This window comes from Streptomyces sp. NPDC097617, assembly GCF_044761485.1.
GTDB lineage: Bacteria > Actinomycetota > Actinomycetes > Streptomycetales > Streptomycetaceae > Streptomyces.
The window spans coordinates 263,746-378,062 of record NZ_JBIWCL010000001.1; the positions used below are offsets into that span (position 1 = coordinate 263,746).

At 71.4% G+C, this 114,317-nt stretch carries 103 protein-coding genes and 2 riboswitches (1 of these 105 running past the window's edge); of the genes, 67 read left to right on the plus strand and 36 right to left on the minus strand.

The features are described from left to right. Positions 1-181: 181 nt before the first annotated feature. Positions 182-955 (minus strand): hypothetical protein, encoded by a 774-nt coding sequence (locus tag ACIQZO_RS01280; RefSeq protein ID WP_403618227.1) that lies wholly within the window; start codon positions 953-955, stop codon positions 182-184. A gap of 70 nt (positions 956-1,025) precedes the next feature. Between ACIQZO_RS01280 and cobS the strand changes: the two genes are divergently transcribed. From cobS to ACIQZO_RS01295, 3 genes are all read left to right on the plus strand, one after another. Beyond that, positions 1,026-1,847 (plus strand): adenosylcobinamide-GDP ribazoletransferase, encoded by an 822-nt coding sequence (gene cobS, locus ACIQZO_RS01285; protein ID WP_403618231.1) that lies wholly within the window; start codon positions 1,026-1,028, stop codon positions 1,845-1,847. Between the two features lie 35 nt (positions 1,848-1,882). Continuing rightward, positions 1,883-2,611 carry a response regulator gene (locus ACIQZO_RS01290; protein WP_403618234.1) on the plus strand — a complete coding sequence of 243 codons (729 nt, stop codon included), beginning with the start codon at positions 1,883-1,885 and terminating at the stop codon, positions 2,609-2,611. Between the two features lie 136 nt (positions 2,612-2,747). Then, entirely contained in the window at positions 2,748-5,879 is a 3,132-nt protein-coding gene (locus ACIQZO_RS01295) for an efflux RND transporter permease subunit (RefSeq protein ID WP_403618237.1), read from the plus strand. A gap of 72 nt (positions 5,880-5,951) precedes the next feature. On the opposite strand, the gene nadA is transcribed toward ACIQZO_RS01295, so the two are convergent. Then, positions 5,952-7,139: a quinolinate synthase NadA gene (gene nadA, locus ACIQZO_RS01300; RefSeq protein WP_403618239.1), complete on the minus strand. Its 1,188-nt coding sequence runs from the start codon at positions 7,137-7,139 to the stop codon at positions 5,952-5,954. Between the two features lie 293 nt (positions 7,140-7,432). Between nadA and ACIQZO_RS01305 the strand changes: the two genes are divergently transcribed. Further along, positions 7,433-7,789: an iron-sulfur cluster assembly accessory protein gene (locus tag ACIQZO_RS01305; RefSeq protein WP_327385878.1), complete on the plus strand. Its 357-nt coding sequence runs from the start codon at positions 7,433-7,435 to the stop codon at positions 7,787-7,789. Positions 7,790-7,908: 119 nt separating this feature from the next. On the opposite strand, the gene ACIQZO_RS01310 is transcribed toward ACIQZO_RS01305, so the two are convergent. Next, on the minus strand, positions 7,909-9,375 hold the full coding sequence (locus ACIQZO_RS01310; RefSeq protein WP_403618242.1) for a hypothetical protein: 1,467 nt from the start codon (positions 9,373-9,375) through the stop codon (positions 7,909-7,911). A gap of 72 nt (positions 9,376-9,447) precedes the next feature. Then, entirely contained in the window at positions 9,448-9,687 is a 240-nt protein-coding gene (locus ACIQZO_RS01315) for a hypothetical protein (protein WP_403618244.1), read from the minus strand. Positions 9,688-9,818: 131 nt separating this feature from the next. Between ACIQZO_RS01315 and ACIQZO_RS01320 the strand changes: the two genes are divergently transcribed. After that, positions 9,819-10,793 (plus strand): carbohydrate kinase family protein, encoded by a 975-nt coding sequence (locus tag ACIQZO_RS01320; RefSeq protein ID WP_403618247.1) that lies wholly within the window; start codon positions 9,819-9,821, stop codon positions 10,791-10,793. Between the two features lie 86 nt (positions 10,794-10,879). Here the strand turns inward: ACIQZO_RS01320 and ACIQZO_RS01325 are convergent, their stop codons facing one another. Further along, a complete protein-coding gene (locus ACIQZO_RS01325; protein WP_403618250.1) occupies positions 10,880-12,259 on the minus strand; it encodes a cysteine desulfurase/sulfurtransferase TusA family protein in 1,380 nt (459 codons plus the stop codon). A 283-nt stretch (positions 12,260-12,542) separates the two neighbouring features. Here ACIQZO_RS01325 and coxB point away from each other — a divergent pair, with 283 nt between their 5' ends. From coxB to ACIQZO_RS01345, 4 genes are all read left to right on the plus strand, one after another. Next, on the plus strand, positions 12,543-13,517 hold the full coding sequence (gene coxB / locus ACIQZO_RS01330) for a cytochrome c oxidase subunit II (RefSeq protein ID WP_403618253.1): 975 nt from the start codon (positions 12,543-12,545) through the stop codon (positions 13,515-13,517). Then, positions 13,514-15,244: a cytochrome c oxidase subunit I gene (gene ctaD, locus ACIQZO_RS01335; protein WP_403618256.1), complete on the plus strand. Its 1,731-nt coding sequence runs from the start codon at positions 13,514-13,516 to the stop codon at positions 15,242-15,244. The genes coxB and ctaD overlap by 4 nt, the downstream gene beginning before the upstream one ends. Beyond that, the gene (locus ACIQZO_RS01340; RefSeq protein WP_403618258.1) at positions 15,241-15,639 is read left to right on the plus strand and encodes a cytochrome c oxidase subunit 4; all 399 of its coding nucleotides are present in this window, start codon (positions 15,241-15,243) and stop codon (positions 15,637-15,639) included. Before ctaD ends, ACIQZO_RS01340 begins: the two co-directional genes overlap by 4 nt. Positions 15,640-15,763: 124 nt before the next feature. Then, a complete protein-coding gene (locus ACIQZO_RS01345; protein ID WP_403618261.1) occupies positions 15,764-17,011 on the plus strand; it encodes an Ig-like domain-containing protein in 1,248 nt (415 codons plus the stop codon). A 117-nt stretch (positions 17,012-17,128) separates the two neighbouring features. Here the strand turns inward: ACIQZO_RS01345 and ACIQZO_RS01350 are convergent, their stop codons facing one another. Then, on the minus strand, positions 17,129-17,530 hold the full coding sequence (locus ACIQZO_RS01350; protein ID WP_403618263.1) for a hypothetical protein: 402 nt from the start codon (positions 17,528-17,530) through the stop codon (positions 17,129-17,131). A gap of 202 nt (positions 17,531-17,732) precedes the next feature. Between ACIQZO_RS01350 and ACIQZO_RS01355 the strand changes: the two genes are divergently transcribed. The 6 genes from ACIQZO_RS01355 to ACIQZO_RS01380 all read left to right on the plus strand — a co-directional run bounded on the left by ACIQZO_RS01355 (position 17,733) and on the right by ACIQZO_RS01380 (position 24,998). Continuing rightward, on the plus strand, positions 17,733-18,353 hold the full coding sequence (locus tag ACIQZO_RS01355) for a heme-copper oxidase subunit III (protein WP_257556665.1): 621 nt from the start codon (positions 17,733-17,735) through the stop codon (positions 18,351-18,353). Between the two features lie 76 nt (positions 18,354-18,429). Then, complete coding sequence (locus ACIQZO_RS01360; protein WP_403618266.1) at positions 18,430-19,239, plus strand: c-type cytochrome; 810 nt, start codon at positions 18,430-18,432, stop codon at positions 19,237-19,239. Next, positions 19,236-20,294, plus strand: a complete 1,059-nt coding sequence (locus ACIQZO_RS01365) for a Rieske 2Fe-2S domain-containing protein (protein WP_403618269.1) — start codon at positions 19,236-19,238, stop codon at positions 20,292-20,294. The genes ACIQZO_RS01360 and ACIQZO_RS01365 overlap by 4 nt, the downstream gene beginning before the upstream one ends. Next, complete coding sequence (locus tag ACIQZO_RS01370) at positions 20,291-21,931, plus strand: cytochrome bc complex cytochrome b subunit (protein WP_403618273.1); 1,641 nt, start codon at positions 20,291-20,293, stop codon at positions 21,929-21,931. Before ACIQZO_RS01365 ends, ACIQZO_RS01370 begins: the two co-directional genes overlap by 4 nt. A 188-nt stretch (positions 21,932-22,119) precedes the next feature. Then, positions 22,120-23,184, plus strand: a complete 1,065-nt coding sequence (gene trpD, locus ACIQZO_RS01375; protein ID WP_403618276.1) for an anthranilate phosphoribosyltransferase — start codon at positions 22,120-22,122, stop codon at positions 23,182-23,184. Between the two features lie 101 nt (positions 23,185-23,285). Next, positions 23,286-23,402: riboswitch (SAM riboswitch) on the plus strand. Between the two features lie 198 nt (positions 23,403-23,600). Further along, a complete protein-coding gene (locus ACIQZO_RS01380) occupies positions 23,601-24,998 on the plus strand; it encodes an aminotransferase class V-fold PLP-dependent enzyme (RefSeq protein ID WP_403618279.1) in 1,398 nt (465 codons plus the stop codon). 366 nt (positions 24,999-25,364) lie between these two features. Here the strand turns inward: ACIQZO_RS01380 and ACIQZO_RS01385 are convergent, their stop codons facing one another. Next, the gene (locus ACIQZO_RS01385) at positions 25,365-25,646 is read right to left on the minus strand and encodes an Lrp/AsnC family transcriptional regulator (RefSeq protein WP_403618282.1); all 282 of its coding nucleotides are present in this window, start codon (positions 25,644-25,646) and stop codon (positions 25,365-25,367) included. Next, positions 25,643-26,365, minus strand: a complete 723-nt coding sequence (locus tag ACIQZO_RS01390; RefSeq protein WP_403618285.1) for a rhomboid family intramembrane serine protease — start codon at positions 26,363-26,365, stop codon at positions 25,643-25,645. The genes ACIQZO_RS01385 and ACIQZO_RS01390 overlap by 4 nt, the downstream gene beginning before the upstream one ends. Positions 26,366-26,501: 136 nt before the next feature. Here ACIQZO_RS01390 and ACIQZO_RS01395 point away from each other — a divergent pair, with 136 nt between their 5' ends. From ACIQZO_RS01395 to ACIQZO_RS01425, 7 genes are all read left to right on the plus strand, one after another. After that, on the plus strand, positions 26,502-26,741 hold the full coding sequence (locus ACIQZO_RS01395) for a hypothetical protein (protein ID WP_215027827.1): 240 nt from the start codon (positions 26,502-26,504) through the stop codon (positions 26,739-26,741). A gap of 40 nt (positions 26,742-26,781) precedes the next feature. Further along, a complete protein-coding gene (locus ACIQZO_RS01400; protein ID WP_403619180.1) occupies positions 26,782-28,146 on the plus strand; it encodes an NYN domain-containing protein in 1,365 nt (454 codons plus the stop codon). 252 nt (positions 28,147-28,398) lie between these two features. Further along, positions 28,399-29,427: an NlpC/P60 family protein gene (locus ACIQZO_RS01405; protein WP_403618288.1), complete on the plus strand. Its 1,029-nt coding sequence runs from the start codon at positions 28,399-28,401 to the stop codon at positions 29,425-29,427. Between the two features lie 240 nt (positions 29,428-29,667). After that, entirely contained in the window at positions 29,668-30,723 is a 1,056-nt protein-coding gene (locus ACIQZO_RS01410; RefSeq protein ID WP_403618290.1) for an NlpC/P60 family protein, read from the plus strand. 24 nt (positions 30,724-30,747) lie between these two features. After that, positions 30,748-31,863 (plus strand): hypothetical protein, encoded by a 1,116-nt coding sequence (locus ACIQZO_RS01415; protein ID WP_403618293.1) that lies wholly within the window; start codon positions 30,748-30,750, stop codon positions 31,861-31,863. Positions 31,864-31,886: 23 nt separating this feature from the next. Further along, entirely contained in the window at positions 31,887-33,029 is a 1,143-nt protein-coding gene (locus ACIQZO_RS01420; protein WP_403618296.1) for a glycosyltransferase family 4 protein, read from the plus strand. 167 nt (positions 33,030-33,196) lie between these two features. Continuing rightward, positions 33,197-34,813: a GMC oxidoreductase gene (locus tag ACIQZO_RS01425; protein ID WP_403618298.1), complete on the plus strand. Its 1,617-nt coding sequence runs from the start codon at positions 33,197-33,199 to the stop codon at positions 34,811-34,813. Between the two features lie 9 nt (positions 34,814-34,822). Here the strand turns inward: ACIQZO_RS01425 and ACIQZO_RS01430 are convergent, their stop codons facing one another. Next, positions 34,823-36,619: an AMP-dependent synthetase/ligase gene (locus ACIQZO_RS01430; protein WP_403618301.1), complete on the minus strand. Its 1,797-nt coding sequence runs from the start codon at positions 36,617-36,619 to the stop codon at positions 34,823-34,825. 243 nt (positions 36,620-36,862) lie between these two features. On the opposite strand from ACIQZO_RS01430, the gene ACIQZO_RS01435 reads away from it, so the two are divergent. From ACIQZO_RS01435 to ACIQZO_RS01460, 6 genes are all read left to right on the plus strand, one after another. Continuing rightward, a complete protein-coding gene (locus ACIQZO_RS01435) occupies positions 36,863-37,678 on the plus strand; it encodes a metallophosphoesterase (protein WP_403618304.1) in 816 nt (271 codons plus the stop codon). 167 nt (positions 37,679-37,845) lie between these two features. Further along, positions 37,846-38,286, plus strand: coding sequence for an SRPBCC family protein (locus tag ACIQZO_RS01440; protein WP_403618307.1), 441 nt, complete (start codon positions 37,846-37,848; stop codon positions 38,284-38,286). A 33-nt stretch (positions 38,287-38,319) separates the two neighbouring features. Next, on the plus strand, positions 38,320-39,477 hold the full coding sequence (locus ACIQZO_RS01445; RefSeq protein WP_403618309.1) for an ArsA-related P-loop ATPase: 1,158 nt from the start codon (positions 38,320-38,322) through the stop codon (positions 39,475-39,477). A 78-nt stretch (positions 39,478-39,555) separates the two neighbouring features. Then, complete coding sequence (locus ACIQZO_RS01450; protein ID WP_403618312.1) at positions 39,556-40,020, plus strand: DUF5304 domain-containing protein; 465 nt, start codon at positions 39,556-39,558, stop codon at positions 40,018-40,020. 61 nt (positions 40,021-40,081) lie between these two features. Further along, positions 40,082-41,023 carry an ROK family glucokinase gene (locus tag ACIQZO_RS01455; protein WP_403618315.1) on the plus strand — a complete coding sequence of 314 codons (942 nt, stop codon included), beginning with the start codon at positions 40,082-40,084 and terminating at the stop codon, positions 41,021-41,023. 80 nt (positions 41,024-41,103) lie between these two features. After that, a complete protein-coding gene (locus tag ACIQZO_RS01460) occupies positions 41,104-41,853 on the plus strand; it encodes an endonuclease/exonuclease/phosphatase family protein (protein WP_403618318.1) in 750 nt (249 codons plus the stop codon). Positions 41,854-41,944: 91 nt separating this feature from the next. On the opposite strand, the gene ACIQZO_RS01465 is transcribed toward ACIQZO_RS01460, so the two are convergent. Both ACIQZO_RS01465 and ACIQZO_RS01470 read right to left on the minus strand, forming a co-directional pair. After that, positions 41,945-42,538 (minus strand): hypothetical protein, encoded by a 594-nt coding sequence (locus ACIQZO_RS01465; protein WP_403618320.1) that lies wholly within the window; start codon positions 42,536-42,538, stop codon positions 41,945-41,947. Beyond that, positions 42,531-43,310, minus strand: coding sequence for a carboxylesterase (locus ACIQZO_RS01470; RefSeq protein ID WP_030010357.1), 780 nt, complete (start codon positions 43,308-43,310; stop codon positions 42,531-42,533). Before ACIQZO_RS01470 ends, ACIQZO_RS01465 begins: the two co-directional genes overlap by 8 nt. A 170-nt stretch (positions 43,311-43,480) precedes the next feature. On the opposite strand from ACIQZO_RS01470, the gene ACIQZO_RS01475 reads away from it, so the two are divergent. The 4 genes from ACIQZO_RS01475 to ACIQZO_RS01490 all read left to right on the plus strand — a co-directional run bounded on the left by ACIQZO_RS01475 (position 43,481) and on the right by ACIQZO_RS01490 (position 47,419). Beyond that, positions 43,481-44,203 carry a lysophospholipid acyltransferase family protein gene (locus ACIQZO_RS01475; RefSeq protein ID WP_403619183.1) on the plus strand — a complete coding sequence of 241 codons (723 nt, stop codon included), beginning with the start codon at positions 43,481-43,483 and terminating at the stop codon, positions 44,201-44,203. An 89-nt stretch (positions 44,204-44,292) separates the two neighbouring features. Next, positions 44,293-45,510: a MacS family sensor histidine kinase gene (gene macS / locus ACIQZO_RS01480; protein WP_403618323.1), complete on the plus strand. Its 1,218-nt coding sequence runs from the start codon at positions 44,293-44,295 to the stop codon at positions 45,508-45,510. A 59-nt stretch (positions 45,511-45,569) separates the two neighbouring features. Further along, the gene (locus ACIQZO_RS01485) at positions 45,570-46,214 is read left to right on the plus strand and encodes a response regulator (RefSeq protein ID WP_403619186.1); all 645 of its coding nucleotides are present in this window, start codon (positions 45,570-45,572) and stop codon (positions 46,212-46,214) included. Positions 46,215-46,390: 176 nt separating this feature from the next. Continuing rightward, the gene (locus tag ACIQZO_RS01490; RefSeq protein ID WP_403619189.1) at positions 46,391-47,419 is read left to right on the plus strand and encodes a 6-phosphofructokinase; all 1,029 of its coding nucleotides are present in this window, start codon (positions 46,391-46,393) and stop codon (positions 47,417-47,419) included. Between the two features lie 133 nt (positions 47,420-47,552). On the opposite strand, the gene ACIQZO_RS01495 is transcribed toward ACIQZO_RS01490, so the two are convergent. Next, complete coding sequence (locus tag ACIQZO_RS01495) at positions 47,553-49,451, minus strand: anthranilate synthase family protein (protein ID WP_403618326.1); 1,899 nt, start codon at positions 49,449-49,451, stop codon at positions 47,553-47,555. A gap of 341 nt (positions 49,452-49,792) precedes the next feature. On the opposite strand from ACIQZO_RS01495, the gene ACIQZO_RS01500 reads away from it, so the two are divergent. Together ACIQZO_RS01500 and ACIQZO_RS01505 are read left to right on the plus strand one after the other, a co-directional pair. Further along, positions 49,793-51,148, plus strand: a complete 1,356-nt coding sequence (locus tag ACIQZO_RS01500; protein WP_403618329.1) for a class II 3-deoxy-7-phosphoheptulonate synthase — start codon at positions 49,793-49,795, stop codon at positions 51,146-51,148. Between the two features lie 165 nt (positions 51,149-51,313). Then, positions 51,314-51,580: a bacterioferritin-associated ferredoxin gene (locus ACIQZO_RS01505; protein WP_403618332.1), complete on the plus strand. Its 267-nt coding sequence runs from the start codon at positions 51,314-51,316 to the stop codon at positions 51,578-51,580. Between the two features lie 6 nt (positions 51,581-51,586). Here the strand turns inward: ACIQZO_RS01505 and bfr are convergent, their stop codons facing one another. After that, on the minus strand, positions 51,587-52,063 hold the full coding sequence (bfr, locus tag ACIQZO_RS01510) for a bacterioferritin (protein ID WP_030010525.1): 477 nt from the start codon (positions 52,061-52,063) through the stop codon (positions 51,587-51,589). Between the two features lie 173 nt (positions 52,064-52,236). Here bfr and ACIQZO_RS01515 point away from each other — a divergent pair, with 173 nt between their 5' ends. Next, the gene (locus ACIQZO_RS01515) at positions 52,237-52,869 is read left to right on the plus strand and encodes a sulfite oxidase-like oxidoreductase (protein WP_403618335.1); all 633 of its coding nucleotides are present in this window, start codon (positions 52,237-52,239) and stop codon (positions 52,867-52,869) included. Positions 52,870-52,881: 12 nt separating this feature from the next. Here ACIQZO_RS01515 and ACIQZO_RS01520 read toward each other — a convergent pair whose 3' ends face one another. From ACIQZO_RS01520 to thiO, 6 genes are all read right to left on the minus strand, one after another. Next, positions 52,882-53,415, minus strand: a complete 534-nt coding sequence (locus ACIQZO_RS01520) for a DUF4396 domain-containing protein (RefSeq protein WP_403619192.1) — start codon at positions 53,413-53,415, stop codon at positions 52,882-52,884. A gap of 98 nt (positions 53,416-53,513) precedes the next feature. Further along, complete coding sequence (locus ACIQZO_RS01525) at positions 53,514-54,371, minus strand: deoxyribonuclease IV (RefSeq protein WP_403618338.1); 858 nt, start codon at positions 54,369-54,371, stop codon at positions 53,514-53,516. 9 nt (positions 54,372-54,380) lie between these two features. Beyond that, complete coding sequence (gene pknB / locus ACIQZO_RS01530) at positions 54,381-56,297, minus strand: Stk1 family PASTA domain-containing Ser/Thr kinase (protein ID WP_403618341.1); 1,917 nt, start codon at positions 56,295-56,297, stop codon at positions 54,381-54,383. A 114-nt stretch (positions 56,298-56,411) separates the two neighbouring features. Then, positions 56,412-57,206, minus strand: coding sequence for a thiazole synthase (locus ACIQZO_RS01535; protein WP_403618344.1), 795 nt, complete (start codon positions 57,204-57,206; stop codon positions 56,412-56,414). A 4-nt stretch (positions 57,207-57,210) separates the two neighbouring features. Next, positions 57,211-57,411 carry a sulfur carrier protein ThiS gene (gene thiS, locus ACIQZO_RS01540; RefSeq protein WP_403618347.1) on the minus strand — a complete coding sequence of 67 codons (201 nt, stop codon included), beginning with the start codon at positions 57,409-57,411 and terminating at the stop codon, positions 57,211-57,213. Next, positions 57,408-58,586 carry a glycine oxidase ThiO gene (gene thiO, locus ACIQZO_RS01545; protein ID WP_403618350.1) on the minus strand — a complete coding sequence of 393 codons (1,179 nt, stop codon included), beginning with the start codon at positions 58,584-58,586 and terminating at the stop codon, positions 57,408-57,410. The genes thiS and thiO overlap by 4 nt, the downstream gene beginning before the upstream one ends. Next, a riboswitch (TPP riboswitch) is annotated at positions 58,584-58,695 on the minus strand. It overlaps the preceding gene by 3 nt. Positions 58,696-58,776: 81 nt before the next feature. Between thiO and ACIQZO_RS01550 the strand changes: the two genes are divergently transcribed. The 5 genes from ACIQZO_RS01550 (at position 58,777) to ACIQZO_RS01570 (ending at position 63,158) form a co-directional block, all read left to right on the plus strand. Further along, positions 58,777-59,997, plus strand: coding sequence for an NAD(P)/FAD-dependent oxidoreductase (locus tag ACIQZO_RS01550; protein WP_403618352.1), 1,221 nt, complete (start codon positions 58,777-58,779; stop codon positions 59,995-59,997). Positions 59,998-60,100: 103 nt separating this feature from the next. Then, a complete protein-coding gene (locus ACIQZO_RS01555; protein WP_030724382.1) occupies positions 60,101-60,466 on the plus strand; it encodes an Rv2175c family DNA-binding protein in 366 nt (121 codons plus the stop codon). An 86-nt stretch (positions 60,467-60,552) separates the two neighbouring features. Beyond that, positions 60,553-61,188 (plus strand): thiamine phosphate synthase, encoded by a 636-nt coding sequence (gene thiE / locus ACIQZO_RS01560; RefSeq protein WP_403618355.1) that lies wholly within the window; start codon positions 60,553-60,555, stop codon positions 61,186-61,188. A gap of 147 nt (positions 61,189-61,335) precedes the next feature. Further along, the gene (gene metF / locus ACIQZO_RS01565; RefSeq protein ID WP_403618358.1) at positions 61,336-62,250 is read left to right on the plus strand and encodes a methylenetetrahydrofolate reductase [NAD(P)H]; all 915 of its coding nucleotides are present in this window, start codon (positions 61,336-61,338) and stop codon (positions 62,248-62,250) included. 50 nt (positions 62,251-62,300) lie between these two features. Continuing rightward, complete coding sequence (locus ACIQZO_RS01570; protein ID WP_403618361.1) at positions 62,301-63,158, plus strand: hypothetical protein; 858 nt, start codon at positions 62,301-62,303, stop codon at positions 63,156-63,158. Positions 63,159-63,210: 52 nt separating this feature from the next. Here the strand turns inward: ACIQZO_RS01570 and ACIQZO_RS01575 are convergent, their stop codons facing one another. From ACIQZO_RS01575 to ACIQZO_RS01595, 5 genes are all read right to left on the minus strand, one after another. Then, the gene (locus ACIQZO_RS01575; RefSeq protein WP_403618364.1) at positions 63,211-64,629 is read right to left on the minus strand and encodes a phytoene desaturase family protein; all 1,419 of its coding nucleotides are present in this window, start codon (positions 64,627-64,629) and stop codon (positions 63,211-63,213) included. Between the two features lie 37 nt (positions 64,630-64,666). Beyond that, the gene (locus ACIQZO_RS01580) at positions 64,667-65,293 is read right to left on the minus strand and encodes a DUF4126 domain-containing protein (RefSeq protein ID WP_403618366.1); all 627 of its coding nucleotides are present in this window, start codon (positions 65,291-65,293) and stop codon (positions 64,667-64,669) included. Between the two features lie 82 nt (positions 65,294-65,375). Then, on the minus strand, positions 65,376-65,777 hold the full coding sequence (locus ACIQZO_RS01585; protein WP_327735052.1) for a DUF3040 domain-containing protein: 402 nt from the start codon (positions 65,775-65,777) through the stop codon (positions 65,376-65,378). 293 nt (positions 65,778-66,070) lie between these two features. Further along, positions 66,071-66,829, minus strand: a complete 759-nt coding sequence (locus ACIQZO_RS01590; RefSeq protein WP_403618369.1) for a methyltransferase — start codon at positions 66,827-66,829, stop codon at positions 66,071-66,073. 72 nt (positions 66,830-66,901) lie between these two features. Beyond that, positions 66,902-67,396, minus strand: a complete 495-nt coding sequence (locus ACIQZO_RS01595) for an SAV_6107 family HEPN domain-containing protein (protein ID WP_403618372.1) — start codon at positions 67,394-67,396, stop codon at positions 66,902-66,904. A 181-nt stretch (positions 67,397-67,577) separates the two neighbouring features. Between ACIQZO_RS01595 and ACIQZO_RS01600 the strand changes: the two genes are divergently transcribed. From ACIQZO_RS01600 to ACIQZO_RS01610, 3 genes are read left to right on the plus strand one after another with little or no spacing between them, the layout of a single operon-like run. After that, entirely contained in the window at positions 67,578-68,417 is an 840-nt protein-coding gene (locus ACIQZO_RS01600) for an ATP-binding cassette domain-containing protein (protein ID WP_403618375.1), read from the plus strand. Further along, positions 68,389-70,485 carry a YhgE/Pip family protein gene (locus ACIQZO_RS01605; protein WP_403618378.1) on the plus strand — a complete coding sequence of 699 codons (2,097 nt, stop codon included), beginning with the start codon at positions 68,389-68,391 and terminating at the stop codon, positions 70,483-70,485. The genes ACIQZO_RS01600 and ACIQZO_RS01605 overlap by 29 nt, the downstream gene beginning before the upstream one ends. Before the next feature lie 29 nt (positions 70,486-70,514). Continuing rightward, the gene (locus ACIQZO_RS01610; protein WP_403618381.1) at positions 70,515-71,147 is read left to right on the plus strand and encodes a TetR/AcrR family transcriptional regulator; all 633 of its coding nucleotides are present in this window, start codon (positions 70,515-70,517) and stop codon (positions 71,145-71,147) included. Between the two features lie 486 nt (positions 71,148-71,633). On the opposite strand, the gene ACIQZO_RS01615 is transcribed toward ACIQZO_RS01610, so the two are convergent. From ACIQZO_RS01615 to ACIQZO_RS01630, 4 genes are all read right to left on the minus strand, one after another. Then, positions 71,634-74,048, minus strand: coding sequence for a transglutaminaseTgpA domain-containing protein (locus ACIQZO_RS01615; protein WP_403618384.1), 2,415 nt, complete (start codon positions 74,046-74,048; stop codon positions 71,634-71,636). Continuing rightward, positions 74,045-75,424 carry a DUF58 domain-containing protein gene (locus ACIQZO_RS01620; RefSeq protein ID WP_403618387.1) on the minus strand — a complete coding sequence of 460 codons (1,380 nt, stop codon included), beginning with the start codon at positions 75,422-75,424 and terminating at the stop codon, positions 74,045-74,047. Before ACIQZO_RS01620 ends, ACIQZO_RS01615 begins: the two co-directional genes overlap by 4 nt. Continuing rightward, positions 75,424-76,434, minus strand: coding sequence for an AAA family ATPase (locus tag ACIQZO_RS01625; RefSeq protein WP_403618390.1), 1,011 nt, complete (start codon positions 76,432-76,434; stop codon positions 75,424-75,426). The genes ACIQZO_RS01620 and ACIQZO_RS01625 overlap by 1 nt, the downstream gene beginning before the upstream one ends. Positions 76,435-76,571: 137 nt before the next feature. Next, positions 76,572-77,123 carry a beta-class carbonic anhydrase gene (locus ACIQZO_RS01630; RefSeq protein ID WP_403618393.1) on the minus strand — a complete coding sequence of 184 codons (552 nt, stop codon included), beginning with the start codon at positions 77,121-77,123 and terminating at the stop codon, positions 76,572-76,574. A gap of 426 nt (positions 77,124-77,549) precedes the next feature. Here ACIQZO_RS01630 and rsmH point away from each other — a divergent pair, with 426 nt between their 5' ends. The 16 genes from rsmH to ACIQZO_RS01710 all read left to right on the plus strand — a co-directional run bounded on the left by rsmH (position 77,550) and on the right by ACIQZO_RS01710 (position 95,692). Then, positions 77,550-78,479, plus strand: coding sequence for a 16S rRNA (cytosine(1402)-N(4))-methyltransferase RsmH (gene rsmH / locus ACIQZO_RS01635; RefSeq protein WP_403618396.1), 930 nt, complete (start codon positions 77,550-77,552; stop codon positions 78,477-78,479). After that, positions 78,476-79,042: a hypothetical protein gene (locus ACIQZO_RS01640; protein ID WP_403618400.1), complete on the plus strand. Its 567-nt coding sequence runs from the start codon at positions 78,476-78,478 to the stop codon at positions 79,040-79,042. Before rsmH ends, ACIQZO_RS01640 begins: the two co-directional genes overlap by 4 nt. 90 nt (positions 79,043-79,132) lie before the next feature. After that, positions 79,133-81,142, plus strand: coding sequence for a peptidoglycan D,D-transpeptidase FtsI family protein (locus ACIQZO_RS01645; RefSeq protein WP_403618403.1), 2,010 nt, complete (start codon positions 79,133-79,135; stop codon positions 81,140-81,142). Positions 81,143-81,186: 44 nt separating this feature from the next. Further along, entirely contained in the window at positions 81,187-82,893 is a 1,707-nt protein-coding gene (locus ACIQZO_RS01650) for a UDP-N-acetylmuramoyl-L-alanyl-D-glutamate--2,6-diaminopimelate ligase (RefSeq protein ID WP_403618406.1), read from the plus strand. After that, on the plus strand, positions 82,890-84,320 hold the full coding sequence (gene murF / locus ACIQZO_RS01655; protein ID WP_403618409.1) for a UDP-N-acetylmuramoyl-tripeptide--D-alanyl-D-alanine ligase: 1,431 nt from the start codon (positions 82,890-82,892) through the stop codon (positions 84,318-84,320). Before ACIQZO_RS01650 ends, murF begins: the two co-directional genes overlap by 4 nt. After that, positions 84,317-85,387, plus strand: coding sequence for a phospho-N-acetylmuramoyl-pentapeptide-transferase (mraY, locus tag ACIQZO_RS01660; RefSeq protein ID WP_403618412.1), 1,071 nt, complete (start codon positions 84,317-84,319; stop codon positions 85,385-85,387). Before murF ends, mraY begins: the two co-directional genes overlap by 4 nt. Then, positions 85,369-86,850, plus strand: a complete 1,482-nt coding sequence (gene murD / locus ACIQZO_RS01665) for a UDP-N-acetylmuramoyl-L-alanine--D-glutamate ligase (protein WP_403618415.1) — start codon at positions 85,369-85,371, stop codon at positions 86,848-86,850. Before mraY ends, murD begins: the two co-directional genes overlap by 19 nt. Positions 86,851-86,920: 70 nt before the next feature. After that, positions 86,921-88,282: a putative lipid II flippase FtsW gene (gene ftsW, locus ACIQZO_RS01670; protein WP_403618419.1), complete on the plus strand. Its 1,362-nt coding sequence runs from the start codon at positions 86,921-86,923 to the stop codon at positions 88,280-88,282. Between the two features lie 6 nt (positions 88,283-88,288). Further along, positions 88,289-89,383, plus strand: a complete 1,095-nt coding sequence (gene murG / locus ACIQZO_RS01675; protein WP_030385576.1) for an undecaprenyldiphospho-muramoylpentapeptide beta-N-acetylglucosaminyltransferase — start codon at positions 88,289-88,291, stop codon at positions 89,381-89,383. A 30-nt stretch (positions 89,384-89,413) separates the two neighbouring features. Continuing rightward, positions 89,414-90,313, plus strand: coding sequence for a cell division protein FtsQ/DivIB (locus tag ACIQZO_RS01680; RefSeq protein WP_403618422.1), 900 nt, complete (start codon positions 89,414-89,416; stop codon positions 90,311-90,313). A 279-nt stretch (positions 90,314-90,592) separates the two neighbouring features. Then, positions 90,593-91,798: a cell division protein FtsZ gene (gene ftsZ, locus ACIQZO_RS01685; protein WP_403618425.1), complete on the plus strand. Its 1,206-nt coding sequence runs from the start codon at positions 90,593-90,595 to the stop codon at positions 91,796-91,798. Next, positions 91,795-92,583, plus strand: coding sequence for a peptidoglycan editing factor PgeF (gene pgeF / locus ACIQZO_RS01690; RefSeq protein ID WP_403618428.1), 789 nt, complete (start codon positions 91,795-91,797; stop codon positions 92,581-92,583). Before ftsZ ends, pgeF begins: the two co-directional genes overlap by 4 nt. After that, entirely contained in the window at positions 92,570-93,289 is a 720-nt protein-coding gene (locus ACIQZO_RS01695) for a YggS family pyridoxal phosphate-dependent enzyme (RefSeq protein ID WP_403618431.1), read from the plus strand. Before pgeF ends, ACIQZO_RS01695 begins: the two co-directional genes overlap by 14 nt. A gap of 149 nt (positions 93,290-93,438) precedes the next feature. Beyond that, entirely contained in the window at positions 93,439-94,056 is a 618-nt protein-coding gene (locus ACIQZO_RS01700) for a cell division protein SepF (protein ID WP_403618433.1), read from the plus strand. Between the two features lie 60 nt (positions 94,057-94,116). Beyond that, positions 94,117-94,413, plus strand: coding sequence for a YggT family protein (locus tag ACIQZO_RS01705; protein WP_030385571.1), 297 nt, complete (start codon positions 94,117-94,119; stop codon positions 94,411-94,413). A gap of 82 nt (positions 94,414-94,495) precedes the next feature. Next, entirely contained in the window at positions 94,496-95,692 is a 1,197-nt protein-coding gene (locus ACIQZO_RS01710) for a DivIVA domain-containing protein (RefSeq protein WP_403618436.1), read from the plus strand. Positions 95,693-95,977: 285 nt separating this feature from the next. Here ACIQZO_RS01710 and ileS read toward each other — a convergent pair whose 3' ends face one another. Further along, positions 95,978-99,124 (minus strand): isoleucine--tRNA ligase, encoded by a 3,147-nt coding sequence (ileS, locus tag ACIQZO_RS01715; protein WP_403618439.1) that lies wholly within the window; start codon positions 99,122-99,124, stop codon positions 95,978-95,980. Between the two features lie 629 nt (positions 99,125-99,753). Between ileS and ACIQZO_RS01720 the strand changes: the two genes are divergently transcribed. The 5 genes from ACIQZO_RS01720 to ACIQZO_RS01740 all read left to right on the plus strand — a co-directional run bounded on the left by ACIQZO_RS01720 (position 99,754) and on the right by ACIQZO_RS01740 (position 104,382). After that, the gene (locus tag ACIQZO_RS01720; protein WP_403618442.1) at positions 99,754-100,503 is read left to right on the plus strand and encodes a TraR/DksA family transcriptional regulator; all 750 of its coding nucleotides are present in this window, start codon (positions 99,754-99,756) and stop codon (positions 100,501-100,503) included. Between the two features lie 139 nt (positions 100,504-100,642). Continuing rightward, positions 100,643-101,185 carry a signal peptidase II gene (lspA, locus tag ACIQZO_RS01725; protein ID WP_403619195.1) on the plus strand — a complete coding sequence of 181 codons (543 nt, stop codon included), beginning with the start codon at positions 100,643-100,645 and terminating at the stop codon, positions 101,183-101,185. Positions 101,186-101,226: 41 nt separating this feature from the next. Continuing rightward, positions 101,227-102,168: an RluA family pseudouridine synthase gene (locus ACIQZO_RS01730; RefSeq protein WP_403618445.1), complete on the plus strand. Its 942-nt coding sequence runs from the start codon at positions 101,227-101,229 to the stop codon at positions 102,166-102,168. Then, entirely contained in the window at positions 102,165-102,632 is a 468-nt protein-coding gene (locus ACIQZO_RS01735; RefSeq protein ID WP_403618448.1) for a GNAT family N-acetyltransferase, read from the plus strand. Before ACIQZO_RS01730 ends, ACIQZO_RS01735 begins: the two co-directional genes overlap by 4 nt. 157 nt (positions 102,633-102,789) lie before the next feature. Next, a complete protein-coding gene (locus ACIQZO_RS01740) occupies positions 102,790-104,382 on the plus strand; it encodes a Na+/H+ antiporter (RefSeq protein ID WP_403618451.1) in 1,593 nt (530 codons plus the stop codon). 55 nt (positions 104,383-104,437) lie between these two features. On the opposite strand, the gene ACIQZO_RS01745 is transcribed toward ACIQZO_RS01740, so the two are convergent. Continuing rightward, positions 104,438-104,932: an SRPBCC family protein gene (locus ACIQZO_RS01745; protein ID WP_403618454.1), complete on the minus strand. Its 495-nt coding sequence runs from the start codon at positions 104,930-104,932 to the stop codon at positions 104,438-104,440. 67 nt (positions 104,933-104,999) lie between these two features. Between ACIQZO_RS01745 and ACIQZO_RS01750 the strand changes: the two genes are divergently transcribed. Next, positions 105,000-105,584 (plus strand): TetR/AcrR family transcriptional regulator, encoded by a 585-nt coding sequence (locus ACIQZO_RS01750; RefSeq protein ID WP_403618457.1) that lies wholly within the window; start codon positions 105,000-105,002, stop codon positions 105,582-105,584. Here ACIQZO_RS01750 and ACIQZO_RS01755 read toward each other — a convergent pair. Next, a complete protein-coding gene (locus ACIQZO_RS01755; RefSeq protein WP_403619198.1) occupies positions 105,581-106,627 on the minus strand; it encodes a mechanosensitive ion channel family protein in 1,047 nt (348 codons plus the stop codon). The genes ACIQZO_RS01750 and ACIQZO_RS01755 overlap by 4 nt on opposite strands. Before the next feature lie 36 nt (positions 106,628-106,663). On the opposite strand from ACIQZO_RS01755, the gene ACIQZO_RS01760 reads away from it, so the two are divergent. Continuing rightward, positions 106,664-107,233: a dienelactone hydrolase family protein gene (locus ACIQZO_RS01760; RefSeq protein WP_403618460.1), complete on the plus strand. Its 570-nt coding sequence runs from the start codon at positions 106,664-106,666 to the stop codon at positions 107,231-107,233. A gap of 60 nt (positions 107,234-107,293) precedes the next feature. Here ACIQZO_RS01760 and ACIQZO_RS01765 read toward each other — a convergent pair whose 3' ends face one another. From ACIQZO_RS01765 to ACIQZO_RS01785, 5 genes are all read right to left on the minus strand, one after another. Then, complete coding sequence (locus ACIQZO_RS01765; RefSeq protein ID WP_403619200.1) at positions 107,294-108,247, minus strand: zinc metalloprotease; 954 nt, start codon at positions 108,245-108,247, stop codon at positions 107,294-107,296. 232 nt (positions 108,248-108,479) lie between these two features. Then, entirely contained in the window at positions 108,480-110,141 is a 1,662-nt protein-coding gene (locus ACIQZO_RS01770) for an alkaline phosphatase D family protein (RefSeq protein ID WP_403618463.1), read from the minus strand. Positions 110,142-110,266: 125 nt separating this feature from the next. Next, positions 110,267-111,061: a thioredoxin domain-containing protein gene (locus ACIQZO_RS01775; protein WP_403618466.1), complete on the minus strand. Its 795-nt coding sequence runs from the start codon at positions 111,059-111,061 to the stop codon at positions 110,267-110,269. 48 nt (positions 111,062-111,109) lie between these two features. Further along, a complete protein-coding gene (locus tag ACIQZO_RS01780; protein WP_403618469.1) occupies positions 111,110-111,799 on the minus strand; it encodes a hypothetical protein in 690 nt (229 codons plus the stop codon). Between the two features lie 38 nt (positions 111,800-111,837). Beyond that, positions 111,838-113,163, minus strand: coding sequence for a DUF2252 domain-containing protein (locus ACIQZO_RS01785; protein ID WP_403618472.1), 1,326 nt, complete (start codon positions 113,161-113,163; stop codon positions 111,838-111,840). A 172-nt stretch (positions 113,164-113,335) separates the two neighbouring features. Here ACIQZO_RS01785 and dnaE point away from each other — a divergent pair, with 172 nt between their 5' ends. Further along, positions 113,336-114,317: the 5' portion of a DNA polymerase III subunit alpha gene (dnaE, locus tag ACIQZO_RS01790; protein WP_403618475.1), read on the plus strand. Its footprint extends 2,561 nt past the window's final position; only the first 982 of its 3,543 coding nucleotides appear in the window; its start codon is at positions 113,336-113,338; the stop codon falls past the right edge of the window.

Sequence of the window (114,317 nt, forward strand, 5' to 3'; positions counted from 1 at the left end):
GGGGGGGGGGGGGGGGGGGGGGGGGGGGGGGGGGGGGGGGGGGGGGGGGCGCGGGGGGGGGGGGGGGCTGGGGGGCCGCCGCGCGCCGCGCGGGGGGGGGGCCCGGGGGGGCCCCCCCCCCGCCCCGCCCCCCCCCCCCCCCCGGGGGGGGGGGGGGCCCCCCCCGCCGCCGTTCTCGTGCTCAGTGCGGGGGAGGCTTCTCCAGTGAGACGGGGTGGTCCGGGTCGGGGGTCCCGCCGATGAAGTTCTCGAACTTGCGGCGCGGCCCCGCCCAGCGCCGGTCGTGGTGGAAGGCGCGCAGTCCGGACCTGGCCCGGGCGCGCGGACGGTTCGCGTAGAACTTGTTCGCGTACGGGGATCCGGGCCGGGCCAGCCGGATCGCGCCGACCAGCGCGACGAAGGGGACGACCAGACCGAAGAGGGCGGTGCGCGCCTTGCCCTTCCACAGGGCGATCAGGGCCAGGAAGAAGTTGGTGGCCGCGTTCATGGCTACCAGGCCGCGGCTCTGACGCTCCTCGGCGGACAGGTCGTTGACCCCGAAGGGCACGAAACCGCCCAGGACCAGGGCCACCAGGGCGGCCGTGACGACCACGATCTCCACGCTCTTGCGGCCCTGCTCGCTCCAGTAGACGTCGTCGAGGTGCAGGATCAGCGCGAACTCGTCCAGGACCAGGCCCGCGCCCAGCCCGAAGATCACCGCAGAGGCGCACGCGCCGAAGCCGTGCCGGCCGCTGGCCACCGCACCGAACCCCCCGATGATCACGAGGATCACGCCGGGCACCACGTGGTGGATGTGCAGACCGCCCGGGGCGACGTTCTTGAAGGGGCCGCGGCCGGCCCGGATCAGCCGGGTGATCACGCGGGTGACCAGGAACGACATCACGAACGAGAGCAAGGCGAGGAGGAGGGGCAGCTTGCCCGGTTCAACGATGTTCCGATACCACCAGTGACCCATCCCACTGACTCCCTATTTAGCACGTAATGGGTAATTTACCGCCCGCGTCGAGCGGGTACCGTTCCCGCCGATGACAGATTCGTTCGACGGCCCGCCCCAGACGCCGCCCCCGGAACGCGCCTCGTTCCTCGACGGCGTCCGTTTCGCGTTCGGCACCCTCACCGTGCTGCCCGCCCGCATCACCCGCTGGGACCGTCCCGCCGCCCGCACCGGAATGGCCTGCGCCCCGCTCGCCGGTCTGGTCGTCGGCCTGCTGGCGGCCCTGCCCGGCGTGCTCCTCCTGCTGCTCGGCGCAGGCCCGCTGCTCGCCGCGACCCTCACCGTCGCCGCACCGGCGGCGCTGACCCGAGGGCTGCACCTGGACGGACTCGCCGACACGGCGGACGGCCTGGGCAGTGCCAAGCCCGCGGGCGAGGCCCTGCGCATCATGAAGCAGTCCGACATCGGCCCCTTCGGCGTCGTCGTGCTGATCATCGTGCTGCTCGCGCAGGTGGCCGCCCTGTCCGAGATCTACGCCGACAGCTGGGTCCGCGGCGCCCTCGCCGCCGTGGTCGCCGCCGTCGCGGCCCGCCTCGCCATGACCCTGGCCTCCCGCGAAGGCGTCCCGGCGGCCCGCCCCGGCGGACTCGGCGCCGCCGTCGCCGCAGTGGTCCCCCGCCGCGCCGCCGCCCTGATCGCCGCCCTCACCGTCGTGCTCGCGGCGGCCGCCGCCCTGCCGCTGGGCCCGGCCGCCGCCGCCCAGTGCGCGGCGGCCGTCCTGGCCGCCCTGCTCGCCGCGGAACTGCTGCTGCGCCGCTGCGTACGCCGCTTCGACGGGGTCACCGGCGATGTCTTCGGCGCCCTCGCCGAGGTCGCGGCGACCACCGCGCTGATCGTCCTCGCCCTGGGCTGAGCGGCCCCGCCGACGGGGCCGCGTACCCTCACCCCGTGGACCACACAGCGCCGGACCTGCCCTCCGCGGCGCCCCTCAGGGTGCTGCTCGCCGACGACCAGGCACTGCTGCGCAGTGCCTTCAAGGTGCTCGTCGACTCCGAGGCCGACATGGAGGTCGTCGGGGAGGCCTCCGACGGGGCGCAGGCCGTCGAACTCGCCCGCCGCACGCGCCCCGACGTCGTCCTCATGGACATCCGCATGCCCGGGACCGACGGGCTCGCCGCCACCCGCATGATCGGCGCGGACCCGGAGCTCGCCGGCGTACGCGTGGTGATGCTGACGACCTTCGAGGTCGACGAGTACGTGGTCGCGGCGCTGCGGGCCGGTGCCTCCGGCTTCCTCGGCAAGGGCGCCGAGCCGGACGAACTGCTCAACGCCATCCGCGTCGCCGCGGCCGGCGAGGCGCTGCTCTCCCCGGCCGCCACCAAGGGGCTCATCGCCACCTTCCTCGCCCAGGGCGGCGGCGCCGACCCGGCCGCCGCCACGGACGCGGCCGGGTCGCACGCGCAGCGGCTCGCCGCGCTGACCGTCCGCGAGCGCGAGGTCCTCGTACACGTCGCGGCGGGGCTGTCCAACGACGGGATCGCCGGACGGCTGGAGGTCAGTCCGCTGACCGTCAAGACCCACGTGAACCGGACCATGGCCAAGCTCGGCGCCCGCGACCGGGCCCAATTGGTGGTTATTGCGTACGAATCGGGACTGGTTCGCCCCCGGGTGGAGTAGCACCACCCTCTACGGCGTACTCCAGACGCGGTATGCCGTACATAAGGACGGCACCTGCGAGCGACGAAATGCGCCACCTCGATGGGACAGGGTGAGGGTGCCCTCGCGTTCGTCACTGCAGAGAGATCTCATACCCATGTCCTGGCTGTCCCGCTTCAGCCTGGCCCAAAGGGCGTTGGTCGGCCTCGTGTCGATCGTCGCGCTCCTCTTCGGCGCCATAGCCATTCCGCAGCTCAAGCAGCAGCTGCTGCCCTCCATCGAATTGCCGATGGTCTCCGTGCTCGCGCCGTACCAGGGCGCCTCGCCCGACGTGGTGGAGAAGCAGGTCGTCGAACCGATCGAGGCCATGCTCAAGGGTGTCGACGGCCTCACCGGCATCACCTCCACCGCCAGCGAGGGCAACGCCCTCATCATGGCCACCTTCGACTACGGCGACAGTGGCACCAAGCAGCTCGTCGCCGACGTCCAGCAGGCCGTCAACCGGGCCCGCGTCCGGCTGCCCGCCGAGGTGGACCCGCAGGTCGTGGCCGGTTCCACCGACGACATCCCGACGGTCATCCTGGCCGTAACCTCCGACAAGGACCAGCAGGCGCTGGCCGACCAGCTGGAACGTTCCGTCGTCCCCGTCCTGTCGGACATCGAGGGCGTCGGCCAGGTCACCGTCGACGGCGTCCAGGACCTCCAGGTCACCATCACCCCCGACAACGCCAAGCTCGCGGCCGCCGGCCTCGACGGCGCCTCCCTCGCCCAGGGCCTCCAGGCGGGCGGCGCGGCCGTCCCCGCCGGCTCCTTCGACGAGGCGGGCAAGAACCGCACCGTGCGCGTCGGCTCCGGCTACACCTCCCTCGCCCAGCTGGAGGAGCTGCGCCTGAGCCCCGGCCCGGGCAAGCCGGCCGTCCGCCTCGGCGACGTCGCCTCCGTCAAGCAGGAGCCGGCCAAGGCCGTCTCCATCACCCGGACCAACGGCAAGCCCAGCCTCGCCCTCGTCCTCACCATGGACAAGGACGGCAGCGCCGTCGCCATCTCCGACGCGGTCAAGGACAAGCTGCCCGAGCTGCGCACCGCGCTCGGCGCCGGCGCCGACCTGACCGTCGTCAGCGACCAGGGCCCGGCCGTCGCCAAGTCCATCTCCAGCCTCACCACCGAGGGCCTGCTCGGCCTGCTCTTCGCGGTGCTCGTGATCCTGGTCTTCCTCGCCTCGCTGCGCTCGACGCTGGTCACCGCGGTCTCCATCCCGCTGTCCGTCGTCCTCGCGCTGATCGTGCTGTGGACCCAGGACCTGTCGCTCAACATGCTGACCCTGGGCGCCCTCACCATCGCCATCGGCCGCGTGGTCGACGACTCGATCGTGGTCCTGGAGAACATCAAGCGCCACCTCGGCTACGGCGAGGAGCGCGAGGCCGCCATCATCACCGCGGTCAAGGAGGTCGCCGGCGCGGTCACCTCCTCCACCCTCACCACCGTGGCCGTCTTCCTGCCGATCGGTCTCACCGGCGGCATGATCGGCGAGCTCTTCGGCTCGTTCTCGCTCACGGTCACCGCGGCCCTGCTGGCCTCGCTGCTCGTCTCGCTGACGGTCGTACCGGTGCTCTCGTACTGGTTCCTGAGCGCGCCCAAGGGCGTCGACCCCGGGAACGCCGAGAGCGCGGCGAAGGCCCGCCGCGAGGCCGAGGAGAAGGAGGCGCGCAGCCGCCTCCAGCTGTTCTACGTCCGCGTCCTGGGCTTCGCGACCCGGCGCCGGCTGACCAGTGTGGCCATCGCGGTGGTCGTCCTCATCGGCACCCTCGCGATGACCCCGATGCTGAAGACCAACTTCTTCGACCAGGGCGAGCAGGAAGTCCTGACGGTCAAGCAGGAGCTCGCCCCGGGCACCTCGCTGGGCGCCGCAGACGAGGCGAGCCGCAAGATCGAGAAGGTGCTGGGCTCGGTCGAGGGCGTCAAGAGCTACCAGGTCACCGTCGGCTCCTCCGGCTTCCTCGCGGCCTTCGGCGGCGGTACCGGCTCCAACCAGGCCTCCTACCAGGTCACCCTGAAGGACTCCGGCAAGGCCGACGCCGTCAAGAAGGGCATCGAGGACAAGCTCGCCGCCCTCGACGGCATCGGCGAGACCCGCATCGTGGCCGGCGACGGCTTCGGCAGCCAGAACCTCAGCGTGGTCGTCAAGGCCGGCGACGCCAAGGTCCTCGCCGAGGCCGCCGAGCAGGTCCGCGGCGAGGTGGCGAAGCTGGAGAACGTCGCCGACGTGCAGAGCGACCTGTCCCAGTCCGTGCCCCGCATCTCCGTGACCGCCACGCCCAAGGCGGCCGAGGCCGGCCTGAACCAGGCCGCGCTCGGCGCGATCGTCGCGCAGGCCGTACGGGGCAACCCGGCGGGCAAGGCCGTACTGGACGACACCGAGCGGGACATCGTCATCAAGTCCGCGCAGCCGGCCACCACCCTGGCCGAACTGCAGGCGCTCCCGATCGGCCCGGTCAAGCTCGGTGACATCGCCGAGGTCAAGGAGATCCCCGGACCGGTCGCGATGACCCGGATCGACGGCGCCCGCGCCGCCACCGTCACCGCCCGGCCGCTCGGCGACAACACCGGCGCGGTCAGCGCCGAGCTCCAGACCAAGCTCAAGGCGCTGGACCTGCCGGAGGGCGCCACGGCCTCCATCGGCGGCGTCTCCGAGGACCAGGACGAGGCCTTCGGCTCGCTCGGCCTGGCCATGCTCGCGGCCATCGCGATCGTGTTCATGCTGCTGGTCGCGACCTTCCGCTCGCTGGTCCAGCCGCTGATCCTGCTGGTCTCCATCCCGTTCGCGGCGACCGGCGCACTCGGCCTGCTCCTCATCACCGGCACCCCGATGGGCGTCCCGGCGATGATCGGCATGCTGATGCTCATCGGCATCGTCGTGACCAACGCGATCGTCCTGATCGACCTGGTCAACCAGTACCGCGCCCAGGGCCTGGGCGTCGTCGAAGCGGTCATCGAGGGCGGCCGGCACCGACTGCGCCCGATCCTGATGACGGCCCTGGCGACGATCTTCGCGCTGCTCCCGATGGCACTGGGCGTCACTGGCGAGGGCGGCTTCATCTCGCAGCCGCTCGCGGTCGTGGTGATCGGCGGACTGGTCAGCTCCACCCTGCTGACGCTGCTCCTGGTGCCGACCCTCTACACGATGGTCGAGCTCCGCAAGGAGCGCCGCCGGGCGAAGAAGACGGCCCGTCCGACGGTGGTCCCGGTTCCTTCCGCAGCGCAGGACGAGGAGTCCCCGGCCACGGTCTGACCCTCACCGCAACAAGCCGAAGGGCCGCCCCTCGAGTGGGCGGCCCTTCGGGCGTACGGGGGAGGGGAGGGGCTACGCGAGCGCCAGCATCCGCTCCAGGGCGAGCTTGGCGAAGCTCTCCGTCTCCTTGTCGACCTGGATCCGGTTGACGAGGTTGCCCTCGGCCAGGGACTCCAGGGTCCACACCAGGTGCGGCAGGTCGATGCGGTTCATCGTCGAGCAGAAGCAGACGGTCTTGTCGAGGAAGACGACTTCCTTGTCCTCGGCGGCGAATCGATTCGCCAGCCGGCGGACCAGGTTCAGCTCGGTGCCGATGGCCCACTTGGAGCCGGCCGGGGCCGCCTCCAGCGCCTTGATGATGTACTCCGTCGAGCCGACGTAGTCCGCGGCCGCCACGACCTCGTGCTTGCACTCGGGGTGGACCAGCACGTTCACGCCGGGGATCCGGGCGCGGACGTCGTTGACCGAGTCGACCGAGAACCTGCCGTGTACCGAGCAGTGCCCGCGCCACAGGATCATCTTGGCGTTCCGCAGCTGCTCGACGGTCAGGCCGCCGTTCGGCTTGTGCGGGTTGTAGAGCACGCAGTCGTCCAGGGACATGCCCATGTCGCGGACGGCGGTGTTGCGGCCCAGGTGCTGGTCCGGGAGGAAGAGGATCTTCTCACCCTGCTCGAACGCCCACTCCAGGGCCTTCTTCGCGTTGGACGAGGTGCAGATCGTGCCGCCGTGCTTGCCGGTGAAGGCCTTGATGTCGGCGGAGGAGTTCATGTACGAGACGGGCACCGTGGCGTCGGCGACACCGGCCTCCGTCAGCACGTCCCAGCACTCCGCGACCTGCTCGGCGGTGGCCATGTCGGCCATCGAGCAGCCGGCGGCCAGGTCCGGCAGGACCACCTTCTGGTCGTCCGAGGTCAGGATGTCCGCGGACTCGGCCATGAAGTGCACGCCGCAGAAGACGATGTACTCGGCCTCCGGCTTGGCGGCCGCGTCCTTGGCCAGCTTGAAGGAGTCGCCGGTGACGTCCGCGAACTCGATGACCTCGTCACGCTGGTAGTGGTGGCCCAGGATGAAGACCTTGTCCCCGAGCTTCTCCTTGGCCGCGCGGGCACGCGCCACGAGGTTCGGGTCCGACGGCGAGGGCAGGTCGCCGGGGCACTCCACTCCGCGCTCGCTCTTGGGGTCGGCCTCACGGCCGAGCAGCAGCAGGGCAAGGGGCGTCGGCTGGACGTCCAAAGGCTGGGCGGTGGTCACGACACGCACCCTTTCTGTTCTGCGACAAGGGACTTCTGGATCATCGCTTCGACTTCTCGTCTAGTTGACATTATCTATCATAACCGCTTCACGTCAGTTTGACGATGCCGATAGTGTCAATGTGACGCATCAGCCCACGATTCGACGGGTCCGCCCCCGCGCGTGGTGTGCGAGCATGGAATGTCTGAAACAAGCGTCGGGTCCCGGAATGAATCCGCGGTCCCGCTCGTTGCCACCGACGGCAAGAGTCCGACGTTTCCTCGCCTCCGGCGGGGAGCCGCCCACTTCGGGAGTGAATGCAGATGTCCGTACAGGACGACAAGACCACTGTGAGCGACGGCATCCTCCTGTCCGACGCCGCCGCCGAGAAGGTCAGGACCCTGCTGGGGCAGGAAGGCCGCGATGACCTGGCGCTCCGCGTCGCCGTCCAGCCCGGTGGTTGCTCCGGCCTGCGCTACCAGCTCTTCTTCGACGAGCGCTCCCTCGACGGCGACGTCGTGAAGGACTTCGACGGTGTGAAGGTCGTCACGGACCGGATGAGCTCGCCGTACCTCCACGGCGCCTCCATCGACTTCGTCGACACCATCGAGAAGCAGGGCTTCACGATCGACAACCCCAACGCCACGGGGTCCTGCGCCTGCGGCGACTCGTTCAGCTAAGCCTGGACGCCGCACACCGCGGCATGACGCGAGGGCCCGCCTCCGGTCGAATCCGACCCGGAGGCGGGCCCTCGCGCATGCCCGGGGAAGCCGGGGACGCCGACGTGCCGACGTGCCGGCTACTGCCGGGGGAGCGGCTTGCCCGTGGTCGCGTCGAGCACCTTCCGGTCGCCCAGCGGCTGCTGCAGCGTCACCGTCGAGGACATCTCCTGCGCCAGCATGATGCAGGCCTGGCCCGGCTTGTTCGGCGTGTCCGTGATCTTCACCATGACCGACTCCGCCTGCTCCCGCGCCTCCACGGCGTAGGTGCTGCACGGGCTGCCCCAGAAGTTCACGGTCAGCTTCCGGTCGGCCTCGGCGTACGAGAAGCCGGGCACGGTACGGCCGTCCTTCGGGCCGGGGGTGCTCTCCTGCGCCGCGGCCGGCTGGGCCACCGTGTGGCCGGGTCCGCCGCCCTGGCCCGCCACCTCGAAGAGCCAGGCCGGAACCAGACCCTGCGCCCCGTTCACCGTGCCGGGGACCAGCCCGAGCGCGGCGCCCTTCACCGTCTCCGTCCGCGGGGGCTTCATCGGCCGCGGCTCCGGGTTGCACGGCACCGTGTCCGTGCCCGCCGCCACCGGGCTGTCCCCGCTCAGCGGGACCGCGCTCGCGCAGCCGCTGGGCTCGGGTTCGCCCTCGCGGCCACCCGACTTCGCGTTCAGCCTGGCCAGCGCCTCCACGGCGCCGACCACCTGCTGGTCGGCCGCCCGTGCGGGGGCCTTCAGCTCGCCGTTGCCCGCCACCACCGCGCCGTCGCCGCCCACGCTGACCTTCGTGGACCAGCCCTGCGTGGGCAGCCCGCCGACCACCGGGTCGGCGGCCACCACGCGTACCGAGTCCTGGGTGAGCCGGGCGTCCTGATTCGGCCCCTCGAGCCCCGCGGCGGCCAGTACGGGGGCCGCGGCGGCCTTGGCGGCCTCCTCGGACACCGGCTTGCCGGCCTGCGCCCCGCCCGCGTTCGCGCCGCCCGCGTCCCGCGGAAGGGTGGCCGGGCCGCAGGTGTCCTTGCCGCGCACGCAGTTGTCCCCGGCGCCGTTGCCGTCCGCGGTGCCCGGGGCCTGGAAGCGGGCGAAGTTCCAGGTGCCCGGTGCCGTACGGGCCACCGTGAGCCGGGGGCCGGATCCGTCGGCGGCCTCCCCGGCCAGCCAGACGTCCCCGCTCAGGCGCGGCTCGCCCGGCAGGCCCAGGGCCGCCGCGAGGCGGGCCACCTCCGCCGAGGTGACCTCGCCCGACAGGGCGTACGTCGGCGCGCCGGCCGGGGCCTCCGGAAGCTTCACGTCGGCCCGGTAGACCACCCCGGCGCCGGACGGGTCGGGCTCCCCGGGGGCGATGCCCGGCCCCGAGGGGTCTCCCGCGTCGCGGGGCGCGGAGGCCGCGCTCTCACCCGTACGGTGGCCCGACCCGCCGTCGCCGTGGGCGGTCGACGCCCAGTACGCGGTACCGCCGCCCGCGAGCAGGACGGCCGCCGCGATCGACCCGACGGCCCAGGCGGGCCGCCGTCGAGTGCCGCGTGATGTGTCGGGTTGTTCGGGCTGTCCGCTGGTCACCGCATCGCTCCTTCACCGGTTCCGTCGTACCTGATGCGGGTGTGACGGAGCGGACGCGCAGCCGGTTCCCTCCTACTGGTCCCCGTACACGGACGTGGCGGCGATCAGCCGGGCCGAGGCGGGCGGAACGCAGATCCCGTGGATCTGCGAAGGGGCCACACGGATCGGCCGGGGGCCCGCCGGGACCGCCCAGTGCGGGGCCATCCGGGCGCAGTCACCCAGCAGACGGGCGAAGCCGGGCTGTCGTGGGGCTTCCGCGCCGCGCTTGTCGGCGCTGTACTCGGAGTAGCCGAAACCGTCGGTATAGGTCATGGAGGCACCGTAGGCATCGGAGCTCACGCGAAGAAAGACCTACTAAGGGGTAGTTTCTGGGGTTCGGCCTGGGGCCCCCGACCGGGTAGTTTTGACTGTCCCTCGCCGTCCTCAGCAGGAGCGTCCTCGCCGTGCGCATCGCAGTCACCGGCTCCATCGCCACCGACCACCTCATGACCTTCCCCGGCCGTTTCGCCGACCAGCTGGTCGCGGACCAGCTGCACACGGTCTCCCTCTCCTTCCTCGTCGACAACCTCGACGTCCGTCGGGGCGGGGTCGGCCCGAACATCTGCTTCGGCATGGGGCAGCTCGGCAGCCGCCCGATCCTCGTCGGAGCCGCCGGCTCCGACTTCGACGAGTACCGCGCCTGGCTCGACCGGCACGGCGTCGACACCGAGTCCGTCCGGATCTCCGAGGTGCTGCACACCGCGCGCTTCGTGTGCACCACGGACTCCGACCACAACCAGATCGGGTCCTTCTACACGGGCGCGATGAGCGAGGCCCGGCTGATCGAGCTCAAGGCCGTGGCCGACCGGGTGGGCGGGCTCGACCTTGTCCTCATCGGCGCGGACGACCCCGAGGCGATGCTGCGCCACACGGAGGAGTGCCGTACTCGCGGGATCCCCTTCGCGGCCGACTTCTCGCAGCAGATCGCCCGCATGGACGGCGACAGCATCCGCACCCTGATGGAGGGCGCGACCTTCCTCTTCTCGAACGAGTACGAGAAGGGCCTCATCGAGTCGAAGTCCGGCTGGACCGACGAGGAGATCCTGGCCAAGGTCGGCACCCGGGTGACCACGCTGGGCTCCAACGGCGTCAAGATCGAGCGCGTCGGAGAGGCCCCGATCGTCGTCGGCTGCCCCGAGGAGACGGCGAAGGTCGACCCCACGGGTGTCGGCGACGCGTTCCGCGCCGGGTTCCTGACCGGTCTGGGCTGGGGTGTCGGCCTGGAGCGGGCGGCGCAGCTGGGTTGCATGCTCGCGACGCTGGTCATCGAGACGCTCGGCACCCAGGAGTACACCCTGGCCCGGGCGCACTTCATGGAGCGCCTCACGAAGGCGTACGGCGAGGACGCGGCCGCCGAGGTCCGCGCCCACCTGGCGTAGCCACCCGTCGGCACCTTCAGCCTCGTCGGCGCGGATGGCCGCCCGGCGAGGCTGGTGGTGGCCCCGGCGAGGCTTGTCAGGCCGGGTCAGGTGGCGCGGCGGACCGTGTAGGCGGAGCCGGCCTCGCGCGGGCTCTCGCCCACGTACACGTGCCCCCGCATCGCGCACCACGCCGGGATGTCCAGCCGGGCCACCTCGTCGTCGGAGACGACCGTGACGGTGCCGCCCACCGGGACCGTCACGATGGCCCGGGCCAGCTCGATCACCGGCTGCGGGCACCGCAGCCCCAGCGTGTCGAGCTCCAGCGAGTCCGCCACCGGCGCCACCTCCGGGGGTTCCGACACGCCGAGCTGTTCCCGTACGCCGGCCACCACGCGCGGCAGTACCTCCAGGAACGCGTTGACCTCCTCCGCCGGGGTCCCCGGCGGCAGCGACACCCGTACGTTCCCCTCCGACAGCACGCCCATCGCCCGCAGCACGTGACTGGGGGTCAGCGTGGAGCTCGTGCACGAGGAGCCCGAGGAGACCGAGAAGCCGGCCCGGTCCAGCTCGTGCAGCAGCGTCTCCCCGTCGACGTACAGGCAGGAGAAGGTGACCAGGTGCGGCAGCCGCCGGTCCGCGGCGCCCACCACCTCCACGTCCGGGACCAGCCGCACCACCCGCCGCCGGATGCGGTCCACCAGGACCCGCAGCCGGGCCGCCTCCGTGTCCGCCTCGGCCCGTACGGCCCGCAGGGACGCCGCCGCGGCCACGATCGCGGGCAGGTTCCCGAAGCCGGGGGAGCGTCCCGACTCCCGTTCGTCCGCGGGGCCTTGGGGGGAGAAGCGCACCCCCTTGCGGACCGCCAGCAGGCCGACCCCGGGCGGGCCGCCCCACTTGTGCGCGCTCGCGGCCAGGACGGACCAGGCGCCCTCCACCGGGCCCCAGCCCAGCGACTGGGCCGCGTCCACCAGCAGCGGCACCCCGGCCGCCGCGCAGACCTCGGCCACCTCGGTCACCGGCTGGACCGTGCCCACCTCGTGGTTGGCCGACTGGAGGCAGGCGAGCGCGCTCCCGGGGGTCAGTACGTCCGCGTAGCCGGCGGGGGTCACCGCGCCCCACCGGTCCACCGCGACCTCGGTCACCGACCCGCCGCGGGCCTCGTGCGCCTGCGCCGCGTGCAATACAGAACTGTGTTCGACGGCCGATACGACCAGATGACTTCCGACGCGTCGGCGCCCCGCGAGGACCCCTGCCACGCCGGTGTGAACCGCGTGCGTCCCCGAAGGAGTGAACACGAGCTCGTCGGGGCGGCATCCCACCGCCTCCGCGGCGGCCTCCCGCGCCGCGTCCAGCAATAGCCTGGCCCGCCTGCCCTCCCGGTACAGTCGGGCCGGATCCGCCCAGCCCTCGTCCAGGGAGGCCTGTAACGCCTGCCGGGCCACGGGGTGCAGGGGAGCGGCGGACGCGCTGTCGAAGTACGGCATCCGGTCACGCTAACCCGGGGTCCGCAGCGTTCGAGGTCAGGGGGCGTCAGATGTGCTCCGGAGCCCGCCATTCAGGGCCATTCGCACGGTCCCCCGGACGGCGGATCCATCCCTTCGGGGGCAGTAGCGGCGCGTTGGGCACCCTCCCCGCGCGACCCCAAATAGCGTCCAGTAGGGTTTGGTCCGCATAAACATCCAAACCCCTGCCTGCGTCAGGGCCGGCGACCGACCCGAACACGGCCGCGGCCGGCCGCGCGGGCCGAGACTCTCGGGAAGGCGCTACGTGAGTCCCTACGGCTCCGACCGCTCGCCGCGGCGCCCGATGCGGCGGAAGCTGCTGCAGGCGCTGACTGCGGGCGTGGTCCTGGCGACCGCCACTGGTTGCTCGTATACATGGAAAGACTTCCCCCGCCTCGGAATGCCGACTCCGGTAACCGAGGAGGCGCCGCGCATCCTTTCCCTGTGGCAGGGATCCTGGGCGGCCGCGCTCATTACGGGCATCCTCGTGTGGGGCCTGATCATCTGGAGCATCATCTTCCACCGGCGCAGCCGGACGAAGATCGAGGTCCCGGCTCAGACCCGGTACAACATGCCCATCGAGGCGCTGTACACCGTGGTCCCGCTCATCATCGTCTCGGTGCTCTTCTACTTCACCGCTCGTGACGAGTCGAAGCTCCTGGCCCTCACCCCGAAGCCGCCGCACACGATCAACGTGATCGGCTTCCAGTGGAGCTGGGGCTTCAACTACATCGAGAACGTCGACGGCGACGCGGTGACCCCGAAGGCGGGCGACGTTCCCAAGGAGCTCGCCTCCATCCCGGACCGCTTCACCAAGGACTTCCCCGCGGGCGCCGAAGGCGTCTACGAGAAGGGTGTCCCCAGCGACCGGAACCCGCAGACGGGCAACCCGGGTCCGACCCTGGTCCTCCCCAAGGGCGAGAAGGTCCGCTTCATCCTGTCGTCGAACGACGTGATCCACTCCTTCTGGGTGGTCCCGTTCCTGTTCAAGCAGGACGTCATCCCGGGCCACACCAACGTCTTCGAGGTCACCCCGTCCCAAAACGGCACCTTCATGGGCAAGTGCGCCGAACTCTGCGGCGTTGACCACTCCCGCATGCTCTTCAACGTCAAGGTGGTCTCCCCCGAGGAGTACCGGGCGTACCTGAAGGACCTCGCGGAGAAGGGTCAGACCGGCTACCTCCCGGCCGGCATCGAGCAGACCGACCCGGCCCGGAATGCGGAAGTGAACAAACTGTGAGCATCCTCAACGAATCCCAGGGTGCCGCCGCCGACTCGTATGAGAACGAGCTGCCGGTACGGCGCAAGCAGCCGGGCAATGTGGTCGTGAAGTGGATGACCACGACCGACCACAAGACCATCGGCACGATGTACCTGGTCACGTCGTTCGTGTTCTTCATCATCGGCGGTCTGCTGGCGCTCTTCATGCGCGCCGAGCTGGCCCGTCCGGGCACGCAGATCATGTCGAACGAGCAGTTCAACCAGGCGTTCACCATGCATGGCACGATCATGCTGCTGATGTTCGCCACCCCGCTCTTCGCGGGCTTCGCCAACTGGATCATGCCGCTGCAGATCGGCGCGCCCGACGTGGCGTTCCCGCGGCTGAACATGTTCGCGTACTGGCTCTACCTCTTCGGCTCGACCATCGCGGTGGCCGGCTTCGTGACGCCGAGCGGCGCCGCCGACTTCGGTTGGTTCGCCTACTCCCCGCTGTCGGACGCGGTCCGTTCGCCGGGCATCGGCGCCGACATGTGGATCATGGGTCTGGCCTTCTCCGGCTTCGGCACGATCCTCGGCTCGGTCAACTTCATCACCACGATCATCTGCATGCGCGCTCCGGGCATGACGATGTTCCGCATGCCGATCTTCACCTGGAACGTGCTGCTGACCGGTGTGCTGGTCCTGCTCGCCTTCCCGGTGCTGGCCGCCGCGCTCTTCGCGCTGGAGGCCGACCGCAAGTTCGGCTCGCATGTGTTCGATGCCGCCAACGGCGGAGCGTTGCTGTGGCAACACCTCTTCTGGTTCTTCGGGCACCCAGAGGTGTACATCATCGCGCTGCCGTTCTTCGGCATCGTCTCCGAGATCATCCCGGTCTTCAGCCGCAAGCCGATGTTCGGCTACATCGGCCTGATCGCCGCGACGATCGCGATCGCCGGCCTCTCGGTGACCGTGTGGGCCCACCACATGTACGTCACCGGTGGTGTGCTGCTGCCGTTCTTCTCCTTCATGACCTTCCTGATCGCGGTACCGACCGGTGTGAAGTTCTTCAACTGGATCGGCACCATGTGGAAGGGCTCACTGTCCTTCGAGACCCCGATGCTCTGGACGATCGGCTTCCTGGTCACCTTCACCTTCGGTGGTCTGACCGGCGTCATCCTGGCCTCGCCCCCGATGGACTTCCACGTCTCCGACTCGTACTTCGTCGTCGCGCACTTCCACTACGTCGTCTTCGGCACCGTGGTGTTCGCGATGTTCGCCGGCTTCCACTTCTGGTGGCCGAAGTTCACGGGCAAGATGCTGGACGAGCGCCTCGGCAAGATGACGTTCTGGACGCTGTTCATCGGCTTCCACGGCACCTTCCTGGTGCAGCACTGGCTCGGTGCCGAGGGCATGCCGCGTCGTTACGCGGACTACCTCGCCGCCGACGGCTTCACCGCGCTGAACACGATCTCGACGATCAGCTCCTTCGTGCTCGGCCTGTCGATGCTCCCGTTCATCTACAACGTGTGGAAGACGGCCAAGTACGGCAAGAAGGTCGAGGTCGACGACCCGTGGGGCTACGGCCGTTCGCTCGAGTGGGCGACGTCCTGCCCGCCGCCGCGGCACAACTTCCTCACCCTGCCGCGGATCCGTTCCGAGTCCCCGGCATTCGACCTGCACCACCCTGAGATCGCGGCCCTCGACCACCTCGAGGACCACAGCGTCGCCGCCAAGGCCGTCGCTGGTGGCAAGGAGGCCGGCAAGTGAAGATCCAGGGCAAGATGTTCCTCTGGCTCTCCTTCTTCATCCTGGTCATGGCCGTCGTGTACGGCGTGTGGTCGAAGGAGCCCGTCGGTACCACCGCGCTCTTCCTGGCCTTCGGCCTGAGCGTCATGATCGGCTACTACCTGGCCTTCACGGCCAAGCGTGTGGACCAGATGGCCCAGGACAACCTGGAGGCCGACATCGCCGACGAGGCGGGCGAGCTGGGGTTCTTCTCCCCGCACAGCTGGCAGCCCCTCTCGCTGGCGATCGGTGGCGCCTTCGCCTTCATGGGCGTCATCTTCGGCTGGTGGCTCATGTACTTCTCCGCTCCGCTGATCCTGATCGGTCTGTGGGGCTGGGTGTACGAGTACTACCGCGGTGAGAACGCGAACCAGTAGCGGTACCTCCGCGGCCGCGCCGCGCTTCGCTTGGGGCCCGGGCACCTCTCTCAGAGGAGCCCGGGCCCCTCGTTTGCAGTCACACCGCGCGCCGGAATTGTAATATCTTCATAGCGTTGGCTCCATGAAGCACTCACCGCGTCTTTGGACGGTACTCAGCTGCTCCCTGCTGGTCGCGTCCCTCGGGGCCGGGGCCACCGCATGCGGGTCCGGCGACAAGAACCCGCTGTCAGCCCGCCCGTTCGACGCGGGCGATCAGGTCGCCTTCAATCAGAGCGCCGGCAGCCGCCCCGTGGACCCCGACCGGCCTCTCGAGATCACCGCCAAGAGCGGTGGCGGCCGGATCACCGACGTGCTGGCCGTGGACACCCACGGCCGCCGCCTGGCGGGCGAACTCAGCGCCAAGGGGGACCGCTGGCACAGCACGGTCCCCATGGCCTCGGGCGTCCGCTACACGGTCACCGTGAGCACCGAGGACGAGCGGGGCGCCCCCGGGCAGCGCACGCTCACCTTCGACACCACTCCGTCCAAGGGGATCCTCAAGGTCGAGTTCGGCCCGGACGAGGGCAAGTACGGCGTCGGACAGCCCATCACGGCCGAGCTCAGCGAGCCCGTCAAGGACAAGGCCGCCCGCGCCGTCGTGGAACGGGGTCTCGTCATCGACGCCCCGGCCGGAGTCGAGGGCGCCTGGCACTGGGTGGACGACAAGCACATCCACTACCGGCCCAAGGACTACTGGCCCGCCAACTCCGCCGTCTCCGTACGGAGCAACCTGGAGGGCGTCCGGATCACCGACGAGCTCCACGGAGCCGTGGCCAAGCCGCTGAAGCTGGAGATCGGTGACCGGGTCGAGGTCACCACCGACGCCTCGTCGCACTACCTGACCTTCAAGCGCAACGGAGAAGTGATCAACACCATTCCGGTGACCACCGGAAAGCCCGGCTTCTCCACCCGCAACGGCATCAAGGTGGTGCTGGGCAAGCAGTACTTCGTACAGATGCGCGGTGACACCGTGGGCATCGGCGGCAGCGAGTACTACAACCTGCCCGTCTACTACGCCACCCGCGTCACCTGGAGTGGTGAATACGTCCACGCGGCGCCGTGGTCCGTCGGCTCCCAGGGCTACGAGAACGTCAGCCACGGCTGCACCGGCATGAGCACCGGCAACGCCGCCTGGTTCTACGAGAACATCACCGAGGGCGACATCGTCCAGGTGGTCAACAGCATCGGCGAAGACATGGACATCTTCGGCAACGGCTTCGGCGACTGGAACATGGACTGGAAGGACTGGCGCCAGGGCAGCGCCCTCCTCAAGGGCACCCAGGAGGGCCGCACCCCCGTCGACCAGGCCCGCCTGCGGCCCACCGTCTGAGCGGTCCCGCGGCCAGGCGCCTCCCCCCGGACCCGTCCGGGGGGAGGTTCACCCGCTCATTCACCCGGACGGGTCTGTGCCGGGCGCGTACGGCCCCGCAGAACGTGCGGGGCCCGTTCAGGCGTCCAGCGACAGACGCGCCCTCAGGAGACCCGCCAGGGTGTCCGCGAACGCAACAGGGTCCACCGGAAGGGTCACCGCGGCGTCGGCGCGGCTCCACGTGGCCAGCCAGGCGTCCTGGGGACGCCCCATCAGCAGCAGCACCGGCGGACACCGGAAGATCTCGTCCTTGATCTGCCGGCACACGCCCATGCCTCCGGCCGGAGCCGCCTCGCCGTCCAGCACGCACACGTCGATGCCGCCCGCGTCCAGCTCCGACAGGACCGCCGGCAGCGTGGCGCACTCCAGGAACTCCACCGGCGGCAGATCCGCGGCGGGCCTGCGTCCTGCCGCCAGCCGCACCTGCTCCCGGGTGCCCGCGTCGTCGCTGTAGACCAGAACCCGCGCAGTCGCCCGCATTTCGTTCCTCCACGTGTGCCCGTGAATCACGTTGATGTTGCGCGGGATGCTACTCCTCCCGGTACACGGTCGACATCGGTTCGCCGAGGGAAGCACGGTGCATCCCGCAGAGGTCATCTGATGGGCCGTTCGGGCCTTGCACACGCCCCTGACACTCCGAACGGCACCCCCCGGGGTGAGGGCGGGATAAGCGACCGACATAATGTCGGTCGTGGCGACAGCAACGACAGTAGATACCGGGCACGCGCACCCGACGGTCAACCGGCCGAACCTCGTCAGCGTCGGAACCATCATCTGGTTGAGTTCCGAGCTGATGTTCTTCGCGGCCCTCTTCGCGATGTACTTCACCCTGCGATCCGTGACAGGACCCGAGTACTGGACAGAGCAGGCTTCGGCCTTGAATCTGCCCTTCTCGGCGACGAACACGACGATCCTGGTGCTTTCCTCGCTCACCTGCCAGCTCGGCGTATTCGCCGCCGAGCGCGGTGACGTGAAGAAGCTCCGGTCGTGGTTCATCATCACGTTCGTCATGGGTGCGATCTTCATTGGCGGCCAGGTGTTCGAGTACACCGAGCTGGTCAAGCACGAGGGCATGAGCCTCTCGTCCGGTCCGTACGGCTCGGTCTTCTACCTGACCACCGGTTTCCACGGTCTGCACGTGACGGGCGGTCTCATCGCCTTCCTGCTGGTCCTCGGCCGGACGTACGCGGCCAAGAGGTTCACCCACGAACAGGCCACGTCGGCCATCGTCGTGTCCTACTACTGGCACTTCGTCGACGTCGTCTGGATCGGCCTCTTCGCGACGATCTACCTGATCAAGTAGCGAACACGTCACCGGGCAAGACCCGGCACTCCATCCAGACACACCGACGCAGAAGATCCTGACACCGGGGTAATCCGTGAAAAAGCTCTCCGCACGACGACGCCATCCGCTGGCGGCGGTCGTCGTTCTACTCTTCGCGCTGGCGGCCACCGGGGGGCTGTACGCCGCCTTCGCCCCCGCGGGCAAGGCGCAGGCCGATGAAACCGCCCAGTCCCTCGCCATCGAGGAGGGCAAGAAGCTCTACGCCGTGGGTTGCGCAAGCTGCCACGGAACCGGCGGTCAGGGTTCCTCTGACGGCCCGAGCCTGGTCGGCGTCGGCTCCGCGGCCGTCGACTTCCAGGTGAGCACGGGCCGCATGCCCGCCCAGCAGCCCGGCGCCCAGGTGCCGAAGAAGCCCGTCATCTATGACCAGGCGCAGATCGACCAGCTGGCCGCGTACATCGCGTCCCTCGGCGCCGGTCCGATCACGCCGACCGAGAAGCAGTACGACCCGGCAGGTGCCGACATCGCCAACGGTGGTGAGCTGTTCCGCAACAACTGCGCGCAGTGCCACAACTTCACCGGTGAAGGCGGCGCGCTGACGAACGGCAAGTACGCCCCCAACCTTGAGGGCGTTTCGCCGAAGCACATCTACGAGGCCATGCAGACCGGCCCGCAGAACATGCCCTCCTTCCCCGACAGCACCCTGCCGGAGAAGCAGAAGAAGGACATCATCGCGTACCTCCAGAACGTGAACGGTGAGAAGTCGACCTCCCCCGGCGGGTTGAAGCTCGGTGGCCTCGGCCCCGTCTCCGAGGGTCTGTTCGGCTGGATCTTCGCTCTGGGTGCGCTGATCGCTGTCGCCGTCTGGGTCGCGGCCCACACCGCTAAGGCCAAGAAGTCATGAGTAGCCAAGAGATTCCCGAAGACAAGCACCTGCCGAGCGAGCAGGGCGACGCCCACCACGGTGGCGTAGCGGTCGCGGACGACCCGTTCGCAGACCCGGGCCTTCCGGTCCACAAGCCGCGCATCCAGGACATCGACGAGCGGGCGGCGAAGCGCTCCGAGCGCACCGTCGCGATGCTCTTCACCCTGTCGATGCTGGCGACGATCGGCTTCATCGCGTCCTACGTGATCTTCCCGGTCGACAAGATCGTCTACATCTTCCCCATCGGGAAGGTCAGCGCGCTCAACTTCTCCCTGGGCATGACCCTGGGCGTGGCCCTCTTCTGCATCGGCGCGGGCGCGGTCCACTGGGCCCGCACCCTGATGTCCGACGTCGAGGTCGCCGCCGAGCGCCACGAGATCGCCGCCCCGGCGGAGGTCAAGGCCGCGGTCCTGCAGGACTTCGCGGACGGTGCGAACGAGTCCGGCATCGGCCGGCGTCCGCTGATCCGCAACACGATGCTGGGCGCGCTGGCCATGCTGCCGCTGTCCGCCGTCATGATCCTGCGCGACCTGGGCCCGCTGCCCGAGGAGAAGCTGCGCAAGACCCTGTGGGCCAAGGGCAAGCTGCTCATCAACCAGAACACGATGGAGCCGCTGCGTCCCGAGGACGTCGTCGTCGGCTCGCTCACCTTCGCCATGCCGGAAGGCCTGGAGGAGGAGCAGCACGACTTCCAGGTCCAGATCGCCAAGGCCGCCCTGATGATCGTCCGTATCCAGCCGGACGACATCAAGGACAAGCAGGAACTGGAGTGGTCCCACGACGGGATCGTGGCCTACTCCAAGATCTGCACCCACGTCGGCTGCCCGATCAGCCTGTACGAGCAGCAGACGCACCACGTGCTCTGCCCGTGCCACCAGTCCACCTTCGACCTCTCCGACGGCGCCCGTGTCATCTTCGGCCCGGCCGGTCACGCGCTTCCGCAGCTGCGGATCGGCGTGAATGACGAAGGCTTCCTCGAAGCGCTCGGCGACTTCGAAGAGCCCGTCGGTCCTGCATTCTGGGAGCGCGGATGAGCACTGCCACTACCAAGTCATCTGCCGGCAAGGCGGGCAAAGCGCCCGCCGGCGAGCGCGTAGCGGACTGGGCGGACGGCCGCCTGGGTATCTACGGCCTCGCCAAGGCGAACATGCGCAAGATCTTCCCGGACCACTGGTCCTTCATGCTGGGTGAGATCTGCCTCTACAGCTTCATCATCATCATCCTCACGGGTGTGTACCTGACGCTGTTCTTCCACCCGAGCATGAACGAGGTCGTGTACCACGGCTCGTACGTGCCGATGCAGGGCGTCATGATGTCCGAGGCCTTCGCCTCGACACTGGACATCAGCTTCGACGTCCGCGGTGGCCTGCTGATCCGTCAGATCCACCACTGGGCGGCGCTGATCTTCGTCGCGGCGATGGTCGTGCACATGATGCGCGTCTTCTTCACCGGCGCGTTCCGCAAGCCCCGTGAGGTCAACTGGATCTTCGGCTTCCTGCTGCTGGTCCTCGGCATGTTCACCGGCTTCACCGGTTACTCGCTGCCGGACGACCTGCTCTCGGGTACCGGTGTCCGCTTCATGCAGGGCGCCATCCTGTCCGTCCCGGTCGTCGGCACGTACCTGTCGATGTTCCTGTTCGGCGGGGAGTTCCCGGGCGGCGACTTCGTCGCGCGGTTCTACTCGGTGCACATCCTGCTGCTGCCCGGCATCATGATGGGCCTGCTCGTGGCCCACCTGATCCTGGTCTTCTACCACAAGCACACCCAGTACGCGGGTCCCGGCAAGACGAACAACAACGTCGTCGGCATGCCGCTGCTGCCGGTCTACATGGCCAAGGCCGGAGGCTTCTTCTTCCTGGTCTTCGGTGTCATCGCGGCCGTCGCGGCGATCGCCTCGATCAACCCGATCTGGGCGCTCGGCCCGTACCGCCCGGACCACGTGTCCACCGGTGCGCAGCCCGACTGGTACATGGGTATGCCGGAAGGCCTGATCCGAGCCATGCCCGGCTGGGAGATCAACCTGTGGGGCCACACGCTCGTCCTGGGCGTGTTCATCCCGCTGCTGCTCTTCCCGCTGGTGCTCGGCGCGATCGCCGTCTGGCCCTTCATCGAGTCCTGGGTCACCGGGGACAAGCGCGAGCACCACATCCTGGACCGCCCGCGCAACGTCCCGACCCGTACGGCCTTCGGTGTCGCCTGGATCGCGGAGTACATCGTGCTCCTGATCGGCGGTGGAAACGACATGTTCGCGCAGTACTTCCACCTCTCGATCAACTCGATCACCTGGTTCGTCCGGATCGGCTTCTTCCTCGTCCCGGTCCTCGCCTTCATCGTCACCAAGCGGATCTGCCTCGGCCTCCAGCGCCGGGACCACGACAAGGTGCTGCACGGTCGCGAGACCGGCATCATCAAGCGTCTGCCGCACGGTGAGTTCGTCGAGGTCCACGAGCCGCTCCCGCAGGGCAAGCTGCACACCCTCACCGCGCACGAGCAGTACAAGCCGATCGAGATCGGCCCGACGGTCGACGAGAACGGTGTCGAGCGCAAGGTCAAGGCCACCGAGAAGCTGCGCGCGAAGCTCAGCAAGGGCTTCTACGGTGAGAACAACCAGATTCCGAAGCCCACGGTGGAGGAATACAAGGAGATCCAGTCCGGCCACGGCCACCACTGATCCCCGCGCGCAACGCATGAACGCATGAGGGACTGATTTCGGTCAGTTCTGGTGTCGCCACGGTAAGAGCCCCGTCCAGTGTCCGGACGGGGCTCTTTGCCGTAACCGGGGCTGGATAGGCTGAACCCCGACCGATCAGACGTGGGCGCCAGAAAATGGGGACGGCCCACCGACAGCAGGAGCGGACCATGAACGTTGCGACCCCGGCAGGCGGCGACAGCGTGGCGGCCCGTGGCTGGCCGGGCGTTCTCGACGCTCTGCTGACCGGCCAGGACCTGCGCGCCGAGGACACCGCCTGGGCGATGGACCGCATCATGCGCGGGGAGGCCACCGACGCCCAGATCGCCGGCTTCACCGTCGCGCTGCGGGCCAAGGGGGAGACCGTCGAGGAGATCAACGGCCTCGTACGGGCGATGTACGAGCACGCCAACCTGATCGAGGTGCCCGGCCGGACCGTGGACATCGTCGGCACGGGCGGCGACGGGGCCAAAACGGTGAACATCTCCACGATGTCGGCGATCGTGGTGGCCGGCACCGGAGCCAAGGTCGTCAAGCACGGAAACCGGGCCGCGTCCTCCGCGAGCGGCTCCTCCGACGTCCTGGAGAAGCTCGGCGTCAACCTCAACCTCAGCACGTCGCGGGTCGTGGAGGTCGCCGCCGAGGCCGGCATCACCTTCTGCTTCGCGGTGAAGTTCCACCCGGCGCTGCGCCACGTCGCGGCGGCCCGCAAGGAACTGGGCATCCGCACCACCTTCAACATCCTCGGCCCGCTGACCAACCCGGCCCGGGTCCGGGCCCAGGCCTCCGGCGTGGCCGACCCCCGGATGGCCCCGATCGTCGCGGGCGTCCTCGCCGAGCGGGGCTCCTCCGCGCTGGTCTTCCGGGGCGACGACGGCCTGGACGAACTGACCACGGCGTCGACCTCGCGGATCTGGTGGGTCCGCGACGGCAAGGTCACCGAGCAGACCTTCGACCCGCGTGACGTGGGCATCTCCCTGGTCGACGTCTCCGCCCTGGCCGGTGGGGACCCCTCGTACAACGCGGACGTGGCCCGCCGCCTGCTGGCCGGCGAGACCGGCCCGGTCCGCGACGCCGTCCTGCTGAACTCGGCGGCCGCCCTGGTGGCCCTGGACCCGGGCACCGGCACCCTGGAGGAGCAGATCGCGGCCGGTATCACCCGCGCGGCCGAGTCGATCGACTCGGGGGCGGCGCTGGCCACCCTGGAGCGCTGGGTGCGGGCCAGCAACGCCTAGCGGTGCCCGGCCGCGCCGGAAAGGCGTGAAAACGACGACCCCGGTCCACGATGCGGACCGGGGTCTTGCGTCCGGCCGATCTTGTGGCAGGATGCTGATCAGGTCACGAGTGACAGCGTTTAGGCCCCGGCTTGCTGTCCGGCAACCCTCCTTCCGTGGCGGGGTGCCCCGGGTGATGACCAGGTCGTAGGCAGCAAGGCCTACGGCAAGCGCGGATCCCTCGACACCAGGGGTCCTGGTCTCTCGAGGAGCGTTTTCCGTGAGCAAGCGAATGCGATAGGGCGACTCAGCCCCCACTTCACCCTCGGACCAGGGCCGCTTCCGTGCGCCCTCCTCTCGTTCCGGGGACCTTCCCGTACCCACGTGCGTACGGGCACGCCGAAGCCATTCAGCCCTGCCTGCCGGGAGATATCGCCATGTCCGCATCCCTGAACACCGCTGCCGTCGCCACCGTCGCCACCGTCGCCACCGCCGTGGACCCCGCCTGTGCCGAGCCGCTCGCGGTCCTCGGCCGGGACGTCACCGTCCCCCTCGTCACCGGCGGCGAGGTCACCTACGCGGCCCTCGACTACGCGGCCAGCGCCCCCGCCCTGCAGCGCGTCTGGGACGACGTGGCCGCGTACGCCCCGTACTACGGCAGCGTGCACCGGGGCGCCGGGTACCTCTCGCAGCTCTCCACCGACCTCTTCGAGCAGAGCCGGGTCACGGTCGCCGAGTTCCTCGACTGCCGCCCCGCCGACCAGGTGGTCTTCACCCGGTCCACCACCGACTCGCTGAACCTGCTCGCCGCCGTACTCCCCGCCGACTGCCAGGTGTTCGTCTTCGAGACCGAGCACCACGCCTCCCTCCTGCCGTGGGTGGACGCCCGGGTCACCTACCTCAACGCGCCGCGCACCCCGGCCGAGGCCGTCGCCACCCTCGAGCGGGCGCTCGCCGACCGGGAGCCCGGCGGCCCGGCGCTGGTCTGCGTCACCGGGGCGTCCAACGTCACCGGCGAGCTGTGGCCGGTGAAGGAACTCGCCGCCGCCGCGCACGCCCACGGCGCGCGCATTGTGCTGGACGCCGCCCAACTGGCCCCGCACCACCCCGTCTCCGTGCAGGAGCTGGACGTCGACTGGGTCGCCTTCTCCGGGCACAAGCTCTACGCGCCCTTCGGCTCGGGCGTCCTCGCGGGCCGCGCCGACTGGCTCCAGGAGGCCCAGCCCTACCTCGCGGGCGGCGGCGCCTCCCGCAAGGTCGCCCGGCGCGAGGACGGCGGCGTGGACGTCGAGTGGCACACCACCGCCGCCCGTCACGAGGCCGGCTCCCCGAACGTCATCGGCGTCTACTCCATCGCCTCGGCCTGCAAGGCCCTCACCGAGGCCGGCTTCGAGAACCTCGTCGCCCGCGAGCAGCACCTCATCGCCAAGGTCCGCAGCGGCCTGGCGGAGGTCCCGGCGGTCCGGATCCTCTCCCTCTTCGGGGACGACGCCCCGCGGGTCGGCGTCATCTCCTTCGTGGTGGACGGCTGGAACAGCTCGCACTTCGCGGCGGCGCTGTCCGCGGAGTACGGGATCGGCGTGCGCGACGGGCTGTTCTGCGCCCACCCGCTGGTCCGCACCCTGCTCGGCAGCGAGCCGCAGGCCCAGGGCGAATGCGGAGCCCCGGAGGCCGCGCCGGGCGAGCGCTCCCTGAACGCGATCCGCGTCAGCTTCGGCGCGGGCACCCCCGACGAGCACGTGGACCGCTTCGTCCGCGCGGTGAAGGAACTCGTCGCGGACGGTGCGAAGTGGCAGTACCGCACGGAGGAAGGCCGCTGCGTCCCGGCGGTGTGACCTGCGGTCGGCTCGGCGGTGTGCGGCGGCCTTGCCCTGTCCGGGGGTCGCCTCAATCGCCGGCGAGGCTCAGGGTGGTCCGTACTCGGCGGGACTTGAAAAGGGTGGGTCGGTGCCCGGCAGGAGGGTCTCCTCGGCTCGGCGCGCGCGGGGTATGTCCCGGCCGGGCGGCCGCGGTCGCGCCTCGTCCTGCGGGGACCCTCCTGCGTGTCCCCGCCCCACGGCCGGGCCCACACCGGTGCGAAGGGGAGTGGGAACGGCCCCGCACACATTCAGCCTCGCCGGCGTTCGAGGCGCGGGTCCGGGCAGCGGCCGGCACACCACACCGGCCGCGCCGCGACCGGGGTCGGACCGTCGAGGCCGGCGCTACGCGTCGAGGCCGATCGCGAACGCCGCCTCCAGGTCGTGCTGCGAGTACGTGCGGAAGGCCACGTGCGTGTCCGTCGCCTCGACGCCCGGGATCTTGCTGATGCGGCCGGGGATGATGTCCGCCAGGTTCTCGTGGCGGGCCACGCGGACCAGCGCGATCAGGTCGTACGTCCCCGTGACGGAGTAGACCTCGCTGACGTTCTCGAGGGAGGCGATGGACTCGGCGATCTCGGGGATCCGGTCCACGCTGGTCTTGATGAGCACGATCGCGGTGATCACGGCTGGCTGTCTCCCTCGGTGGCCGTCGCTGGTCGACTCACTCTAGTCGTACCCCGATACCGGGCCCACGCGTAGACGAAGCCCAGCGAGAAGCCCACCAGATGGGCCAGATAGGCGACCCCGGGCCCGCTGCCCGCGCGCTGCGCCGCCACCCATTGGAGGGCGAACCAGAACAGCAGCACCATCCACGCGGGGAACCGCAGCGGCAGGAAGAAGAGGAACGGGAACAGGCTCGTCACCCTCGCCCGCGGGAGCAGGAAGAGGAAGGCGCCCAGCACCGCCGAGATCGCGCCGGACGCCCCGACCAGCGTCTGCGGGGACCCCGCGTTGGCCGCCGCGTACGCCGCCATCGCCAGGTAGCCCGTACAGAGGTAGAAGACGAGGAACGCCGGGCGGCCCATCCGCTCCTGTGCCATCGCGCCGAAGACGTAGAGGAACAGCATGTTCCCGAGCAGGTGCAGCCAGCTGCCGTGGACGAACAGTGCTGTCAGCGGGGTCAGCCAGGCGCGGGGGGTGCCCGTGAACAGTTCGTCCGGGACGACGCCCCAGCGCCGGAAGTACGCCGCCCCGTTGGACAGCAGTTCTTCCCCCGTCCCGTAGACCGGGTTCAGTCCCGAGGCCGGGCCGAGTACGAACACCACGGCGCAGCCCGCGATCAGCGCATGGGTGACCACCGGTCCCCGGGCGGCCTCGCGAACGGCCCGCCACTTTACGATCATGTGACAGAGCATGACGTAAGGGGACCCACCTGAAGCGGTGGCAGGCCGTAGGGTTACGAGCTGCGGTCCGCAGGACGACGCATACGGCGGCTCGGACGGCTTTAATTGAATCAGCTACGAAGGAGAGAGCGGCCTGATGACGGTTCCCCAGCCGACGGACACCACCCGGTGGCGCTGCACCCTGTGCGGCAACCTCACGCGCTTCGACGTCACCCGTTCGTCGAAGGTCGTGGAGTACGTCCACCTGGACCTCGCCGGGGAGCCCAAGGTCGAGGAGCGCGAGGTGGTCAATGAGACCATCGAGTCGGTCCGCTGCCGCTGGTGCAACGCGGTGGACCAGATCGAGCTCGTGGACAGGCCGGGCGCGGACTCCTGACGGAGGCGCACCCACAGGAAGATCACGGTAGGGGTGACGGATTGTGGAGCCAGCAAGCGGCGCTGAGCCGGCCGATGCGGCCGGCGACGCCGCGGAGGCGCTCGACCACCCGCTGCCGGAAGGCGTGCGGCGTCGGGTCGTCGCGCTCGTCTCGGACGCCTTCGGCGCGCTGACGGTCGCGGACCTCCCGGCGCAGCTGCGCCAGTATGCCCGGTTCACCCCGACCCGGCGCGCCAAGTTCGCGGGCAATGCCATGGCCGCGGCGGTCGAGACGGACGCGGTGTTCCGCGGCCGGGTCGCCGAGAAGCTGCGCGAGGCGCAGGCCGACCTGGCCGCCGCGCTGGAGGCCGGCTCTCCGCCGGCCGCCGCGGATCCGCTGGACGTGGCGGCCGCCGCTTTCGTCCTGCGGCCGAACGGCTGGGTCAAGCTGGTGGCCGCCGCGGGCGAGGAGGCGCAGCGCGCCGACGCCGAGCGGGTGGGCGAGGAGACCCGGCGCGAGCTGGAGCGGCTGCGCGAGGAGCTGGCCCACGTACGGGAGCTGCAGCGCGCGGGCGGGGATCAGGTGCGGGTCGAGCTGGACGCGGCCCGCAAGGAAGCGGAATCGCTTCAGCGCAAGCTGCGCAGTGCTCTCAGCGACGTCAAGCGGGGTGACGCGGCCCTGCGCAAGGTGAATGCGGAGATCGACGGGATCCGTGGCGACGCGGCGGCCCGGGTGGCCGCGGCCGAGAGTGAGAGCCGGCGGCTCAAGTCCCGTCTCGCCGAGGTGGAGACGGCGCTGGAGACCTCGCGCCGGGCCACCCGTGAGGGGCGCAGCATCGAGGACATGAGGCTGCGGCTGCTGCTGGACACGGTGCTGGACGCGGCCCAGGGGCTGCGCCGGGAGCTGGCCCTGCCGCCGGTCTCGACGCGGCCGGCGGACACCGTGGACGCGGTGGAGCCGGGGCGGATGACGCCGAAGGACATCGCGGCGCGTGCCCTGTCGGAGACCGATCCGGCGCTGTTGGACCAGCTGTTGGCGCTGCCGCAGGCCCATCTGGTGGTCGACGGCTACAACGTGACCAAGACCGGCTATCCGACGATGCCGCTGGAGAAGCAGCGGCTGCGGCTGCTGGGCGGGCTGTCGATGCTCGCCGCGCAGACGGGCGCGGAGATGACCTGTGTGTTCGACGGGGCGGAGCTGGCGGCCCCGGTGCTGCTCGCGCCGCCGCGCGGGGTGCGGGTGCTGTTCTCGAAGGCCGGTGTGACGGCGGACGAGCTGATCCGCCAGCTGGTGCGAGCGGAGCCGCCCGGCCGGCCGGTGGTCGTGGTCTCCACGGACCGGGAGGTCGCCGACGGGGTGGCCAAGGCGGGTGCGCGGCCGGTGACGTCCGCCTTGTTGCTGAAGCGGCTTTCGCGCGTTTCATAACTACTGGCCCCAATGCCCGAATTGGCGGGACTCGTGGAGGACGCACCGTCAAGTGGCCTGCACAGAGCGTGCGCCGTAGGTAAAGAACCTGGTCGGAGGGCGAGTTTTTCCCGGCAGGATTTGAACTGATCACAACTGGGTCACTAGTGTCTGGTCAAACCTTCGTGCGGTAGATCACTCATTCGGGGTGGCGGCGAAGGGTGCTGCCGAGCTGCGTTCTTCGGCGGCTCTAGGAAGAAGGAGCTCGCCTTCGTGGCGTCCCACCGTCGACCCAAGCAGCCGAACCGCACCCGCGTGACCCTGCTCACCGCCACTGCGGCCGCGGCCGTCGCACTCACCGCCCAGAGCGCTTCCGCCGCGCCGGCGAAGCCGAGCAAGGACGAGGTCAAGTCCCAGGTCGACGCGCTCTACGAAGAGGCGGAGCAGGCCACCGAGAAGTTCAACGGCGCCCAGGAGCGCCAGGACAAGCTCGAGAAGGAGATAGGCCAGCTCCAGGACCAGGTCGCGCGCGGCCAGGGCGACCTCAACGACCTGCGCAGCACGCTCGGTTCGATGGCGAGCGCCCAGTACCGCACCGGCGGTATCGACCCCTCCCTCGGGCTCCTGCTCTCCGAGGACCCCGACAGCTACCTCGACAAGGCCTCCTCCCTGGAGCACTTGAGCGGCAAGCAGGTCGAGGCGGTCCAGAAGATCCAGGCCAAGCAGCGGACCCTCGCGCAGCAGCGCCAGGAGGCCGCCGGCAAGCTCGCCGACCTCGACGCGACCCGCAAGGAGCTCGCCGAGAAGAAGAAGGCCTCGGCCGAGAAGCTCGCCGCGGCCCAGGCCCTCCTGAACACCCTCACCACGCAGGAGCGCGCCGCGCTCAAGGACGAGGAGTCGCGCGCCAGCCGCAGCGACAGCTCCCGCGTCGACCTCGGCGACGTCAAGGCCTCGGGCCGCGCCGGCGCCGCCCTCGCCGCCGCGAAGACGAAGCTGGGCTTCACCTACCAGTCCGGTGGCACCGGCCCCAACGTCTACGACTGCTCCGGGCTGACGCAGTGGGCCTACAAGCAGGCCGGCGTCAACATCAGCCGCACCACCTTCACCCAGGTGAACGACGGCACCCGCATCAGCCGCAGCCAGCTCCAGCCCGGTGACCTGGTCTTCTTCTACGGGGACCTGCACCACGTCGGCCTCTACGCCGGCAACAACATGACGCTGCACGCCTCGAACCCGCGCAGCGGCATCAAGTACGAGTCCATGGACAACATGCCGTTCCAGTTCGGCGTCCGGATCGGCTGACCCGCCCCGCGATCCGGGACGCGCCGTACGCCGCCCATCCGGGCGAATTCCCGGGCCCGAGTCTGACCGCACGCCCCGCCGGTGACCTGCGTCTCCTGCGGGGCGTCGGCATGTGCGCCCTCCGGCGGTCGTTGGTCGGTGCGTGGTCGCGCCGCTACTGTCTGCCAGCGCGGAACCCGGCACACGGCCGCCCACGGAGGGCGGACCCGGGCCCCGCACAGCGGAAGGGAGCGGTTTCACGTGGCGTCCCATCGCCGGGCCGGGCTCGGCAGCCTCGACCGGAACACGAAGGTCACCGTCCTCACCGCCGCCGCGGCCACGGCCGCGGTCGCCATGACGGGGGTACCCGCGAGCGCGGCCCCCGGTCTCCCGCACGAACCCGGCGGCGGGGCGAGAACCGGCATCAGCGCCCAGGTCGACCGGCTCTTCGAGGAGGCCGAGCAGGCCACCGAGCGCTTCAACGAGGCGGGCGAGAAGGCCGACCGGCTCCGCGTCGAGGTCAACCGGGCCCAGGACGCGGTGGCTCGCGGCCAGGAGCGCATCAACACCATGCGGGGCGTCCTCGGCACCTTCGCCGGGGCCCAGTACCGCAGTGGCGGCATCGACCCCGCCGTCGGGCTGATGCTGGCCGAGAACCCCGACGCGTACCTGGAGCAGGCCGCCGCCCTCGACCGGCTGACCGGCCGCCAGGCCCGGCAGCTCGCCGACCTCCGCGAGGAGCAGCGCGAACTCGGCCAGGAGCGCCAGGAGGCCTCATCCAAACTCGCCGAACTCGACGCCCTGCGCTCCGACGTGGCCCGGCACAAGCGCTCCGTCACCGCGAAGCTCGCGGCCGCCCGGCGGCTGCTGAACGCCATGCCCTCCGAGGAGCGGGCCGACTACGAGCGCTCCTCGCGCTCCGGAGGCCGCTCCGAGGGGCTGCCCGACCTGCCCGCCCTCGGCGCCTCCTCGGGCCGCGCCGCGACCGCCGTGATGGCCGCCCGGGCCGCGGTCGGACGCCCGTACGTGTGGGGCTCCACCGGCCCCTCCGGTTTCGACTGCTCCGGGCTGATGGTCTGGTCGTACCGGCAGGCGGGCGTCTCGCTGCCGCGCACCTCGCAGGCCCAGCGGTACGCGGGCCGGCAGGTGCCGCTGTCGCAGGCCCGCCCGGGCGACCTGGTGACGTACCGCTCGGACGCCAGCCACGTCGGCATGTACGTCGGCAACGGCCAGGTGGTGCACGCCCCGTACCCGGGGGCCCGGGTCCGCTACGACCCCGTCGGGATGATGCCCGTCTCCTCGGTGACCCGCCCCTGACCCACCCGTGCGTACGATCGTCGGATGCCCCCCGTCCGCCGGTCCCTCGCACGCGTGCTGCCGCTCCTGCTGAGCGCGCTGCTCGCCGGGTGCGCGGCGCCCGCCCCGCGCGACGGCGCCGAGCGGGACATCCGGGAGGCCGTCGCCGACTGGGCGCGGACGCCGCCCGAGCCGCTGGCCGGGATCCCGCTGGAGGGATGGGCGTACGAGGTTTCGGCGGTCCGGCGCGAAGGCGGGCAGGCCACCGTCCGGGCGGACCTGCGCTACCGGCTGAGCGGCTACGACCCGGCCGCGGCCGGGTCGGCGCGCGAGGTGCGCGTCGTCCGGGAGGGCGGACGGTGGCGGGTCACCGGGGACCGGGCCGCGCCGGGCGCGCTGCCGCAGCTGTGGGACCAGGGCCCGGTGACGGTGGTCCGTGGTGCGCACTCCCTGGTGCTGGGCGTCGGGCAGGAGCCCGCGACGCTGTCCGCGGTCGCGGCGGAAGCCGACCGGGCGGTGCCCGCGGCGAGCGGGGCCTGGCCGGGCCCCTGGGCGGGACGGGCCGTGGTGCTGGTGCCCGGCTCGCTGGAGCGGATGGCGGAGCTGCTGGGCCGCCCGGCCGCCGAGTACGGGGGCATGGGGGCGGTCACGACCGGCCGGGTGGGCGCGGCCCCCGCCCCCGCCGACCGGGTCGTCGTCAATCCGGCCGGGTGGGCGCAGCTCAGCCCGGCGGGCCGCGGGGTCGTCCTGACCCACGAGGTCACCCATGTGGCCACCCGGGCCGCGACCACCGCCACCACCCCGCTGTGGCTCTCCGAAGGCTTCGCGGACTGGGCGGCGTACCGCGGCACCGCGGCCACCCCGGAACAGGCCGCTCCGGCGCTGGCCCGGGCCGTGCGGCGGGGCGAGCTGCCCGGTGAGCTGCCCCGGACGCGGGACTTCGCCTTCGGCGGCGACCCGGAAGCGCTGGCCCGGGCCTACGAGGGCGCCTGGCTGGCCTGCCGGATGATCGCGGACCGCCGGGGCGAGGCGGCGCTCGTGGACCTGTACGGGAGGGCGGGGCGCGAGCCGTGGCCGGTCGCGCTGCGGGAGGCCCTCGGCAGCGACCCGGACGGGCTGACGAAGGACTGGCGGGAGGCCCTGCGGAAGGAGTTCCGCTGACGGCGTCCGGTACGTTGTCAGCGATGCACAAGACGCTGATCGTGACCAACGACTTCCCGCCGCGACCGGGCGGCATCCAGGCCTTCCTGCACAACATGGCGCTGCGGCTGGATCCCGACCGGATCGTCGTCTACGCCTCCACGTGGAAGCACAGCGCGGAGGGCCGCGAGGCCACCGCGGCCTTCGACGCGGAGCAGCCGTTCCAGGTGGTCCGCGACCGTACGACGATGCTGCTGCCGACCCCGCGCGTGACGCGGCGGGCGGTGGGCCTGCTGCGTGAACACGGCTGTGAGTCGGTGTGGTTCGGGGCGGCGGCCCCGCTCGGGCTGATGGGGCCCGCGCTGCGGCGGGCGGGTGCGCGGCGGATCGTGGCGACCACGCACGGGCACGAGGCGGGCTGGGCCCAGCTGCCGGCCGCGCGGCAGTTGCTGCGGCGGATCGGCGAGGGCACGGACACCCTGACCTACCTGGGGGAGTACACGCGCTCGCGGATCGCCTCGGCGGTCACCGACCGGGCGGCGGCCCGGATGGTGCAACTCCCGCCGGGGGTGGACGAGAAGACCTTCCACCCCGGATCGGGCGGGCCACAGGTGCGGGCCCGGCTCGGGCTGACGGACCGGCCGGTGGTCGTCTGCGTCTCGCGACTGGTGCCGCGCAAGGGGCAGGACACGCTGATCGAGGCGATGCCGAGGATCCTGGCGACGGTGCCGGACGCGGTGCTGCTGATCGTGGGCGGCGGGCCGTACGAGGCGGACCTGCGGGCGCTGGCCGTCTCCACCGGGGTCTCGGACTCGGTGGTCTTCACGGGAGCCGTCCCGTGGTCGGAGCTCGCGGCGCACTACGGTGCGGGGGACGTCTTCGCCATGCCGTGCCGGACCCGTCGGGGCGGGCTGGACGTGGAGGGCCTCGGCATCGTCTACCTGGAGGCCTCGGCCACGGGTCTGCCGGTGATCGCGGGCGACTCCGGCGGGGCGCCGGACGCGGTGCTGGACGGGGAGACGGGCTGGGTCGTGCGGGGCGGGTCCCCCGAGGACGCGGCGGACCGGATCGTCACGCTGCTGAAGGATCCGGAGCTGCGGGCGCGGATGGGCGCCGCCGGCCGTGCGTGGGTCGAGGAGAAATGGCGTTGGGACATCCTGGCGGAACGGTTGCGCGAGCTTCTCTGAATGCCGGGTGCGGCGCCGCTGCCGGGGGCCCTGCCCCCGGACCCCCGCGCCTCAAACGCCGGTGAGGCCGGATGTGCGGAAGCCCGCAACGCCACGTCTGACTGTCTCTCAGATGCCTGTCAAGACGGCGTCTGGCCGGAAGGCCGGATTCCGCCCATGATGCGGCCATGACACCCAATCTGACGCGCCGTCAAATGCTCGGCCTCGGCGCCCTCTCGACCGCCGCCGCGCTCGGCTTCACCCGGATCGGGGCGGCCTCCGCCGCGGCCGTGGAGCCCGCCGCCGCCCAGTACGCCCCCGCCATCGTCGTCGGCTCCGGCTACGGATCCGCCGTCGCCGCCCTGCGGCTCGGGCAGGCGGGCGTACGTACCGTCGTCCTGGAGATGGGCCGGCTCTGGGACACCCCCGGGGCCGACGGCAAGGTCTTCCCCTCCACCTCCGCGCCCGACCAGCGCTCCATGTGGTTCCGCAACCGCACCGAGGCCCCGCTCGCCCAGTTCCTCTGGCTCGACGTGGTCAACCGCGACATCAGCCCGTACCCCGGCGTCCTCGACCGCGTGAACTACGGCGACATGTCCGTGTACGTCGGCCGGGGCGTCGGCGGCGGATCGCTCGTCAACGGCGGTATGGCCCCCACGCCCCGCCGCTCGTACTTCTCCGAGGTGCTGCCCCAGGTCGACGCCGACGAGATGTACGGCACCTACTACCCCCGGGCCCGCGCCATGCTCGGCGTCAACGAGATCGACCCGGCCTGGTTCGAGTCCACCGAGTGGTACCGCTTCGCCCGGATCTCCCGCAAGCACGCCCAGAACACCGGCCTGAAGACCGTCTTCGTCCCCAACGTCTACGACTTCGAGTACATGAAGCGCGAGGCGGCCGGCACCGCCCCCCGCTCGGCCCTGGCCGGCGAGGTCATCTACGGCAACAACCACGGCAAGAAGAGCGTCGACAAGACCTACCTCGCCGCTGCCATCGGCACCGGCAACGTCACCATCGAGACGATGCAGCGCGTGGTCGGCGTACGGCCCGACCCGGCCGGCGGGTACATCCTGACGGTCCGGACCAGCGACATCACCGGACGGGTCACCCAGGTCCGCGAACTCGGCTGCAAACAGCTCTTCCTGGGGGCCGGGAGCCTGGGCACCACCGAGATCCTGCTGCGGGCCCGCGAGAGCGGAACACTGCCCGCGCTCAGCGACAAGGTCGGGCTCGGCTGGGGCCCCAACGGCAATGTCATGACCGCCCGGGCCAACCACCTGTGGGACACGGTCGGCTGCAACCAGGCCACCATGCCCGCGATGGGCATCGACGACTGGGACAACGCCGCGAACCCGGTCTTCGCCGAGATCGCCCCGCTCCCCATGGGCATCGAGCACTGGATCTCGATGTACCTGGCCATCACCAAGAACCGGGAGCGCGGGCACTTCACCTACGACGCCGCCACCGACTCGGCCCGGCTCAACTGGCGGCGGGACCAGAACACGCCCTCGGTCAACGCGGCGAAGAACCTCTTCGACCGCATCAACCGGCGGAACTTCACCATCTACCGCTACGACCTGTTCGGCGGGAACCGGCCCTTCGCCGATAACTTCACCTACCACCCGCTCGGCGGCTGCGTCCTCGGGGACGCCACCGACGTGTACGGGCGGGCCAAGGGCTACCAGGGGCTGTACGTGGTCGACAGCTCCCTGATCCCCGGATCGCTCGGCGTGAACCCGTTCGTGACCATCACCGCCCTCGCGGAGCGGAACATGGCCCGGATCCTCGCCGAGGATCCCCGCTAGCGCCCCGGACTAACCGCGGTAGAGCGCCTCGATCTCGTCCGCGAAGTCCTTCGCCACCACATTGCGCTTCAGCTTCAGCGACGGCGTGATGTGGCCCGACTCCTCCGTGAACTGGGAGGGCAGAATGCGGAATTTCCGCACCGATTCCGCCTTGGACACCGCCGCGTTGCCGTCATCCACGGCCTTCTGGACGGCGGCGATCAGCTCTGCGTCCTCACGCAGCTCCGCCGCCGTCACACCGGCCGGCTTGCCGTTCTCCGCGGCCCACCGGCCGAGGAACTCCTCGTCGATGGTGACCAGCGCCGCCACGAAGGGCCGCGCGTCGCCGACCACCATGCACTCCGCGACCAGCGCGTGCGCGCGGATCCGGTCCTCGATCACGGCCGGCGCGACGTTCTTGCCGCCCGCCGTGACGATGAGTTCCTTCTTGCGGCCGGTGATCGCGAGGTAGCCGTCCTCGTCGAGGGTGCCGACGTCGCCGGTGTGGAACCAGCCGTCGGTCAGCGCCTCGGCGGTCGCCGTCTCGTTCTTCCAGTACTCCTTGAAGATGTGCTCGCCGTGCAGCAGCACCTCGCCGTCGTCCGCGATGCGCACCACGGAGCCGGGCAGCGGCTGGCCGACCGTACCGATCTTCGTCTTGTCCCACGGGTTGAAGGCCGTGGCCGCACAGGACTCGGTGAGGCCGTAGCCCTCCAGCACCGTGAAGCCGATACCGCGGAAGAAGTGGCCGAGCCGCTCGCCCAGCGGGGCGCCTCCGGAGATCGCGTACTCGCCGCGGCCGCCCAGGACCGTGTGCAGCTTGCTGTAGACCAGCTTGGAGAACAGCTTGTGCTTCAGGCGCAGCCCCAGCGACGGGCCGCCCGGGGCGTCCAGCGCGCGGCTGTAGGCGATCGCCGTCTCCGCGGCCGCGTCGAAGATCTTGCCCTTGCCGTCGGCCTGGGCCTTGGCGCGCGCCGAGTTGTAGACCTTCTCGAAGACGCGGGGGACGCCGAGGATCAGTGTGGGACGGAAGGACTGGAGCTCGTCCGTCAGGTTCTTGATGTCCGGTACGCAGCCCAGCCGGATCGGCGCCAGTACGGCCGCCACCTCGACCAGGCGCCCGAAGACGTGCGCGGCCGGCAGGAAGAGCAGCACGGAGCAGTCACCGGTGCGGAAGAGCGGGCTCAGGCGCTCCACCACGTTGCCGCACTCGGCGAAGAAGTTGCGGTGGGTCAGCACACAGCCCTTGGGGCGGCCGGTGGTGCCCGAGGTGTAGACGATCGTCGCCGGGTCGTCGGCGTTCGCGTGGCTGCTGCGCTCCTCGACCTCGGCGTCGGAGATCTCCGCGCCGGCGGCCTTCAGCGTCTCCAGCGCACCCTGCTCGATCTCCCAGACCTCGCGCAGCTCCGGCAGCCGGTCGCGGAGCGAGGCCACGGACGCGCTGTGCGCCGGGCTCTCCACGATGACGGCCACGGCGCCGGAGTCGCCGAGGATCCACTGGACCTGCTCGGGCGAGCTGGTCTCGTACACGGGGACGGTGACGCCGCCCGCGCTCCAGATCGCGAAGTCGAACAGCACCCACTCGTAGCGGGTGCGGGAAATGAGGGCGACCCGGTCGCCGGGCCGGATGCCGGCCGCGATGAGGCCCTTGGCCGCGGCCCGGACCTCGGCCAGGAACTCGGTCGCGGTCACGTCCTGCCACCGGCCGTCGACCTTGCGGCTCATGACGGCGGTGTCTGGATGCTGAGCGGCGTTGCGGCGGATGAGATCCGTCAGGTTCCCGTCCGACGGGACCTCGTACAGGGCCGGAAGGCTGAACTCGCGCAAGACTGCTGCTCCTCTGGGCGCCATCGCCACCATGTGGACCGACCGGACGTTACCCACCGGTAGTGGGTTCCCGATAGGGGGAACCGGCCAGATGTTCTGTGCGTCACATTCTGTACTTACCCCGCCTTGCCCTTACGCGCCGACAGTAGTCGACCCCCCTTGCGACTCGGAAGTAACCGCAGGTCCGGCCACCTCTTCCAGTGCCCCTACCCGCCGCCACCAGGCACCTCTAGGGTGGGCGGCATGGGTGGCAGCATGCGGGGAGCGCAGTTCGGTACGAGCGGATCAGGCCGCAAACGGGTCCACGTCGTGAGCGACGTGCACGGCAATAGTGAGGCCCTCGCCCGTGCGGGCGACGGCGCCGACGCCCTCATCTGCCTCGGCGACCTCGTGCTCTTCCTCGACTACGCCGACCACTCGCGCGGGATCTTCCCCGACCTGTTCGGCGTCGAGAACGCCCACCGGATCGTCGAGCTGCGCACGGCGCGCCGCTTCGACGAAGCCAGCGCCTTCGGCCGGGAGCTGTGGGCCGGCCTGGACCGGGAGTCCCTGATCGAGGGCGCCGTACGCCGCCAGTACGCCCGGATGTTCGCCGCCTTCCCCACCCCCACGTACGCCACCTACGGCAACGTCGACATCCCGGGCCTGTGGCCCGAGTACGCCGACCGCGACGGCCTCACCGTGCTCGACGGGCAGCGCGTGGAGATCGGCGGCCGCGTCTTCGGCTTCGTCGGCGGCGGGCTGCCCTCCCCGATGCGGACCCCGTACGAGGTGGACCCGCAGGAGTACGCCGCCAAGGTGGAGGCCCTCGGCGAGGTGGACGTGCTCTGCTCGCACATCCCGCCCGAGGTGCCCGAGCTCTGCTACGACACCGTCGCCCGCCGCTTCGAACGCGGCAGCGAGGCCCTGCTCGCCGCCATCCGCCGCACCCGGCCCCGCTACGCCCTCTTCGGACACGTCCACCAGCCGCTCGCCCGCCGCATGCGCATCGGGAGCACCGAGTGCGTGAACGTGGGCCACTTCGCGGCCACCGGTCGGCCCTACATCCTCGAATGGTAGGGATCCAGCCGCATCACGGCGGGCTTCGGCAGGGTCCGGGAGGCACTGGAGTGGCGACGTCCACACGCGCGGTAGCCTTCACGCGGCGGCCCCAGGCCGCACACATCCTCGAACTCCCCCAGCTGCCGCTGGGAGGTACCACCCCCCAGCCCGGAGGAGCGACCGCGATGGCGGAACACACCAGCTCAAGCATCACGATCGAGGCTGCGCCCACCGACGTGATGGCCGTGATCGCCGACTTCGCCCGCTACCCCGAGTGGACCGGCGAGGTGAAGGAGGCCGAGGTACTGGCCACCGACACCCAGGGGCGCGCCGAGAAGGTCCGCCTGCTGCTCGACGCGGGCGCGATCAAGGACGACCACACCCTCGCCTACACCTGGAAGGGCGCCGACGAGGTCAGCTGGACCCTGGACAAGTCCCAGATGCTGCGCCAGCTGGACGGCTCGTACCGGCTGACCGCGATCGACGGCGGCAAGCGCACCGAGGTCACCTACCAGCTGACCGTCGACGTCAAGATCCCCATGCTCGGCATGATCAAGCGCAAGGCCGAGAAGGTCATCATCGACCGGGCGCTCGCGGGCCTGAAGAAGCGCGTCGAAGCCGTCTGAGTCCGCTTCCCGCACACCGGAGCACCCGTACCCATGCACACCTTGCTGATCACCGGCCCCGGCGGGGCCGGGCGGACCACCGTGGCGGCGGCCACCGCCCTCGCCGCGGCCCGCCGCGGGCGACGGGTGCTGCTGCTCTCCGGTGACGTCGCAGACCCGCTCGCCGCCCTGGTCGGCGAGCCGGACGTCCCCGGGCTGCGGGTGGCCCGGGTGGACTCCGGCGAGGAGTTCCGCGAGGAGCTCGTCGCCCTCCAGCAGCGCGGATCCGCGCTGCTCGGCATGGTCGGGGCCCGGCCGCTGGGCGCCGAGGAGATCACCGAGCTGCCCGGCGCCGAGCAGTTCGCCCTGCTCCGCGCCCTGCGGCGGGCCGCCGCCGCGCCCGGCACCGACCTCGTCGTCGTCGACATGCCGCCGCTCCACCAGACCGTCGCCACCCTCGCCCTCCCCGCCCAGCTGCGCCGCTACCTCGCCCGGCTGCTGCCCGCCGAACGGCAGGCCGCCCGCGCGCTGCGGCCCGTACTGGCCCAGCTGGCCGGCGTGCCCATGCCCGCGCAGTGGCTCTACGAGACGGCCGCCCGCTGGGACGAGGAGCTCGCCGCCGTCCAGGCCGTCATCGAGGCCGACACCACCGAGCTGCGCCTGGTCGCCGAACCGGGCCCGGCCGCCGCCGCCGCGCTGCGCCCCGGCCGGCTCGGGCTCGCCCTCCAGCAGCTGCCCGTCTCCGCCCTCGTCGCCAACCGCACCGTGCCGCAGGACTCCGCCGACCCCTGGCTCGCCGGGCTGGCCGCCCAGCAGCAGAAGTACGCCGCCGAGTGGGCCGAGGAGCTCCCGGTGGTGGCCCTCGCCCACCTCGGACGCGATCCGCGCGGCCCCCAGGACCTGGAGCGGCTCGCCGACACCGACGGGCTGTTGCCCGAGGCGCCCGCACCCCGGCGGGCCTGGGCCGTCGAGGACCGGCTCGCCGAGGACGGGGTGCTCGTCTGGGTGGTACCGCTGCCCGGCGCGCACAAGAGCGACCTCGACCTCGTCCGCCGCGGCGACGAGCTGCTGCTCACCGCCGGCCCCCACCGCAGGATCGTTGCGCTGCCCGGGGCGCTGCGCCGCTGCACCGTGTCCGGCGCCGCCCTGGCCCAGGGGGAGCTCCGCATCCGCTTCACCCCGGACCCGGGCCTGTGGCCCCGTGCGCAATGAACCGCGTACCCCCGTTCGGGTACCGTCGAAGGTAGCCCGTACCGCACGTCCAGCAGCCGCCGCAGGAGAGAGTCCGCCATGAGCGAGGCCACTGACCGCCCCACCGACGACGACGCCTGGGCCAGGGCCTGCGCCGAGGACCTCGCCGCGGAGAAGGAGCGCCTGCGCGGAGCGGGCCAGGCCGGAGCAGGGGGCACCGGCACCGCCGCCGAGGAGCTGTTCAAGCTCTTCGAGGCCGTCGCCGACAAGGTCTCCGGGCTGAACAACCCGCTGTTCGGCGTGGCCGCACAGGGTGCGGTGCGACAGATCGTCGACCAGGCCAAGACCGCCGCCAAGCCCGTCATCGAGCGCAACCCGCAGGTCTTCGACCACCTCGCGGCCGCCGGCACCGAACTGCTCGCCGCCTACCGCTCGGCCGTCGAGGGCCACGAGCGCCGCTGGACCCGGGACGAACCCCCGGCCCCCCGGCAGGCCTCCCACGACCGCGACCCCCGCGAGACCGGCCCCGACGAAGGCCCCTCCGAGCGGATCGATCTCGACTGAACCTCCGGAAGCCTCGGGTACCTTTGGCCGTGGCGGGGTTTGACCGGAAACCGAGGGACTAATGGCACTCACCATCGGCGTCGACATCGGCGGCACGAAGATCGCGGCCGGCGTGGTCGACGAAGAGGGCACGATCCTTGAGACGTACAAGGTGCCCACCCCGCCGACCGCGGACGGAGTGACGGAGGCCATCTGCGCCGCCGTTTCCGAGGTCAGCAGCAACCACACCATCGAGGCCGTCGGCATCGGCGCCGCCGGATACGTGGACGACAAGCGCGCGACCGTGCTCTTCGCGCCCAACATCAACTGGCGGCACGAGCCGCTCAAGGACAAGGTCGAGCAGCGCATCGGCCTGCCCGTCGTCGTCGAGAACGACGCGAACTGCGCCGCCTGGGGCGAGTACCGCTTCGGCGCCGGCCAGGGCCACGACGACGTCATCTGCATCACGCTCGGCACCGGCCTCGGCGGCGGCATCATCATCGGCAACAAGCTGCGGCGCGGACGCTTCGGCGTCGCCGCCGAGTTCGGCCACATCCGGGTCGTCCCGGACGGGCTGCTGTGCGGCTGCGGCAGCCAGGGCTGCTGGGAGCAGTACGCCTCCGGGCGCGCGCTCGTGCGGTACGCGAAGCAGCGCGCCAACGCCACTCCCGAGAACGCGGCGATCCTGCTCGCGCTCGGCGACGGCACCCCCGAGGGCATCGAGGGCAAGCACATCAGCGAGGCCGCCCGGCAGGGCGACCTGGTGGCCATCGACGCCTTCCGCGAGCTGGCCCGCTGGGCCGGCGCGGGCCTCGCCGACCTGGCCTCGCTGTTCGACCCGTCCGCGTTCATCGTGGGCGGCGGGGTCTCCGACGAGGGCGACCTCGTCCTCGATCCGATCCGCAAGTCCTTCAAGCGCTGGCTGGTCGGTGGCGCCTGGCGTCCGCACGCCCAGGTCCTCGCCGCACAGCTCGGCGGCAAGGCCGGACTCGTCGGCGCGGCCGACCTGGCCCGCCAGGGCTGACCCGTTTCACCCTTCTTTCCACACCTGCCGCCCGCCGCGCCCCTTGGGGGAGCGGCGGGCGGCTGCGTATCTTGCGAAGCATGGACCAGCTGCCGAAGTCCCGTACGGAGCCCGACGGTTCTGCCGTGATCCGGGTACTCAGCTACAACATCCGCTCGCTGCGCGACGACGAGGAGGCGCTGGCCCGGGTCATCCGGGCGTGCGAGCCCGATCTCGTCCTCGCACAGGAGGCCCCGCGGTTCTTCCGGTGGCGCAAACACGCGGCGCGGCTCGCCGCCACATGCGACCTGGTGGTGCTGGGCGGGGGCGCGACGGCGGCCGGGACGCTGCTGCTGTGCTCGCTGCGGGTCTTCGTGGAGCGCACGGAGGACGTGCTGCTGCCGCGCACGCCCGGCCTGCACCGCAGGGGCTTCGCGACGGCGGTGATCCGGGTCGGGGGCGTGCGGGTGGGCCTGGCCTCCCTGCACCTCTCGCTCCAGGCCGCGGAGCGCCGGGCCCACGCGGAGTTGCTGCTGGAGCGGCTGGCCCGTCTGGACGTGCCGTACGCGATCGCCGCGGGCGATATGAACGAGGGGCCGGACGGGACGGCGTACGGGACGCTGGCCGCCGACCTCCAGGACTGCCGGGCGGTGGCCCCGTGGGGCGGCGGACCGACCTTCCCGGCGGCGGCGCCGGAGCGGCGGATCGACGCCGTGTTCGCCACGAAGGGCGTGGAGGTGCTGGCCTGCGGGGTCCCGGAGGGCCTGCCGGGCGTCTCGCCCGCGGACCTCCGGGCGGCGACGGACCACCTGCCGGTGCTGGCGGTCCTCCGCCTTGCGGCTGCGACGTAGCCCGGCCGATTGCAGGGTCCGGGGGCGGCGCCGTTGCCGGGGGCACCGCCCCCGGCCCCCCGCGCCTCACACGCCGACGAGGCCGGATCCGTCAGACGACCGCGCCGCGGCCCGGGTCGTCGTCATCGTCCTCGTCGCCGTGCGCCATGCGCGCGACCAGCGTCGCGAAGCCGCCCAGGAAGCCGCCGATGCCCAGCGTCGTCAGCCACCAGGTCATCTCCCACTGGAGGAGCACCGCCAGCAGGAGCAGCACCGGGCCGCCCACCACCGCCAGCCACGCGAACTTCGATGTCGTGTCCGCCGGAGGGAGCTCCGGCTCCGGGGGAACGAAGTGACCCTCCTCCGCCGGAGTCAGGTCGTCCTCCTTGGGCTCCGCCAGTGAGTGGTCCCGGGGACCCGTCACGCCCACGCCCGGGGCGAAGACCACGGAGCTGCCCAGCGCCGCAGGAGGCTCAGGTTCCGGGTCCGGTTCGGCGTCCGGCCCGGGCCCGGGCCCCGGCTTGGGCTCCGGCTTCGGCAACGGCTTGACGTCCTCCTCCGGCAGGAGGAGGTTCTCGATCGGCTTGAACGGCCGGGCCCCCGGCGGGTCCGGCGGCTCCTGCCCGTACCCGGCGACGATCGCCGCCCACGCCGCTTCCTCGTCCAGCGGTGGTACCCCGCCCGACTGCTCCTCGTGCTCAGCCACCGGCCTCCGCCCCCTCCCTGCCCACGCTCTCCGCCAGTCGGCCGATGAACGCATAGCTGTCCGCGAAGATCCGCTCCGCGTCATGGTCCAACGTCGCGACGTGGTAGCTCTGTTCCAGCAGGGTCTCGGTGACATCGGTCGAGGAGACCCGGGCCAGGACCCGCGCGGAGTCGACGGGCGGCACGACATGGTCCTGCGGGCTGTGCAGGAGCAGCATCGGCTGTGTCACCTGCGGCAGCTCGGCGTCCACCAGCTGCAGGAACTTCTTCAGCGAGTGCGCGGCCCGCGTCGGGACCCGGTCGTAGCCGACCTCCTCCGAGCCCGGCTTCGCGATATCGCTCGCGATGCCCGGGGTGGAGCGGATGAGGTGCTTGGTCACCGGAAGGGTCACGGCCAGCGGGTCGTGCACCTTGTTGGCCGGATTGACGAGCACGATGCCGCTGATGGCGTCCCCGTGCTTGGCCGCCAGCCGCAGGGTCAGCGCCCCGCCCATCGACAGCCCGAAGACGAACACCTGCTCGCACCGGTCCAGCAGTTCCCGCAGGGCGCGGTCCACCTCGGCGTACCAGTCCTGCCAGCCCGTGAGCTGCATGTCCTGCCAGCGCGTCCCGTGTCCGGGCAGCAGCGGCAGCGACACCGTCAGGCCCCGCCCGGCGAGATACTCGGCCCAGGGGCGCAACGACTGCGGGGAACCGGTGAAGCCGTGGCAGAGGAGGACGCCGACCTCTCCGCCCTCGTGGCGGAACGGCTCGGCTCCAGGGAGGACGGGCACCAGGGTCTCCTCGATCAGGATGTACGTCGGGTGGGTGCGTTGCTCTGTGTGACTTCACCGTACGCGACCGGGGTGGCACCGGCCAGGGTCGTCGGGCTCCTGCCGGTGTGGGCACGGGATAAGGTCTGTTCGACAGACACAGGAAGGCTTTCGAGTTGATCTACGGCGCAATGAAGTTCTCCATCGGCGGTTCACTGAAGCTCGCATTCAGGCCGTGGGTGGAGGGCCTCGAGAACATTCCCGCGGAGGGGCCGGCGATCCTCGCGAGCAACCACCTGTCCTTCTCCGACTCCTTCTTCCTGCCGGCCGTGCTGGACCGGAAGGTCACCTTCATCGCGAAGGCGGAGTACTTCACCTCCCCGGGCGTCAAGGGCAAGCTGACGGCGGCCTTCTTCAAGGGCGTCGGGCAGCTCCCGGTGGACCGCTCCGGCGCCCGCGGGGCCGGCGAGGCCGCGATCCAGAGCGGCATCGACGTCATCGAACGCGGGGAGCTGTTCGGTATTTACCCCGAGGGCACGCGTTCACCCGACGGACGCCTGTACCGCGGCAAGCCCGGCGGTCTGGCCCGCGTGGCCCTGGCCACCGGCGCGCCCGTGATCCCCGTCGCGATGATCGACACCGAGAAGATCCAGCCGCCCGGCAAGGTCGTCCCCAAGCTGATGCGCCCGGGGATCCGGATCGGCAAGCCCCTGGACTTCAGCCGCTACCACGGCATGGACAACGACCGCTTCATCCTCCGCTCGGTGACCGACGAGGTCATGTACGAGATCATGAAGCTTTCCGGCCAGGAGTACGTCGACATCTACGCGACGGCGGCCAAGCGGCAGATCGCCGACGCGGAGAAGGCCGCCAAGGCCGAGAAGGCCGAGAAGGCCGACGGCTCGTCGGAGTAGGGCGGAGCAGGTCGGCGTGGGCCGGAGCAGTTCGGCGTGGGCCGGAGTGGATCGGCCTCGGGCGGCAGGGCCCGCGAGGGGTGGGGGAGATGGCCAAACGCGAACGTGTCGTACGCATGTCGGTGGAGCAGCCCCTCTGGCGTGCCCTGACGGCCTACCGACTGCTGACCATGGTCTACGCGGTGCTGCTGTTCGCCTCCGCGTACAAGGATTTCCCGCACCCCGGGGTCGCGGCCGGGTACCTCGCCCTCCTCGCCCTGTGGACCCTCGCGACCTCCCGCAAGGTCGCCAACGCCGCCAGCTGCACGAAGGCCTTCCTGGTCGCCGACCTCACCGTCGCGATCGTGGGCATCGCGCTGACGCCGATCGCCGACAACCACGAGCGGATCACCGCCGGCGGCCCCACCCTCCCCACCATCTGGACGGCGGGCGCGGTCCTCGCCTTCGCCATCAAGGGCGGCTGGCGCTGGGCCTGCTTCGCCTCCACCATCGTGGCGGCCGCCAACATCCTCATCCACAGCGGCCAGCCCACCCGGGACACCCTGCACAACGTGCTGCTCGTCTGGGTCGCCTCGGTGGCCATCGGCTACGTCGTCGAGGTCGCCCGGGCCAGTGAGAACACCCTCGCCCGCGCCCTGGAGATCGAGGCCGCCACCCGCGAGCGCGAGCGGCTCGCCCGCGACATCCACGACGGGGTCCTCCAGGTCCTCGCCATGGTCCAGCGCCGCGGCAGCGAGCTGGGCGGCGAGGCCGAGGAGCTCGGCCGGATGGCGGGGGAGCAGGAGGTGGCACTGCGCACGCTGGTCTCCAGCGGGCTGGTGCAGCCCTCCCGGGTCTCGCGCGACGAGTCGCGCGGCGCGCTCGTGGACACGTACGAGGTGGACGAGCCGGGCGCCGACGACGGCGAGCTGGACCTGCGGTCGCTCCTCGCCCCGCACGCCGGGTCCCGGGTGAGCTTCGCCGAGCCGGGCACCCCGGTGCCGCTGCCGGTGCCCGCGGCGAAGGAACTGGCCGCGGCGGTCGGCGCCGCCCTGGACAACGTGCGCAAGCACGCCGGGGACGGGGCGCGGGCCTGGATCCTGGTCGAGGACTGGGGCGACGAGGTGATCGTGACCGTCCGGGACGACGGCCCCGGCATCCCGGCGGGCCGGCTCGACCAGGCTGAGGGCGAGGGCCGGATGGGGGTGGCCCTGTCCATTCGCGGCAGGCTGCGCGATCTCGGCGGCAGCGCCGATCTGGTGTCCGTCCCCGGGCAGGGCACCGAAGTGGAACTGAAGGTACCCAGGGGGAGGACGGACAAGAGATGAGCGAGCGCACCGACGTGAACGACCCGAGCAGGCCGAACGGACTGAGCGAGATCCGGGTGATGGTCGTCGACGACCACCCGATGTGGCGGGACGCGGTCGCCCGCGACCTGGCGGCGGCCGGCTTCGACGTCGTCGCCACCGCCGGAGACGGCGCCGAGGCGGTACGCCGGGCCCGCGCCGTCACGCCCGACGTGCTGGTCCTCGACCTCAACCTGCCGGGCATGCCGGGGGTCCAGGTCTGCAAGGAGCTGGTCGGCGCCCATCCGGCGCTGCGGGTCCTGGTCCTGTCGGCCAGCGGTGAGCACGCGGACGTCCTGGAGGCCGTGAAGTCCGGCGCGACCGGCTACCTGCTGAAGTCCGCCGGCGCCCAGGAGCTGATCGACGCCGTCCGCCGCACCGCGGCCGGCGACCCCGTCTTCACCCCCGGCCTGGCCGGGCTGGTGCTGGGCGAGTACCGGCGCCTGGCCACCGACCCGCTGCCGGCCACCTCCGACGAGCCGAAGGCGCCCCAACTGACCGACCGGGAGACCGAGGTGCTGCGGCTGGTGGCCAAGGGGCTGTCGTACAAGCAGATCGCCGAGCGCCTGGTCATCTCCCACCGCACCGTGCAGAACCACGTCCAGAACACCCTGGGCAAGCTCCAGTTGCACAACCGGGTGGAGCTCGTCCGGTACGCCATAGAGCGCGGCCTCGACGACGCGTAGCCGACGCGTGGACCGGTCCGGGTGACGCCCGTACCGCCCGTCGATCGTACTTACGTCCTCGTACGAGTGAACGGGCGTACGCAACGCCTCACGATTCCACCGGAATTGACCCCTCCAGCACCCTTGCTGTGACCTGGGTCACCACTAGCGTGACCGTCATGGCGATTGGAGAATCCATGAAGGTCGGAGTGCTGACCGGTGGCGGCGACTGCCCCGGGCTCAACGCGGTGATCAGGGCGGTCGTCCGCAAGGGCGAGCAGGAGTACGGCTGCGGGTTCCTCGGGTTCAAGGACGGCTGGCGGGGCGCCGTCGAGGGGCGGACCGTCCCGCTCGACATCCCCGCAGTCCGCGGCATCCTGCCCCGCGGCGGCACCATCCTCGGCTCCTCGCGCACCAATCCGTTCAAGACGGAGAACGGCGTGCGGGACATCAAGGAGAACCTCGCGAAGTACGAGGTGGACGCGCTCATCGCGATCGGCGGCGAGGACACCCTCGGGGTCGCGGCCCGGCTGTACGAGGAGTACGGCATCCCCTGCGTCGGCGTGCCGAAGACCATCGACAACGACCTGTCCGCCACCGACTACACCTTCGGCTTCGACACGGCGGTCGGCATCGCGACCGAGGCCATCGACCGGCTGCACACCACGGCCGAGTCGCACATGCGCGTCCTGGTCGTCGAGGTCATGGGCCGCCACGCCGGCTGGATCGCCCTGCACTCGGGCCTCGCGGGCGGCGCCAACGTCATCCTCATCCCCGAGCAGCGCTTCGACGTCGACCAGGTCTGCGCCTGGGTGACCTCCCGGTTCCGCGCGAGCTACGCGCCGATCGTGGTGGTCGCCGAGGGTGCGATGCCCAAGGACGGCGACATGGTGCTGAAGGACGGCACGAAGGACTCCTTCGGCCATGTCCGGCTGTCCGGCGTGGGCGAGTGGCTGGCCAAGGAGATCGAGGCGCGGACCGGCAAGGAGGCCCGTACGACGGTCCTCGGGCACATCCAGCGGGGTGGTACGCCGAGCGCCTTCGACCGGTGGCTGGCGACCCGGTTCGGGCTGCACGCGATCGACGCGGTGCGCGACGGTGACTGCGGCAAGATGGTCGCGCTCAAGGGGACGGACATCGTCCGGGTGCCGATCGCGGAGGCCACGTCGAAGCTGAAGACGGTGGATCCCGCGCTCTACACGGAGGCCGGGGTCTTCTTCGGCTGAGCGGCGACCCGACACCATGGGCCGTATGGTGACGAAACGGCCCATGGTTCGAGGTGCGGGAGCAAGCGTGGGGATCTGAACTCCAGCCGCGGCGCTCTGATCGACACGGGCCGTCCGGCGATCGAGGACCCTTCTAGGCCGGGGACGCCGCCCGGATTCCGGTCAGCAGGTCGCGCAGCAGGTCCGCGCCCCGCAGGGTGAGCACCGACTCCGGGTGGAACTGGACGCCCGCGAAGCCCCCGGCGGGGGACCGCAGGGCGTGGACCTCGCCCGTGACCGGGTCGCGGGACACCTCCACCCCGTCCGCGGCCAGCCGCGCGGCGCCGGCGTCGTCGCAGTGCGCGGTGTAGGTGTTGTAGAAGCCGACCACCTCCTCGGCCCCGAACAGGTCGATCCGGATCTGCGCCCCCTGCGCCGGCTCCGCCTTGCGGACCAGCGGGAGCCCCAGCTCGGCCGCCAGCAGCTCATGCCCCAGGCAGACCCCCACCAGGCCGTGGCGGTGCCCGGCCAGCAGGTCGGCCGCCAGCGCGCGCAGCATCCGCATCTTGGGGTCGGCGGAATCGGCCGGGTCGCCCGGGCCGGGGCCCAGCACGATCGGGCCGTCCCAGGCCAGGGCCGCGGCCCGCAGCCCCGGATCGTCGTAGCGGCGTACGGTCACCTCCAGCCCGGCCACCCGCAGGACGTGCGCCAGCATCGCCGTGAAGGTGTCCTCGCCGTCCACCACCAGCGCGTTCCCGGTCACCGGAGCCGGCCGCTCCTGCATCCGGAGCCAGAACGGCGCCAGGTCCGCGCGCCGGGCCGCCAGCGCCGCCCGCACCCGCGGATCGTCCGCCGGCCGCGCCCCCTCGAACGCCGGCCGCGGCGCCGCCGGCCGCACCCCGAGCGCCGCCAGCACGCCCGCCGCCTTCGCGTGCGTCTCCGCCACCTCGCCCGCCGGGTCCGAGTGCCGGACGAGGGTGGCGCCGACGGGCACCCGCAGCGCACCGTCCGCAGCGATGTCGGCGGTGCGGATCAGAATGGGGGAGTCGAGGGTCTGCGCCCCTGCGGGGTCCAGGCCCAGCAGGGCCAGCGCCCCCGCGTAGTAGCCGCGCCCGCCCGCTTCGTACCGCTCGATGACACGGCAGGCGTTCTGCACCGGAGATCCGGTCACCGTCGCCGCGAACATGGTCTCGCGCAGCACCTCCCGTACGTCCATCGACGACCGGCCGCGCAGCTCGTACTCGGTGTGCGCGAGGTGGGACATCTCTTTCAGCCGCGGGCCGACGACGACCCCGCCCATGTCGCCGACCGTGCACATCATCTTCAGTTCCTCGTCGACCACCATCGACAGTTCCTCGGTCTCCTTGCGGTCGCCGAGGAAGGCGAGGAGGGACTCGGCGGTCGGCCCTCCGGCCGGATAGCGGTACGTTCCACTGATCGGGTTCATCACGACCGTCCCTCCGGACATCCGCACGTGGACCTCCGGGCTGGCCCCGACGAGGGTCCGCTCCCCGGTGTGGACGACGTACGTCCAGTACGCTCCCCGCTCGCCCTCCAGCAGACGCCGGAACAGCGCGAGCGCGTCCGCCGGGCCGAAGCCGTCGATGCGGCCCTCGTAGGTGCGCCGGATGACGAAGTTCGCGCCCTCGCCGCGGCCGATCTCGTCCTCGATGACCCGCCGCACGGTGGCCGCGTACGCCTCGTCGGGGACGTCGAAGCCCCCGCCGTCGACCCGCACCGGGTGTCGCGGCAGCGCGGCCAGGGCCTGGCCGAGCGGGATCTCGTACGCCTCCTCGGCGACGAGCACGCTCAGCGGAGTGCCGTCGTCGCGTACGTCGAAGCCGCGCTCGCGGATCTGCCGGAAGGGGACGAGGGCCAGGGCGGGCAGCTCGCCGACGGGCAGGTCGGCGAGTCGTTCCACCTCTCCCACCTGCCCGATCAGCACCTCGACGATGTCGTGGTCGCGGCCGGGGGTGCGCCGGCGCAACAGGGCGAACGGCGGGCAGGCGGGATCGAGCAGTCGGCTCAAGGGGTTCAGCGGGCTGGTTGCCATGGGGCGGAGCGTCCTTCCGGGGGGAGGAGCCGCCGCCCGGGATTCGACCGCACGGTCGAAAACGCGGAAGGCCGCCCCTCGGGGCGGCCTTCGCGTCGTGCGTGTCTTCAGGTACGCGCGAGAAGTGGACCGCCGGGAGCGGGCCACCACCAGGTCTGGTGCGATTGCGCGTACATGGTGGGCACCTTAGCCCAGAGTGTCCCGGTGGCGCAGGATCCGTCCCACGGCGTGGGCTGAACCATGGATTCCGTTCCGCCGGGCGCCCGGAACCTTTGAGCTGTTTCGTCTCACGTTGTGGGCGGCGGGCCGGACGCGGCCTGTGACGCCGTAATGTGTACGAGGTGACCGTGAACGCTGAAACCCAAGCCCCCGCCGCCAAGGCGACCTGGCGAGACCTTCCCGCGGCGCAGCAGCCTTCGTACCCCGATGCCGAGGCTCTGCGCGCTGTCGTCGCGGACCTCGAGTCGTATCCTCCCCTTGTTTTCGCAGGTGAGTGCGACCAGCTGCGTGCCCGTCTGGGAGCCGTCGCCAAGGGCGAGGCGTTCCTGCTCCAGGGCGGCGACTGTGCCGAGGCCTTCGACGGTGTCTCCGCCGACCACATCCGAGCCAAGCTGAAGACGCTGCTCCAGATGAGCGCCGTCCTGACCTACGCCGCCTCCGTGCCGGTCGTCAAGGTCGGCCGCATCGCGGGCCAGTACTCGAAGCCGCGCTCCAAGGACACCGAGACCCGCGACGGCGTCACCCTGCCGACCTACCGCGGCGACTCCGTCAACGGCTTCGCCTTCACCGAAGAGGCCCGGATCCCGGACCCCGAGCGGCTGAAGCGCATGTACAACGCGTCCGCCTCGACGCTCAACCTGGTGCGCGCCTTCACCACCGGTGGTTACGCCGACCTGCGCCAGGTGCACGCCTGGAACCAGGACTTCGTGAAGTCCAGCCCGTCCGGTCAGCGGTACGAGCAGCTGGCGCGCGAGATCGACAACGCGCTGAACTTCATGAAGGCGTGCGGCACCGACCCGGCCGAGTTCAAGGCCGTCGAGTTCTACGCCTCCCACGAGGCGCTGCTGCTCGCCTACGAGGGCGCGCTGACCCGTACCGACTCGCGCACCGGCAAGCTGTACGACACCTCCGGCCACATGGTCTGGATCGGTGAGCGCACCCGCCAGCTGGACCACGCGCACATCGAGTTCTGCGCGCAGATCGCCAACCCGATCGGCATCAAGCTCGGCCCCACCACCACGGTGGACGAGGCACTGACCTACATCGACCGCCTGGACCCCGAGCGCGAGCCGGGCCGGCTGACCTTCGTCGTCCGCATGGGCGCCGACAAGGTCCGCGACAAGCTCCCCGAGCTGGTCGAGAAGGTCACCGCCTCCGGTGCGACCGTCGGCTGGGTCACCGACCCGATGCACGGCAACACCTTCGAGGCGGCTTCCGGCCACAAGACGCGCCGTTTCGACGACGTGCTCGACGAGGTCAAGGGCTTCTTCGAGGTCCACAAGGCGCTGGGCACCCACCCGGGCGGCATCCACGTCGAGCTCACCGGTGACGACGTCACCGAGTGCGTGGGCGGCGGCGACGAGATCTTCGTCGACGACCTGCACCAGCGCTACGAGACGGCCTGCGACCCGCGGCTCAACCGCAGCCAGTCCCTGGACCTGGCGTTCCTGGTCGCCGAGATGTACCGGGACCAGTAGGGATCAGTCAGTACCTTCGTACGGCAGTGGGGCGCGGATCGATGTGATCCGCGCCCCATCGTTGTGCAGGGGGCTTTTAGGCCACCCTAACTTTGGGTACGGTTAGGTAAGCCTCACCGAATTGGGGATGGCTCGCTGAACCGCAGAACCATTGCGCCCAGGGAGGTGAACCGCGTGTACGTCTGCTCTTGCTTCGGTGTCACCGACAAGCAGGTCAAGGAGCACGCGGATGCCGGGGCCTGCACCCCCCGCCAGATCGCCTCGGCCACCAAGGCCGGCACCGACTGCGGTTCCTGCGTGCGCACCATCCAGGGCATCCTCGGCCGCGGGGCGTGCCCGCGCAGGGAGCTGGTGGAGAAGGGCGAGGCGGCGGCCGCGCTCGCCGCGGAGCCGGGTTCGGTCCGTTCGGCGGAGCTGGCGGAAGCGGCCTAGAGCCGGTTAGCTCGGCTGCTCGATCAGCTGCGCGATGTAGAGCGGCTCGCCCAGGGACTCGATGAGCTCCAGCTGGGTGTCGAGGTAGTCGATGTGGTGCTCCTCGTCCTCCAGGATCTCCTCGAAAAGCCGTGCCGAGGTGATGTCGCCCTTGCCGCGCATGACCTCGATGCCCCGCTTGAGGCGGTCGATGGCCTCGACCTCGACCTGGCGGTCCGCCTGGAACATCTCCGTGAGCGTCTGCCCGACGCGTACGTGGAAGAGGCGCTGGTAGTTCGGCAGGCCGTCGAGCATCAGGATGCGCTCGGTGATCTTGTCCGCGTGCTTCATCTCATCGATGGACTCTTCACGCGTGTACTTGGCGAGCTTGGTCCAGCCCTTGTTGTCCTGGATGCGGTAGTGCAGCCAGTACTGGTTGATGGCAGTCAGCTCGCCGGTCAGCTGCTCGTTCAGAAACTCAAGGACCTCGGGGTCGCCCTGCATCGCAGAGGCTCCTTCCAGGCAATGTCAGCTATGTGACGGGGCAGTTGCGCGCATCCTTGCACCGCCGCTGGAGGCCGTCCAGTAAGTGCCTCCTTAGTGGGAGTTACCGCGACTTGCCCGAATCGGCCCAGACCTGGTCATGACCACCCTGCCCAGTCTGTCACCATGGAGTCATGGGTCAGCCGGAAAGCCGGGAATCTCCGGGAGCAGAGCAGTTGGAGCTTCCACCGGGGCAGCGGTTGCAGAGGGGCTGGCCGGTCACCCATTACGGGCCCGTGCCCAAGTTCAAGCCGGACCGCTGGGAGTTCCGCGTCTTCGGCGCGACGGCCGACGGGGACAAGCACTGCTGGAATCACGAGGAGTTCACGGCCCTGCCGTTCGACTCCGTCGTGGCCGATCTGCACTGCGTCACGAAGTTCAGCATGCAGGGCGCCGAATGGGGCGGTGTGCTCGCCCGCGAGGTCCTCGCCCTGGCGCCGCCCGCGCCGCAGGTCACGCACGTGATGGTGTGGGCCGAGTACGGCTTCAGCTCCAACCTGCGGCTGGCGGACTTCGCCTCCGACCGGACCGTTTTCGCCACCCACGAGGGCGGTGAACTGCTCACCGCCGAGCACGGTTTCCCGGTCCGGCTGGTGGTTCCGCACCTGTACGCCTGGAAGGGCCCCAAGTGGGTCCGCGGCATCGAGTACATGACCGCCGACCGCCGCGGCTTCTGGGAGGAGCGCGGTTACCACAACGTCGGCGACCCGTGGCGCGAGCAGCGCTACTCGTACCAGGAGGAGCCCGGGGACGGCCCCGAACTGTAGGGCGCCCCGCGCTCAGTGGTGGTACTGGTGCACGACCGCGTGGCCCTTGCCGCGGCCGATCATCCACTTGTTGACCGGGGTCGTGATCACGAAGGCGGCCGCCAGTGCGATGGCCAGGACGATCCAGAACAGCGGCTCCGACAGGTGCGCGTCCATCGCGCCGGGCCACAGGGCGATCACCCCGTTGTCGATCAGCTCCATGACGGCGATCGAAAGAGTGTCCGCGGCCAGCGCCACCCGGACGGCCGTACGCAGGTCGACGCCCGCGGAGAGGATCCCGCGCAGGGTGAGCGCGTAGCCGAAGACGAACGCGAGGACGATCGCCAGGATCATCGTCTGGACGTTCCCCCAGCCCAGCGCGGTACCGATGATCATGCCGAGCACCTCGCCGATGGCGCATCCGGTGAGGCAGTGGAGGGTGGCCCGGGTCGCCGTGCCCCAGCTGACCGGGCCACCGGCGGCGGCGTGCGCGTGCCCCTGGTGCCCGTGGCCCTCATGGCCGTGGCGACCCTCATGGCCTTCGTGGCCTTCGCGACCCTCGTGCATCTGCTCCATGACAACCCCCTTGTGGGAACGCCGGGTAGCGGTCCGTCGATATGACGAACCGTATACCCCTCTGGGGTATTCCTCGAGGAGTCGGGGGATCACTGCGAGCCGCGCAGCTCCTTCAGCAGTGCCACGTCCGCCGCATGCCCTTCCTTGCCGCCCGGCGTCTCGATGATCAGCGGTACGCCGTCCATGGCGGGGTGCGTGATCAGCTCGGCGAAGGCGTCCCGGCCGATGTGGCCCCGGCCGATGTTCGCGTGCCTGTCCTTGTGGGCGCCGACGCCCTCCTTCGAGTCGTTCGCGTGGACCAGCTTCAGCCGCCCCTCGCCCACCGTGTCCACCAGCAGGTCCAGCGTCAGCTTCGTCCTGCCCGGCTCCGCCAGGTCGTGACGGGCCGCGAAGATGTGGCAGGTGTCCAGGCAGATCCCCAGCTTCGGATGCCGGTCGAGCGCGTCGAAGTACGGGCCGAAGTCCTCGGCCAGCGAGCACAGCGAGGAGCCCTGCCCGGCCGTCGACTCCAGCAGCAGGAACGGGTCGTCGTCATGCGTCAGCTCGTCCAGCAGCGGCAGCAGGTGCTCCCTGATCTGCGCGTACGCCGCCTCCCTCGGGCGCCCGCCGGTCGCCGACCCGGTGTGCACGACCACCCCGAGCGCGCCGATCTCCCGCCCGCGGCGCAGCGAGTGGCGCAGGGACTCCACCGACTTCTCGACCGTCGCCTCGGTGTGCGAGCCGAAGTTGATCAGGTACGGGGCGTGCACGTACGCCGGGACGGACCCGGCCGCGCACTCCGCCCGGAACCGCTCGTCCTGGGCCGGATTGCCGACCGGGGTGGCCCAGCCGCGCGGATTGGCGACGAAGACCTGGACGGCCTCCGCCCCCATCTCCCGGGCGTAGGCCATGCCGACGGAGGCGAGCCCCCCGGCCACCGGGACGTGCCCGCCCACTGGATTGCGCATCACTACGGCTTACAGCCCCTTGGTCCTGATGGTGATCGTGGTGCCCTCGGGGGCGCTCTGTCCGGCCGGCACCGACTGGGTGTCCACCGTGTTGCTGAAGGAGATCAGCGGCCGGTCCACCTTCACCTTGAAGCCGGCGGCCTCCAGCGCCTTGCGGGCCGCGTCCACCTCCTGGCCGGTCACGCCCGGGACCGGCAGCTGCCGCGGGCCCTTGGACACGGTCAGCGTGACCGTGTCCCCGGCCGCGGCCTGCGTTCCGGCGCCGATCGACTGGTTGGCGACCGTACCGGCCGCGGACGGGGCGTTGACCTGCTCGGGAGCGGTCGCGACCTTGAGACCCAGGGCCTCCAGGGACGCCTTCGCCTGGTCGGCCGGGATCCCGGTCACGCTCGGTACCGGCACCGGGCGGCCCTTGCTGACCACCAGCGAGACGGCCGTGTCGGGTGCGCGCTTCTCGCCGCCCGCCGGATTGGTGCTGATCACCGAGCCCTGGGCGATGTCCTGGCTGAAGGCCTGCGTGACGACACCGGGGGCCAGTCCGGACCCGGTCAGCTCCGCGGTGGCTTCCTCCAGTGGCCGGCCCTTCAGGTTGGGCACGGACACGACCTCGGGGCCGCGGGAGAGGGTGATGGTCACCGCGCCGTTGCCGCGGATGCGCCGACCGCCCGGGGGATCGGTGTTCATCACCGTCCCGCGGTCGAAGGCGTCGCTGAACTTGCGGTCCACGCCCTTGACCCCGAGCCCGGCCGCGGACAGCTGGGAGCGGGCCTGCGCCTCGGTCTTGCCGAGCAGGTTGGGGACCTTGGTGAACTGTCCGGAGTTGATGTACCAGACGCCGACCCCGAGCCCCAGGGCGAGCAGCACACCCGCGACGACGAGCAGTACCCCGCGGCGGGGCCGCCGCACGGCCCCGGAAGGGCGGTGCGTGGGCGGCGCGGGCGGGGCCGGGGGCATCTCCAGGCGGGAGGTGTGCTGCACGGGGTGCTGCGCGGCCACCGGGCGCGGGATCACGCCCGTACGGTCCTCCGCGGACGAGCGGTCCTCGGCGCGCGCCTGCGGCGGTACGGCGTCCAGCTCGGCATCGCTGAGCAGCATGCGGGCGTCACGGGCGAGGCCCAGCAGCGCGGCCGCGTCGTAGGGGCGCAGGTCGGGGTTGCGGGCGGCGGCCTGCGCGACGAGCTCGTCGAGCCCGACGGGGAGCCCGGGGACCGCGGCGGACGGCGGCGGGACGTCCTCGTGCAGGTGCTGGTAGAGCACCTGCACGGGGGTGCCGCCGAGGTGCGGCTTGGAGCCGGTGAGCATCTCGTAGAGGACGACGCCGCAGGCGTAGACGTCCACGCGGGTGTCGGTGATGCCGTTCTCGATCTGCTCGGGCGCCAGGTAGGAGACGGTGCCGAGGACGGATCCGGTGGTGTTGGTGACCGAGTCGACCGACCGGACCAGCCCGAAGTCCGCGACCTTCACCCGGCCGTCGTCGCCGATCAGGACGTTCTCGGGCTTCATGTCGCGGTGGACGAAGCCGGCCCGGTGGGCGGCGCCGAGGGCGGCGAGGACCGGTTCGAGGATGTCGAGGGCGGCCCGGGGCCGGAGCGCGCCGCGCTCGCGGAGCACATCGCGCAGGGTGCAGCCGGAGACGTACTCCATGGCGAGGTAGACGTACGGCCCGTCCGTGCCCTGGTCGAAGACGGCGACCACATTGGGGTGCGCGAGCCGGGCCACGGACTTGGCCTCGCGGATGAACCGGTCGACGAAGGCGTCATCGGCGGCGAGCGCCGGGTGCATCACCTTCAGGGCGAGCACCCGGTCGAGGCGGGTGTCGACGGCCCGGTAGACCGTGGCCATGCCGCCGGCCGCGATGCGGGCGTCGATGCGGTAGCGGCCGTCGAGCACGCGCCCGACGAGAGGGTCATCCAGGGTCGTATCCACCCGGCGATTCTACGAGCCGTCCCGAAGGCCCCGCCCCGGCCGGGTCGGCTTGCAGCGCAGCTGTGACGTGCGGGCCGGGTCCCCGTCCCTCGGAACGGGCCGGGTCCCCGTCCCTCAGAACGCGGGGCGCTCCGGATCCAGCGCCGCCCGCCCCTGCTCGGGGGAGGACGCCTGTGCGAAGCGACGCTGGGGGATGCGGCCCGCGCGGAAGGCGAGGCGGCCCGCCGAGACGGCGTCCCGCATGGCGGACGCCATGAGGACCGGCTCCTGCGCGCGGGTCACCGCCGAGGCCAGCATCACCGCCGAGCAGCCCAGCTCCATCGCCAGGGCCGCGTCGGACGCCGTGCCCGCGCCCGCGTCGAGGATGACCGGTACCGACGCGCGCTCCGTGATCAGCTCGAAGTTGTGCGGGTTGCGGATGCCCATGCCGGATCCGATGGGGGACCCGAGCGGCATGATCGCCGCGCAGCCCACGTCCTCGAGCTTCCGGGCGAGCACCGGGTCGTCGTTCGTGTACGGCAGGACCGTGAAGCCCTCGTCCACGAGGATCTCGGCGGCGTCCAGCAGTTCGATGCCGTCCGGCAGGAGGGTCCGCTCGTCCGCGACCACCTCCAGCTTGATCCAGTCCGTGCCCAGCGCCTCCCGGGCCAGCCGGGCGGTGAGGACGGCCTCGCCCGCCGTGAAGCAGCCCGCCGTGTTGGGGAGGACCGCGATGCCGAGCCCGGTCAGTACGGACAGGACGGAGCCCTGGACCGTGGGGTCCAGCCGCCGCATCGCGACCGTGGTCAGTTCGGTGCCGGACGCGACGAGGGCGCGTTCGAGGATGTCCAGGCTCGGGGCCCCGCCCGTGCCCATGATCAGGCGCGAGGAGAAGGTCCGGCCGCCGAGGGTGAAGAGGTCGTCCGCCATACGGTCAGCCCCCCTGCACCGCGGTCAGGACCTCGACCCGGTCGCCGTCGCCCACGACGGTGGCCGGCCACTGCCCGCGCGGCACCACCGTCTCGTTGAGCGCGGCGGCGACCCCGGAGGGGGCCGTGGTCAGGATGGCGACCACCGTGTCGAGGGTGGCACCGGCCGCGACCTCGCGCGGTTCGCCGTTGACGGAGATGGTCATGCGTACGACTCCTGACGTGCGGCGGAGAACCGGCGGGGGGTGAAGGGGCGCGCGATCTCCGGAAGTTCGCCGGTGGCCAGCAGCTCGGCGAGGACCTCGCCGGTGAGCGGGGTCAGCAGGACCCCGTTGCGGTAGTGGCCGGTGGCCAGGTGCAGGCCCGGCAGGTCGGTCGGGCCGAGCAGCGGGGCGTTGTCGGGGGATCCGGGGCGCAGGCCCGCCCGGGTCTCGGTGAGCGGCAGTTCGGTGATGCCGGGGACCAGTTCGTGGGCGTCGCGCAGGAGTTCGTAGACCCCGCCCGCGGTGACGGTGGTGTCCCAGCCGAGTTCCTCGCTGGTGGCGCCGACGACGAGTTCGCCGTTCTCGCGCGGCACGAGGTAGACGTGGCTGCCGCGCACGACGGCCCGTACGGTCCGCGACAGGAACGGGGCGTACGCCGCCGGCACCGTGAGCCGCAGGACCTGGCCCTTGACGGGCCGTACGGGGGCCACGACCTCCGGCGGTACGCCCGCCAGCCGGCCGGTGAGCGAGCCCGCGGCCAGGACGACCTGGTCGGCGAACAGTTCCGTACCGTCGCCGAGGAGGGCGCCCGTCGCCCGGTCGGTGGTGGTGAGCAGCTGCTGCGCGCTCGTCCGGTGGATGGTCACGCCGACCCGTTCGCAGGCGGCCAGCAGGGCGGCCGCGAGCCGGCGGGGGTCGACCTGGTGGTCGCCGTCGACGCGCAGGCCGCCGCGCACGCCCGGGGCGAGCAGGGGCTCGAGGCGGCGGCACTCGCGGCCGGTGAGCCACTCGGACTCCAGGCCGCAGCGGCGCTGCAGGGCATGCAGTTCGCGCAGGTGGAGGCGGTCGTCGGAGTCGAGGGCGACGGCGAGGGTGCCGCAGGCGCGGTAGCCGATGTCCATGCCGCCGCTGGCTTCGGCGAGCTCGTCGGCGAACTGCGGATAGCGTGCGGCGGAGGCGAGGCCGAGCCCGAGCAGGGCTTCCTCGCCGTAGTGCAGTTCGGTGACGGGGGCGAGCATGCCGGCCGCGACCTGGGCGGCGCCGCCGCCGGGTGCGGGGTCGGCGAGTACGGTGCGCAGTCCGCGCGCGGCCGCCCGCCAGGCGGTGACCAGGCCGATGATTCCGCCCCCGATGACGAGGACGTCGGATCCCTTGCGGGATGTACGGGATGAGTGCATGGGCGTCCAGCCCCTCCCTTCGCCGGCATGACCCGGATCAGGTTCGTACGGTCGGAGGCCGTCCAGCCTCCCTCTCAGCCCGGTGCGCCGGACTCCCGCGATAGGTACGGTGGCCAGACTAACCCGGCCGTGCACGGCGGGTAAGGCGGCACCTATTCCTGACGGAGCATCAGGTGATTAGGGTGGCGGCGTGAGCGAGCAGACGGAACACAATCAGCACGGCGTCGTGATCGTCGGCGCCGGAATGGCCGGGGTGCAGACCGCGGTCGCCCTGCGCGAACAGGGCTTCACCGGCCCGGTGACCCTGCTGGGAGCCGAACCCCACCAGCCCTACGACCGCCCGCCCCTGTCCAAGGCGGTCCTCCTCGGCAAGGCCGAGGACTCAGCCTTCGGCGTGGACTTCGAAGGGCTCGACATCGACCTGCGGCTCGGCAGCGAGGTCACCGGACTGCGCGCCGCCGACCGCGAGCTGGACACCGAGGTGGGACCGGTCCCGTACGGGGTCCTCGTCCTGGCGACCGGCGCACAGCCGCTGACCCTGCCCGGGACCGAGGGCGTCCCCGGCGTCCACCTGCTGCGCACGCTGGACGACGCCGCCCGGCTGCGCCCGGTGCTGGCCGCCTCGCCCCGGGCCGTGGTCGTCGGGGCCGGCTGGATCGGCGCCGAGTTCGCCACCGCGGCCCGGGAGGCGGGCTGCGAGGTCACCGTGGTCGAAGCCGCGGACCGGGTGCTGGCGGGGGCGCTGCCCGCCGAGGTCACCGGGCCGATGGCGCGCTGGTACGAGGAGGCCGGCGCCGCTCTGATCACCGGGGCGAAGGTCGCCGGGGTCGAGGAGGGCCGGGTCCTGCTGGCGGACGGCCGGGTCCTGCCCGCCGGCGCGGTGGTGGTGGGCATCGGCGCGCGCCCCGCCACCGGATGGCTGGCCGGGACCGGCGTGGAACGCGGCCCCGACGGCTCGGTCACCGCGGACGCGTACCTGCGGACCTCGCTGCCCGGCGTGTACGCGGTCGGCGACTGCGCCTCCTTCCCGTCCGGGCGGTACGGGACGCGGCTGCTCGTGCACCACTGGGACAACGCGCTCCAGGGGCCGCGGACGGTCGCGGCGAACATCCTGGCCGGGGAGCCGGACCGGGTCTACGACCCGGTGCCGTACTTCTGGTCGGAGCAGTTCGGGCGCTTCGTGCAGTACGCCGGACACCACGACGGGGCGGACACCCTGCTCCTGCGCGGGGACCCGGCCGGCCCCGCCTGGTCGGTGTGCTGGCTCAAGGACGGCGCACTCGTCGCCGTCCTGGCCGTGGGCCGTCCCCGCGACCTGGCGCAGGGCCGCAAGCTCATCGAGACGGCCGTCCCGATGGACCCGGCCAAGGTCGGCGACCCCTCGGTCCCGCTGAAGTCGGCCACCGCCTGACGGGCCGGAAAAGCCGGCCCCCGCCGCCGTCCCGGCGGGCCCCGCGACCCGGACGGGGCCGCTCAGGTACCGGCGGCGGAGCCGAGATGGCAGGCTTGTGCCTGTGACCGAGATTGACGCAAAGATCGATGCCCTTGTCCCCTCGTGGCTGTACCTCCCCGACATCGCGGAGATGCTGAACATCGAGGTGACCCGGGTCCGCCAGATGGTCAAGGAAGGGCAGCTCATCGCCGTCCGCCGGGGCGAGAACCGCTCCCTGCAGGTTCCGGCCCCCTTCATCGACGGCGACAAGGTCGTCAAGGGCCTCGTCGGCCTGCTGACCGTGCTGCGCGACGACCGCTTCACCGAGGAGGAGATCCTCGAATGGCTCTTCACCGAGGATCCGACCCTGCCCGGCACCCCCGTGCAGGCGTTGAGCGAGAATCGCGGCACGGAGGTGAAGCGCCGCGCTCAGGCGCTCGCCCTCTGACGACCTGATCGCCTTCGCTCCACAGCGGTGTACGGGCCGGGCCGCGGCCCGGCCCGTACACCGCGTCCACCCCGGGGGGTATACCCATGCAGCTGTCCGACGCCCGGCTCTACCTGTGCACGGACGCCCGCAAGCGCCAGGGTGACCTCCCCGAGTTCCTCGACGCCGTGCTCTCCTCGGGCGTGGACATCGTCCAGCTCCGCGACAAGGGCACGGAGGCGGGGGAGGAGCTCGAACACCTCCAGGTCTTCGCCGAGGCCGCCCGCCGCCACGGCAAGCTCCTCGCCGTGAACGACCGCGCCGACGTCGCCCACGCCATCGGCTCCGACGTGCTGCACCTGGGCCAGGGCGACATCCCCGTCCCCGCGGCCCGCGCCGTCCTCGGCGAGCGGGTGCTGATCGGCCGGTCCTGCCACGCCGAGGACGAGGTCGACGCGGCCGTCGCCGAAGCCGGCGTGGACTACTTCTGCACCGGCCCCTGCTGGCCCACCCCCACCAAGCCCGGCCGCCACGCCCCCGGCCTCGACCTGGTCCGGTACGCGGCCTCCCTCGAGCAGGGCCGTCCCTGGTTCGCCATCGGCGGCATCGACGGCTCGAACCTGGACGAGGTACTGGACGCCGGTGCCACCCGCATCGTGGTCGTCCGCGCGCTCACCGAGGCCACCGACCCCGGTGCGGCCGCGGCGGAGCTCGCCAAGCGGGTCCGCGCCCGCCTCGCCTGAGTCCTGTCCGCCCGGACAGCGGACGCCGTCCGCCCCGCACTCCGTGGCGGCGGCATTCGGCCGGAGCCGGCCCTCCAAGTGTCCAAAAACGTGTCCAAAACGTGGACAAGGCTTCGGTGTCCGCCGGGCCGCGTCTAACCTGCCCACATGGCCTCTGGTACAGCTTCCACCTGGTCGGACCGTGCGCACACGGTCCGCGACCTCCTCGCGTCCGGACGCTCGTACTCCTTCGAGTTCTGGGCTCCGAAGACGGAGAAGGGCGAACGCAACCTCTGGAACGCCCTGCGCCGGGTCGAGGCGGTGTCCCCCAGCTTCGTCTCCGTGACCTACGGGGCCGGCGGCTCCACCCGCGGCGGCACGGTCAAGGCCACCCAGGAGATCGCCGCGGACAGCACCCTGACCCCCGTCGCGCACCTCACCGCCGTGGACCACTCGGTCGCGGAACTGCGCAACGTCATCGGGCAGTTCGCGGACGCCGGGATCCGGAACATGCTCGTCGTGCGCGGAGACCCGCCGGGCGACCCGATGGGCGAGTGGGTCGCGCACCCCGAGGGCGTGCACTACGCCGCCGACCTGGTCCGGCTGGTCAAGGAGTCCGGAGACTTCTGCGTCGGCGTCGCGGCCTTCCCCGAGATGCACCCGCGTTCGACGGACTGGGACACGGACATCCGGCACTTCGTGGACAAGTGTCACGCCGGTGCCGACTACGCGATCACCCAGATGTTCTTCGATCCGGAGAATTATCTGCGGCTGCGCGACAGCGTCGAGAAAGCGGGCTGCGAGACCCCGATCATCCCCGAGGTCATGCCTGTTGTGGGGATCAAGCAGCTCGACCGACTGCCCCAGCTCAGCAACGCACTCTTCCCCGTGGACGTGAAAGAGCGCATGCTCGCCGTCAAGGACGACCCGGCCGCTGTACGCTCCATTGGCATCGAGTTCGCCACGGAGTTCTGCGCGCGACTGCTGTCCGAGGGTGTCCCGGGGCTGCACTTCATCACGCTCAACAATTCCACGGCGACTCTCGAAATCTACGAGAACCTGGGCCTGCACCAGCGGGCCTGATCGGCCGTCCCCCGTTCCCGCGCCGGCGGCCGTACCGAGAGGGGCCATGCATGGGAATGACGGTCCTCTACATCGCGTTCGGATTCGTCGCGCTGTGGCTGCTTGCCGAGGTCCTGATGCAGTACAAGGCCCGGCTCCGCTGGCGCCTGCTCGCCTTCGCCGGCTTCCTCGGCGTGGTCGCCGGGGTGGTCCTGCCGTCCGTACTGGTCATCGGGGCCGGTGCGGCGGCCTTCGCCGTGGGCCAGACCCTGGTGACCCTGTCCTTCCGCAAGGGCTTCGTCGCCGGCTGGGCGCTGCGCCGCGGCGGGGAACCCGTACGGCAGCAGACGCGCCGCCGCCGGTCCGCGGGCACCAAGCAGGAGCCCGCGCTCCAGGTCACCGCGCTGGAGTACGAGAACGCGAACGGAGCCGCGGACGAGCGGCCGTACCGGGACGCGGCCGAAGAGGTCTACAGCCCGGAGCCGGTGCCCGAGGACACCGGGTCCTACGGCATACAGAGTTTCGCGCCGGCCCCCGAGGTCGACCGGACGGCGGCCTTCGCCTCGCCGTTCACCACGGCCGAGCAGGACGCCCACCAGTACGCGGCGTACTACGACCAGCAGAACCAGGGCGGCTACGACTACTCGGGCGGCTATCCGACGGGTGACCAGCAGCAGGTCTACGCCGCCTACTCGGACCCGTACATCGGCACCGGCGGCGGCGTGGTCCCGCCCCAGCCGTACGACTACACCCCGTACGCCGACTACGGGCAGCAGCAGTACTCCACGGACACCCCGCCCGGCGGCGTCTGGGTCCCGCAGCAACGGTCCACCGACGGGGCCGGCCAGCCCTACCCGATGGACGAGCAGGGCGAGCAGCAGCAGTACCCGTACCCCCAGCAGGGCGGGTACGAGCAGTACCGCTACTGATCGGCGCTCCTGGTCACCGCTGCCGATCAGCAGCGGTGACCACCGCCGACGGTCACTGGGAGCCGCGGAACTCCGCGCCCTCCACGATCAGTCCGGCCACCAGGGCCCCGGTCATCCCGGCGTGCGGCAGCCCGCCGCCGGGGTGGGCCCAGCCGCCCGCCAGGTAGAGCCCGGGCACGGCCGTGGTGTTGGCCGGCTGGAGCAGTCGGCCCCCGGCCCCCGCGAGCGCGGGCGGGGGTACCGCGCCGCCCACCGCGCCCGTCGCCGCCTCGATGTCGGCCGGGGTGCGCACCTCGTGCCACAACAGCCGCTCCCGCAGGCCCTGTACGGCCTTCTCCGCGAGGTTCAGCAGCTCCGCGGGCTCCGAGGTCCCGGGCCCCTGCACGGCGCTCACAGTGACCGCCTCGTGCTCCCCGTCGGGCCGGGTGGCCGGATCGTCCGGCCGCATGACCGTCACCTCGGCCCCGGAGGCGTGCACGACCGTCCGGTGCACGGCCGCGGCGGGGCGGGCGCCGCGCAGCGCGAGCAGCAGCGTGAGCCGCCCGGCTACGCCGTCCCCGCGGGCCGGGACCGCTTCGGGCGGCCACGGCAGGGAACCGGCCGGCAGCTGCCGGGGGTCGATCCCGCACACGACGGTGTCGGCGGCCGCCTCGGTCCCGTCGGCCAGCAGCAGACCCGCCGCCCGGCCGCCGCGCACCAGGACCTCACGGACCTCCGCGCCGAAGACGAAGGCGACCTTGCGCTCCAGGCAGCGCTCGTACACGGCGGTGGCCAGGGCCCGCATCCCGCCGCGCACGTACCAGCTGCCGAAGGTCTGCTCCATGTACGGGAGCACGGCCGCCGAGGCGGGCGCGGTGGCGGGGTCGATCCCGTATCCGCGCACCAGGCCGGTCAGTACCTCGGCGAGGGCGCCGCCCAGCTCCCGGTCGGCCACCTCGGCGAGGGTCGGCGGGCGGCGGCGCAGCAGCCCGCTCCGGCGCAGGGCCGGGTAGGGGTCGCCGCCCAGGCTCTGCCGGGCGCCCGGCCGCAGCGGCTCCTCCAGCAGCGGTCGCCGGGTGGCGTCCCAGACGTCGCGGGCCCGGCCCAGGACGGCGTTCCAGCGCTCGCCCGCCCCGGGGCCGAAGGCCGAGTCCAGGGCCGCGGCGACACCGCCGCGGGAGGCCCCGGGCAGCGTGACGTCGATGCCGTGGTGGGGCAGGACGTGCCGGACGGCCGGGTCCACCTGGACCATGTCGACGCAGGTCTCCAGCGACCGCTTGCCGGTCTTGACGAACAGGTCGCGGTACACGGCCGGCAGGTGCAGCAGTCCGGGCCCGGTGTCGAAGGCGAAGCCCTCGCGCTCGTAGCGGCCCACGGCTCCGCCGTAGGTCGCCCCTCGTTCGTACACCGTCACCCGGTGCCCCGCCACGGCCAGCCGGGCCGCCGTCGCCATCGCGCCCATGCCGGCGCCGATCACCGCAATTCGTGCCATGCGGCCGAGCCTATCGAGCCAGGTGGCGGCCCTGACCTCAGTGGGGTGGGGCCCCGGTGGTCTCGCGGACCTCGGCGGCCAGGCGCTTCTCCTCGCGGCGCTGCGCGCGCCGGCGCAGGAAGCGGCGGATCCGGCTCCAGAGGAAGATCAGTACGGCCAGTCCGGCGGCCAGCAGAACCGCCGCGATGATCGCGGCCGCCTCGGGATTGAACATCGCGAAGGTGACGAGGCCGGCCACGCCGAGGTCCTCGGCGATGCTCATCCCCACGTTGGTGAACGGCTCGGGCGACGTATTGATCGCCATCCGGGTGCCGGCCTTGACGAAATGGCTGGCCAACGCCGTGGAGCCGCCGACCGCGGCAGCGGTGATGTCGGAGAGCGAACCGCTCTGCCCGGCCAGCAGCGCACCGATCACGGCGCCGGCCACCGGGCGGATCACCGTGTGGACGGTGTCCCATATCGAGTCCAGGTACGGGACCTTGTCGGCGACCGCCTCGCACAGGAACAGCACAGCGGCGATGACGAGCACGTCCGTGCGTTGCAGGGAGGCGGGGACCTCGTCGGTCAGGCCGGTGCGGCCGAAGATGCCGAGCAGGAGGACCACGGCGTAAGCGTTGATCCCACTGGCCCAGCCGCTGGTGAAGACCAGGGGGAGCACACTCATCGGATCATCATGCCGTACGGGAACACGTAAAAGTGAGGGGACGGCCGCGCGGCGGCCATCCCCTCACCCACGTTGTCGGGGGCTAGTGCCCCTGCTCGTCACGGCGGCGCTGCCACCGTTCCTCGATGCGGGTCATCATCGACCGACGCTGCCGGTTGCGGCCATGGGCCGAACCACCGGTACTTCCGGAGACGGGCTGCTCGCCAGGCTTGGGTGCCTTGCGCCAACCGGTGACCACCAGGACCGTACAGCCCAGCATGACGAGGAAACCCACCACGCTGATCCAGAGCACGTTCGGAATGATCACACCGGTCATGAGGAGCGCGATACCCACCACAATGCCTGCGACTGCCTGGTAGACCCGTCGCCGGGTGTACGTACGCAGTCCGCTTCCCTCAAGCGCTGTCGCGAACTTGGGATCTTCGGCGTACAGCGCTCGCTCCATCTGCTCGAGCATTCGCTGCTCGTGCTCCGAGAGCGGCACGGGAGTCCTCCTCATCCGTCGGTCGCGGGGGTAGCGACCAGGGGTCCCCTTCAGGATAGGCGGGGAATCGCCCCCGTGACACCCGCCCTCTACGCCACGTTACAAAAAGACACGGCCCAGAAATGACGCAGCCCGTGAAGGCGCTGCGTGAAAACCGTACCGCCGCAGGGGCGGTCACTGAGGCCCTTATTCCCCAATGGTCCGTCCACCATGCCGGTACTGCACCTGATCATACGGGGCCGACCGGCTGATCGGAGGGTGTGCGGCCGACTCCGTCCGCGGAAGATCGCAGATCAGGACTGCTTCTCGCCCAGGACGTGCAGCTGGGTGGCGACGGCGTGGAAGGCGGGCAGCTCGGCCGCGGCCTCCTCCAGACGCAGCAGTGCCTCCACCGCGCCCGGCTCGGTGTCCACCAGGACGCCGGGCACGAGGTCGGCGAAGATCCGCACGCCGTGCACCGCGCCGACCGTGAGCCCGGCGTCGCCGACCAGCTCGGAGAGCTGCTCCGCGGTGAAGCGGCGCGGTACCGGGTCGCCGGATCCCCAGCGGCCGGCCGGGTCGGTGAGGGCGGTACGGGCCTCCGTGAAATGCCCGGCCAGCGCGCGGGCGAGCACGGCCCCGCCGAGACCGGCGGCCAGCAGGCTGAGCGTGCCGCCGGCGCGCAGCGCGGCCACCGTGTTGGCGACGCCCTCGGCCGGGTCGTCCACGTACTCCAGCACGCCGTGGCAGAGCACCACGTCGTACGCGTCCCGCTCGACGACGTCCAACAGGCCCTGGGCGTCGCCCTGGACGCCGCGCACCAGATCGGCGACACCGGCCTCGCCCACCCGGCGCTCCAGCCCGAACAGCGCGTTCGGGCTGGGGTCGACCACGGTGACCCGGTGGCCCAGACGGGCCACCGGCACGGCGAACTTACCGGTGCCGCCACCGGTGTCGAGCACGTCGAGCACATCCCGCCCGGTCGCCTTCACCCGGCGGTCGAGTGCCTCCTTGAGGACCTCCCACACCACGGCGGTGCGGAGGGAGGCACGGGGGCGGGAAGTGTCCGACACGGCTGATGGCTCCTCGGCGCGGTAAGGGTGAGCGGTCGCAGCCCACCCTATTGCCTACCGCCTCCGGGCAGCTCATCCCGCGTCCGGATGCTCCGGGCGTGGTTGAGGCAGGGGCTGCGACAGGGGCTGGGGCGCCGCCCGGACGGTGAGCATCCGCTCCACCAGGCGCAGGAACATCGAGGCCGCGCGCACCAGATCGTCCGCGTCCCGGCCGGTCGCCGCGTCCGCTATCCCCGCCTCGGCCCTGGCCCGGCGGGCGGCGCCGGAGGCGAAGAGCGCGCTCCACTCGGTCAGCTCCGGCGCTATCTCCGGCAGTACCTCCCACGCGCTGCGGATGCGGGGCCGCCGCCGCGGGTTCACCGGCTCGGGCCGGCCGCGTGCGGCGAGCACGGCCGCGGCGGTGCGCAGTGCGGCGAGGTGGGCGGTGGCGTAGCGCTCGTTGGGACGGGTCAGCCGGGCGGCCTCGGCCAGGCCGCTGTGGGCCTTGGCGAGCAGGTCGAGGGCGGCCGGAGGAGCCGTCGACTTCCGAAGGACGGGGTGGACAGGGGACGGGGACGGTGTGGCCATGACGAACCTCCTGTCGATCTGTCGATGCGTTGCCTCCATCGTGACGGGCCCCACTGACAATCCGGCTGACCTGCGCTTTTGCGGGCAGATTGCTTGTAACTCCCCCCTCCTGCACACCGGGTGTCCCCGAGGATGCTAGTTTTTGAACTGACCGGTCAGTTCAAAAAGAAGGGGGGACGGCGTGGACAGCCCGCACGGCGCGTCCGTCAAAGCCGAGGACTTCGGACTCAAGGGCCCGCGAGGCTGGGCCTTCCGAGGAGTCGGCATCGACGCGGCCCCCGGCTCGCTCATCGCGGTCGAAGGCCCCTCGGGCAGCGGCCGGACCTGCTTGCTCCTTGCCCTCACCGGGCGGATGAAACCCACCCGGGGACACGCCGAGGTCGGCGGCCACCGGCTGCCGAAGAAGATGTCGGCGGTCCGCCGCATCGCCGCCCTCGGCCCGGTCTCCGGGGTCAACGACCTCGACCAGGCCCTCACCGTCGCGGAGCAGCTGCGCGAGGGCGCCCTGCTCCAGCGCCACTACGGCGCCCCGGTCCGCTCCATGCTGCGGCCCCGGGCCGAGCGCCGCGCCGCGGCCGAGGCCCGGATCGCCGCCGCCCTGGAGGCCGCCGGACTGGACCTCGCCACGCTGCCCAAGGCCGAGCGGACCTCCGTACGGGACCTGGAACGCCTGGAGTCCGTACGGCTGTCCGTCGCCATCGCGCTGCTCGGATCCCCGGGCCTGCTGGCCCTGGACGACCTCGACCTCAAGCTGTCGGACACCGAACGCACCGAGGCCTGGGCCCTGCTCCGCTCGGTCGCCGCCCGCGGGATCACCGTCCTCGCGGTGTGCAGCGAGGCGCCGGCCGACGCGATCGTCCTGCGGACCTGCCCCAAGGACCCGGACGCGCCCGCCGAGGCCGAGGCCGCAGCCGAGGCCGGGGGCACGAAGAGCGACACCGAGAACGACACCACGAACGACGCCGAGAACGACGACACGAAGGGGGCGGACGATGCGCTCGCCGAAGCTGGCCGCGCTTGAGCTGAAGCGGTTCGGGCGGGGGAAGCTGCCCCGGGCCGCTCTCGTCGCACTGCTCCTGCTGCCGCTGCTGTACGGAGCCCTGTACCTGTGGTCCTTCTGGGACCCGTACAGCCGGCTCGACAAGGTGCCCGTCGCCATCGTCAACGCCGACAAGGGCACGACCGTCGACGGCAAGCGCATCGACGCCGGCGCCGAGATCGCCGGGAAGCTGCACGCCAGCAAGAAGTCCTTCGACTGGCGCGACGCGAGCGCGGAGGAGGCGGCCAAGGGCCTGGAGGACGGTACGTACTACCTGACCCTCACCCTGCCCGCCGACTTCAGCGCGAAGATCGCCTCCAGCTCCGGCGACGACCCCACCACCGGGGCCCTCCAGGTGCGCACGAACGACGCCAACAACTACATCGTCGGCTCGATCTCGCGCTCCGTGTTCGCCGAGGTCCGCTCCGCCGCGTCCGCCAACGCTTCCCGCGGCTTCCTCGACAAGATCTTCGTCAACTTCTCCGACCTGCACGACAAGACCGCCGAGGCGGCCGACGGCGCCGACAAGCTCAAGGACGGCGCGGGCAAGGCCCAGGAGGGTGCGAAGGAGCTCGCCGACGGCCTCGACACGGCGGGGGAGAAGACCGGCGAGCTCAACACCGGCCTGAAGAAGCTCAACTCGGCGGCCGGCAAGCTGGAGACCGGATCCAAGGACGTCGCGGACGGCACCCAGGCCCTCGCCGACAAGGTCAGCGGGGCCGCGGACAAGGCCCGCCCCTTCGTCAAGGACCCCAAGAACCTGGCGGACACCGCCGAGCTGGTCGCCGACAGCGCGAAGGTCGTGAACAACCACCTCGCCACCTTCAGCGAGAAGGCCCCGGCCGCCGCGGCCGCCGCCAAGAAGGCCGCGACCGGCGCGGACGCCTACTACACCAAGCACTGCGTCACCCCCGGCGGCGAGCCGCACCTCGCCTCCTGCCCCGACCTGAAGAAGGTGCGGGACGACACGGCCGAGGCGGCCGAGCTCAGCGGGGACGTGAACGCCCTGGTCAAGAACGCCAACGGTGACGTCGGCAAGTTGCGCACCCAGCTCACCGACCTGGAGAAGAAGGCCCGCGAACTCGTCGTCAAGGCCCCCCAGCTCGCGGGCGACCTCGACGCGGCCGTCGCCAAGGTCAACGCCCTCAACACGGGTGCGCACAAGGTCTCCACCGGCATGGCCCAGCTGCACACCGGCCTCGGCTCCGCCACCACCGGCTCCGGCGCCCTCAGCGACGGCGTCGGCAAGCTCGGCGACGGCGCCCACCGCCTCGACGGTGGCATGTACAAGCTCGTCGACGGCACCGGCGAACTCGCCGGCGGCCTGCACGAGGGAGCCGGCAAGATCCCCGACTACGACCAGCAGCAGCGCGACCGGCGCACGCAGGTCATGGCCGACCCGATCCAGCTCGCCAACCAGTCCCTGCACAAGGCGCCCAACTACGGCACCGGCTTCGCCCCCTACTTCATCCCGCTCTCCCTCTGGGTCGGCGCGATGGTCGCCTACATGCTGATCGCCCCGCTCAACCGGCGGGCCCTGGCCTCCGGCGCCTCGCCCTGGCGGGTCGCCCTCGCCGGCTGGCTGCCCGTGGCGGGACTCGGCGCGGCCCAGGTGGCCCTGCTGATGTCCGTACTGCACTGGGCGCCCGGCCTCGGCCTGAAGATGGCCCACCCGGCCCTCACCATCGGCTTCCTGATGCTGGTCACCGGCTGCTTCGCGGCGATCGTCCAGTGGCTCAACGCCAAGTTCGGCGCAGCCGGCCGCATCCTGGTGCTGGCCGTCCTGATGCTCCAGCTGACCTCGGCGGGCGGCACGTACCCCGTCCAGACCAGCCCGGACTTCTTCAACTGGATCCACCCGTACCTGCCCATGTCGTACATCGTCGAGAGCCTGCGCCGCCTCATCACCGGCGGCGACCTCGCCCCCGTGTGGCAGGGTGGCGCGGTCCTGCTGGCCTTCACCGCCGGCGCCCTCGCCCTCACCGCGCTCGCCGCCCGCGGCAAGCAGGTGTGGACGATGGACCGACTGCACCCCGAACTGAGCCTGTAGGGACGTGTTGACCTGTGACAATCAGCGCCATGGAAAGCAGCAGCACCGGTACGGGTACCGGTGGGGGCCGTCGTGCGGCCACCCGGCAGAAGCTCTACGAAGCGGCCGTGACCCTCATCGCCGAGAAGGGCTTCTCCGCGACCACGGTCGATGAGATCGCCGAGCGGGCGGGCGTCGCGAAGGGCACCGTCTACTACAACTTCGCGAGCAAGAACGAACTCTTCGAGGAGCTGCTGCGACACGGCGTCGGCCTGCTGACCGTCTCCCTGCGGACGGCGGCCGAGGAGACCGAGGCCCGCGGCGGCAGCCGCGTCGAGGCGCTCGACGCGATGATCCGCGCGGGGCTCGTCTTCATCGACCGGTACCCGGCCTTCACCCAGCTGTACGTCGCCGAGCTGTGGCGCACCAACCGCGCGTGGCAGTCCACGTTGATGGTGGTCCGGCAGGAGGCGGTGGCCGTCGTGGAGAAGGTGCTGCGCGAGGGCGTCGAGCGCGGTGAGCTGAGCGCTGAGATCGATGTGCCGCTCACGGCGGCCGCGATGGTCGGGATGGTGCTGGTGGCCGCCCTGGACTGGCAGTCCTTCCAGCGCGAGCGGTCCCTGGACGACGTGCACTCGGCGCTGTCGCTGCTGCTGCGGGGCCGGGTCAGCGGAAACCGCTGAGCCCGGCGTGCCCGGCGTGCCCGGCGCGCCATGACCCCCCAGTCGGCGGTGCCGCGGGGGCGCGCCGCCCCGTAGAACTGGTGGGGCCTGCCGCGACGGCTGAGTATCCGTACCTAGGCGCGGAAATGAGTACGTGCGCGGATGGGCTCCCACCTGCGCGGACGCCAGAATGGGAGCAACGGACAGGAGACCCGGTCCGCACCGCCGACACGGGGCTGCGGAGCGGACCGGGTACCTCCTCCCGTGACCGGGAGCGGGGGAACGACGGGGGATCGGCGACCCGGTGATGCGGTACGTGATGCGGCGGGGCTCGGGGGGATCGAGCCTCGCCGTTTCGCGTCCGCGGGTTCGGCGGTTCTTCGCGGCCGGCCGCGGCGCCGGTGCCGGGGCTCCGCCCCGGACCCCGCGCCTCAAACGCCGGCGAGGCTGAGTAGGGGCCTCAAGTGCCGGCGGGGCTGGGTGGAGTGCCTCGCCGGGTGGGGTGGGTCAGCTGCGGCTCCGCAGGGGGAGTCTCGACCAGAGGGTTGTCAGGCGGGTCGAGGCCGATGCGCAGAGGGCGGCCCAGCGGGCCGAGAGGGCCCAGGAGACGCGGGCCGCCGAGCGGGGCAGCAGCAGGGCGCGCAGGCGGGGCAACCGGTCCGCGGCCTCCAGCAGCCCCGTACGGGCCAGCAGTACGTCGTCCGCCAGCTCCGGGTAGGAGACCTCCGCGCCCGGGGGCGCGTACAGGGCCCGCTCCACCGCTCCGGCGACCCGGTGCACGGCTGCCGCCGGTTGCGGCTCCAGGTGGCCCAGGTCCACGATCCGGCTCGCCGCCCGGCGCGGGGACAGCGCCTCGTCCGGGGCCACCCCCACGTCCCAGGCGACGTCGCCCAGTTCCCGCCAGGCCGTCAGGACCTCACCGCTCGCCAGGCGCCGGGCCCGCAGCCTGGTTCGCCACAGCATCGGCAGCAGGGGCACTGCCAGCAACGCCACCGCGAGCGCCGCCCAGCCCAGGACCGTCGTCACCGACGTCCCGTCGCCCGGGCCCGCGCTCTGCGCGGGCGCCACGGGACCGCACTCGCCGAGCTTCTTCAGCGCCGGCGGGCACTCGGGGGTCGCCGTGGGAGCCGTCGACGGCTGCGCCGCGCTCTGCGAGGGCAGCGGCGCCGGCGCGGACGGCTGGGTGGCCGGGGCCTGCGCCCGGGAGTAGTCCGGGATGTTGATGCCGGAGCGCGGCGTCGGCTCGAAGCGGGTCCAGCCCACGCCCTCGAAGTACAGCTCGGGCCAGGCGTGCGCGTCGCGCATCGAGACGTTCACGCTGCCGTCCGACTGCTTCTCGCCGGGGGTGAAGCCCACCGCGACCCGGGCCGGGATGCCCAGCGAGCGGGACATCGCCGCCATCGAGAAGGCGAAGTGGATACAGAAGCCCTCCTTGTCGGCGAGGAACCGGGCGACCGCCTGCGGGCCCGTTCCCGAGGCCGTCCTCGTGTTGTAGCGGAACCCGCCGTTCACGGCGAAGTAGTCCTGCAGCTTCACGGCCCGCGTGTAGTCGTCCTTCGCCCCCTGCGTCACCTGGCGCGCCGTCTCGGCGACCACCGGCGGCAGGTTGTCCGGGATCTTCGTGTACTCGTCCCGGATCGCCGGTTCGGGCTCGCCGGCCCGCTGGAGCTGCAGGGCCGTCGGCTTCAGCTGCAGGCTGCGCACCTCGTACTCGGCGCCCTGGACGTTCTGGAACCGGTCCCGGCCCAGCTGGTCGCCCACCAGGCTCCGGCCGGCCGGCTCGAACCGCCACTTGCCGCGGATCGCGACCGAGGTCGCCGGATAGGGCATGGGGAGGTAGCGCTGGGTGTAGTTGTCCGCCGCGTTGACGAAGGTGGTGACCTCCGCCGCGGTGCTCCGGACCTGGGGGCCGAGCCCCGGCGGGTCCGGCAGCCGCTCCGGCACATCGATCAGGGGCCGGCCGGAGGCCTCCCACTTGACGCCGTTGAACTCGTCCAGGGACAGGATCCGCAGGTACTGCTCGCTCTGCTGCGGGTTGTTCGTCCGGTACTTCAGGATCACGCGGTTGTCCTGCGCGTTCAGGTTGCTCTGCAGGGAGACCAGCGGGTTGACCGCCGTGATCGTCCCGCCCGGCCCGCTGCCGCTCTCGTCGCCGTCCTGCATGCCGCCCAGCAGCCCGCCGCCGAGCGAGGGCAGCACGGCCGGCACCGCCAGCGCCAGGCCGAGGGCCACCGCGCCGATCCGCCGTCCGAACTTCACGGGGGCCGTCGCCTGTCCGCCCGCCCCGCCCGCGAGGCCCGAGTCGGCGGCGCCCCGGCGTGGGGCCGTGCCGAAGACCCGGCCCCACTGGGCGAGCCGGTCCCGGCCCTCGGACAGCAGCAGCAACAGGTAGCCGCAGCCCGCCAGCAGGAAGGAGAACCAGGAGGCGTCCCCGCCGCCCGACAGGCCTGCGGCCACCGAGTACAGCGCGAGCAGCGGCAGCCCGGCCGCGGCGGCCGTGCGCAGGGTGACCGCCAGCGTGTCCGCCAGCAGCCCGATCAGCAGCACGCCGGACACGAGCAGCAGCTTGATGCCGTCCGTGAGCGGCGCGGGGATCGCGAACTCGCCCACGTCCCGCACGCCCTGTCCGAACAGCGCGCCGAAGTCCGTCACCAGGTAGGCCAGCGGCCCGTCCCCGTGGGACTCGCCCTTGCCGGCGTACAGGAACGCGAGCAGCAGCAGCGACACCAGCACCTGCGCGGCCACGGTCAGCGTCCGGGCCAGCGGCACCCGCCGGGCCCCGGCGCCCACCGCGCTCTGCACGATCAGCAGCAGTCCCGCCTGGAGCAGCCAGGCCTGCGAGTCCACCAGCGGGCTCAGCGACCACGCGGTGAGCAGCGTCGCCAGTGCCGCGAACAGCGTCAGTTTCGCCCGCCCGCTCATTCCCGACCTCCGGTGGTTCCCGTAGCGAAGCGCGTGGTCCCGGCCTGGCGCCACAGCTCGCCGAAGGCCACTCCGGGCGGGGCGGCCAGTGCCGTCCAGCCCGCGTCGCGCAGCCTGCGCAGCCGTTCCTCCAGCGGGGGAACGGCAAGCCCCGGGGCGGGCTCGCCGCCCCAGCTCGCGCAGTCCAGTACGAAGGCCACCGCCCCCGAGGTGCGCTGGCGCATCCTGGCCGCCAGCTCCGTCTGCACGTCGTCCAGGTCGCCGAAGAAGGCGATGAGGAGCCCGTCACCACCGCTTCCGCCGAAGCCGCCCGCGCCGCCCGCGCGCACGGCGTCGTAGGCGCGGGAGAGTCCGGCGCCGTCGGAGTGCCCGATGACCGCGAGGGTGTCCATCATCAGCCCGGCGGCCTGCGCGGACTCCTGCCCGCCGGAGGAGAAACCGCCGCCGCCCTCACCGGGCACCGAGTCGCCGGTGTCGGTGAGCAGACGGACGGAGAAGCCCTGTTCCAGGACGTGCACCAGGCTGGAGGCGGCCGCCGAGACGGCCCACTCGAAGGCGCAGTCGGGGCCTGCGCCGTCGAAGGCCAGGCGCCGGGTGTCCAGCAGGACGGTGGCCCGGCTGCGCTGCGGCTGCTCCTCGCGGCGGACCATCAGCTCGCCGTAGCGGGCGGTGGAGCGCCAGTGCACGCGGCGCAGGTCGTCGCCGCGCCGGTAGCCGCGGGGGATCACGTCGTCGTCGCCGGCCAGGGCCAGGGAGCGGCGGCTGCCGTCGCCGTAGCCGTTGGACTCGCCGGTCAGGCGGACCGCCGGCAGCGGCTCGGTGCGCGGTATGACGGTGAGGGTGTCGTAGGTGCTGAAGGAGCGGGTCAGCTCGACCAGCCCGAAGGGGTCGGAGAGGCGCAGCTGGAGCGGGCCGAGCGGATAGCGGCCGCGCAGGTCGGAGCGGACCCGGTAGGACACCTCGCGGCGCCCGCCGGGCTCGACCCGGTCCAGTACGAAGCGGGGCCGCGGGCCCAGTAGGTAGGGCACCCGGTCCTGGAGCATCAGCAGACCGGTGGGCAGCCGGGAGACGTTGTCCATGCGCAGCTGCACGCGGGCCTCGGTGCCCGCGGGGACCCGGCCCGGGCTGAGCCGGCGGCTGCCGGAGACCCGGTAGCGGGTGCGGTGCAGGGCGTAGACGCAGATCAGCGGCAGGAGGGCGAGCAGCAGGCCGACCCGTAGCAGTTCGCCCTGGCCCAGGACGTACGCGCAGGCCGCGGCGGCTATCCCGGCGGCCAGGAACGAGCGGCCGCGGGTGGTCAGCCCGGACAGCGAAGCGCGCAGTCCGCCGCCCTCCCCGGGGCCGCCGCCGGCGCCGCGCGGGGCACCGGCGCTCATCAGAAGCCCCGGATGCCCGCGCCGGGCGGCATCTCGCCGCGGGCGTGCGCGGCGGGGACGGGGGTGCGCTGCAGGATCTCGGCGACGACCTGCTCGGCGCCGCGGCGGTTCAGCTGGGCCTGCGCGGTGGGCAGCAGCCGGTGCGCGAGGACCGGGCCGGCCAGCGCCTGGACGTCGTCGGGCAGGACGTAGTCCCGGCCGGCCAGGGCGGCCGAGGCCTTCACGGCGCGCAGCAGGTGCAGGGTGGCCCGGGGCGAGGCGCCGAGCCGCAGGTCGGGGTGGCTGCGGGTGGCGGAGACCAGGTCGACGACGTAGCGCCGGACGGGCTCGGCCACGTACACGTCGCGGACCGCCTCGATGAGCTTGACGATCTCGTGGGAGTGGGCGACGGAGGTGAGGTCGTCGAGCGGGGAGGCCCCGCCGTGCACGTCGAGCATCTGGAGCTCGGCCTCGGGGCTGGGGTAGCCGACGGAGACGCGGGCCATGAAGCGGTCGCGCTGGGCCTCGGGCAGCGGGTACGTGCCCTCCATCTCCACCGGGTTCTGGGTGGCGACGACCATGAAGGGGCTGGGCAGCGTGTAGGTCTTGCCGTCGATGGTGACCTGGCGCTCCTCCATCGACTCCAGCAGCGCGGACTGGGTCTTGGGCGAGGCCCGGTTGATCTCGTCACCGATGACGATCTGCGCGAAGATCGCGCCCGGCTTGAACTCGAACTCGCGGCGCTGCTGGTCGTAGATGCTGACGCCGGTGATGTCGGAGGGCAGCAGGTCCGGGGTGAACTGGATGCGCTGCACCGTGCAGTCGATGGACTTGGCGAGCGTCTTGGCGAGCATGGTCTTGCCGACGCCCGGTACATCCTCGATCAGCAGGTGTCCCTCGGCGAGCAGCACGGTCAGCGCGAGGCGAACGACCTCGGGCTTGCCCTCGATCACGCTCTCGACCGACTGGCGCACCCGCTCCGCCGTGCTGGTCAGATCCGCGAGGCTCGCTCGGTCGTCGTACGTCGTCACCTGGTTCTCCTCGGCCCATTCCCAGGGCCGACGCCCTTGGCGCATGAACCGGCCCACCCCGAAACACGGACACCCTCCCGGGAGGTTCCCGGGTGGTGCCACCCCGCATTCTTGACGGCGTCAAGGCCTTGTGTCACTCAAGAGCTGGGATCGATCTCCCGCAGGAGCCCGGTGTGCACATCGAAGACGAAGCCTCGCACATCGTCCTTGTGAGGCAGGAACGGGTTGGTGCGGACCCGCTGCATGGACTGGCGGACGTCCTGGTCCACGTCCCGGAAGGCCTCGACGGCCCAGGCGGGGCGCTGACCGACCTCGTCCTCCAGCTCGTGCCGGAAGTCCTCGGTCAGGTTCTCCAGACCACAGCCGGTGTGGTGGATGAGTATCACCGCGCGGGTGCCCAGCGCCCGCTGGCTGATGGTGAGGGAGCGGATCGTGTCGTCCGTGACCACGCCGCCCGCGTTGCGGATCGTGTGACAGTCGCCGAGCTCCAGGCCGAGGGCCTTGTGCAGGTCGAGCCGGGCGTCCATACAGGCCACGACGGCCACCTGCAGGACGGGCCGGGCATCCATGCCGGGATCGGAGAACTGGTCCGCGTAGCGTTGATTCGCCTCGACCAGCCGGTCGGTGACGGATCCGCCGACGGATGCCTCGGGCGCGGACTCGGCAGGCAGGGATGCGGAAGTCGTCATGGGTATGACGTTAGTGGTCACCGCTGGTTATGGCCTCGCGTGAGAGCGGACAAAGAACGTCAACGCGGCTTGTTGTGAGCTAACCCACAGGGGTGGGGGTGAGGCCGCCGTCCGGGTGATTCGCGGCATTTGCCGGTTCGCTCCGAGAGCCGCGCACGCCGCGCGGGGCGGTTCGTTGACCGCGGCGACCGTTGCACTAAAGTGACGCGAACCGGCCGGAGCCCGGCCCTGACCGGCCGCCCGGCCCCCGATGAACACTCCGCGTGCGCGGCGCGTACGTACGGCCCGGCCCTCTCCCGCTCACCGGCCGGCCGGCGCCACCATCCCCGGCGCCGGTCGCGGATGCGGGGACCCGGTGGTGCGTACGCCTGCCGCGCCGTTATCTGAGAGGGCGCTTTGAGTAGCGAGTCCCGACATGTCCCGGTGATGCTCCAGCGGTGCCTGGACCTGTTGGCCCCGGCGCTGGAGAGGCCCGGGGCCGTCGTCGTCGACTGCACCCTCGGCCTCGGCGGCCACAGCGAGGCCCTGCTGACCCGGTTCCCCGAGGCCCACCTGATCGGCCTCGACCGCGACAAGGAGGCCCTGCGGCTCTCCGGGGAGCGGCTCGCCCCCTTCGGCGACCGGGCCACCCTCGTCCACGCGATCTACGCCGACCTCGCCGAGGTCCTCGACGGGCTGGGCATCCCGGCCGTCCAGGGCATCCTCTTCGACCTGGGCGTCTCCTCGATGCAGCTGGACGAGGCCGACCGCGGGTTCGCGTACGCCCAGGACGCGCCGCTGGACATGCGCATGGACCAGACGACGGGCATCAGCGCCGCCGAGGTCCTCAACAGCTACGCACCCGGCGAGCTGGTCCGGATCCTGCGCCAGTACGGCGAGGAGAAGCAGGCCAAGCGGATCGTGTCCGCGGTCGTCCGGGCGAGGGACAAGGAGCCCTTCACCAACAGCGCCCGGCTGGTCGAGCTGATCCGCGACTCCCTGCCGCAGGCCGCCAAGCGGACCGGAGGCAACCCGGCGAAGCGCACCTTCCAGGCGCTGCGGATCGAGGTCAACGGGGAGCTGTCGGGCCTGGAGCGGGCCATTCCGGCAGCGGTGGACCGGATCGCGGTCGGCGGCCGGATCGCGGTGCTCTCGTACCACTCGCTGGAGGACCGCCTGGTCAAGCAGGTCTTCGCGGCCGGTGCGACCTCCACGGCCCCGCCCGGCCTGCCGGTGGTCCCGGAGAAGTACCAGCCGAAGCTGAAACTGCTCACGCGCGGTGCCGAACTGCCGACCGAGGAGGAGATCGCCGAGAACCGGCGGGCCGCCCCGGCGAGGTTCCGCGGGGTCGAACGCATCCGGGAGGCGCGACTGTGACCAAGGCCGGGAAGGTCGCCACGCTGACCCGCGGGCAGGCGGCCCGCCTCGGCCGGGCGCTCGGCGGCCGCCCGGCCCGCCCGCGTTCCGGGGGGCAGGCGGCCCGCATGCCGTTCGTCCTGCTGGTCGTGGCCCTGCTCGGCGGCGGACTGATCAGCCTGCTGCTGCTGAACTCGGCGCTGAACGAGGGCTCCTTCCAGCTGAGCAAGCTGAAGAAGGAGACCACCGCCCTCACCGACGAGGAGCAGGCGCTGCAGCGCGACGTGGACGCCCACTCGGCGCCCGACGCGCTCCAGCGCCGGGCGCACGAGCTGGGCCTGGTCCCCGGCGGCAGCCCGGTCTTCATCGGCCCGGACGGCAAGATCGCCGGCAGCGCCGCACCGGCCGAGGCCCCGCCGTCGCCGACCCCGAGCCCCCCGGCCGCCGCACCGCCGGCCGGACCCTCGGGCGCACCCGCGGCGTCGGCATCGGCCCCGGCCTCCGCCCCGGGCCAGCCGGCGCCCGCCGCCGCGCCCCCCGCGGCCAGTGGTCCCCCGCAGCCCAACCAGCCCCCCGGAAGGTGACGCCGTGATCCACCGTTCCCATCCAGACCCTCCGGCGTTCGAGGAGCGGGGTTCGGGGCGGAGCCCCGGCGCTGCCCCGGCGGTGGCCGCGTGAGCCCCCAGGAGCCGCCCCGGCGGCGGGTACCCGGACCGGCCAGGCCGTCCCGGCCCGGCGACCGGGCCCGGGCGGGTGCCCGCCCGTCCTCGCGCCCGGCGACCCGGAGACCCGCGGGCTCCCGTACCCCGCACACGATCCGGCTCGGCAGCCCGAAGCCCCGGCTGCGCCTGGTCGGCGTCGGCCTGACCCTCGTGATGCTCGCCTTCGTGGTCCGGCTGCTCCAGGTCCAGGCCGTCGACGCCTCGGCGTTCTCCGCCGAGGCCTCCAAGAACCGGTACACCAGCGTCAAACTGGCCGCCGAGCGCGGTGAGATCACCGACCGCAAGGGCGTGGCGCTGGCCACCAGCGTGGACGCGTACGACATCACCGCCGACCCGAAGATGTTCACCCCGCAGGACAGCAAGGCCCCGGACGCCCCCCAGCAGGCCGCCGCCCTCCTCGCACCCATCCTCGGCAAGGACGCCGCGGAGCTCACCAAGCGGCTGAGCACCAAGAACTCCCGGTACGTCGTCCTCGCCCAGCGCCAGACCCCCCAGGTCTGGAACCAGATCAAGGACCTCAAGCGGGTCTTCGCGGAGAAGGCGGCCGCCGACAGGCGCAGCAACGGCCCCGGCGCCAACGTCCTCGCCGGCGTGTTCAAGGAGGACAGCAGCAAGCGCGTGTACCCGAACGGCGACCTCGCCGCCGGGATACTGGGTTACGTCAACGCCGACGGCAAGGGCGGCGGCGGCCTGGAGTCCTCCCTCGACAAGAAGCTGTCCGGCAAGGACGGTGAGATCACCTACGCCCAGTCCGGCGGCCGGCAGGTCCCCACCGCCGGCTCCGACGGCAAGCCCGCCGTCCCCGGCGACGACATCGAGCTGACCATCGACCGGGACATCCAGTGGGCGGCGCAGAGCGCCATCGCCGAGCAGGTCCAGAAGTCGGAGGCCGACCGCGGATACGTCATCGTCCAGGACACCCGCACCGGCGAGGTCCTGGCCATGGCCAACGCCCCCGGCTTCGACCCCAACGACCTGACCCGGGCCCGCTCCGCGGCCATGGGCAACGCCGCGCTCCAGGACGTGTACGAGCCCGGCTCCACCGCCAAGGTGATGTCGATGGCCGCCGTGCTGGAGGAGAAGAAGGCCACCCCGCAGACCCGGGTCGAGGTCCCCAACCGACTGCACCGCGGCGACCGGCTGTTCAAGGACGACATCGACCACCCGACGTGGTACCTGACCCTCAACGGGGTGCTCGCCAAGTCCTCCAACATCGGCACCATCCTGGCCACCGGCCAGCTCGGCCCCACCCAGCCCGAGGCCAACAAGGTCCTGCACTCCTACCTGACCAAGTTCGGCATCGGCCGGCCCACCGGCCTGAACTACCCCGGCGAGTCCCGGGGCATCCTCGCCCAGCCGCAGGACTGGTCGACCTCGCAGCAGTACACGATCCCCTTCGGCCAGGGGCTCTCCCTCAACGCCATGCAGGCGGCCTCCGTGTACTCGACCATCGCCAACGGCGGGATGCGCATCGAGCCGACGCTGGTGCGCCGGACCAAGGGCCCCGACGGCCGCTTCACCCCGGCCGCGGCACCCGAGCAGACCCGCGTGGTCAGCCCGGAAACCGCCAAGACCCTCGCCGAGATGCTCGAATCCGTGGTCGACGACCAGGAGGGCACCGGCACCAAGGCCCGCATCCCCGGCTACCGGGTCGGCGGCAAGACCGGCACTTCCAACCGGGTGGATCCGGCCACCGGCCGCTACAAGGGCTACACCGCCTCGTTCGCCGGATTCGCACCCGCGGACCAGCCGCGCATCACCGTCTACTGCGCCATCCAGAACCCCACGAAGGGCAGCTACTTCGGCGGCCAGATCTGCGGCCCCATCTACAAGAAGGTCATGGAGTTCGCGCTCAAGACCCTCCAGGTGGCCCCCACGGGAACCGCACCCGCCGGGCTTCCCGTCACCTACGACGCCGCCCCGCAGCCCGCCCCGCAGCCCAGTCCGCAGCCCGGCCAGTGACCCACAGCCCGGCCGGCCCGCCAGAAAAGCGTGAGGCACCATCAGTGACAACGATCACCCCGAAACCCGGGAACCGGACGACCCCCGAAGCCGAGGCCGGGGCCTCACTTAGCGGGCGGCCCGCCGCGCCCGGTACGCTCACCGCCGTGCCCCACGCTGATCAGCCCAGAACCGCCCAGAAAGTCCCGGCAACGCCGCCGGGAGCGCCCCGGCCCGCGTCCGCCAGCCCGAGCCCGCTGGGCGAGCTGGCCTCCCTGCTGGGCATCCCCGCGCCCGGCGCGGCGCAGATCACCGGCATCACGCACGACTCCCGTGCGGTGCGCCCCGGTGACCTGTACGCGGCCCTGCCGGGAGCCAGGACGCACGGCGCCGACTTCGCCGCCCAGGCGGCCGGCCTCGGCGCCGCCGCCGTGCTGACCGACCCCGCGGGGTCGGAGCGCGCCGCGGCGACCGGCCTGCCGGTCCTGACCGTGGACGACCCGCGCGGCCGGATGGGAGAGCTCGCCGCCGCGATCTACGGGCGCCCCGGCGAGGACCTGCTCCAGATCGGCATCACCGGCACCTCCGGCAAGACCACCACGGCGTACCTCGTCGAGGGCGGTCTGCGCGCGGCGGGCCGCAGCACCGGACTGGTCGGCACCGTCGAGATGCGCATCGGCGACGAGCGCATCAAGTCCGAGCGGACCACCCCCGAGGCCACCGACCTCCAGGCCCTCTTCGCGGTCATGCGCGAACGCGGGGTCGAGGCCGTGGCCATGGAGGTGTCCAGCCACGCGCTGGTGCTCGGCCGGGTCGACGGCTGCGTCTTCGACGTCGCTGTCTTCAACAACCTGAGCCCCGAGCACATGGAGTTCCACTCCGACATGGAGGACTACTTCCAGGCCAAGGCGGGGCTGTTCACGGCCCGCCGGGCCCGCCTGGGAGTGCTCAACCTCGACGACGAGTACGGCCGCCGCCTGGCCAAGGAGGCGACGATCCCGGTCGTCACCTTCTCCGCCGCGGGCGACCCGGCCGCCGACTGGCGCGCCGAGGACGTGGTCTTCGGACCCGCGAGCTCCACGCTGACCCTGGCGGGCCCCGAAGGACAGCGCGTACGGGCCACCGCCCCGCTGCCCGGCCCGTTCAACGTCGCCAACACCGTCGCCGCGATCGTCACGCTCGCCGCCGCCGGCCTCGACCCGCAGACCGCCGCCGACGGCGTCGCCGCGGTCCCCGGGGTCCCCGGCCGGCTGGAGCGGGTGGACGCGGGACAGCCGTACCTCGCCGTCGTCGACTACGCGCACAAGACGGACGCCGTGGAATCGGTGCTGCGCGCGCTGCGCGAGGTCACCGAGGGCAAGCTGCACATCGTGCTCGGCTGCGGCGGCGACCGCGACACCACCAAGCGCGGCCCGATGGGCGCCGCGGCCGCGCGGTTCGCCGACGTGGCCGTCCTGACCTCCGACAACCCGCGCTCCGAGGACCCGCTCGCGATCCTCGCCGCGATGTTCGAGGGCGCCGTGTCCGTACCGGCCGCCGAGCGGGGCACCGTCCTGGTCGACGCGGACCGGGCCGCGGCCATCGCGGCCGCCGTCGCCCGCGCACAGCCCGGTGACACCGTGCTGGTGGCCGGCAAGGGCCACGAGCAGGGCCAGGACACCGCCGGTGTCGTCCGCCCCTTCGACGACCGCACGGTGCTCCGTGCCGCGATCGAGCGCCAGGCCGTGCTCGATCGGAAGACTCAGGTCCGACAGGCCGAGGTGAACCAGTGATCGCCCTTTCCCTCGCCGAGATCGCCGACATCACCGGCGGGCGGCCCCACGACATACCGGATCCGTCCGTCCAGGTCACCGGTCCCGTGGTCTACGACTCCCGCGAGGTCCGGCCGGGCAGCCTGTTCGCCGCCTTCGTCGGCGAACGGGTCGACGGCCACGACTTCGCCGAACGCGCCGTGTCCGAGGGCGCCGTGGGCGTCCTGGCGACCCGGCCCGTCGGCGTACCGGCCATCGTCGTCCCCGACGTGGTGGCCGCCCTCGGAGCGCTCGCCCGGGCCGTGGTCACTCGCCTGGGCACCGACGTCGTGGCCCTCACCGGGTCCGCCGGCAAGACCTCCACCAAGGACCTCATCGCGCAGGTGCTCCAGCACCACGCGCCGACCGTGTGGACCCCCGGGAACCTCAACAACGAGATCGGCCTGCCGATCACGACGCTGCGCGTCACCGAGGAAACCCAGCACCTGGTCCTGGAGATGGGCGCCCGCGGCATCGGCCACATCCGCTACCTCACCGGACTGACGCCCCCGCGGATCGGTCTGGTCCTCAACGTCGGCACCGCCCACATCGGCGAGTTCGGCGGCGTCAAGCAGATCGCGCAGGCCAAGGGGGAGCTGGTCGAGGCCCTGCCGGCCGAGGCGGAGGGCGGCGTCGCCGTCCTCAACGCCGACGACCTGCTGGTTCGCGAGATGGCCGCGCGCACGAAGGCTCGTACCGTCCTGTTCGGAGAGGCCGAGGACGCCGAAATCCGGGCCACCGAAGTCCGTATGACGGACAGGGGACAGGCTTCCTTCACACTGCACACACCGACCGGGTGCAGTGACGTGACCTTGCGGCTGTACGGTGAGCACCACGTGTCGAACGCGCTCGCCGCGGCCGCCGTCGCCCATGTCCTGGGCATGTCCGCGCAGGAGATCGCCACGGCGCTCTCCGGGGCGGGCACGCTGTCCCGGTGGCGGATGGAGGTCACCGAACGGGCGGACGGTGTGACGATCGTCAACGACGCCTACAACGCGAACCCCGAGTCCATGCGGGCCGCACTGCGCGCGCTCGCCGCGATGGGCGGTGCCCGCAGGGCGAACGGGGGACGCACGTGGGCGGTGCTCGGCCCGATGGCCGAGCTCGGAGACGACGCGCTCGCCGAGCACGACGCGGTCGGACGACTTGTCGTCCGGCTCAACGTGAGCAAGCTCGTCGCGGTCGGGGGCAGGGAAGCCTCCTGGCTGCAACTGGGCGCATATAACGAGGGTTCGTGGGGTGAGGAGTCGGTGCTCGTGTCCGACGCACAGGCGGCGGTCGACCTGTTGCGCAGTGAACTGCGCCCGGGTGACGTCGTGCTGGTGAAGGCGTCCAGGTCGGCCGGTCTGGAGCGGGTGGCCCAAGGGCTGCTCGACAGCACTGTCGAGGGCGAGGTCGCCGACCGATGAGGCAGATCCTGTTCGCCGGCGTCATCGGCCTGTTCCTGACGCTCATCGGTACGCCGCTGCTGATCAAGCTCCTGGCCCGCAAGGGCTACGGCCAGTTCATCCGCGACGACGGCCCCCGCGGCCACGCCGGGAAGAAGGGCACGCCCACCATGGGCGGTATCTCCTTCATCCTGGCGACGCTGATCGCGTACGCACTGACGAAGATCCTCACCGGCAGCGAACCGAGTTTTTCGGGCCTGCTCGTCCTGTTCCTGATGGCGGGCATGGGCATCGTCGGGTACCTGGACGACTACATCAAGATCGTCAAGAGGCGTTCGCTGGGCCTGCGGGCCAAGGCGAAGATGTCAGGCCAGCTGATCGTCGGTATCGCCTTCGCGGTGCTGGCGCTCCAGTTCAAGGACTCGCGCGGGCTCACCCCCGCCTCCACCAGGCTGTCCTTCGTCACGGACTTCGGCTGGTCGATCGGCCCGGTGCTGTTCGTGGCCTGGGCGCTGTTCATGATCCTGGCGATGTCCAACGGCGTGAACCTCACCGACGGTCTGGACGGTCTCGCGACCGGCGCCGCCGTGATGGTCTTCGGCGCCTACACCTTCATCGGCGTCTGGCAGTTCCAGGAGTCCTGCGCCTTCGCGGCCGACCTGACGAACCCGAACGCCTGCTTCGAGGTACGCGATCCACTCGACCTCGCCGTGGTGGCCTCCGCCCTCATGGGCGCTTGCTTCGGCTTCCTGTGGTGGAACACCTCGCCCGCCAAGATCTTCATGGGTGACACCGGCTCGCTCGCCCTCGGCGGCGCGCTCGCGGGCCTCGCCATCTGCTCCCGCACGGAGTTCCTGATGGCGCTCCTCGGCGGCCTCTTCGTGCTCATCACGATGTCGGTCGTCATCCAGGTCGGCTCCTTCAAGATGACCGGCAAGCGCGTCTTCCGTATGGCCCCGCTCCAGCACCACTTCGAACTCAAGGGCTGGTCCGAGGTCCTCGTCGTGGTCCGCTTCTGGATCATCCAGGGCATGTGCGTGATCGTGGGTCTCGGTCTCTTCTACGCGGGATGGGCAGCCGACAAGTGACGTCCTGGCAGGACAAGAACATCACCGTCGCCGGTCTCGGCGTGAGCGGCATCAGTGCCGCCCGCGCCCTGGCCGGCCTCGGTGCGGTGGTGACCGTCGTCGACGGCGGCGACAGCGAGGGCCACCGGGCCAGCGCCGCCGAACTGGGCGAGCTGGGCATCACCGTGCGTCTCGGGGACGCGCAGACCCTGCCCGAGGGCACCGAACTGGTCGTCACCTCGCCCGGCTGGAAGCCCGACAGCCCGCTGTTCGAGGCCGCCGCCGCGGTCGGTGTGGACGTGGTCGGCGACGTGGAGATCGCCTGGCTGCTGCGCGAGGTGGGCCAGGAGCGCCGGGCCGGCGCGGCCGGTGGAGCCCCGAGGGCCGCCGCGCCCTGGCTCGCCATCACCGGCACCAACGGCAAGACCACCACCACACAGATGCTGGCATCGATCCTGAAGGCCGCGGGCCTACGCACCGCCGCCGTCGGCAACATCGGCACCCCCATCATCGACGTGGTGCTCGGCGAGCAGGAGTACGACGTGCTCGCCGTCGAACTCTCCAGCTATCAGCTGCACTGGGCGCCCTCGCTGCGCGTCCACTCGGCGGCCGTGCTCAATCTGGCCCCGGACCACCTCGACTGGCACGGCTCGATGGAGGCGTACGCCGCCGACAAGGGCCGGATCTACGAGGGCAACACGATCGCCTGCGTCTACAACGTCGCCGACCCGGCCACCGAGGGCCTGGTCATGGAGGCCGACGTCGAGGAGGGCTGCCGGGCCATCGGCTTCACCCTCGGCGCCCCCGGCCCCTCCATGCTCGGCGTCGTCGACGGCATCCTCGTCGACCGGGCCTTCGTGGAGAACCGGCAGAAGAACGCCCAGGAACTCGCCGAGGTCAAGGACGTCAACCCGCCGGCCCCGCACAACATCGCCAACGCGCTCGCCGCGGCGGCCCTGGCCCGCGCCTTCGGTGTGGAGCCCCGCGCGGTCCGTGACGGGCTGCGCGACTTCCGCCCGGACGCCCACCGCGTCGCGTACGTGGACGAGGTCGCCTCGGTCACCTACATCGACGACTCCAAGGCCACCAACACGCACGCGGCCGAGGCCTCGCTCGCGGCCTTCGAGCCGGTCGTCTGGATCGCTGGAGGCCTCGCCAAGGGCGCGACCTTCGACGAGCTCGTGCAGAAGTCCGCGAAGCGGCTGCGGGGGGCGGTGCTGATCGGCGCCGACCGGGCGCTCATCGCCGAGGCGCTGGCGCGACACGCCCCCGAGGTCCCGGTCGTCGACCTCGACCGGACCGACACTGGGGCGATGCTCGCAGCGGTACGGGAAGCCGCCGCGCTCGCCGAGCCCGGCGACACGGTCCTGCTGGCACCTGCCTGTGCCTCGATGGACATGTTCGCGAACTACAACAAGCGTGGGGACGCATTCGCCGACGCGGTGCGCGAACTGGCCGCCGAGAACGCTGCGGACACGGCCTAGGCCGGGGGCTCCGGGACAGCTTCCCTCCGGCCGGCTGCTCGCCTCGTACGAGTGGAGGGGAAGATCACAGATGCCGGCCAAGCAGATGCTGCCGGGGCGGCGGCCGTCCGCCGTGAAGGCGCAGGGCCGCAAACGCCCCGCGGTGCGTTCGAAGCGGCCCGCCGGGCGCGGGCCGCTGATCCGGTTGCGGCGTACGCAGCAGCAGGTCCAGAAGGCCTGGGACCGTCCGCTCACTGCCTATTACCTGATTTTCGGCAGTTCGCTGCTCATCACCGTGCTCGGTCTGGTGATGGTGTACTCGGCGTCGATGATCAAGGCCCTCCAGCTCGGCCTCGGCGACGCGTACTTCTTCAAGAAGCAGTTCCTGGCCGCCCTCATCGGCGGCGTACTCCTGCTGGTCGCCTCCCGGATGCCGGTCAAACTGCACCGCGCCCTGTCGTATCCGGTGCTCGCCGGCACGCTGTTCCTGATGGTCCTGGTCCAGGTCCCGGGGATAGGCGTCTCGATCAACGGCAACCAGAATTGGATCTCCCTTGGTGGTCCGTTCATGTTGCAGCCCAGTGAATTCGGCAAACTGGCGCTGATCCTGTGGGGCGCCGACCTGCTGGCACGCAAGGGTGACAAGGAGCTGCTGAGCCAGTGGAAGCACCTGCTGGTGCCGCTGGTCCCGGTGGCCTTCCTGCTGCTCGGGCTGATCATGCTCGGCGGGGACATGGGCACCGCGATGATCCTCGGCGCCATCCTGTTCGGTCTGCTCTGGCTGGCCGGCGCACCGACCCGGATGTTCGTCGGGGTGCTCGCCTTCGCGGGTGCGATCGTCGCACTGCTCATCAAGACGAGCCCGCACCGGATGGACCGGCTGGAATGCCTCGGCGCGACAGAACCGGGCAAGAACGACCTTTGCTGGCAGGCCGTTCACGGGATCTACGCCCTCGCATCGGGCGGCTGGTTCGGTTCCGGCCTGGGTGCAAGTGTGGAAAAATGGGGGCAACTACCCGAAGCCCACACCGACTTCATCTTCGCCATTACCGGCGAGGAACTGGGTCTGGCGGGGACGCTGTCGGTGCTCGCCCTGTTCGCGGCTCTAGGCTATGCGGGTATCCGCGTGGCCGGACGCACGGAGGATTCCTTCGTACGGTTTGCCGCGGGAGGCGTGACCACCTGGATCACGGCCCAGGCCGTGATCAACATCGGTGCGGTGCTCGGCCTGCTGCCGATCGCCGGAGTCCCGCTCCCGCTGTTCTCCTACGGAGGGTCAGCCCTGCTGCCGACCATGTTCGCGGTCGGACTGCTCATCGCCTTCGCGCGGGAGGAGCCGGCGGCGCGCGCGGCCCTCGCGATGCGGCAGCCGAAGACCGGCTGGCGGCGGACCGGGGTGAGATGGAAATCGATGAGACGGCGCATCAAGAAGCGTCCGTCCGGAGAGCGGTGAATTTCGGTGCATGTCGTACTCGCCGGTGGGGGGACCGCCGGCCACATCGAGCCGGCGCTCGCCCTCGCGGACGCCCTGCGCAGGCAGGACCCTTCAGTGGGCATCACCGCCCTCGGCACGGAGCGCGGACTTGAGACCCGCCTGGTGCCGGAACGCGGGTACGAGCTGGGACTGATCCCCGCCGTGCCCCTGCCCCGCAAGCCCACCCCGGAACTGATCACCGTGCCGGGACGGCTGCGCGGCACCATCAAGGCCGCGGAGGAGATCCTCCTGCGGACCAAGGCCGACTGCGTCGTCGGCTTCGGCGGCTACGTGGCCCTGCCCGGCTACCTCGCGGCCAAGCGGCTCGGGGTGCCGATCATCGTCCACGAGGCCAACGCGCGGCCCGGACTGGCCAACAAGATCGGCTCCCGGTACGCGCACGCCGTCGCGGTCTCCACCCCCGACAGCAAGCTCCGCGGGGCCCGCTACGTGGGCATCCCGCTGCGCCGCTCGATCTCCACCCTCGACCGGGCCGCGGTCCGACCGGAGGCGCGCGCCGCCTTCGGCCTGGACCCCAACCTGCCCACGCTGCTGGTCTCCGGCGGCTCGCAGGGCGCCCGCCGCCTCAACGAGACGATCCAGCAGGTCGCGCCGACCCTCCAGCGCTCCGGGATCCAGATCCTGCACGCCGTCGGGCCGAAGAACGAACTGCCGCGTGTCGACAACATGCCCGGGATGCCGCCGTATGTGCCGGTACCGTACGTGGACCGGATGGATCTCGCGTACGCCGCCGCCGACATGATGCTGTGCCGCGCGGGTGCGATGACCGTCGCCGAACTCTCCGCCGTGGGGCTTCCCGCCGCCTACGTCCCGTTGCCGATCGGCAACGGTGAACAGCGGCTCAACGCCCAGCCGGTGGTCAAGGCCGGCGGCGGCCTGCTCGTGGACGACGCGGAGCTGACGCCCGAGTGGGTGCTCAGCCAGGTCCTCCCGGTGCTGTCCGACCCGCACCGCCTCTACGAGATGTCCCGCGCCGCCGGTGAGTTCGGCCGCCGGGACGCCGACGAGCTCCTGGTCGGCATGGTCTACGAGGCGATCGCGGCCCACAGGTCCCGCTGAGGCGGGTAGCGCAGACCAGGAGGCACAGGAGTGGCCGGAGGGACGACCGCACAGCGCGGAACACCGTTTTCTGATCGGTCCGGCCCGTCCGCCCGCAAGGGCGCCGGCGCTCCCAAGCCACCCAGGGCTCCGAAGCCGCCCAGGGCCCCGAAGCGCCCCAAGGCGCCCAAGGGCCCGGAGGGCGCCGAGTCGGTGAAGAGGTCCGGCCCCGGAGGCCCCGGCGCACGCCTGCGCCGGGGCCCCGTGCTGGCCTCCCTGGCCGCCGCGGTGCTCCTGGTGGCCGGCGGCGCCTGGGTGCTCTACGGCTCCTCCTGGCTCCGCGTGGAGAAGGTCTCCGCCACCGGCATGGACGTGCTCACCTCCGAGCAGGTCCTCGGCGCCGCCGCCGTGCCCGTCGGCGCGCCCCTGGTGAACGTCGATACCGACGAGATCGAGGCGCGGGTCCGCGGCCGGCTGCCCCGCATCGATTCGGTCGATGTGGTGCGAGCCTGGCCGCACGGGATCGGTCTGAAAGTGACGGAACGCAAACCCGTCCTGCTCATCAAAAAGGACTCCGACTTCGTTGAAGTGGACGCATCGGGTGTGCGATTCGACACGGTTGCGAAAGCACCCGCGGGTGTTCCGGTCCTGGAATTGAACGCCGGTCGATCGCCGAGTGCCCGACGCTTCGACGAGGAACGGCTGCTGCACGAGGCCGTACTCGTCGCGGGCGCCCTCCCGGCGCCGATCGCCAAGGAAACCGTGCAGGTCAAGGTCGGTTCCTACGATTCGGTCGTCCTGGAGCTGACCGGCGGCCGGTCGGTGACGTGGGGGAGCGGCGAACAGAGTGACGCGAAGGGGCGCGCACTGAACGCTTTGTTGAAAGCCGCGCCCAAGGCCGGTCACTTCGACGTGAGTGTCCCCACCGCCCCTGCTGCGTCCGGGAGTTGACGTCCGGTCCAACAGCGGCACACCCTGGTTGGCCAGCGATACGGGTGATCACATAGGGTGAAAAGAAAAACGGGAGGTTCGGCGTGTTCGTTGAACACGCGCTACTTGTCGACTTAGTGTCCTGTTCGGAAGAGTCCGAGGAACAGGCACACCCCTAACCCTAAACTTCAGGGTGAGGGTTCGGGTCGGCGCGTTCGGACCGTCCCTATTTCGGCATCAGTCGTCGCAACGCAGGCCCGCGAGGCGGCGACACGTAACTCGAGGCGAGAGGCCTTCGACGTGGCAGCACCGCAGAACTACCTCGCAGTCATCAAGGTCATCGGTGTCGGCGGCGGTGGTGTCAATGCCATCAACCGAATGATCGAGGTCGGTCTCAAGGGCGTCGAGTTCATCGCCATCAACACGGACGCCCAGGCGCTGTTGATGAGCGACGCCGACGTCAAGCTCGACGTCGGCCGTGAACTCACCCGTGGCCTCGGCGCCGGCGCCAACCCGGCCGTCGGTCGCAAGGCGGCAGAGGACCACCGCGAGGAGATCGAGGAGGTCCTCAAGGGGGCCGACATGGTCTTCGTCACCGCAGGTGAAGGCGGCGGCACCGGCACCGGCGGCGCACCTGTCGTCGCCAACATCGCGCGCTCGCTGGGCGCCCTGACGATCGGTGTGGTCACCCGGCCGTTCACCTTCGAGGGCCGGCGCCGCGCGAACCAGGCGGAGGACGGCATCGCCGAGCTCCGCGAAGAGGTCGACACCCTCATCGTCATCCCCAACGACCGACTGCTGTCCATCTCGGACCGCCAGGTCAGCGTGCTGGACGCCTTCAAGTCGGCCGACCAGGTCCTGCTCTCCGGAGTCCAGGGCATCACCGACCTCATCACCACCCCGGGTCTGATCAACCTCGACTTCGCCGACGTCAAGTCCGTGATGTCCGAGGCGGGCTCGGCCCTGATGGGGATCGGCTCGGCCCGCGGCGACGACCGCGCGGTGGCCGCCGCCGAGATGGCGATCTCCTCGCCGCTGCTGGAGGCGTCCATCGACGGCGCCCGCGGTGTGCTGCTCTCCATCTCCGGTGGCTCGGACCTCGGTCTCTTCGAGATCAACGAGGCCGCGCAGCTGGTCAGCGAGGCCGCGCACCCCGAGGCGAACATCATCTTCGGCGCCGTCATCGACGACGCGCTCGGCGACGAGGTACGGGTCACCGTCATCGCGGCCGGGTTCGACGGCGGACAGCCCCCGGCCCGCCGGGACAACGTCATCGGCGCCGCGTCCACCAAGCGCGACGAGCCGGCCCCGGCTCCGGTCCGCGCCGCCGAGCCGGCCCGCCCGGCCTTCGGCGGACTCGGCTCGGTCACCCCCCGCGAGGAGCCCCCGGCTCCCGTCGAGGCGGCTCCGGTCGAGATCCAGGCCCCCGCGCCGCAGGTCCCCACGGCCCGCCCGTACCAGGACAGCCCGGCCGAAGAGCTGGATGTCCCGGACTTCTTGAAGTGACACCAGAGCAGCACCACGTGGGCGGCGCCCACTTCGCCTTCACCGACCGGTGGGGCGGAGTGAGCGCCGTTCCGTACGAGGAGCTCAATCTCGGCGGCGCGGTCGGAGACGACCCGGCCGCCGTTCTCGCGAACCGGGCGGTGGCGGCGCGGTCCCTGGGGCTGGCGCCGGACCGGGTGGTCTGGATGAACCAGGTCCACGGCCGGGACGTGGCGGTGGTGGACGGGCCCTGGGGCCCGGACGAGCAGGTCCCCGCGGTGGACGCGGTGGTGACCGCCCGCCGGGGACTCGCCCTCGCGGTACTGACCGCCGACTGCACGCCCGTCCTGCTGGCGGACCCCGTCGCCGGGGTCGCGGCGGCCGCCCACGCGGGTCGGCCGGGACTGGTCGCCGGGGTGGTGCCCGCCGCGGTGGAGGCGATGGTCGCCCTCGGTGCGGAGCCCGGGCGGATCGTGGCCCGTACGGGACCCGCGGTCTGCGGCCACTGCTACGAGGTGCCGGCCGAGATGCGGGACGCGGTGGCCGGGGCGGTGCCCGCGGCCAGGGCCGAGACGAGCTGGGGGACGCCGGCCGTCGACGTGGTCGCCGGGGTGCACGCCCAGCTCGCGGAGGCGGGGGTGGTGAACGGCGGCCGCTCGACGGTCTGCACACTGGAGTCGCGGGACCACTTCTCGTACCGTCGAGACCGGGTGACCGGCCGGCTTGCGGGATATGTCTGGTTGACGGAGCTTTCCCGGGGGGAGACCCCCGGACCCCCGGGGGAAAAGAAGAATGACGGACCGTAGGTCGGAGCTCGCCGAGAACCTGGCGCGGGTGGAGGAACGTATCTCGTCCGCTTGCGCGGCGGCGGGGCGGGCGCGGGACGAGGTGACGCTCATCGTGGTCACCAAGACCTACCCCGCGAGCGACGTACGACTGCTGGCGGACCTGGGCGTCCGTCATGTTGCGGAGAATCGGGACCAGGATGCCGCCCCCAAGGCGTCGACCTGCTCGGATCTGCCGCTCAGCTGGCACTTCGTCGGTCAGTTGCAGACGAACAAAGTCCGTTCCGTGGCGGGATACGCGCACGTGGTGCAGTCGGTCGACCGACCGAAACTCGTGACCGCCCTTTCGGCGGCCGCGGTGAACACCGGCCGGGAGCTCGGCTGCCTCGTGCAGATCGCGCTCGACGCCGAATCGGGGGAGCGCGGGGCCCGGGGAGGTGCGGCGCCGGAGCAGCTCGCGGAGCTGGCGGACCTCATTGCCGGGGCCCCCGGACTGCGTATCGCCGGCCTGATGACGGTCGCTCCGCTGTCCGGCCACTACGCGGGACGCGAACAGGCCGCTTTCGAGCGGTTGATGGAATTGTCATCCCGCATGCGCGTGGACCATCCGGCTGCCACGATGGTGTCGGCCGGGATGAGCGCAGACCTGGAACAGGCCGTATCGGCCGGTGCGACACATGTACGCGTCGGCACTGCGGTACTCGGCGCGAGACCCCGGCTCGGGTAACGTCGCGAAGAAAGTCGGACCACAGCAGAAAATATGGTCATTCCCGCTGATGGGCGGGCAGACCACGTGGATCGCGGGCAGTTGGTGACATTCGTGACACGGCGGCACCTGCGACAGGGCGATCCACCACAGAGCGGAGGACTCGGAGAATGGCCGGCGCGATGCGCAAGATGGCGGTCTACCTCGGCCTCGTGGAGGACGACCGGTACGACAACCCGGGGTACGACCCCGACGACGAGTTCGAGCCCGAGCCGGAGATGGAGCGGGCTCGGGAACGGGATCGCCGACAGCAGCCCGTGCACCAATCGCCCGTATCGGACGAACCGGTACGAGCCGTACAGCCTCCGGCGCAGCGTGAGCCCATCCCAATTCCGGTGGAAAACGGACGTCCTCCGCGAATCGCCCCCGTGGCATCCATCACACCTGATCGCACGAACCTGGAGAAGAACGCCCCCGTGATCATGCCCAAGGTCGTCTCCGAGCGGGAGCCGTACCGCATCACGACGCTGCACCCCCGGACCTACAACGAGGCCCGTACCATCGGGGAACACTTCCGTGAGGGCACTCCGGTGATCATGAATCTCACGGAGATGGACGACACGGATGCGAAGCGTCTCGTGGACTTCGCCGCCGGACTCGTGTTCGGTCTGCACGGCAGCATTGAACGCGTGACACAGAAGGTGTTCCTGCTGTCGCCTGCTAACGTCGATGTCACGGCGGAGGACAAGGCCCGCATCGCGGAGGGCGGGTTCTTCAACCAAAGCTAGACCGATCCGTCAGACACGGGGCCGGGGACACAGCGGAGAACGGGGAGAGGGAAGCGCGGGATGGGCGTCGCACTGCAAGTGGTCTACATCGCGCTGATGTGCTTCCTCATCGTGCTGATCTTCCGACTGGTCATGGACTACGTGTTCCAGTTCGCACGTTCATGGACACCCGGCAAGGCGATGGTGGTCGTTCTGGAGGCCACCTACACTGTCACCGATCCACCGCTCAAGCTTCTTCGGCGGGCCATTCCGCCGTTGCGTCTCGGGGGCGTGGCACTCGACCTGTCCTTCTTTGTTCTGATGATCATCGTTTACATCCTCATCAGTTTCGTGAGCACCGCTGCGAGAAGCGTGTGAACGATGAGCTTCCCCGCACGCGCGGGGACAGTCCCGATACGGTCCTGCCGACTGCCGACGACTACGTAGAGGTGAAGAAGACATGCCGCTGACTCCTGAGGACGTGCGGAACAAGCAGTTCACGACCGTCCGCCTCCGAGAAGGCTATGACGAGGATGAGGTCGATGCCTTCCTCGACGAGGTCGAGTCCGAACTGACGCGCCTGCTGCGCGAGAACGAGGACCTGCGCGCGAAGCTGGCCGCCGCCACGCGTGCCGCCGCGCAGAACCAGCAGCAGCAGGGCATGCGCAAGCCTGAGCCCCAGGACCAGCGCGGCCCCGGCGCCCCCGTGCCCGCGGCCATATCCGGCCCGCCGCAGCAGCAGCAGCCGCAGATGGGCCCGCCGCAGCTCCCGGCCGGCCCCGGCGGAAACGGACCGCAGGGTCCGGGCCCGATGGGCGGCCCCATGCAGCAGCACCCCATGGGCGGACCGCAGGGCATGGGCCAGCAGCCCATGCAGCAGCAGTCGATGGGCGGCCAGAACCCGATGGGCCAGCAGATGCAGCCGATGGGCCAGCAGATGCAGCAGATGCAGCCGATGGGCCAGCAGATGCAGCAGATGCAGCCCATGGGTCAGCAGATGCACCAGCAGCAGCCGCAGCTTCCGCAGCAGAGCCCCGGTGGCGACAGCGCCGCCCGCGTCCTGTCGCTGGCGCAGCAGACCGCCGACCAGGCGATCGCGGAGGCCCGCTCCGAGGCCAACAAGATCGTCGGCGAGGCCCGGTCGCGCGCCGAGGGCCTGGAGCGGGACGCCCGCGCCAAGGCCGACGCGCTGGAGCGGGACGCGCAGGAGAAGCACCGCGTCGCGATGGGCTCCCTGGAGTCCGCCCGCGCCACGCTGGAGCGCAAGGTCGAGGACCTGCGGGGCTTCGAGCGTGAGTACCGTACGCGTCTGAAGTCCTACCTGGAGTCGCAGCTGCGCCAGCTGGAGACCCAGGCCGACGACTCCCTGGCCCCGCCGCGCAACCCGGCCGGTCCCGCGCTTCCGCCGTCGCCCTCGATGGCTCCGGCCGGTGCGATGGGCCACTCCATGGGCGGCCCCTCGATGGGCGGACCCTCGATGGGTGGCCCGTCCCCCATGGGCGGTCCCTCGATGGGTGCCCCGTCCTACGGCGGCAACCAGCAGCAGATGTCCCCGGCGATGACCCAGCCGATGGCTCCGGTGCGGCCGAACGCTCCGCAGCCGATGCAGGCGCCGTCGCCGATGCGGGGCTTTCTGATCGACGAGGACGACAACTAGGCGCCGCCGCCGTTCTGCGGTCGGCAGCCGCGCTGTACGGGCCGGGCCCGGTTCCCCTTCGGGGGCACCGGGCCCGGCCCGTTCCCGTACCCGGGTGCGGCGCCGTCACGGGGGCCCTGCCCCGAGCCCCCGCGCCTCAATCGCCGGCGGGGCTCAAGATCGGGGCTCCGCCCCGGACCCCGGTCCTCAAACGCCGGGCGGGCTGAAGTACGTCCGGGCGGAGCGCGGGTAGGGGGAGACGAAAGCGGCCCGCCCCGGGAAGGGGCGGGCCGCTCGCGGGGTGGGTTACGCCTTGCGGAGGCGGAAGGTCAGGCCCAGGGGCTCGTCCGTGAACGGGTCGCCGTAGGCGGCGTCGGCCTCGCCGGACGCGAAGTCCGTCGCCAGGACCTCGTCCGCGATCAGGGCCGCGTGGTCCGTCAGGGCCGTGACGACCTCCGGGTCCGCGGAGGACCAGCGGAGCGCGATGCGGTCCGCGACGTTCAGGCCGGAGTTCTTCCGGGCCTCCTGGATCAGGCGGATCGCGTCACGGGCCAGGCCCGCCAGCCGCAGCTCCGGGGTGATCTCCAGGTCCAGGGCGACCGTCGCGCCCGAGTCGGACGCCACCGACCAGCCCTCGCGGGGGGTCTCCGTGATGATGACCTCCTCCGGGGTGAGGGCGACCTGCTCGCCGTTCACCTCGACGGATGCGGTGCCGGACCGCAGGGCCAGCGACAGCGCCGCCGCGTCGGCCGCGGCCACCGCCTTCGCGACGTCCTGCACGCCCTTGCCGAAGCGCTTGCCCAGCGCCCGGAAGTTCGCCTTCGCCGTCGTGTCCACCAGGGATCCGCCGACCTCCGACAGGGAGGCCAGGGAGGAGACGTTCAGCTCCTCCGTGATCTGGGAGTGCAGCTCGGGGGAGAGGGACTCGAAGCCCGAGACCGCGACCAGCGCCCGGGAGAGCGGCTGGCGGGTCTTGACGCCCGACTCGGCGCGCGTCGCACGGCCCAGCTCCACCAGGCGGCGGACCAGCAGCATCTGCCGGGACAGGGTCGGGTCGATCGCCGCGCGGTCCGCCACCGGCCACGACGACAGGTGCACCGACTCCGGGGCGTCCGGGACCACCGGCACGACCATGTCCTGCCAGACCCGCTCCGTGATGAAGGGGGTGAGGGGGGCGAGGAGCCGGGTGACCGTCTCGACCACGTCGTGGAGGGTGCGCAGCGCGGCCGCGTCGCCCTGCCAGAAGCGGCGGCGCGACCGGCGGACGTACCAGTTCGACAGGTCGTCCACGAAGGCGGACAGCAGCTTGCCCGCGCGCTGGGTGTCGTACGACTCCATCGCGTCGGTGACCTCGGCGACGAGCGTGTGGAGCTCCGAGAGCAGCCACCGGTCCAGGACCGTGCGGTCGGCCGGGGCCGGGTCGGAGGCGGACGGCGCCCAATTCGACGTACGGGCGTACAGGGCCTGGAAGGCGACCGTGTTCCAGTACGTGAGGAGGGTCTTGCGGACGACCTCCTGGATCGTGCCGTGGCCCACGCGGCGGGCGGCCCACGGGGAGCCGCCGGCCGCCATGAACCAGCGCACCGCGTCCGCGCCGTGCTGGTCCATGAGCGGGATCGGCTGGAGGATGTTGCCCAGGTGCTTGGACATCTTGCGGCCGTCCTCGGCGAGGATGTGGCCCAGGCAGACCACGTTCTCGTAGGAGGACTTGTCGAAGACGAGGGTGCCGACCGCCATCAGCGTGTAGAACCAGCCGCGCGTCTGGTCGATGGCCTCCGAGATGAACTGCGCCGGGTAGCGCTTCTCGAAGATCTCCTTGTTCTTGTACGGGTAGCCCCACTGCGCGAACGGCATCGAGCCCGAGTCGTACCAGGCGTCGATGACCTCCGGGACCCGGACGGCCTCCAGCGAGCAGCCGTCCGCCGTGCAGGGGAAGGTGACCTCGTCGATGTACGGGCGGTGCGGGTCCAGGTTCGAGTGGTCCTGGCCGGAGAGCTCGCTCAGCTCGGCGCGCGAGCCGACGCAGGTGAGGTGGTCCTCCTCGCAGCGCCAGATCGGCAGCGGGGTGCCCCAGTAGCGGTTGCGGGACAGCGCCCAGTCGATGTTGTTGTTGAGCCAGTCGCCGAAGCGGCCCTGCTTGACGGAGTCCGGGAACCAGTTGGTCTTCTCGTTCTCCCGCAGCATCGCGTCCTTGACGGCGGTGGTGCGGACGTACCAGGACGGCTGCGCGTAGTACAGCAGGGCCGTGTGGCAGCGCCAGCAGTGCGGGTAGCTGTGCTCGTAGGCGATGTGCTTGAAGAGCAGGCCGCGCGCGTCGAGGTCGGCGGTCAGCCTCTCGTCGGCCTTCTTGAAGAAGACGCCGCCGACGAGCGGGACCTCCTCCTCGAAGGTGCCGTCGGGGCGGACCGGGTTCACGACGGGCAGGCCGTACGCGCGGCAGACCGCGAGGTCGTCGGCGCCGAAGGCGGGGGACTGGTGGACCAGACCGGTGCCGTCCTCGGTCGTGACGTACTCGGCGTTCACGACGTAGTGGGCGGGCTCGGGGAACTCGACGAGGTCGAAGGGACGCTCGTACGTCCAGCGCTCCATCTCCTTGCCCGTGAAGCTCTGGCCGGTGGCCTCCCAGCCCTCGCCCAGGGACTTCTCCAGCAGCGGCTGGGCGACGACCAGCTTCTCCTCCCCGTTGCTCGCGACGACGTACGTGACGTCGGGGTGCGCGGCCACGGCGGTGTTGGACACCAGGGTCCAGGGCGTCGTCGTCCAGACCAGCAGGGCGGCCTCGCCCGCGAGGGGGCCGGAGGTCAGCGGGAAGCGGACGTAGACCGAGGGGTCGACGACCGTCTCGTAGCCCTGGGCCAGCTCGTGGTCGGAGAGGCCGGTGCCGCAGCGGGGGCACCAGGGGGCGACGCGGTGGTCCTGGGTGAGCAGACCCTTGTTGAAGATCTCCTTCAGCGACCACCACACGGACTCGACGTACTCGGGGTCCATGGTCCGGTAGGCGTCGTCCAGGTCGACCCAGTAGCCCATCCGGGTCGTGAGCTCGGTGAAGGCGTCGGTGTGGCGGGTCACGGACTCGCGGCACTTGGCGTTGAACTCGGCGATGCCGTACGCCTCGATGTCCTGCTTGCCGTTGAAGCCGAGCTCCTTCTCGACGGCGAGCTCGACGGGGAGGCCGTGGCAGTCCCAGCCGGCCTTGCGGGCCACGTGGTAGCCGCGCATGGTGCGGAACCGGGGGAAGACGTCCTTGAAGACGCGGGCCTCGATGTGGTGCGCGCCGGGCATGCCGTTCGCGGTGGGCGGGCCCTCGTAGAAGACCCACTCGGGGCGGCCCTCGGACTGCTCCAGGGTCTTGGCGAAGGTCTTGCTCTCGCGCCAGAAGTCGAGGACGGCATGCTCGAGGGCAGGCAGATCGACCTGGGCGGGTACCGGGCGGTACTGAGGCGGTGTGGTCATGAGGCTGAACTCTTCCTCCGGCGGGATGTCACTTCCGTCCGGAGGGACGAGAGCCACTCCTGAGAATCCAGGACGCCTGCTCCCGCGGTACCACCCTCCTTGGCCGCCGGACGGATCCGATGGCCCCCTCATTGGGGTGCGAAGCCGGTTCTACTCGCCGTACGGGGATGCCGTGCGGCTTTCTTCCGGCGGCTCAGGGGTGATCCTTCACATCGCGCTCGCCCCCGGGCTCTCACCGTCCCCGGGTCGCTCGTGGCTGCGTACGACGCTACTCGTCCCCGTCCATGCCTTTCGCTCGGCCCAGTGTACGGGCCCGGGAGGTGCGGGGCAGACCGGTTTACGGGGGCCCGTACGGGGGGCCCGCGGCCCGGCGTGGCGGGGCCGCGGGGAGGGTTTGGGCGGGGCCCCGGCGCGGCCCCCGCGCGAGCCCGGCGTGACCCGAATGGGCCCGGGGCGCCGGTTACGACTCGGGTGGGGCGGGAGTGGCGGATTACCGGGGCTCCTGCTGGGCACAACGGATGCAGGTTGACCTCGATGGATGCGTGCCCCGTTGCCGCGGGGCCGGTGTCGATTTATCGTTCCGGCACGATTCGCGAGCAAAGATCACAGTATGTGAAGGGGCCGCGGCCATGGTGGCGAAGAAGACCGCCGGGAGTACTGCCAAGAAGGCTGTCGGGAAGGCCGCCGCGAAGGCGGAGGGCTCCGAGGACGCGGTTCCCGCCAAGAAGGCGGCCGCTGCCCGGAAGACCGCCGCCGGCGCGCACGCACCGGACGGGAAGGCGACCGCCGTCAAGAAGACGACCGCCGTCGAGAAGCGGACGGCCACGGCCAAGAGGGCCGCGGCCGAGGGGGCGGCGCACGCCGCGAAGAAGACGGGAGTCCGGAAAGTGGTTGCCAAGAAGAGCGCCGGTACGGCGAGGAAGACGGCCGCGGCCGCGACCAGCGGGCTCCCCAAAGCACGGGCCACGGCGGCCCTGGCCCCCGGTGAGCTCGCCGTACGGCCCGGGGAGGACCCCTGGACCCCCAAGGAGGTCGAGGACGCCCGTACGGAGCTCCTGTCGGAGGTGCTGCGGCTGCGGGCCGAGCTGGAGGCCTCCGAGGTGGCCATCTCCGGCCTGATGCGGGATTCGGGAGACGGTGCGGGCGACGACCAGGCCGACACGGGCACCAAGAACATCACCCGGGAGTCCGAGCTCGCCCTCGCGGCGAACGCCAGCTCGATGCTGGAGCAGACCGAGCGGGCCCTGGAACGGCTGGAGGCGGGCACGTACGGACTCTGCGAGAACTGCGGGCAGCCCATCGGCAAGGCCAGGATGCAGGCCTTCCCGCGGGCCACGCTGTGCGTGGACTGCAAGCAGAAGCAGGAGCGGCGGCACTAGGCGCCGCGACCCGGTGCGCGGTCCGGCGAGGTGGGGCAGGCGGTCCTCGGGGACCCTGACGTACCCTCGTGTCCGTCAGGGTCCAGGAGGAGCCTGGTTCGAGCTAGTTCGAGGGACTCACGTGGCAGAGGCGGAGCGCATCATCGGTACGCCGGAGGTCGGGGACGACACCCAGCCGGAGTCCGCCGGGTCCAGGGGGCGCCGTCGGATCACGGCCCTGCTCGTCGTGGCGCTGCTCGCCTACCTGCTCGACCTCGGCACGAAGATGCTGGTCGTGGCGAAGCTGGAGCACCAGCCGCCGATCGAGATCATCGGTGACCTGCTGAAGTTCGAGGCGGTCCGCAACCCGGGCGCGGCCTTCGGCTTCGGCGAGGCCTTCACCATCATCTTCACCTGCATCGCGGCCTCCGTGATCGTCGTGATCGTGCGGCTGGCGCGCAAGCTCTACAGCCTGCCGTGGGCGATCGCGCTGGGCCTGCTGCTGGGCGGTGCGCTGGGCAACCTGACCGACCGGATCTTCCGTTCTCCGGGTGTGTTCCGCGGCGCGGTCGTCGACTTCATCGCGCCGGCCCATTTCGCCGTCTTCAACCTCGCCGACTCGGCGATCGTGTGCGGCGGCATCCTGATCGTCCTGCTGTCCTTCAAGGGTCTGGACCCCGACGGGACCGTCCACAAGGACTGATCGCGGGACGGCTCGTCCGCCCCGTCCTGCATACTCGACGGGTGAGTACGATTCCCGAGATCCGCACCCTGCCCGTTCCCGATGGCCTCGAGGGCGAGCGCGTCGACGCCGCCATCGCCCGTATGTTCGGTTTTTCCCGGACGAAGGCGGCCGATCTCGCGGCCGCGGGGAAGGTGTCGGTCGACGGCAGTGTCGTCGGGAAGTCCGAGCGTGTGCACGGTGGCGCCTGGCTCGAGGTCGAGATGCCCGAGCCGGCCCGGCCGGTCGAGCTCGTCGCCGAGCCCGTCCCCGGCATGGAGATCATCCATGACGACGACGACATCGTCGTGATCATGAAGCCGGTGGGCGTCGCCGCCCACCCCAGCCCCGGCTGGACCGGCACCACCGTCATCGGCGGTCTCGCCGCGGCCGGCTACCGCATCTCCACCTCCGGCGCCTCCGAGCGCCAGGGCATCGTGCACCGCCTCGATGTCGGCACCTCCGGCCTGATGGCCGTGGCGAAGTCGGAGCGCGCGTACACCTCGCTCAAGAACCAGTTCCGCGAGCGCATCGTGGACAAGCGCTACCACGCTCTGGTGCAGGGCCACCCGGACCCGATGAGCGGCACGATCGACGCGCCCATCGGCCGCCACCCCAGCGCGGACTACAAGTGGGCGGTGATCCAGGACGGCAAGGCGTCCGTCACCCACTACGACCTGATCGAGGCCTTCCGGGCCGCCTCGCTGCTGGACATCAAGCTGGAGACCGGGCGCACGCACCAGATCCGCGTGCACATGTCCGCGCACCGCCACCCCTGCGTCGGCGACCTGACCTACGGCGCCGACCCGACGGTCGCCAAGCGGCTCGGCCTCACCCGCCAGTGGCTGCACGCGGTGCGCCTCGGCTTCGAGCACCCGTCGGACGGCCGGTGGGTCGAGTTCGAGAGCACCTACCCGGCCGACCTCCAGCACGCGCTGGACGTGATCCGGGCGGAGAGCGAGTGACCTCGCAGGTCGAGGTGCGGGTCGCCGTCTCCGAGGAGGACCTGAAGTCCTGCTTCGCGGTGCGGTCCGAGGTCTTCGTGATCGAGCAGTCGGTGCCGGAGTCGATCGAGTACGACGCGTACGACGCGGACGCGGTGCACGTCCTGGCCGTGGCCGCGGACGGTGCGCCGCTGGGCACGGGCCGACTGCTCCACGGGCCGGCGGCCCTCGGCAAGACGGGCGACCCGGCGGTCGGCTCGCTGGGCCGGCTGGCCGTCGCCCAGTCCGCGCGCGGACTGGGCGTGGGTGTGGCGCTGGTCCGCGCGATCGAGGCGGAGGCGGCCCGGAGGGGGCTGACAGCGGTCGATCTCGGCGCGCAGACGCATGCGCTGGGCTTCTACGAGCGGCTCGGGTACGTGGCCTACGGCCCGGAGTTCCAGGACGCGGGCATCCCCCACCGCGCCATGCGCCGCCCCCTGCCGTAGCCCTCCCGGGCGGGGCTGGACGGTCGCCTCAAACGCCGGCGGGGCTTGAAAGATCGATTGAGGCGCGGGCGCGGAGCGCCGTAGGGGTTCGGGCGGAGCCCGACACGGAGCCGCGTCACCACACAAGCCAAGCGCAGCGGACTGGCAGGGTGGGGGAGTGGATCAGCTCGCTCTGCTCTTCGTGCTTCTCCTCGGGGCCGTGGTCACGGTGCCGCTCGGGGACCGGCTCAAACTGCCCGCACCCGTCCTCATGACCATCGGCGGGGTGATCCTCGCCCTGGTGCCGGCCGTGCCGAACGTCGAGATCCCGCCCGAGTTCATCCTGCCGCTGGTGCTGCCGCCCCTGCTGTACGCCTCCGTGCAGCGCACCTCCTGGCGGCAGTTCGCCGCCAACGTCCGGCCGATCCTGCTGCTGGCCGTGGCCCTGGTGTTCGTCACCACCGCCGCCGTCGCCGCCGTGGCGAACGCGGTCGTGCCCGGCCTGCCGCTCGCCGCCGCCGTCGCGCTCGGCGCGCTCGTCGCCCCGCCCGACCCCGTGGCCGCCACGGCCGTCGCCGGATCGCTGGGCCTCCCGCGCCGCATGGTGTCGATCCTGGAGGGCGAGGGGCTCTTCAACGACGTGACGGCCATCGTGCTCTACCACGTGGCCGTCGCCGCCGTCGTCAGCGGCAGCTTCTCCTGGCCCGACGCGCTCGGGGAGTTCGTGCTCTCCGCCGTGGTGGCCGTGGCCGTCGGGCTGGCGCTCGGCTGGGCCACCAGCCAGCTCATGGGCCGGCTCGGCGACGCCACCCTGCAGATCGGGCTGACGCTGCTGGTGCCCTTCGTCGCGTACGTGGTCGCGGAGGAGCTCCAGGGCTCGGGGGTGCTGGCCGTGCTGACGGCGGCCCTGTTCCTCGCCGAGTACGCGAGTGATGCCGACGACGTGCTGGGGCGGCTCGCCGGGCACACGTTCTGGGAGGTCGTCGACATGCTGGTCACCGGCGTGGCCTTCGGACTGATCGGGCTGGAGCTGCACAACGTCTTCGGCACGGCGAAGGACCGCGCGTGGGAGATGACCGGGTGGGCGGTGGTCGTGGTCGCGGTGGCGATCGGCGTCCGGCTGGTGTGGCTGCTGCCGGCCGGCTGGCTCGCGCAGAAGCTGCACCAGCGGCGCGACTACGACGAGGAGATCCCGCTGAGCTGGCGGGAGAGCGTGGTGATGTGGTGGGCGGGGATGCGCGGGGTGGCCTCGGTGGCCCTGGCCCTGGCCATTCCGCTGGAGACGGACGCCGGTGAGCCCTTCCCCGGGCGGGACCAGATCATCTTCATCGCGTTCGCGGTGATCATGACGACCCTGGTGTGCCAGGGGCTGACCCTGCCGTGGCTGGTGCGGCGGCTGGGGGTGGAGGCCGACACGGACGCGGACCGGGACGCGGAGCGCCGGCTGGCGATCCGCGCCGCGAAGGCGGCCAAGCAGCGGCTGAGGGAGATCCAGGAGGTGGAGGACCTGCCGGAGGACCTGACCGAGCAGCTGTACCGGCGCGCGTACGACGTGGGGGCGAGGATCAGTCCCGACATGGTGGACGAGGAACGGCGCGAGGCGTACGCGAAGCGGGTGGAGCGGCTGCACGACATCCAGCGGATCCAGCGCGAGATGATGTCGGCCGCCCGCCACGAGATCCTGGCCGCCCGCAGCGAACCCGGCTCCGACCCGGAGATCGTGGACCGGGTACTCCGGCACCTGGACGTCCGGAGCCTGCGCACGCCCTGAGCCTGCGTGCGCCCTGAGCGGCCGCCCGGACGCCCCGGTCTCCCGGCCACCCCGGTCAGCCGGCCAGGCGTTCCAGCCCGCGCAGGAAGCGGACGTACGGGGACCAGCGGGCCGGGTGGGCGATCGTGCCCGTGCACGCCAGTTCGGCGCGGTCCAGGCTGTCCTCCAGGACGGCGTCGTGCCCCGAGCGGAAGGCCAGTGGCCAGGTGATGCGGGCGAGGCCGCTGAGCCGCATCGCGATGGTGTGCCGCAGCACCGTCCGCTCGGCGTCGACGGGCAGTACGGCGAACTCGTGGAAGCCGTGGAATCCGCGGGGGCCGGTGAAGGTGAAGCGGACCCAGGTCCCCGGCACGTACGCGGCCACCGTGTAGCGCACCGGTCCGTGTCCGCCGACCGCCCCGACCCCCAGGGGGCGGTCGAGCTCCATCTCCTCCCAGAGCCGGCCGGGCCACAGCCGGTCGTCCTCCCCGCCGGCGAGCGTGTCGACGAGTGCGCCGACCTCGCTCTCCTTCGCCGCGATCAGACGCTCGTGCACGTTGTAGACGCCCATGAGTGGACCCTCCCCTTCGCATTATTAGAGAGCAGTCTCTAATAATCTGGAGAGTACTCTCTGATTCATGGCGAGACCACCCCGCTTCGACACCGACCAGATCCTCGACGCCGCCGTGCGGCTGGCCGCCTCCGCCGGCCCCGGCGGCGTGAGCATGTCCGCCGTCGCGCAGGCGATCGGCGCGCCCAGCGGCTCCATGTACCACCGCTTCGCCGGGCGCGGCGCCCTGCTCGCCGAGGTGTGGCTGCGCACCGTCGAGCGGTTCCAGGAGGGCTACTTCGCCTGCCTGCACAGCGATCCCGACCCCCGCCGGGCCGCCCGCGCCGCCGCCCGGCACGTCGTGGGGTGGAGCCGCGCGCACCCCGAGGAGGCCGCGCTGCTGCTCCACGGCCCGTGGGAGTTCGGCCGGGCCGACTGGTCCGAGGAGCACACCGGGCGAGCCGACTCGGGCAACCAGCGTGTGTACGCCGCCCTCGGCGCGCTCGCCGCGTCCCTCGGCGCGACCGGCCTCCAGGACCGGGACCGCGTCACCCTGGCCCTGATCGACCTGCCGCTCTCGGTCGTCCGCCGGCACCTGCGCGCGGGCGATGCGCTGCCGCCGCACGCCGAGGACCTCGCCGAGGAGTGCGCGGCCGCGCTCCTGCCCGGCTAGTCGCCCGCCGGGGCCTGCGCGGCCGGGGCGGTGGCGATGCGGGGGAGCGCGTACGGGTGCTCGGCGACCAGCCAGGTGATCAGGCGTTCGCGCACCGCGCAGCGCAGCGTCCAGAGGTCGTCGGCGTCCTTCGCCGTGACGACCGCGCGGACCTGGACCGTGTGCGGTGTGGTGTCCGTCACGGTCAGGCCGCCGCCTCGGCCGTCCCACTCCGGGATCTCCTTCAGGATGTCCTGGAGCCGCTCGCGCATCAGGTCGAGCGGAGCGCTGTGGTCCAGGTGCCAGAAGACCGTGCCGGTCATCTGCGCGCCGCCGCGCGACCAGTTCTCGTAGGGCTTGCTCGTGAAGTACGAGACCGGCATCGTGATGCGCCGCTCGTCCCAGGTGCGGACCGTCAGGAAGGTCAGGGTGATCTCCTCGACCCGGCCCCACTCCTTGTCGACCACCACCGTGTCGCCGATGCGGACGGTGTCGCCGAAGGCGATCTGGAGACCGGCGAAGAGATTGCTCAGCGTGGCCTGCGCGGCGATGCCGGCCACGATCCCGAGGACTCCGGCGGAGGCCAGCAGGGAGGCGCCGAGCGCTCGCATCGGCGGGAAGGTCAGCAGCATCGCCGCCGCGGCCACCACGACCACCACCGCGATGACCACCCGCTGGATCAGCGTGACCTGGGTGCGGACCCGGCGCACCCGGGCCTCGTCCTCGGTCACCGCCGCGTAGCGCGCGTACGTCGAGTCGACCGCGGCCGCCGCGATGCGCACCGCCAGCCAGGCCGCCGAGGCGATCAGGACCAGGGTGAGGAACCGGCCGACGCCGAAGGCGTGGTCGGGCAGGATTCCCGCCCACCGGTAGGAGGCTCTGAGCAGCGAGGCGCACAGGACGACCTGGAACGGCAGCCGGCAGCGGCGCAGCAGTCCCCACAGGGGGGTCTCGGGGTGCCGGGTGTCGGCCCGGCGCAGCAGCAGGTCGAGCAGCCATCCCGCGATCAGGGTGGCGACCAGTGCGCCGCCGATGACCGTCACGGGGCGCAGGACGTTCTCCATCTCCATGGGGATGAACGTAGCTGGCACGATGGAGGCATGAACATCATGCTTTTCCATTCGACGTACGGGCTGCGGCCCGCGGTGCACGCGGCGGCCGACCGGCTGCGCGCGGCCGGGCACCAGGTCCAGGTGCCGGATCTCTTCGAGGGACGCACTTTCGGGACCGTCGAGGAGGGCATGGCCCACCGGGACGAGATCGGCCGTGACGAGCTGCTGAAGCGCGCGGTGCTGGCCTCCGCCCCCCACTCGGACCAGGGACTGGTCTACGCGGGCTTCTCCTTCGGCGGTTCCGTCGCCCAGCACCTGGCGCTGGCCGACGAGAAGGCGCGCGGGCTGCTGCTCCTGCACGGGACGGCGGACCTGGAGGACGGCGCCTCGGTCGACGAACTGCCCGTGCAGCTGCACATCGCGGACCCGGATCCCTTCGAGCCGCACGACTGGCTGACCGCCTGGTACCTGAGGATGCAGCGGGCGGGGGCCGACGTGGAGGTCCACAGCTACCCGGGTGCCGGGCACCTGTTCACCGACCCGGAGCTGGACGACTACGACGCCGAGGCCGCCGAGCGGCTCTGGAAGGTCTCCATCGGCTTCCTCGACAGTCTGTAGGCGCGGGAATGCGGAGGGCCCGGCCCGGCGGATGCCGGACCGGGCTTTTGCCGCAGGGGGTCAGCCCGCCCGGTAGGCGGTCCAGCTGCTCGACATGCGAGCGACCTGGCCGGCGGTGAACTGGTACATGCAGGAGTCGTACGTGTAGTCCATGAAGTTGCGGATCGGGTCCACGCCGGGCTTGCTCGCGCAACTGTCGCGCCCGGTCGGGCACTCGTACGCGGCGCTCTTCTCGGCCGGGGTGTCGGAGACGTAGTCGCCGTTGCCGTTACAGCCGCCCTGGAAGGTGTGGTAGAGCCCCAGCCAGTGGCCGACCTCGTGGGTGGCGGTGTCACCCTCGTTGTAGTTGGCCGCGGAGCCGCCCGGCAGCGAGCTGTCGAGCACGACCACGCCGTCCATCTTGGGGCTGGAGGCGTAGGAGGTCGGGAAGGTCGCCCAGCCCAGCAGGCCGCCGGAGAGCTTGGCGGTGTAGAAGTTGAGCGCGCCGGGGCCGCCCTTGCGCAGGGTGTTCTTCATGTCCTTCTCGGCCTGGGAGCCGGAAGCCAGGTTGTACCAGGACGCGTTGTCCGTGTAGTCGGTGGCCGTCAGGGTGAACTGGAAGTTCGTGTTGACGTTGCCGGTGCCCTGGCCGCCGTAGGCCGCGTTGAGGACCGCGAGCTGCCTGCTGACATCGGTGGCCGTCAGCTTGCCGGTGGTGCCGGAGTGCACGACGTGGAAGTACACGGGGATGTTCACGACGGCCTCGGCGGCGGTGAGGCTGCGCTGCGGCTGGTTCTTGAGCGCCTTGTCGAGCTTCGCCCTGAGGTCGGCGTCCATGGCCTTCGCCTGCGTGTCGCTGATCGCGTTGGGCTCGTCCGCGTGCTCGTCGTGGGCACGGGCGACGCGGGCGTTCGCGGCGCCGGAGGCGGCGGGCTGGTCGGCGCAGACCTCGGCGGGGGACTTGGCGGCCGCGAGTGTGGTGGGGGCAGCGAGCGGGGTGAAGGCCAAGGTTCCGGCCAGGACCGCCGTGCCCATGAGGCGGCGGCGGAGAAGGGGGGATATGCGGGCAAATGCGCGCACGTGTGCTCCTCGCGTGGGGGGTTGCGGGGGGTGGTGGCCTGAAGGATCTTCTTCAGCTGGCGGGAAGTTTATGTGTGCATGACATATTCAGGTCAAGTGGCTTACGTAAAAGATTTGTTGCTTCTGATGCGCATGGGGCGCCCGGTATGTACCGGACGCCCCATGCGGCAGGAGAATTGACGGTGGATCAGCGAACGGGCTGGTGGACCCGCTCCACCTTCTGGGTCCCGTTCAGCGTCCGGTACGACCGGGTCCATGCCGATGTGGCGCCCTGCTGCCGCTTGTCGGAGACGACGTAGTAGTCCATCTGCGAGCGCTCCGCCGTCACGTCCAGCACGCCGTAGCCGTGCGAGTCCATGTCGAGCCACTTCACGTGCCAGTTGGCGGCCTTGACGGCGGTCTCGGCGACCAGGGAGAGGGTGTCCGGCAGGACGTGCAGGATGTCGTCGAGGTTGTCGGAGGTCACCGACGTGACGACGAACTCGGTCGCCGCCGTCCCCGAGCCCGGGTACGTGGCCATGTTCACCGGGACCTCGTTCGCCCAGGCCATGTGGATGTCGCCGGTCAGGAACACCGTGTTCTTGACGCCCCGGTCCTTGAGGTGGCCCAGCAGCTCCTTGCGGTCGTCCGTGTACCCGTCCCACTGGTCCACATTGATCGCGATGCCGCCCTCGGGCAGGCCGAGCAGCTTGGCCAGCGGCTTCAGCAGGTGCGCGGGCAGCGAACCGAAGGCGACCGGCGAGATCATCACCGAGGTGCCGACGAGCTTCCACGTCGCGGGCGAGCCCGCGAGGCCCGCCTTGAGCCAGTCCAGCTGGGCGCGCCCGGTGATGGTGCGCTCCGGGTCGTCCACCGAGCCGCTGCCCACCTTGGCCTGCTGCGACCGGAAGGAGCGCAGGTCCAGCAGGTGCAGGTCGGCCAGGGTGCCGAAGCGCAGCCTGCGGTAGCAGGTCCCCGCGATGGACGCGCGTACGGGCATCCACTCGAAGTACGCCTGCTTGGCGGCGGCCGCGCGGGCCGCCCACTCGCCCTCCGCCCCCGGGGTGTGGTTCTCGGCGCCGCCGGCCCAGGTGTCGTTGGCGAACTCGTGGTCGTCCCATATGGCGATGACCGGGTGGGCGTGGTGCAGGGCCTGGAGGTCGGCGTCCGTCCGGTACTTGCCGTGGCGGGTGCGGTAGTCGGCGAGCGAGACGATCTCGTGCTTCGGCTCGTGCTGGCGCACGACGTACTTCGCCTCCGGGTACCCCCCGGACTGGTACTCGTAGATGTAGTCGCCCAGGTGCAGGATCGCGTGCAGATCCGTACGGGCGGCCAGGTGGCGGTAGGCGGAGAAGTAGCCGGCCTCCCAGTTGGCGCAGGAGACCACGCCGAAGCGGACCCCCGCCGTCGTCGCCTCGTGGGCCGGGGTGGTCAGGGTGCGCCCGACGGGGGAGGTGGAGCCGCCGGCGGTGAACCGGTACCAGTACGGGGTCTGCGGCTGGAGCCCGCGCACGTCCACCTTGACCGTGTGGTCGCTCGCGGCGCCCGCGGTGACGGCGCCGGAGGCCACCACGCGGGAGAAGGCCTTGTCGGAGGCCACCTCCCAGCCCACCTGGGTGGCCGGGCCGAGCCCGGAACCGGGCACCGCCTCGGGGGTCGGGGTGACGCGGGTCCACAGCAGGACCCCGTCGGGCAGCGGGTCGCCCGAGGCGACGCCGTGCAGGAAGGCGGGCGCGGTGCCCGCGGCATGGGCGGCCGAGGCGGCCAGCGAGGTGAGGGGCGCCAGCGCGGCCGTGGCCGCCGCGGCGAGAACGACCGTACGGCGAGCGGGCTTTGCCGTGGTCAGGGAGATGGGGAGTTGACTGGTCACGGACCATCACATTACCCACGGGTACACCCCTGGGAACAGGTGTCGGAATGCAACGGGCGGGCGAACTCTGTGAGTCCGCCCGCCCGTTGAAGCGGTCTGTCCGGCCTGTCCTGAAATGGCCGGGATCAGCCCTGCAGGGCCTTGTCGATCGCCGCCGTGAACTGCTCCGCCGTCTGCGGAGTCTCGATCTTCTTGCCGTCCATCTTCAGGGTCGGAGTGCCCTTCGTCCCGGACTTGTCGAAGGCCTTCGACATCTCCAGCGCCCACCGGTCGTAGGTACCGTCCTCGACGGCCTTCTTGAACTCGGCGTTGCCCTTGAGCGCCGGGACCGTGTCCGCGACCTTCAGCAGGTAGTCGTCCTTGGCGAAGCTGTCGACGGTCTCCTCGGGGTGCAGCTCCTTGGAGTAGAGCGCTCCCTTGTACTCCAGGAAGGCCTCCGGGCTGACGTTCAGCGCCGCGCCCAGGGCGCTCAGCGCGTTCTTCGAACCCTCGCCCTTGACGGCGTTGTCGATGAAGGTGGCGCCGAAGTACTGGAGCTTGTACTTGCCCTCGTCCACGTCCTTCTTGACCTGCGATCCGGCCGCCTGCTCGAAGGAGGCGCAGGCCGGGCAGCGCGAGTCCTCGTACAGCTCCAGGGTCTTCTTCGCGTCGGCCTTGCCGACGACGACCGTGGTGCCGTCCTCGCCCGTGGTGTTCTTCGGCTTGACCAGCTCGGCCTTGGCGGCCTTCTCCCAGTAGTCGGGCTGGTTGGACTGCACGACCCCGTAGGCGACGGCGCCGATCAGGCCGAGCGCGACCACGACGCCGCCCGCCACGATCACCTGGCGGCGCATTTTGTCCTTCTTGGCCTGGGCCTCGCGCTCGGCGCGCAGCCGCTCGCGGGCCGCTGCCTTGTTCGCGTGGCTGTTGCGTGAACTCATGATGATCTCCGTGGGGTGTGACATGCGAAAGGGACTGCCGTACGTGCGTCAGGCGCGGGCGAGCGCGCCGAGCGGTACGGGAGGTCCCCGCCGTCCCACGGAGTGTGCGGGGAACCGCGTACGCGCCCCGGTGCCCGGGCCGGCCGACCCCAGCAGGGCTCGGGCGGGCGCGCAGGCCACCGCCACCGAAGCCACGGCCAGCAGCAGCGGCCGGAACGCGAAGGCGGCCACCGCCCGCAGCAGCCGGCCCAGCGCCCGCTCGCCGTGGCGCAGCCAGGCCGCGGCCAGCAGTCCGACCGAGACATGGGCGCCGAGCAGCAGCCAGGGCGTGTACGGGCCGGGCGAGGACAGCAGCGCGGCCGCGCCGACCGGCCCGGCCACCTCGCTCAGCGGCCCGCCGACGGGCGTGCCGCCGCACAGGGCGTCCAGGCCCATGGCGCGCAGCGGGCCCGCGACGGGGCCCCCGGCCGGGCCGTAGCAGAGGTGCTGCCCGGCGGTGAAGACGGTGTCGGCGGCCAGCTCCAGCGGTACGAGCAGCCCGGCGATGGGGGCGAATCCGCGTTCGCGGCCGGCGAGCGCGTAGGCGATCGCGAACACACCCGCGAAGGCCCCGATCACCAGCGCGGGCGGCAGCGGGACCTGGGACATCAGGACGTGCGAGCCGGACGAGAGCAGCACGACGAGCACGCTGAACAGCGCGGCCCGCAGCCCTCTGAGTCCGGTCCCGGAAACGTCCATCGTCGCGAGTCTGCCATGCGTTCCTGTGGAACAGGCGTTCAGGGAGTGAGACGCCCGTTACGGAAGAGGTCCACGAAGATCTGGTGGTCCGCGCGCGCCCGGGCCCCGTACGCGTGCGCGAAGTCCACGAGCAGCTCGGCGAAGCCCTCCTCGTCGGCCGCGATCGCCGCGTCGATGGCCCGCTCGGTGGAGAACGGGACCAGCGTCTGCCCGCTCTCGTCCGCGTCGGCGGCCCCGTGCATGGTCGCGGTCGCCCGGCCGAGGTCCGCGACCACGGCCGCGATCTCCTCCGGGTCGTCCAGGTCCGACCAGTCCAGGTCCACCGCGTACGGGGAGACCTCCGCCACCAGCTGCCCGGCCCCGTCCAGCTCGGTCCAGCCCAGCCACGGGTCGGCGTGCGCCTGCAGGGCGCGCTGGGAGATGACCGTGCGGTGCCCCTCGTGCTGGAAGTACTCGCGCACCGCCCGGTCCGTGATGTGCCGGGAGGCCGCCGGGGTCTGCGCCTGCTTGAGGTAGATCACGACGTCGTTCTCCAGGGCGTCGCTGTGCCCCTCCAGCAGGATGTTGTAGGAGGGCAGGCCGGCCGAGCCGATCCCGACGCCCCGGCGTCCCACCACGTCCTTGACCCGGTAGGAGTCCGGCCGTACGAGGGACTCGTCGGGGAGGGTCTCCAGGTACCCGTCGAAGGCGGCCAGCACCTTGTAGCGGGTGGCGGCGTCCAGCTCGATCGAGCCCCCGCCGGCCGTGAAGCGGCGCTCGTAGTCGCGGATCTCCGTCATGGAGTCCAGCAGGGAGAAGCGGGTCCGGGAGCGGGCCGAGCGCAGCGCGGCCAGCAGGGGGCCATCGGCGGTGTCCAGCGTGAAGGAGGGCACCTCCTCATGCTTCGCCCCGGCCGCCAGCCGGTGGATGCGCTCCCGGTACGCGCCGGCGTAGATCCGCACCAGCTCGCTTATCTGGTCGTCGCTGAGCGCCTTGGTGTAGCCGATCAGGGCGACCGAGGCCGCGAACCGCTTCAGGTCCCAGGTGAAGGGGCCGACGTAGGCCTCGTCGAAGTCGTTGACGTTGAAGATCAGCCGGCCGTTGGAGTCCATGTACGTGCCGAAGTTCTCGGCGTGCAGGTCGCCGTGGATCCACACCCGGCCCGTCCGCTCGTCCAGGTACGGGCCGCCGTGCCGGTCCCGCTCCAGGTCGGAGTAGAAGAGGCTGGCCGTGCCCCGGTAGAAGGCGAAGGCCGAGGCCGCCATCTTGCGGAATTTGACCTGGAACGCAGCGGGGTCGGCGGCGAGCAACTCACCGAACGCGGTGTCGAACACGTCGAGGATCTGCTCGGCGCGCTGCTCGTCGGTCGTCTCGGGGACCGCCATGGCGGGTGCCTCCTGGTGCACGTGCTGTTTCAGGTTCCGACCGACTGGACGCCGGATCGGCCCTCCTGGTTCTGCAACGCCCGACCGTACCCCGCAGTGCCCGTGATCTGTCACCCGGCCGACGTAGGATTCGAAGCTGCCCCCTCACCTCGCCCCCCGGAGGACCCGCGCCGTGACAAAGCCGCCGTTCACGCACCTGCACGTCCACACCCAGTACTCGCTGCTGGACGGTGCCGCGCGGCTGAAGGACATGTTCAACGCGTGCAACGAGATGGGCATGACGCACATCGCCATGTCCGACCACGGCAACCTGCACGGCGCGTACGACTTCTTCCACACCGCGCAGAAGGCCGGCATCACGCCGATCATCGGCATCGAGGCGTACGTCGCCCCCGAGTCCCGGCGCAACAAGCGGCGCATCCAGTGGGGCCAGCCGCACCAGAAGCGGGACGACGTCTCCGGTTCCGGTGGTTACACCCACAAGACCATCTGGGCGTCGAACGCCACCGGCCTGCACAACATCTTCCGGCTGTCCTCCGACGCGTACGCCGAGGGCTGGCTCACGAAGTGGCCGCGGATGGACAAGGAGACCATCTCCAAGTGGTCCGAGGGCCTGATCGCCTCCACCGGCTGCCCGTCCGGCGAGGTGCAGACCAGGCTGCGCCTCGGCCAGTTCGACGAGGCCGTGCAGGCCGCCTCCGACTACAAGGACATCTTCGGCGAGGGGCGCTACTTCCTGGAGCTGATGGACCACGGCATCGAGATCGAGCGCCGGGTCCGCGACGGGCTCCTGGAGATCGGCAAGAAGCTCGGCATCCCGCCGCTGGTGACGAACGACTCCCACTACACCTACGCGAGCGAGTCCGTCGCCCACGACGCCCTGCTCTGCATCCAGACCGGCAAGAACCTCTCGGATCCGGACCGCTTCCGCTTCGACGGCACCGGCTACTACCTGAAGTCCGCGGAGGAGATGTACGCCATCGACTCCTCGGACGCCTGGCAGGAGGGCTGCGCCAACACCCGGCTGGTCGCGGAGCAGGTCGAGACCGAGGGCATGTTCCAGTTCCGGAACCTGATGCCGAAGTTCGACATCCCGGACGGCTACACCGAGGTCACCTGGTTCCGGGAGGAGACCATGCGCGGCATGGACCGCC

Excerpts from the sequence above, each read along its gene's own strand:
- ACIQZO_RS01280 (WP_403618227.1), bottom strand. The coding sequence starts at position 955 with ATGGGTCACTGGTGGTATCGGAACATCGTTGAACCGGGCAAGCTGCCC.
- cobS (WP_403618231.1), top strand. The coding sequence starts at position 1,026 with ATGACAGATTCGTTCGACGGCCCGCCCCAGACGCCGCCCCCGGAACGC.
- ACIQZO_RS01295 (WP_403618237.1), top strand. The coding sequence starts at position 2,748 with ATGTCCTGGCTGTCCCGCTTCAGCCTGGCCCAAAGGGCGTTGGTCGGC.
- ACIQZO_RS01305 (WP_327385878.1), top strand. The coding sequence starts at position 7,433 with ATGTCCGTACAGGACGACAAGACCACTGTGAGCGACGGCATCCTCCTG.
- ACIQZO_RS01315 (WP_403618244.1), bottom strand. The coding sequence starts at position 9,687 with ATGACCTATACCGACGGTTTCGGCTACTCCGAGTACAGCGCCGACAAG.
- ACIQZO_RS01325 (WP_403618250.1), bottom strand. The coding sequence starts at position 12,259 with ATGCCGTACTTCGACAGCGCGTCCGCCGCTCCCCTGCACCCCGTGGCC.
- ACIQZO_RS01345 (WP_403618261.1), top strand. The coding sequence starts at position 15,764 with ATGAAGCACTCACCGCGTCTTTGGACGGTACTCAGCTGCTCCCTGCTG.
- ACIQZO_RS01350 (WP_403618263.1), bottom strand. The coding sequence starts at position 17,530 with ATGCGGGCGACTGCGCGGGTTCTGGTCTACAGCGACGACGCGGGCACC.
- ACIQZO_RS01355 (WP_257556665.1), top strand. The coding sequence starts at position 17,733 with ATGTCGGTCGTGGCGACAGCAACGACAGTAGATACCGGGCACGCGCAC.
- ACIQZO_RS01365 (WP_403618269.1), top strand. The coding sequence starts at position 19,236 with ATGAGTAGCCAAGAGATTCCCGAAGACAAGCACCTGCCGAGCGAGCAG.
- ACIQZO_RS01370 (WP_403618273.1), top strand. The coding sequence starts at position 20,291 with ATGAGCACTGCCACTACCAAGTCATCTGCCGGCAAGGCGGGCAAAGCG.
- trpD (WP_403618276.1), top strand. The coding sequence starts at position 22,120 with ATGAACGTTGCGACCCCGGCAGGCGGCGACAGCGTGGCGGCCCGTGGC.
- ACIQZO_RS01380 (WP_403618279.1), top strand. The coding sequence starts at position 23,601 with ATGTCCGCATCCCTGAACACCGCTGCCGTCGCCACCGTCGCCACCGTC.
- ACIQZO_RS01390 (WP_403618285.1), bottom strand. The coding sequence starts at position 26,365 with ATGATCGTAAAGTGGCGGGCCGTTCGCGAGGCCGCCCGGGGACCGGTG.
- ACIQZO_RS01395 (WP_215027827.1), top strand. The coding sequence starts at position 26,502 with ATGACGGTTCCCCAGCCGACGGACACCACCCGGTGGCGCTGCACCCTG.
- ACIQZO_RS01415 (WP_403618293.1), top strand. The coding sequence starts at position 30,748 with ATGCCCCCCGTCCGCCGGTCCCTCGCACGCGTGCTGCCGCTCCTGCTG.
- ACIQZO_RS01420 (WP_403618296.1), top strand. The coding sequence starts at position 31,887 with ATGCACAAGACGCTGATCGTGACCAACGACTTCCCGCCGCGACCGGGC.
- ACIQZO_RS01425 (WP_403618298.1), top strand. The coding sequence starts at position 33,197 with ATGACACCCAATCTGACGCGCCGTCAAATGCTCGGCCTCGGCGCCCTC.
- ACIQZO_RS01435 (WP_403618304.1), top strand. The coding sequence starts at position 36,863 with ATGGGTGGCAGCATGCGGGGAGCGCAGTTCGGTACGAGCGGATCAGGC.
- ACIQZO_RS01440 (WP_403618307.1), top strand. The coding sequence starts at position 37,846 with ATGGCGGAACACACCAGCTCAAGCATCACGATCGAGGCTGCGCCCACC.
- ACIQZO_RS01445 (WP_403618309.1), top strand. The coding sequence starts at position 38,320 with ATGCACACCTTGCTGATCACCGGCCCCGGCGGGGCCGGGCGGACCACC.
- ACIQZO_RS01450 (WP_403618312.1), top strand. The coding sequence starts at position 39,556 with ATGAGCGAGGCCACTGACCGCCCCACCGACGACGACGCCTGGGCCAGG.
- ACIQZO_RS01455 (WP_403618315.1), top strand. The coding sequence starts at position 40,082 with ATGGCACTCACCATCGGCGTCGACATCGGCGGCACGAAGATCGCGGCC.
- ACIQZO_RS01460 (WP_403618318.1), top strand. The coding sequence starts at position 41,104 with ATGGACCAGCTGCCGAAGTCCCGTACGGAGCCCGACGGTTCTGCCGTG.
- ACIQZO_RS01475 (WP_403619183.1), top strand. The coding sequence starts at position 43,481 with ATGAAGTTCTCCATCGGCGGTTCACTGAAGCTCGCATTCAGGCCGTGG.
- macS (WP_403618323.1), top strand. The coding sequence starts at position 44,293 with ATGGCCAAACGCGAACGTGTCGTACGCATGTCGGTGGAGCAGCCCCTC.
- ACIQZO_RS01485 (WP_403619186.1), top strand. The coding sequence starts at position 45,570 with ATGGTCGTCGACGACCACCCGATGTGGCGGGACGCGGTCGCCCGCGAC.
- ACIQZO_RS01490 (WP_403619189.1), top strand. The coding sequence starts at position 46,391 with ATGAAGGTCGGAGTGCTGACCGGTGGCGGCGACTGCCCCGGGCTCAAC.
- ACIQZO_RS01495 (WP_403618326.1), bottom strand. The coding sequence starts at position 49,451 with ATGGCAACCAGCCCGCTGAACCCCTTGAGCCGACTGCTCGATCCCGCC.
- bfr (WP_030010525.1), bottom strand. The coding sequence starts at position 52,063 with ATGCAGGGCGACCCCGAGGTCCTTGAGTTTCTGAACGAGCAGCTGACC.
- ACIQZO_RS01515 (WP_403618335.1), top strand. The coding sequence starts at position 52,237 with ATGGGTCAGCCGGAAAGCCGGGAATCTCCGGGAGCAGAGCAGTTGGAG.
- ACIQZO_RS01520 (WP_403619192.1), bottom strand. The coding sequence starts at position 53,415 with ATGCACGAGGGTCGCGAAGGCCACGAAGGCCATGAGGGTCGCCACGGC.
- ACIQZO_RS01525 (WP_403618338.1), bottom strand. The coding sequence starts at position 54,371 with ATGCGCAATCCAGTGGGCGGGCACGTCCCGGTGGCCGGGGGGCTCGCC.
- ACIQZO_RS01535 (WP_403618344.1), bottom strand. The coding sequence starts at position 57,206 with ATGGCGGACGACCTCTTCACCCTCGGCGGCCGGACCTTCTCCTCGCGC.
- thiS (WP_403618347.1), bottom strand. The coding sequence starts at position 57,411 with ATGACCATCTCCGTCAACGGCGAACCGCGCGAGGTCGCGGCCGGTGCC.
- thiO (WP_403618350.1), bottom strand. The coding sequence starts at position 58,586 with ATGCACTCATCCCGTACATCCCGCAAGGGATCCGACGTCCTCGTCATC.
- thiE (WP_403618355.1), top strand. The coding sequence starts at position 60,553 with ATGCAGCTGTCCGACGCCCGGCTCTACCTGTGCACGGACGCCCGCAAG.
- metF (WP_403618358.1), top strand. The coding sequence starts at position 61,336 with ATGGCCTCTGGTACAGCTTCCACCTGGTCGGACCGTGCGCACACGGTC.
- ACIQZO_RS01570 (WP_403618361.1), top strand. The coding sequence starts at position 62,301 with ATGGGAATGACGGTCCTCTACATCGCGTTCGGATTCGTCGCGCTGTGG.
- ACIQZO_RS01575 (WP_403618364.1), bottom strand. The coding sequence starts at position 64,629 with ATGGCACGAATTGCGGTGATCGGCGCCGGCATGGGCGCGATGGCGACG.
- ACIQZO_RS01580 (WP_403618366.1), bottom strand. The coding sequence starts at position 65,293 with ATGAGTGTGCTCCCCCTGGTCTTCACCAGCGGCTGGGCCAGTGGGATC.
- ACIQZO_RS01595 (WP_403618372.1), bottom strand. The coding sequence starts at position 67,396 with ATGGCCACACCGTCCCCGTCCCCTGTCCACCCCGTCCTTCGGAAGTCG.
- ACIQZO_RS01605 (WP_403618378.1), top strand. The coding sequence starts at position 68,389 with ATGCGCTCGCCGAAGCTGGCCGCGCTTGAGCTGAAGCGGTTCGGGCGG.
- ACIQZO_RS01610 (WP_403618381.1), top strand. The coding sequence starts at position 70,515 with ATGGAAAGCAGCAGCACCGGTACGGGTACCGGTGGGGGCCGTCGTGCG.
- ACIQZO_RS01615 (WP_403618384.1), bottom strand. The coding sequence starts at position 74,048 with ATGAGCGGGCGGGCGAAACTGACGCTGTTCGCGGCACTGGCGACGCTG.
- ACIQZO_RS01620 (WP_403618387.1), bottom strand. The coding sequence starts at position 75,424 with ATGAGCGCCGGTGCCCCGCGCGGCGCCGGCGGCGGCCCCGGGGAGGGC.
- ACIQZO_RS01630 (WP_403618393.1), bottom strand. The coding sequence starts at position 77,123 with ATGACGACTTCCGCATCCCTGCCTGCCGAGTCCGCGCCCGAGGCATCC.
- rsmH (WP_403618396.1), top strand. The coding sequence starts at position 77,550 with ATGCTCCAGCGGTGCCTGGACCTGTTGGCCCCGGCGCTGGAGAGGCCC.
- mraY (WP_403618412.1), top strand. The coding sequence starts at position 84,317 with ATGAGGCAGATCCTGTTCGCCGGCGTCATCGGCCTGTTCCTGACGCTC.
- murD (WP_403618415.1), top strand. The coding sequence starts at position 85,369 with ATGGGCAGCCGACAAGTGACGTCCTGGCAGGACAAGAACATCACCGTC.
- ftsW (WP_403618419.1), top strand. The coding sequence starts at position 86,921 with ATGCCGGCCAAGCAGATGCTGCCGGGGCGGCGGCCGTCCGCCGTGAAG.
- ACIQZO_RS01695 (WP_403618431.1), top strand. The coding sequence starts at position 92,570 with ATGACGGACCGTAGGTCGGAGCTCGCCGAGAACCTGGCGCGGGTGGAG.
- ACIQZO_RS01700 (WP_403618433.1), top strand. The coding sequence starts at position 93,439 with ATGGCCGGCGCGATGCGCAAGATGGCGGTCTACCTCGGCCTCGTGGAG.
- ACIQZO_RS01705 (WP_030385571.1), top strand. The coding sequence starts at position 94,117 with ATGGGCGTCGCACTGCAAGTGGTCTACATCGCGCTGATGTGCTTCCTC.
- ACIQZO_RS01710 (WP_403618436.1), top strand. The coding sequence starts at position 94,496 with ATGCCGCTGACTCCTGAGGACGTGCGGAACAAGCAGTTCACGACCGTC.
- ileS (WP_403618439.1), bottom strand. The coding sequence starts at position 99,124 with ATGACCACACCGCCTCAGTACCGCCCGGTACCCGCCCAGGTCGATCTG.
- ACIQZO_RS01720 (WP_403618442.1), top strand. The coding sequence starts at position 99,754 with ATGGTGGCGAAGAAGACCGCCGGGAGTACTGCCAAGAAGGCTGTCGGG.
- ACIQZO_RS01745 (WP_403618454.1), bottom strand. The coding sequence starts at position 104,932 with ATGGGCGTCTACAACGTGCACGAGCGTCTGATCGCGGCGAAGGAGAGC.
- ACIQZO_RS01750 (WP_403618457.1), top strand. The coding sequence starts at position 105,000 with ATGGCGAGACCACCCCGCTTCGACACCGACCAGATCCTCGACGCCGCC.
- ACIQZO_RS01755 (WP_403619198.1), bottom strand. The coding sequence starts at position 106,627 with ATGGAGAACGTCCTGCGCCCCGTGACGGTCATCGGCGGCGCACTGGTC.
- ACIQZO_RS01760 (WP_403618460.1), top strand. The coding sequence starts at position 106,664 with ATGAACATCATGCTTTTCCATTCGACGTACGGGCTGCGGCCCGCGGTG.
- ACIQZO_RS01765 (WP_403619200.1), bottom strand. The coding sequence starts at position 108,247 with ATGGGCACGGCGGTCCTGGCCGGAACCTTGGCCTTCACCCCGCTCGCT.
- ACIQZO_RS01775 (WP_403618466.1), bottom strand. The coding sequence starts at position 111,061 with ATGAGTTCACGCAACAGCCACGCGAACAAGGCAGCGGCCCGCGAGCGG.
- ACIQZO_RS01780 (WP_403618469.1), bottom strand. The coding sequence starts at position 111,799 with ATGGACGTTTCCGGGACCGGACTCAGAGGGCTGCGGGCCGCGCTGTTC.
- ACIQZO_RS01785 (WP_403618472.1), bottom strand. The coding sequence starts at position 113,163 with ATGGCGGTCCCCGAGACGACCGACGAGCAGCGCGCCGAGCAGATCCTC.